The 115,343-nt window shown below is 40.7% G+C and carries 96 protein-coding genes (2 of these 96 cut by a window edge); 28 read left to right on the top strand and 68 right to left on the bottom strand.

Annotation, left to right across the window (positions count from 1 at the left end):
- Nucleotides 1-405: the 3' portion of a hypothetical protein gene (locus J1G40_RS06415; RefSeq protein ID WP_265241783.1), read on the top strand. The gene continues 312 nt to the left of window position 1, outside the view; the window shows 405 of its 717 coding nt (coding positions 313-717); its start codon lies beyond the left edge, outside the window; the stop codon is at nt 403-405.
- A 46-nt stretch (nt 406-451) separates the two neighbouring features.
- Here the strand turns inward: J1G40_RS06415 and J1G40_RS06410 are convergent, their stop codons facing one another.
- The 4 genes from J1G40_RS06410 to J1G40_RS06395 all read right to left on the bottom strand — a co-directional run bounded on the left by J1G40_RS06410 (nt 452) and on the right by J1G40_RS06395 (nt 3,670).
- A complete protein-coding gene (locus J1G40_RS06410) occupies nt 452-862 on the bottom strand; it encodes a VOC family protein (RefSeq protein ID WP_265241782.1) in 411 nt (136 codons plus the stop codon).
- Nucleotides 863-888: 26 nt separating this feature from the next.
- The gene (locus J1G40_RS06405; protein WP_265241781.1) at nt 889-1,341 is read right to left on the bottom strand and encodes a DUF1569 domain-containing protein; all 453 of its coding nucleotides are present in this window, start codon (nt 1,339-1,341) and stop codon (nt 889-891) included.
- Nucleotides 1,342-1,397: 56 nt separating this feature from the next.
- The gene (locus J1G40_RS06400; RefSeq protein WP_265241780.1) at nt 1,398-2,993 is read right to left on the bottom strand and encodes a M81 family metallopeptidase; all 1,596 of its coding nucleotides are present in this window, start codon (nt 2,991-2,993) and stop codon (nt 1,398-1,400) included.
- Nucleotides 2,994-3,196: 203 nt separating this feature from the next.
- Nucleotides 3,197-3,670, bottom strand: a complete 474-nt coding sequence (locus J1G40_RS06395) for a VOC family protein (protein WP_265241779.1) — start codon at nt 3,668-3,670, stop codon at nt 3,197-3,199.
- Between the two features lie 114 nt (nt 3,671-3,784).
- Here J1G40_RS06395 and J1G40_RS06390 point away from each other — a divergent pair, with 114 nt between their 5' ends.
- Complete coding sequence (locus J1G40_RS06390; protein WP_265241778.1) at nt 3,785-4,273, top strand: YybH family protein; 489 nt, start codon at nt 3,785-3,787, stop codon at nt 4,271-4,273.
- A gap of 416 nt (nt 4,274-4,689) precedes the next feature.
- On the opposite strand, the gene J1G40_RS06385 is transcribed toward J1G40_RS06390, so the two are convergent.
- The 25 genes from J1G40_RS06385 to J1G40_RS06265 form a co-directional block, all read right to left on the bottom strand.
- Nucleotides 4,690-5,253, bottom strand: a complete 564-nt coding sequence (locus J1G40_RS06385; protein WP_265241777.1) for a DinB family protein — start codon at nt 5,251-5,253, stop codon at nt 4,690-4,692.
- Between the two features lie 887 nt (nt 5,254-6,140).
- Nucleotides 6,141-7,223 carry a substrate-binding periplasmic protein gene (locus J1G40_RS06380; protein ID WP_265241776.1) on the bottom strand — a complete coding sequence of 361 codons (1,083 nt, stop codon included), beginning with the start codon at nt 7,221-7,223 and terminating at the stop codon, nt 6,141-6,143.
- Nucleotides 7,220-10,165, bottom strand: coding sequence for a GAF domain-containing protein (locus tag J1G40_RS06375; RefSeq protein ID WP_265241775.1), 2,946 nt, complete (start codon nt 10,163-10,165; stop codon nt 7,220-7,222). The genes J1G40_RS06380 and J1G40_RS06375 overlap by 4 nt, the downstream gene beginning before the upstream one ends.
- Nucleotides 10,166-10,517: 352 nt before the next feature.
- The gene (locus tag J1G40_RS06370; protein WP_265241774.1) at nt 10,518-10,949 is read right to left on the bottom strand and encodes a copper resistance protein NlpE; all 432 of its coding nucleotides are present in this window, start codon (nt 10,947-10,949) and stop codon (nt 10,518-10,520) included.
- A gap of 540 nt (nt 10,950-11,489) precedes the next feature.
- Nucleotides 11,490-11,978: a hypothetical protein gene (locus tag J1G40_RS06365; protein ID WP_265241773.1), complete on the bottom strand. Its 489-nt coding sequence runs from the start codon at nt 11,976-11,978 to the stop codon at nt 11,490-11,492.
- A gap of 83 nt (nt 11,979-12,061) precedes the next feature.
- A complete protein-coding gene (locus J1G40_RS06360) occupies nt 12,062-12,622 on the bottom strand; it encodes a nuclear transport factor 2 family protein (protein WP_265241772.1) in 561 nt (186 codons plus the stop codon).
- Between the two features lie 147 nt (nt 12,623-12,769).
- Nucleotides 12,770-15,220, bottom strand: coding sequence for a DUF349 domain-containing protein (locus J1G40_RS06355; protein WP_265241771.1), 2,451 nt, complete (start codon nt 15,218-15,220; stop codon nt 12,770-12,772).
- Between the two features lie 160 nt (nt 15,221-15,380).
- A complete protein-coding gene (locus tag J1G40_RS06350) occupies nt 15,381-16,133 on the bottom strand; it encodes a shikimate dehydrogenase family protein (RefSeq protein WP_265241770.1) in 753 nt (250 codons plus the stop codon).
- Nucleotides 16,105-17,124, bottom strand: a complete 1,020-nt coding sequence (locus J1G40_RS06345; protein ID WP_265241769.1) for a DUF368 domain-containing protein — start codon at nt 17,122-17,124, stop codon at nt 16,105-16,107. The genes J1G40_RS06350 and J1G40_RS06345 overlap by 29 nt, the downstream gene beginning before the upstream one ends.
- A gap of 9 nt (nt 17,125-17,133) precedes the next feature.
- A complete protein-coding gene (locus J1G40_RS06340) occupies nt 17,134-18,051 on the bottom strand; it encodes a DUF368 domain-containing protein (protein ID WP_265241768.1) in 918 nt (305 codons plus the stop codon).
- Nucleotides 18,052-18,126: 75 nt separating this feature from the next.
- Nucleotides 18,127-19,524: a tetratricopeptide repeat protein gene (locus J1G40_RS06335; RefSeq protein ID WP_265241767.1), complete on the bottom strand. Its 1,398-nt coding sequence runs from the start codon at nt 19,522-19,524 to the stop codon at nt 18,127-18,129.
- 94 nt (nt 19,525-19,618) lie between these two features.
- Nucleotides 19,619-20,800 (bottom strand): aspartate aminotransferase family protein, encoded by a 1,182-nt coding sequence (locus J1G40_RS06330; protein WP_265241766.1) that lies wholly within the window; start codon nt 20,798-20,800, stop codon nt 19,619-19,621.
- 39 nt (nt 20,801-20,839) lie between these two features.
- Nucleotides 20,840-22,546, bottom strand: coding sequence for an OstA-like protein (locus J1G40_RS06325; RefSeq protein WP_414855661.1), 1,707 nt, complete (start codon nt 22,544-22,546; stop codon nt 20,840-20,842).
- Nucleotides 22,547-22,616: 70 nt separating this feature from the next.
- Nucleotides 22,617-23,993 carry a c-type cytochrome domain-containing protein gene (locus J1G40_RS06320; protein WP_265241765.1) on the bottom strand — a complete coding sequence of 459 codons (1,377 nt, stop codon included), beginning with the start codon at nt 23,991-23,993 and terminating at the stop codon, nt 22,617-22,619.
- Between the two features lie 27 nt (nt 23,994-24,020).
- Nucleotides 24,021-25,085 (bottom strand): 6-bladed beta-propeller, encoded by a 1,065-nt coding sequence (locus J1G40_RS06315; protein WP_265241764.1) that lies wholly within the window; start codon nt 25,083-25,085, stop codon nt 24,021-24,023.
- An 18-nt stretch (nt 25,086-25,103) separates the two neighbouring features.
- The gene (locus tag J1G40_RS06310) at nt 25,104-26,567 is read right to left on the bottom strand and encodes a DUF1501 domain-containing protein (protein ID WP_265241763.1); all 1,464 of its coding nucleotides are present in this window, start codon (nt 26,565-26,567) and stop codon (nt 25,104-25,106) included.
- Nucleotides 26,568-26,742: 175 nt separating this feature from the next.
- Nucleotides 26,743-29,946, bottom strand: coding sequence for a DUF1553 domain-containing protein (locus tag J1G40_RS06305; protein ID WP_265241762.1), 3,204 nt, complete (start codon nt 29,944-29,946; stop codon nt 26,743-26,745).
- A 133-nt stretch (nt 29,947-30,079) separates the two neighbouring features.
- A complete protein-coding gene (locus J1G40_RS06300; protein ID WP_265241761.1) occupies nt 30,080-31,351 on the bottom strand; it encodes an adenylosuccinate synthase in 1,272 nt (423 codons plus the stop codon).
- Nucleotides 31,352-31,363: 12 nt separating this feature from the next.
- Complete coding sequence (locus tag J1G40_RS06295; protein WP_265241760.1) at nt 31,364-31,819, bottom strand: Fur family transcriptional regulator; 456 nt, start codon at nt 31,817-31,819, stop codon at nt 31,364-31,366.
- Between the two features lie 42 nt (nt 31,820-31,861).
- Nucleotides 31,862-34,066, bottom strand: coding sequence for a RelA/SpoT family protein (locus J1G40_RS06290; protein ID WP_265241961.1), 2,205 nt, complete (start codon nt 34,064-34,066; stop codon nt 31,862-31,864).
- 155 nt (nt 34,067-34,221) lie between these two features.
- Entirely contained in the window at nt 34,222-35,454 is a 1,233-nt protein-coding gene (locus tag J1G40_RS06285) for a M48 family metallopeptidase (RefSeq protein ID WP_265241759.1), read from the bottom strand.
- Between the two features lie 27 nt (nt 35,455-35,481).
- Nucleotides 35,482-36,300, bottom strand: a complete 819-nt coding sequence (locus J1G40_RS06280; protein WP_265241758.1) for an RNA methyltransferase — start codon at nt 36,298-36,300, stop codon at nt 35,482-35,484.
- A gap of 39 nt (nt 36,301-36,339) precedes the next feature.
- Nucleotides 36,340-37,629 carry an amidohydrolase gene (locus tag J1G40_RS06275; RefSeq protein ID WP_265241757.1) on the bottom strand — a complete coding sequence of 430 codons (1,290 nt, stop codon included), beginning with the start codon at nt 37,627-37,629 and terminating at the stop codon, nt 36,340-36,342.
- A 10-nt stretch (nt 37,630-37,639) separates the two neighbouring features.
- Entirely contained in the window at nt 37,640-40,591 is a 2,952-nt protein-coding gene (locus J1G40_RS06270) for an amidohydrolase family protein (RefSeq protein WP_265241756.1), read from the bottom strand.
- 144 nt (nt 40,592-40,735) lie between these two features.
- Nucleotides 40,736-41,815: a DUF3810 domain-containing protein gene (locus tag J1G40_RS06265; protein WP_265241755.1), complete on the bottom strand. Its 1,080-nt coding sequence runs from the start codon at nt 41,813-41,815 to the stop codon at nt 40,736-40,738.
- Between the two features lie 70 nt (nt 41,816-41,885).
- Between J1G40_RS06265 and J1G40_RS06260 the strand changes: the two genes are divergently transcribed.
- Entirely contained in the window at nt 41,886-43,340 is a 1,455-nt protein-coding gene (locus tag J1G40_RS06260; RefSeq protein ID WP_265241754.1) for an aminoacyl-histidine dipeptidase, read from the top strand.
- A gap of 39 nt (nt 43,341-43,379) precedes the next feature.
- Here the strand turns inward: J1G40_RS06260 and J1G40_RS06255 are convergent, their stop codons facing one another.
- From J1G40_RS06255 to J1G40_RS06240, 4 genes are all read right to left on the bottom strand, one after another.
- Entirely contained in the window at nt 43,380-44,948 is a 1,569-nt protein-coding gene (locus J1G40_RS06255; protein WP_265241753.1) for a sulfatase, read from the bottom strand.
- 108 nt (nt 44,949-45,056) lie between these two features.
- Complete coding sequence (locus J1G40_RS06250; RefSeq protein WP_265241752.1) at nt 45,057-46,175, bottom strand: peptidylprolyl isomerase; 1,119 nt, start codon at nt 46,173-46,175, stop codon at nt 45,057-45,059.
- A gap of 6 nt (nt 46,176-46,181) precedes the next feature.
- The gene (gldI, locus tag J1G40_RS06245) at nt 46,182-46,733 is read right to left on the bottom strand and encodes a gliding motility-associated peptidyl-prolyl isomerase GldI (RefSeq protein WP_265241751.1); all 552 of its coding nucleotides are present in this window, start codon (nt 46,731-46,733) and stop codon (nt 46,182-46,184) included.
- A complete protein-coding gene (locus J1G40_RS06240; RefSeq protein WP_265241750.1) occupies nt 46,730-47,746 on the bottom strand; it encodes a DHH family phosphoesterase in 1,017 nt (338 codons plus the stop codon). Before J1G40_RS06240 ends, gldI begins: the two co-directional genes overlap by 4 nt.
- Nucleotides 47,747-47,823: 77 nt before the next feature.
- On the opposite strand from J1G40_RS06240, the gene J1G40_RS06235 reads away from it, so the two are divergent.
- Together J1G40_RS06235 and J1G40_RS06230 are read left to right on the top strand one after the other, a co-directional pair.
- Nucleotides 47,824-48,852: an alkaline phosphatase D family protein gene (locus J1G40_RS06235; RefSeq protein WP_265241749.1), complete on the top strand. Its 1,029-nt coding sequence runs from the start codon at nt 47,824-47,826 to the stop codon at nt 48,850-48,852.
- Between the two features lie 141 nt (nt 48,853-48,993).
- Nucleotides 48,994-49,413 (top strand): nucleoside-diphosphate kinase, encoded by a 420-nt coding sequence (locus J1G40_RS06230; protein ID WP_265241748.1) that lies wholly within the window; start codon nt 48,994-48,996, stop codon nt 49,411-49,413.
- A gap of 55 nt (nt 49,414-49,468) precedes the next feature.
- Here J1G40_RS06230 and J1G40_RS06225 read toward each other — a convergent pair whose 3' ends face one another.
- Genes J1G40_RS06225 through recF form a run of 3 tightly spaced genes read right to left on the bottom strand, consistent with a single transcriptional unit; the run spans nt 49,469 to nt 51,262 of the window.
- Nucleotides 49,469-49,765 (bottom strand): DUF721 domain-containing protein, encoded by a 297-nt coding sequence (locus J1G40_RS06225; protein ID WP_265241747.1) that lies wholly within the window; start codon nt 49,763-49,765, stop codon nt 49,469-49,471.
- A complete protein-coding gene (locus J1G40_RS06220) occupies nt 49,762-50,181 on the bottom strand; it encodes a lipocalin family protein (protein WP_265241746.1) in 420 nt (139 codons plus the stop codon). Before J1G40_RS06220 ends, J1G40_RS06225 begins: the two co-directional genes overlap by 4 nt.
- A 1-nt stretch (nt 50,182) precedes the next feature.
- Nucleotides 50,183-51,262, bottom strand: a complete 1,080-nt coding sequence (gene recF, locus J1G40_RS06215) for a DNA replication/repair protein RecF (RefSeq protein ID WP_265241745.1) — start codon at nt 51,260-51,262, stop codon at nt 50,183-50,185.
- A gap of 114 nt (nt 51,263-51,376) precedes the next feature.
- Between recF and J1G40_RS06210 the strand changes: the two genes are divergently transcribed.
- The 7 genes from J1G40_RS06210 to J1G40_RS06180 all read left to right on the top strand — a co-directional run bounded on the left by J1G40_RS06210 (nt 51,377) and on the right by J1G40_RS06180 (nt 57,738).
- A complete protein-coding gene (locus J1G40_RS06210; protein ID WP_265241744.1) occupies nt 51,377-52,144 on the top strand; it encodes a tetratricopeptide repeat protein in 768 nt (255 codons plus the stop codon).
- A 2-nt stretch (nt 52,145-52,146) separates the two neighbouring features.
- Complete coding sequence (gene ribH / locus J1G40_RS06205) at nt 52,147-52,623, top strand: 6,7-dimethyl-8-ribityllumazine synthase (RefSeq protein ID WP_265241743.1); 477 nt, start codon at nt 52,147-52,149, stop codon at nt 52,621-52,623.
- Between the two features lie 178 nt (nt 52,624-52,801).
- Nucleotides 52,802-53,089, top strand: a complete 288-nt coding sequence (locus tag J1G40_RS06200; RefSeq protein WP_265241742.1) for a riboflavin synthase subunit beta — start codon at nt 52,802-52,804, stop codon at nt 53,087-53,089.
- Complete coding sequence (mutL, locus tag J1G40_RS06195) at nt 53,089-54,936, top strand: DNA mismatch repair endonuclease MutL (protein WP_265241741.1); 1,848 nt, start codon at nt 53,089-53,091, stop codon at nt 54,934-54,936. Before J1G40_RS06200 ends, mutL begins: the two co-directional genes overlap by 1 nt.
- Nucleotides 54,937-55,743, top strand: coding sequence for a rhomboid family intramembrane serine protease (locus J1G40_RS06190; RefSeq protein WP_265241740.1), 807 nt, complete (start codon nt 54,937-54,939; stop codon nt 55,741-55,743).
- 72 nt (nt 55,744-55,815) lie between these two features.
- Nucleotides 55,816-56,688, top strand: coding sequence for a rhomboid family protein (locus tag J1G40_RS06185; RefSeq protein ID WP_265241739.1), 873 nt, complete (start codon nt 55,816-55,818; stop codon nt 56,686-56,688).
- A 57-nt stretch (nt 56,689-56,745) separates the two neighbouring features.
- Nucleotides 56,746-57,738 carry an endonuclease/exonuclease/phosphatase family protein gene (locus tag J1G40_RS06180; RefSeq protein ID WP_265241738.1) on the top strand — a complete coding sequence of 331 codons (993 nt, stop codon included), beginning with the start codon at nt 56,746-56,748 and terminating at the stop codon, nt 57,736-57,738.
- On the opposite strand, the gene J1G40_RS06175 is transcribed toward J1G40_RS06180, so the two are convergent.
- From J1G40_RS06175 to nagB, 16 genes are all read right to left on the bottom strand, one after another.
- Nucleotides 57,703-58,023: a DUF6122 family protein gene (locus J1G40_RS06175; RefSeq protein WP_265241737.1), complete on the bottom strand. Its 321-nt coding sequence runs from the start codon at nt 58,021-58,023 to the stop codon at nt 57,703-57,705. The two genes, J1G40_RS06180 and J1G40_RS06175, sit on opposite strands and share 36 nt — an antisense overlap.
- Nucleotides 58,016-58,648, bottom strand: a complete 633-nt coding sequence (locus J1G40_RS06170) for a WbqC family protein (RefSeq protein WP_265241736.1) — start codon at nt 58,646-58,648, stop codon at nt 58,016-58,018. Before J1G40_RS06170 ends, J1G40_RS06175 begins: the two co-directional genes overlap by 8 nt.
- Before the next feature lie 121 nt (nt 58,649-58,769).
- Nucleotides 58,770-60,515, bottom strand: coding sequence for a signal peptidase I (gene lepB, locus J1G40_RS06165; RefSeq protein WP_265241735.1), 1,746 nt, complete (start codon nt 60,513-60,515; stop codon nt 58,770-58,772).
- Nucleotides 60,516-60,613: 98 nt separating this feature from the next.
- Nucleotides 60,614-61,315 carry a 4-hydroxy-tetrahydrodipicolinate reductase gene (gene dapB, locus J1G40_RS06160; protein WP_265241734.1) on the bottom strand — a complete coding sequence of 234 codons (702 nt, stop codon included), beginning with the start codon at nt 61,313-61,315 and terminating at the stop codon, nt 60,614-60,616.
- Nucleotides 61,316-61,326: 11 nt separating this feature from the next.
- A complete protein-coding gene (locus tag J1G40_RS06155; protein ID WP_265241733.1) occupies nt 61,327-61,911 on the bottom strand; it encodes a DUF5683 domain-containing protein in 585 nt (194 codons plus the stop codon).
- A 34-nt stretch (nt 61,912-61,945) separates the two neighbouring features.
- Nucleotides 61,946-62,851: a ParB/RepB/Spo0J family partition protein gene (locus tag J1G40_RS06150; RefSeq protein WP_265241732.1), complete on the bottom strand. Its 906-nt coding sequence runs from the start codon at nt 62,849-62,851 to the stop codon at nt 61,946-61,948.
- Entirely contained in the window at nt 62,851-63,624 is a 774-nt protein-coding gene (locus J1G40_RS06145; RefSeq protein ID WP_265241731.1) for a ParA family protein, read from the bottom strand. Before J1G40_RS06145 ends, J1G40_RS06150 begins: the two co-directional genes overlap by 1 nt.
- A 157-nt stretch (nt 63,625-63,781) precedes the next feature.
- The gene (scpA, locus tag J1G40_RS06140) at nt 63,782-65,950 is read right to left on the bottom strand and encodes a methylmalonyl-CoA mutase (protein ID WP_265241730.1); all 2,169 of its coding nucleotides are present in this window, start codon (nt 65,948-65,950) and stop codon (nt 63,782-63,784) included.
- The gene (locus J1G40_RS06135) at nt 65,943-67,325 is read right to left on the bottom strand and encodes a methylmalonyl-CoA mutase subunit beta (protein WP_265241729.1); all 1,383 of its coding nucleotides are present in this window, start codon (nt 67,323-67,325) and stop codon (nt 65,943-65,945) included. Before J1G40_RS06135 ends, scpA begins: the two co-directional genes overlap by 8 nt.
- Complete coding sequence (locus J1G40_RS06130) at nt 67,312-67,650, bottom strand: FtsB family cell division protein (protein WP_265241728.1); 339 nt, start codon at nt 67,648-67,650, stop codon at nt 67,312-67,314. Before J1G40_RS06130 ends, J1G40_RS06135 begins: the two co-directional genes overlap by 14 nt.
- A gap of 5 nt (nt 67,651-67,655) precedes the next feature.
- The gene (udk, locus tag J1G40_RS06125) at nt 67,656-68,264 is read right to left on the bottom strand and encodes a uridine kinase (protein ID WP_265241727.1); all 609 of its coding nucleotides are present in this window, start codon (nt 68,262-68,264) and stop codon (nt 67,656-67,658) included.
- Nucleotides 68,265-68,329: 65 nt separating this feature from the next.
- Entirely contained in the window at nt 68,330-69,406 is a 1,077-nt protein-coding gene (locus J1G40_RS06120) for an anhydro-N-acetylmuramic acid kinase (RefSeq protein ID WP_265241726.1), read from the bottom strand.
- Nucleotides 69,403-71,001: a glycoside hydrolase family 3 protein gene (locus J1G40_RS06115; RefSeq protein ID WP_265241725.1), complete on the bottom strand. Its 1,599-nt coding sequence runs from the start codon at nt 70,999-71,001 to the stop codon at nt 69,403-69,405. The genes J1G40_RS06120 and J1G40_RS06115 overlap by 4 nt, the downstream gene beginning before the upstream one ends.
- A gap of 1 nt (nt 71,002) precedes the next feature.
- Nucleotides 71,003-72,274 carry an MFS transporter gene (locus J1G40_RS06110; protein WP_265241724.1) on the bottom strand — a complete coding sequence of 424 codons (1,272 nt, stop codon included), beginning with the start codon at nt 72,272-72,274 and terminating at the stop codon, nt 71,003-71,005.
- Complete coding sequence (locus J1G40_RS06105; protein WP_265241723.1) at nt 72,258-73,790, bottom strand: glycoside hydrolase family 10 protein; 1,533 nt, start codon at nt 73,788-73,790, stop codon at nt 72,258-72,260. The genes J1G40_RS06110 and J1G40_RS06105 overlap by 17 nt, the downstream gene beginning before the upstream one ends.
- 68 nt (nt 73,791-73,858) lie before the next feature.
- Nucleotides 73,859-75,802 (bottom strand): glucosamine-6-phosphate deaminase, encoded by a 1,944-nt coding sequence (nagB, locus tag J1G40_RS06100; protein ID WP_265241722.1) that lies wholly within the window; start codon nt 75,800-75,802, stop codon nt 73,859-73,861.
- Between the two features lie 177 nt (nt 75,803-75,979).
- Here nagB and J1G40_RS06095 point away from each other — a divergent pair, with 177 nt between their 5' ends.
- Both J1G40_RS06095 and murQ read left to right on the top strand, forming a co-directional pair.
- Nucleotides 75,980-76,729 carry a DeoR/GlpR family DNA-binding transcription regulator gene (locus J1G40_RS06095; protein WP_265241960.1) on the top strand — a complete coding sequence of 250 codons (750 nt, stop codon included), beginning with the start codon at nt 75,980-75,982 and terminating at the stop codon, nt 76,727-76,729.
- A 9-nt stretch (nt 76,730-76,738) separates the two neighbouring features.
- Nucleotides 76,739-77,554 (top strand): N-acetylmuramic acid 6-phosphate etherase, encoded by an 816-nt coding sequence (murQ, locus tag J1G40_RS06090; protein ID WP_265241721.1) that lies wholly within the window; start codon nt 76,739-76,741, stop codon nt 77,552-77,554.
- A 17-nt stretch (nt 77,555-77,571) separates the two neighbouring features.
- Here murQ and J1G40_RS06085 read toward each other — a convergent pair whose 3' ends face one another.
- Both J1G40_RS06085 and J1G40_RS06080 read right to left on the bottom strand, forming a co-directional pair.
- Nucleotides 77,572-77,973 (bottom strand): c-type cytochrome, encoded by a 402-nt coding sequence (locus tag J1G40_RS06085; protein WP_265241720.1) that lies wholly within the window; start codon nt 77,971-77,973, stop codon nt 77,572-77,574.
- A gap of 25 nt (nt 77,974-77,998) precedes the next feature.
- A complete protein-coding gene (locus J1G40_RS06080) occupies nt 77,999-79,123 on the bottom strand; it encodes a PQQ-dependent sugar dehydrogenase (protein WP_265241719.1) in 1,125 nt (374 codons plus the stop codon).
- A 139-nt stretch (nt 79,124-79,262) separates the two neighbouring features.
- On the opposite strand from J1G40_RS06080, the gene J1G40_RS06075 reads away from it, so the two are divergent.
- Both J1G40_RS06075 and J1G40_RS06070 read left to right on the top strand, forming a co-directional pair.
- Nucleotides 79,263-87,605, top strand: a complete 8,343-nt coding sequence (locus J1G40_RS06075) for a T9SS type B sorting domain-containing protein (RefSeq protein ID WP_265241718.1) — start codon at nt 79,263-79,265, stop codon at nt 87,603-87,605.
- A 210-nt stretch (nt 87,606-87,815) separates the two neighbouring features.
- A complete protein-coding gene (locus J1G40_RS06070; protein WP_265241717.1) occupies nt 87,816-88,799 on the top strand; it encodes a sugar phosphate isomerase/epimerase family protein in 984 nt (327 codons plus the stop codon).
- Between the two features lie 16 nt (nt 88,800-88,815).
- On the opposite strand, the gene J1G40_RS06065 is transcribed toward J1G40_RS06070, so the two are convergent.
- From J1G40_RS06065 to J1G40_RS06040, 6 genes are all read right to left on the bottom strand, one after another.
- Nucleotides 88,816-90,168: an AGE family epimerase/isomerase gene (locus J1G40_RS06065; RefSeq protein WP_265241716.1), complete on the bottom strand. Its 1,353-nt coding sequence runs from the start codon at nt 90,166-90,168 to the stop codon at nt 88,816-88,818.
- Between the two features lie 29 nt (nt 90,169-90,197).
- Complete coding sequence (gene uxuA / locus J1G40_RS06060) at nt 90,198-91,391, bottom strand: mannonate dehydratase (protein ID WP_265241715.1); 1,194 nt, start codon at nt 91,389-91,391, stop codon at nt 90,198-90,200.
- A gap of 5 nt (nt 91,392-91,396) precedes the next feature.
- Complete coding sequence (locus J1G40_RS06055; RefSeq protein ID WP_265241714.1) at nt 91,397-92,218, bottom strand: SDR family oxidoreductase; 822 nt, start codon at nt 92,216-92,218, stop codon at nt 91,397-91,399.
- Nucleotides 92,219-92,221: 3 nt separating this feature from the next.
- Nucleotides 92,222-93,625: a putative oxidoreductase C-terminal domain-containing protein gene (locus J1G40_RS06050; RefSeq protein WP_265241713.1), complete on the bottom strand. Its 1,404-nt coding sequence runs from the start codon at nt 93,623-93,625 to the stop codon at nt 92,222-92,224.
- Nucleotides 93,626-93,696: 71 nt separating this feature from the next.
- Complete coding sequence (locus J1G40_RS06045; protein WP_265241712.1) at nt 93,697-95,073, bottom strand: Gfo/Idh/MocA family protein; 1,377 nt, start codon at nt 95,071-95,073, stop codon at nt 93,697-93,699.
- A 16-nt stretch (nt 95,074-95,089) separates the two neighbouring features.
- A complete protein-coding gene (locus tag J1G40_RS06040; protein WP_265241711.1) occupies nt 95,090-96,301 on the bottom strand; it encodes a PmoA family protein in 1,212 nt (403 codons plus the stop codon).
- 124 nt (nt 96,302-96,425) lie between these two features.
- Here J1G40_RS06040 and J1G40_RS06035 point away from each other — a divergent pair, with 124 nt between their 5' ends.
- Nucleotides 96,426-97,358: a ThuA domain-containing protein gene (locus J1G40_RS06035; RefSeq protein ID WP_265241710.1), complete on the top strand. Its 933-nt coding sequence runs from the start codon at nt 96,426-96,428 to the stop codon at nt 97,356-97,358.
- A gap of 8 nt (nt 97,359-97,366) precedes the next feature.
- Here the strand turns inward: J1G40_RS06035 and J1G40_RS06030 are convergent, their stop codons facing one another.
- From J1G40_RS06030 to J1G40_RS06020, 3 genes are all read right to left on the bottom strand, one after another.
- Complete coding sequence (locus J1G40_RS06030; protein ID WP_265241709.1) at nt 97,367-98,575, bottom strand: cytochrome-c peroxidase; 1,209 nt, start codon at nt 98,573-98,575, stop codon at nt 97,367-97,369.
- 117 nt (nt 98,576-98,692) lie between these two features.
- A complete protein-coding gene (locus tag J1G40_RS06025; RefSeq protein ID WP_265241708.1) occupies nt 98,693-99,400 on the bottom strand; it encodes a DUF6090 family protein in 708 nt (235 codons plus the stop codon).
- Between the two features lie 238 nt (nt 99,401-99,638).
- Nucleotides 99,639-99,806 (bottom strand): hypothetical protein, encoded by a 168-nt coding sequence (locus tag J1G40_RS06020; RefSeq protein ID WP_265241707.1) that lies wholly within the window; start codon nt 99,804-99,806, stop codon nt 99,639-99,641.
- A gap of 1,316 nt (nt 99,807-101,122) precedes the next feature.
- Between J1G40_RS06020 and J1G40_RS06015 the strand changes: the two genes are divergently transcribed.
- The 5 genes from J1G40_RS06015 to J1G40_RS05995 all read left to right on the top strand — a co-directional run bounded on the left by J1G40_RS06015 (nt 101,123) and on the right by J1G40_RS05995 (nt 105,115).
- The gene (locus J1G40_RS06015; protein ID WP_265241706.1) at nt 101,123-102,211 is read left to right on the top strand and encodes an adenylate/guanylate cyclase domain-containing protein; all 1,089 of its coding nucleotides are present in this window, start codon (nt 101,123-101,125) and stop codon (nt 102,209-102,211) included.
- Between the two features lie 133 nt (nt 102,212-102,344).
- Nucleotides 102,345-103,082 carry a sulfite exporter TauE/SafE family protein gene (locus J1G40_RS06010; RefSeq protein ID WP_265241705.1) on the top strand — a complete coding sequence of 246 codons (738 nt, stop codon included), beginning with the start codon at nt 102,345-102,347 and terminating at the stop codon, nt 103,080-103,082.
- Between the two features lie 3 nt (nt 103,083-103,085).
- Nucleotides 103,086-103,868: a patatin-like phospholipase family protein gene (locus tag J1G40_RS06005; RefSeq protein ID WP_265241704.1), complete on the top strand. Its 783-nt coding sequence runs from the start codon at nt 103,086-103,088 to the stop codon at nt 103,866-103,868.
- 51 nt (nt 103,869-103,919) lie between these two features.
- A complete protein-coding gene (locus J1G40_RS06000) occupies nt 103,920-104,813 on the top strand; it encodes a J domain-containing protein (protein ID WP_265241703.1) in 894 nt (297 codons plus the stop codon).
- 5 nt (nt 104,814-104,818) lie between these two features.
- Nucleotides 104,819-105,115, top strand: coding sequence for a chaperone modulator CbpM (locus J1G40_RS05995; RefSeq protein WP_265241702.1), 297 nt, complete (start codon nt 104,819-104,821; stop codon nt 105,113-105,115).
- Nucleotides 105,116-105,143: 28 nt separating this feature from the next.
- Here J1G40_RS05995 and J1G40_RS05990 read toward each other — a convergent pair whose 3' ends face one another.
- The 4 genes from J1G40_RS05990 to J1G40_RS05975 form a co-directional block, all read right to left on the bottom strand.
- Entirely contained in the window at nt 105,144-105,818 is a 675-nt protein-coding gene (locus J1G40_RS05990) for an ABC transporter ATP-binding protein (protein WP_265241701.1), read from the bottom strand.
- An 8-nt stretch (nt 105,819-105,826) separates the two neighbouring features.
- Entirely contained in the window at nt 105,827-107,089 is a 1,263-nt protein-coding gene (locus J1G40_RS05985; RefSeq protein ID WP_265241700.1) for an ABC transporter permease, read from the bottom strand.
- Nucleotides 107,086-108,195 (bottom strand): efflux RND transporter periplasmic adaptor subunit, encoded by a 1,110-nt coding sequence (locus tag J1G40_RS05980; protein WP_321160193.1) that lies wholly within the window; start codon nt 108,193-108,195, stop codon nt 107,086-107,088. Before J1G40_RS05980 ends, J1G40_RS05985 begins: the two co-directional genes overlap by 4 nt.
- An 810-nt stretch (nt 108,196-109,005) precedes the next feature.
- On the bottom strand, nt 109,006-109,413 hold the full coding sequence (locus tag J1G40_RS05975; RefSeq protein WP_265241699.1) for a hypothetical protein: 408 nt from the start codon (nt 109,411-109,413) through the stop codon (nt 109,006-109,008).
- A gap of 85 nt (nt 109,414-109,498) precedes the next feature.
- Between J1G40_RS05975 and J1G40_RS05970 the strand changes: the two genes are divergently transcribed.
- The 5 genes from J1G40_RS05970 (at nt 109,499) to J1G40_RS05950 (ending at nt 114,805) form a co-directional block, all read left to right on the top strand.
- The gene (locus J1G40_RS05970) at nt 109,499-111,019 is read left to right on the top strand and encodes a PAS domain-containing sensor histidine kinase (RefSeq protein WP_265241698.1); all 1,521 of its coding nucleotides are present in this window, start codon (nt 109,499-109,501) and stop codon (nt 111,017-111,019) included.
- Complete coding sequence (locus J1G40_RS05965) at nt 111,016-112,068, top strand: response regulator (RefSeq protein WP_265241697.1); 1,053 nt, start codon at nt 111,016-111,018, stop codon at nt 112,066-112,068. The genes J1G40_RS05970 and J1G40_RS05965 overlap by 4 nt, the downstream gene beginning before the upstream one ends.
- A 98-nt stretch (nt 112,069-112,166) precedes the next feature.
- On the top strand, nt 112,167-113,015 hold the full coding sequence (locus J1G40_RS05960; RefSeq protein WP_265241696.1) for a universal stress protein: 849 nt from the start codon (nt 112,167-112,169) through the stop codon (nt 113,013-113,015).
- 87 nt (nt 113,016-113,102) lie between these two features.
- A complete protein-coding gene (locus J1G40_RS05955; protein ID WP_265241695.1) occupies nt 113,103-113,948 on the top strand; it encodes a universal stress protein in 846 nt (281 codons plus the stop codon).
- Between the two features lie 14 nt (nt 113,949-113,962).
- Entirely contained in the window at nt 113,963-114,805 is an 843-nt protein-coding gene (locus J1G40_RS05950) for a universal stress protein (protein ID WP_265241694.1), read from the top strand.
- Nucleotides 114,806-114,873: 68 nt separating this feature from the next.
- On the opposite strand, the gene J1G40_RS05945 is transcribed toward J1G40_RS05950, so the two are convergent.
- Nucleotides 114,874-115,131, bottom strand: coding sequence for a hypothetical protein (locus tag J1G40_RS05945; protein ID WP_265241693.1), 258 nt, complete (start codon nt 115,129-115,131; stop codon nt 114,874-114,876).
- 115 nt (nt 115,132-115,246) lie between these two features.
- Between J1G40_RS05945 and J1G40_RS05940 the strand changes: the two genes are divergently transcribed.
- Nucleotides 115,247-115,343, top strand: partial view of an ROK family protein gene (locus tag J1G40_RS05940; protein ID WP_265241692.1) — the 5' end (the start) only. It continues 875 nt past the right edge of the window; 97 of the gene's 972 nt are visible here — the first part of the coding sequence; its start codon is at nt 115,247-115,249; its stop codon lies beyond the right edge, outside the window.

The raw sequence follows: 115,343 nt of genomic DNA, 5'->3' as shown, positions 1-115,343 counted from the left end.
TACAATTCGGACCGCGTATTATCAGAATTTCAACACCCAAAAGTGGATGATATGGTAGCTTTTGGCCCAGAGCAGGCTTACCCTATTGTATATTGCGAACCAGGCAGGGGTATGGCCATAGAGAATTGGTTGGATTTAGATATAAACGACACTTTCGACCCAAAGCAATCCTCACCTTCTAATATTCTTCATCTCACATGGCTTTGGTATATAGAAGAGATAGACGAAAAGTCTTCGCGTTTTATTTCAAGAAACAGAGTGACATACACTTCCTCTGCTAAAACTAATTTTATTTTTAAGGTCCTTTTGGAGCCTATTGTTTTTGCGATGGACAGGAAGATGTGCCTGGGGATTAAAAAGCGGGCAGAACGGCTTACCAATAGCCGAATCCGCCTGGTAGCCTAACCTCTTAATTCCAGAAAACCTTGTGTGTTGTGCTGCGGCATTGATTTTAATACCCTTCGTTTACCAGTCTTTTGGAAATCCACCAATAATTGCCTGCCGGGTCTTTTATACCTCCCTGCCGGTCCTGATAATCCATATCTGCAGGTTCAAGTACTGATATGCCTCCATGGGCCAGGGCATTCTTATGTACCAGGTCCACATCATTTACAAAGAGGTATAGGGCCGTGCTCATCCCTTCGAATTCTCCACGGGCCTTACCAATCATAAAACAGCTATCCCCAATTTTCAGGATGCAATTAGCGATTTCTCCATTTTCTTCATTAACTGTTCTGCTGAGCTCTTCTGCGTAAAACGCAGCTTTGAGGAACCGAATTAATTCTCCAGGATTTTGGGTAAAAAGATAGGGGTTAAGCGTCCTGAATCCTTCGGGATGGTAAGTGTCAAAAATTGTTTTCATTGCAGTATTATTTAATGTGAATTGGGCTAGACCCCAAACTGCCCTAAATGATGGTCCAAATGTTTGTAGAATAATATATTCCACTCTTTTACTGATAGCTTTCCAAAGGCGTGAGATTCTTTGCCTTCAAAATGCGAAGCCCCCAATTGCTGCGTTTTTTCTAAATAAGCTATCAGGCGTTTCTTCTCGGTATTAAAATCGCGCTCGTCCGATATTAGAAATTCCGGAGCCGTTCGTATATTTCTTTTATACGGCTGTGGTCCCACCACTATCTTCTTGGCAAATAGTTTAATCAGAAATTTTTTGAACCCCTTGGGTTTTGGGTGTTTATCAGTAAAGACCATTTCGTAGGCCACATTGCAGTGTGCTAACATCTCGGCCACACGCATCTTGCCCCACAAGGGTTGAGTGTCTGGACTTAAATTATTAATTCTGGCAATGGTTGCTGCAGTGTCCTGGGCATCAAATACATTTTTCATAGCATCTTATTTAGTTTGCTTCTCAAAAATAAAAAATAGTAGATTGCCTGGCCAACTTATTCCGGATTATCATCCGAAGCTGCTATCCAGCGAACGCTAAGGTCCGGGGTGGCCATATCCTTGTCTAGTGGAAACATTGGTCTTTTAATATTTTTGTAACCGAGTCGTTCCAGATCCTGGTCCACTCCGCCAGGGGTGAGCGCCATGATCCAGTCTGCCCGCATATCGTACAATTCTGGTACCAGATAGCCAATTTTTACCACAACAATATCGGTCTCCCTGGGATTAAGTCCCAGATGGGTGAAGTCTGTTTCTCTGTGATACGGTTTCCGTTTTTTTGTAACAATGACGTTGACACTACCCACTTTGACCACAACCTCGGTTTCCGCATGAGTATCCCCATGTTCTATTGCTGTTATCGTACCAGTTAATTGGATGGGAGGTGCATACCTGTTATCTATAGCTGCCCCTGCAGTACCGCTAATTCTGGCTCCTATTCCAGCTGCGACTGCCTTGTTCACCAACTCAGGTCCGGGAATGGAGGCATATATAAGCGAAGGCGCATTTTCGGTTTTAAATTCTGGCCGCGCCAGGAGCTGTTGTAAAGTCCAGGTAACGTCCCCGGCACCACCTGCAGTGGGGTTATCTCCCATATCACTGATCATAAAGGGCTTTTTTTGGCTGGCAAGCGCCATATCAATGCTTTCCTTTAGAGGGGCAACCGGGGCAACAAACTCAAAATCTTCCCTTGCGTCCCAAAAGCTACTGGCAAGCATTTCCGCTGCATCAGCTACCACTGTTTTATCATCTCCGGTGACCATAACAACGGCATGGTTCCTGGATTCATCGGCCCAGGCGTAACCAATCCAAATGGCAGCGTCGATAATTCCATCCTGCTGGGTAACGGGGTCTACTTTGGCGTAGAGACTTTTACCCGGTTCTATTCGGGTTGATGTTTTTTCTCCAGGTAATAAAATAGGAACCGGTATCCACGCCTTATAGGCAGGTTTTCCCTTCCCGCTTTCCAAACGTTCCAGAAGATTATCTACGGCTCGCTTTTTAGATTCCAGGGCATCTTCGTGCGGGGCCATACGATAGCAGGTGATCAGGTCCGAATGCTGGGCAAGGCGTTCCGAGACATTTCCGTGCAGGTCCATGGAGGTAGAGATGATGGGAGCTGTACCAATAACTTCCCGAACCTTTATGATAAAGTCGCCCTCAGGGTCTTCAATTCCTTCTACACTCATGGCGCCATGGATATCGAAGAATAGGCCATCATAAGGGCCGTTCTCTTTCAGCATTTTTAAGGTTTTGCCTACCAGGCTATCATAAGCCTCACGGGTAACCATACCACCCGGAAGGGCATGGGCCCTTAAGGTAGGTATCCATTCTGCCCTTTTTCTGTTGATAGCATCTTCGGAAAGAAAGGGATAGAAGGTAAAAACCTCTTCGGCTACCCGGGCATGAAATGCTTCTTCATGGGTGCGGGCAGGGGAGAAGGTGCTAGATTCTATGGCCAATCCGGCAATGGCAATACGTGGAAGTTTAGTAGAATTCTCAGCAGCGGGTTTGGCTTTTTGCTTACAACTACCAATCGCAACGATCAGTAGAAGTGTGAAGAGTGTTTTAATAATAGGAAGTTTATTTGGCATTCTATTAGTTTTAGATGTTCTAAAGATAAGAGGAAGCCATTAACAATTAGCAATTAACAATTAGCAATTAACAATTATTGCGCGTCAACGCCGGGTAAGGCTATTGCTGTGCAAATTTTGAGCATTAGACTAATTGAATCTGATAAAAACCTTTTAAATAAGGACTCACCTATATACTCGGGTGCCCTGATCTATTGCTAATGTTATTTTTCAAAAAACTGGATTCGGTTGCCGTCCGGGTCCTGAACAATGACCATTTTTTTCCCGCTTTCGGGGTCGGTGACAACATTGCCTCTAAATGTCACCTCTTTTGCTTTAAAATGTTTAACCCACCCATCAAAATTGGCCACAAAAAATCCTGTCTTGAAAATACCGGTAAGCCTGGCCTTACTATTGAAATTGGGGATGGCGTTTTTAGGAGAAAGGGCAGTTTTTAGCTCCAGGATCTCGAGCATTACGCCGCCACGCTGCAGGTTGGCCACCTGGAATCCCCTGGCTTCTGATGCCTGTTGGTTAACTAGTTCAAATCCCAAAACGTCGATATACCAGTTCAGGGAGTTGTCGAAATCTTCTACAATCACGGCAGAGAAATACCCCTCAGGATCGGGGAGGGGAGTTTCTTGTGCTGCAGCAAAAAAAAGCACTAAAAAGGAAAGAAGAAAAAGTAAATTTTTCATGACAGCTTCTTGATTGATGACAGTTGAATTTACGAATTATTGAATTAAACTTTCTTTATTGCTGCTATCCCTTTGTTAAGTTGTAACTTCATTGCAAATCAACACTATATAATTATGAGAAAAAGTATTAAACTAATTGGCTTTCTGGTATTTACGGCTATAATTTTTACGGCCTGTACGGAACCCGAAAAAAAGGAAGCCTTAGACATGGATCAGGTTAAGGCTGAAATTCAGGCAATGGAAGATGCCTATGCTGCCGGAGAAAAAGCAAAAGATGCTGATGCTGTGGCAGCCTATTACAGTGATGATGCTATAAGTTATAGCAGAAATCAGGAACCTCTTTCCGGCAGGGCGGCCATCAAAGAGAATATTGCAAAAAACATAGCCAATGATACTACTGGAAATTACAATGTATATAAAGTGGTAGACTTGTTTGCGGAAGGTGATGGTGCGGTTGAAGTTGGTTCCTGGACAGAATTTGATGCCGATGGTAATGAACTGGAGCATGGGAATTATATGTCCTACTTCCAGAAACGTGATGGAAAGTATATCTGTGTAAGAGATATGTCTACTACCACAAAGGCTGCTAAGGCCGGAATGTAAACGGACGCGGTAGTTTAGTAAACAATTTTGAATAATACTATGGGCTAAAAAGCATTTTTATGTTGATTAGCCCTTTTTCTATTTTTCTTTTTTTTCATTGCCAAAAAAAAGAAATCGACGAAGGAGATTCATGAGTTCCTTTTAAAAACAATTAATATCAATGAACTAAAGAAAAAAAGTCTAGGCTGATTTTTATTTTCTTGAAATCTATAGGAATTTTACTCCCCGCCGCCCAGGCCGCTTTTGCTGCGCAAAATGCTCTATGGACGACTTCCTTTACCCAAAGTAAAATTCCCTGTATTTACTACAAAAATAAAAATAGGCCGAGAGGGAGTGCAGTAATCATTAATCAATTACCAATAATCATATTGTTTATTGTTAAATATTAATTGCTAATTGAAAGTTGTTTTTCACAACTATTTCGGAAGTCGTTTCTTCACAATAGCTACCTGCCCCATATGGGCAGCCTGGTGTTCCAGAATGTGAAACCAGGCCCAATGGTTGTTCAGACCTTCATCTATATTTGCAGCGAACCAGGCATCGTCCTTCTTTTTGAGACCTTCGAGGGTTTTCGCCCTAAGTTCATCCCAAAGATCCAGATAATAGGTTATGGGCTTGCCTTTGATTTGCGCTCTGGATTCGGCCCCTAAACCACCTGCTACTCCCCAAAATGCTGCCTCTTCTTCTGTCCATTGCCGATCTTCCAGAGTTTCTACCATAGTATAAGATTCCGTAGCCATAATATGCATCAGAATGGCCCCTATACTATTGGCATTTTCATCAAAGAGGAAATCTGTCTGGGCCAGGTCCAGCTCCTTTACATCCTGATGAAGTCTCTCCTTTAAATCCTGCAACATATCTACCATGATTCCAATTTGAGGGGTATATCCTTCCGCTGGCTTAATTTCATATTGCCCATTGGCGATAGCAAAGGAACAAGAAAAAATGAGGGTTATAACGATTTTGGATATAGATTTCATAGGATATTTTTAGGAATATTCTTTTAATTGCGATCAAGATACAGTATTCAATATCAACCGCGCTGTTAAAACAATCCTAAACTTTCCGAGACATATAATCCTATTTCTCAGTACTCTCTGGCTTTTGGGCTGCTACCTGAACCAAGTAAAAAGTGCAAATAATCGGTTTATTTTTATTTCTTTTCTTTTTTCCATTGATGAAAAAAGAAACAAAAAAATCTAGGCTGATTTTCGGTTTACTTGAAATACTACCAAAAGCCTGCGGCCGCACTGCCCAGACCGCTATTGTTTCACAAAATGCTCTTTGGTTAGTTTCCTTCTGCCGCGGCAGCCTTTTGTTGATTTACTACAAAACCAAAAATATGCCAGTTGGCAAAGATCTTAATTACTGGAGATCCTTTTTCCGTAGTGTAGTGAGGATGGGCGTTAAGAATTATTGAAGCCTTGGAGATAATTTAGCCCATGGGAGCGGTTTTTGAATCTTTAGATTTAAAAAACACATAGCGAAAAAGTGTACTTTCTTTGCTTCGTTTCTTTATACAAGTAAAGAAATGAAGAAGAAGAGCCATCGCTACGCCTGGACCCTTAAGTGAAACGTACCCCGTACGTTCCCCTTTGCGGTCCTGCTTCGTTTCTTTATACAAGTAAAGAAATGCGAAGCATTCATGAATACCTTATTAGAAAATAGAGATCACATGAATAAAATGAAGGGTGAAAGCCATCACTTCTGCTGGCTCTACAAGGTAAATAATCAAAAACTTCTTTCTTTTTTTGGCAATGAAAAAAAAGAAAATATTCTTTCAGGCGTCTGGATTTAACTATAAACTATACAGGGTACTGATTTCTGAAAAATCCACATAAAAACCAATCTTTGATCCTTCAGAGAATCATTTTCCTTTAACATCATATTTCCTTTGCAATTCTTGCCACTGTTCTTTTTGGATCTCCTTCATCAATCCCACATTGATCACATCAAAGTTGGGGTGGTGCTTGGGCAGCATAAAACTCTGATAGTTTTCCTTTAAAGTAAAGGGCAGGAGTTTTACTTTTTCGTCCAATGAGAGCCGGTTGATGTAATACTGCAAGATGGTATGATCGTATAGCAACACATCATTGTCTTTTTTGGCAAGTGCCCTTAGCGCCAGAATTGGAGAAGCATAGGTGCTGCTGACAGGGATATCTTCTTGCTCTAAATAGGTTTCGCCACTGGTGGCACCTACCGCTGAAACTTTTTTTGCCAGCCTGATATCCTCCGCGCTTTTTATATCGGTTTGAAGGCCCGTGATTGTTAGGGTAGAAGCAATGCCTGCTGTAAAGCTCGAAATAATAATCACAGCAGTAAACATCCAAATAACGGCAATAGTTTTTCCCAGATTGGACTTGGGCGCCTTGTCGCCATAGCCCACGGTAGTCATGGTAACCGCAGACCACCACAGCCCGTCAAAAAGGCCCCAAAGACCCGGGCGGAACTGAAATTTATTGTGCTTGCGTTCTACCAGCCAAAGAAAAAAACCAAAGACAAAGATGACCAAGATGAGCAAGAGTATGATCTTAAAAAAAGCCAGGGAGAAAATATTACTGATAAACACCGCCAGGGGAGACCGATTTAATAACGGAATGGCCACCCCAATACTGGAGATAAAATAGGGCTGGGTCATATCAAATTTGGCAATCCGGGCTGCATTTACATCCATCGGGTTTATGGTCAGATCAATATCCCGATATTCCAGCTTTTTTAAAATACCGATGAAATCCGAATTTAGCTCATACTTAAAAGGCAACTGCTCTGCCTTAGCTATGCTCTCCCAAAGCTCAATGCTAAGTCCTTCAAAGCCGTTATCCTGGGTCTTAATTACAAAGGGCGGATCATGGTAGATGCCAACCGTAAGCGTATCTTGTTCAGTAGCAGCCTGAAGGTGTTGCCCCCCTAACACTAACAAAATCAATATATACCGCCAATGCTTCATCATCTTTTTTTTGTTATTTCTTCATGAACCGAGAAGGAGATAAACTGGGCCAATATCCTAAACATCACTAAATCATTATTGTCAAAATCGTTTTTCTCAAGACTATAGGCACACAAAACTACCGGCTGATCATTCTCTAAAGTAAAGGGAACAAACAATAAGGAATTAAAATGATAGGCTTCCTTTTCCTGTATGTACATGCTGTGCTCCTTATGGAAATCGTTGATAAAGACCTCCTTATTATTTGCCATGGCCCAGCAGGTTAAACTGGTTTTGGCGTTAAAGGGTTTGCCCCTAAGTGTAAATCCGCCTTTTTCCTGGTTAGAATATCCTTTGTGAACAATATTATTTTTTTCCTTAAAAGCAATTTCAAAAGCGTCGATATCATCGGCTTGGTTCACCGCTATCCCCATGGCGTTGATGACATCGTCCCAGGAAGCTTTTTTCGGAATTTCTTTAATAAAAAGCTCCAGGGTCTGGATATTAGAATTGGCATTGTCTAATTCTTCTTGCTGCTCTTGAAATTCCTGGATCTTTTGGTTGAGCTGCGCTTCCTTTTTCGCCAACTTTTCATTAGAGTACTTTAAGACCTGCTGCAATTTAGCAAACCGCTGCCGTACATAAAACCGGAAATAATAGCCTATAAAGAGTAGCGCCAGCCCCAGTGCCCCATAAAGGAACCAATTTTGTAAATACCAGGGCAAAAATACGTTTAACTGCAGTGCTAAAGGCTGGCTCCATTGGTAGCCTCCGGGTTGCTTGGCACGCAATTCCAAATAGTAATTTCCCAGCTGAGATTGACTAATGCTTAACGTATTGTTACTGCCGTGGCTTTGCCAGAGCTGTTCTTCTAACATAATCTGCCGGTCTGCTTCAGGGAGTAGTCTGTATTGGTATTCCACACTTTTGGCCGGAAAAGACAAATTGGTGAAATGCAATTGTAGTTCCTCGGTCTTTTGAACTTTCAATGCCTTTTCTGCCCTTTTGGTAATTTCATTTTCGCTGATCATCATCTTCCTGATCCTGGGAGGATTAGAATAGGGCAGGGCAGCCGCAGACATGCGCGAGTATACCAGCCCCTCTGCCGTTCCTGCCCAAAGGCGGCCCTGGGCATCAGTAGCTATACATCTGTAGGCACTTATGACTGCAGGTAGCCCTTCGGTTTCTCCTAATTGTGTAGATGTATTTTGTTGGTGAAATACCAGGCCTTTGGTAGCCGTAGCCACCCAAATATTGTCATTGGCATAGTGGGTGACGCCCCTTACCTCTTCCTGACCTAAAATATCGTTTTGGATCAGGGCAACTTTTTCCCCATCGTAGCGAAGCAGGCCATCGGTTGTCGCCAGCCAAACCACCCCCCTGTCGTCAATGGTTAAATCATGGGCTTCAAAATTCAGCATAGCGGTAAAAGGAAGGGGAGGGCTGAGGTTTACAAAATTATCCTGCTCCGGGTCATAGCGGTACAAATAACTTTCTTCCCCTATGCCCACGGCATATATTTCGCCTCTGGAACTTTCTTTCAACGCCAGTACCCGGCTTGCAAAACCCCTGGTTTCATCGTAGTAGGTAATTTCCCCACCTGCACTAAGTTTTGCAATGCCCAGAATAGGCTTGTTCACCGGTGCCTGGCAAAACCAAAGGTCGCCCTTACTATCCGGGAAAAGATTAAATATGGCCTCGCCCCGCTCATGGAAATCATCATAGCGTTGTATTAGTTTATCATCGGCGTATTTCAAAAGTGCTACCCGCGGGGTAGTGGTGCTTACCCACAGGAAGTTATTTTTGTCATAGGCAACTGCGTTGGCCTGCAGATTATCATAGATGGGCCGGGCGCTGAATTCGCCTTCGCCTGCCGAAATTTCGAACAAATAGTTGATGGGCACCCAGGCTTTTCCTTTGTTTCCCATGGCCATACCGATAGGATTGTTTAAAGGCAGATTTTTAACCGTACCAAAAAAGCGTTGTTGCAGTAGCCACAGACCGGTTTCCGAACAGATCCACAGCTTTTCGTTTTTACTTTTATTGTCATGGGTTACATAGATTTCGCTGATAGCACCAAAATCTAATTCTTCTACTCTATGCGCTTCATTGGCCCCGTATATGGTGCGGGGAGCTTCGTTAAGATCTGCTACAATAAACAACTTACCCTTGCCGGTACCTATGATGTACTGATCTAGCTGATCTGCGTACATGGCCGTAATCTGGTCGTCATCTACCGCAATGGTTTTGATAAGTTGCGGGTTATTGTTTTTAAGGCTATAGATATGAAGCGCCTCGTTACCTACCAGCAAAAAATCTTTATGAATTAACAGGGCCCTCCCATTTTTTATATTACTCTTTTTTTCAAAACTATTGGCTGTTTTATCAAAATAGAACAGACCATCCAGCGGGCTCAGCGCCCATATACCGCCGCTGGCATCTTTTTGCAGGGCAAGTTTTTGCGGCTTGTCTGTTTTGGAAAACGGATAGCTGTTAAATTTCCCGTCTTTCCAGCGTCCAATGCTGTGGTTAGATTGGGTAAGCCAGAGTTCGCCCTCCTGGCCGGTTATAAAATCGTTGGGGTAAAAAGGCAGGCCTTCGGTTTCATTTATGGTGCCTTCTATGACTGGGGTTACCCTGGGATTCGTAACCAACTCATCTATCTGGTAGATCCCTAAATCGTTTACAAACAGCAGCTGATCCTGGCGTTTATGCAGCTGATGAATTATCTGACTCTTGGTTTGTGTGCTATAGTTGTCATAATTAACTCCATCAAAACGATATAGGCCGTTTTGGCTGCCGATCCAGATAAAACCTTCCTCGTCTTCAACAACTGAAGATACCTTGTCAAAAGGGGCGCCAGAGCTGGTATTGTATTGAACGTAGCCGTACTGCTGAGCGGCAATATCTAAGCTGTTGCCACACAGAAAAAGCAGTAGCAGTAGTATGTTTAATTGCTTTAACATTGGTAACTAATATAGGGTATTTCAATTAACAATTAGCAATTAACAATTATCAATAAGCATTGCATACTCTTACTTATTCAGCAGTGCTAATTTTGGTTTTCCTTCTCCAAGAATAGGTTTCAGAAGCTTTGATTGGTACTCGCCCCGCTTTGGCGGGGTGGCAAAGTTCTGAAACCGGTTTTTCACTAATAGTGAAAAAATTCATGTGGAGAAGGTGTCTTTTCTTTTGCTTCGTTTTCTTTGGACAAGCAAAGAAAATGAAGAATTAGAGCCATCGCTGCGGCTTCCCTCACCCAAAGTAAAATCCCCTGGATTTACTACAAAAATAAAAATAGGCCGGATTGGGTTGCGGTTATTTCTTGAATATTTTCATTCTTTCAATCCAGAAGATTTTAGATTCAAAAAACCGAAGTCTTGTTTTGATTATTCTGTCTGTCTTATCTCGGGCAGGTCTTGTAATAAATCGGGCTTTAGAATCACTAAAATCCAAAGTGTGCTTTTCGTCAATATCTTTTTCTTTGTCTGTAAAAAAAGAAACAATTTTACCATCCCGGCTCCAATTTCCTTTTCCGTATTTATTTTCTTCCCAGGAGATCCCCTTACTGTGATTTACATACGAATGAAAACTAAATGTGCCGTCTTCATATAGTGTCAATGAATATTCAATTAGATGTTCTTCTTTGTCCCCGGTGGTATGGAAGTACCCGCCAACCACATTATCCGATTGGGAGAACAAGCTAATACTTAACAGTAAACAGTAAACAGTTAACAGAATTGATTTCATAGTGTAAATTAAGGAATTTCTGCTTTTTCCGTAGTGTAGTGATTATGGGCGTTAAGAATTATTGAAACCTTGGAGATAATTTAGCCCATAAGAACGGTTTTTGAATCTTTAGATTTAAAAAACACATAGTGAAAAAGTGTACTTTCTTTGCTTCGTTTCTTTGTACAAGCAAAGAAATGAAGAGAAAGAGCCATCGCTACAGCTGGCCCCTTACGTGCAACGTGCACTGTACGTTCCCCTTTGCGGTCCTACTTCGTTTCTTTGTACAAGCAAAGAAATGCAAAGCATTCATGAATACCTTATTAGAAAATAGAGATCACATGAATAAAATGAAGGGTAAGAGCCATCACTACGGCTTCATACACCCAAAGTAAAATTCCCTGGATTTACTACAAAAATAAAAATAGGCCGGTATGGGTTGCGGTTATTTCTGAAAAACCTTCGGTTAAAACGAACATAAATCGTTCATAAGCTTTTTCCGTTGGAGGCTAATTATATCCTTTGTTGTGGACAGTTTAAATTATAGAACAAGTGAAGGTATTATTGGCTAACTAATTCCTTGAATTTACGTAGTTGATTAGGATCTTTATTAATTTCAAAAGACCTTGATTTTTTTCCTATGCCAGTTAATCCACCTACGATGGGGCCAACCATTAATCCGAGGGTTCCAAATATTACTGCGTTATCTCCACCTGAGTTTGTACCAAAAGCACCTCCCTCTGCTCCTTGTGCAAAACCATAAATAATACCAATTGAAGCACCGCCGAGTGCTCCCATTCCTATATTATGCCCTAGAGCCCGCTTTGTCTTTATTTTTCCAATTTCTGAAACCTCAATTGAAAAGGTTTTTTTCTGTCGCTTCAATAAAATTGAGTTCTCGCGGATAGTTATGAGATTTCCTTGGTTAAATTTTACGCCCTGTGGATCATATACTCTAATAAAAAGATGCTTTTCCTCGTTCCTATCTTGAGCTGATAGGGAAAAACTAATTAAAAATATAAAGACTAAGAAGATGTGTTTTTTATTCATTTAGCTCGTCCTAAGTTTTTTACCTATTGTGGCTAGCGGCCTAGTATATAAACCGTTTTAATGGCTTATATACATTGTTGGCATTAGTTTTTAATTACTTTTTGATGATCAAAACTAAAAACCCTTTTTAATTTCCAATCATTGTCTTCTAGTATCCAAAGATGAATGAATTTTGCATTAATCTTTAATTCATTTGGTATTTTGTCCTCAACTTTATAAAACTGGTGATTACCTTTTTGAATAGCTCCATAAAGCTCATTTTCCTCATAAAGAGGAAAGACCTCCATTGAATTGGTTACTAATTTTCGATATGTACCCTTACAAATCCAAGATAAGTCTTCAACCATTATGTCAGAGGCTAATTCATTGGTTTCATTCAAAAGAGCACCTCCTTGGTCATGATAAAATTCAAAATCTTTACTTACTAGTTTGCGCCCCGTTACAGTATCACATCTATTATATGCAACATCAAAAAAGAGACTGTCTAATGATTTTATCTTATTGAATAGGTCAGATTTTTTTTCGGATGTATTAATAGATGTTTGTTCAATCAACAATTTATCATCTGTCTTTTTTTTGGATTGGTCGTTATTACATCCAAAAAGAATTATACATATCAAAAATATTTTTATGATCAACTTCATGAGTGATAAGTCACAATTAATGCCAACTTGTTATATCCACACTAAAACACCCCTTATCCCTTTTCCATAAAAAGATAAGCGTACTTTATATACACTAAAATTAGGGCTAATAAAAGACCTCCGCTTCTGGCAAAAGGAGGCCAGTAATTACTCTTCTTCCGAGCTTGTTGAGCTCGCTTCATCCTTATCGGTTTGGGCTGCTTCAGTATTAATATTTGACGAGATCGCTTCGTCCGCTTCGGACTCGCGATGACTGTCTTCGGAAGGGGTGTCTGGGGTATTCTCAGCTTCCTCCGGTTCGGACTCGCGATGACTGTTTTCGCTGGACGCTGAAGATGCTACTGGCTCTTCTACTTCTTCCTCTTCAGCCTCGCGGTGGAGGTTGTGTTCCATAATGTTCAGCTTTTTCAGCTTCTCTTTCCAGGTGGCTAAAGCTTCTTTATGGCGGTTAATATTGTCTATTACATTTTTCACCAAAGGGTTGTCTTCCGAGGCGCTGGAGAAGAACTGCAGGTTGTTTTCTAACTGCCGTATCTCATTCTTGCTTTCATCTATCTTTCTCCTGATAAAGGTACGTTCATCGCTAATGGCCCGCTGGTTATCCCTCTTGGCCAGTTGCTGAATTTTGTTGCCGTATTTCAACAACTCAGATTCCTGGCGGCTAATCCCCAGCTTTCTAAAAATGGCATCTAATATCTTATTAAACTTAACATTGATGTTCTTTTTATTATAAGGCACATGCCCTATAGTCTTCCACTCTTCTATAAAGCCCTTTAAAGTGGCCATGTCTTTTTTCTTGTCACCACTGAGCTCAAACGCCCTGAGTTTATCCAGGCAAGCACTCTTCTTTTCAAAATTCTCATATTCGCCCTTATGGGCCTTGTTTTTGCTGGCATGTAAACGGTCAAAATATTGGTTGCAGGCCGTCTTAAATTCGTTCCAGATTTTGTCCGAATATTTTCTTGGCACATGGCCAATGAGTTTCCAATCGCGTTGAATTTGCTTCATTTTTGGGGTAACACTGTCCCAATCTTCGCTGTCTTTTAAGGAAATAGCCAAATTCAATAACTCCCTTTTTTTGTCCAGGTTTTCCTGCTGCCCTTTTTTCAGGTTTTTATAGTAGGCATTTTTACTCCTATTAAAATTACGTACCGCTTCTTTAAAAGCTGCCCAGCTGGCTTCATTATTTTTTTGAGGTACTTTGCCTGCCTTAAAAAAGCTTTCTCTCAGCGCTTCAATTTCTTTAATCTGTTGCTGTAAGGCCCGGTGGTTGTTGGCAATTTTCCCTGCAATTTCACTAATCTTTGCAATGATCTCATTCTTGGTTTCCAGGTTCTTTTCAAATACCTTATCCAGGTCTTTATAGTAGTCCTGTCTGCGTGCATGCATTGCCTTTGTTGCAGCACTAAAACGCTCCCAGATTTCTTCACGGTGCTCTTTTCCAACAGGTCCTATGTCTTCTTTCCACATTTTATGGAGCGACTGCAATTCTCTGAATGCTTTCCCCAGGTCTTCTTCCTGGACTAAAGCTTCCGCCCGGGCTACGATCTTTTGCTTCTCTTCAAGATTGTGTTTAAAATCCAAATCTCTGAGCTCGCGGTTGAGGTGAAGAAAATCGTAAAAAATTTCTATATGGTGATGGTAAGTACGCCAGACATCATTGTAATTATTTCTGGGAACCGGACCCGCACTACGCCATCTGCGTTGAATATCTTTAAAATTGTTATAGGTAGTATTTATGTCTTCCTCAACATTTACCAAGCCCTTTAGTTCTTCTATGATCTCTAATCTGCTGGCAAGATTATTTTTTAGGTTTTGCTCCAGGTTTTTATAATACTGGTTGCGTTTTTCCCGGTATTCTGCATACACCTCATTAAACTGCCGCTTAGTTACAGAATTGTAGCGGAAATCTATTTCGTTACCGCCTTTACCTATGAATTCTTCCTTTTTATGATCCAGGAACTCCTGAAATTTATGGTCGAACTCGTATTTAATGCCATCTACATGTTTTTTTATCGCCTGCACCTTTTCCGTTCGTACCAGTCGCTGTAATTCGCCCACCAGATTTTCCATACTGAGCGAATGATAGTCGAGCATGGGGATATGATGGCGACGGTGATTGTGCTCATCCTCCGCGTCTTCTGCATTAGATTCTTCTATTTCTTCTATGGCCTCTTCCTCCTCTTTTCCCTTTTCTATAGCAGGTGGAACTATAGCGCTTTCTGCCTCAGGCGTATCCGAATCTTTGGATTTGTCGGTGGTTGTAGGAGTTGCAGTTTGTTTTTTTGTTGCCTTAGTTTCTTTTGGTTCACTAGGCTTGTCGACGGCAGCATCCACTATGGCTTCCTCTGCCTTTTCGGCGGGGATTTCCTCTTTGGGAGGTACTTTGGTGGGTTTTTCAGCTGAAGCAGCTGGTGTATCAACAGCTTCGTTCTTCTTGGCCTTTGTCTTGGTTTCGGCCGTTTTAGGCAGTTCTGTTTCCTGGGCTTCAGGTGCTAGTTCAGCGGTTTTCTCTGAGTCTGTTATAGTATCAGTAGTTTCTAAACGTTCTTCCTCCCCTACATTATTTTGTAGTTTATGATCTTTCTCTTCGAGCATCGTATGCAAGTTTGTCTTTTCATTCCCTTCCTGGAATATCTAATGTAAGATACTAACAACCTAGATAACGTCAAAGTAAAGTGTATTAAACTTCGTTAAATGGTAAACCTCGGGTAGGTGGCTATTTTCGGGGTATTTTCTTTATAAAATGCAAGATATTTTAGGAATTCCAGATCTCCCAGGCTTTTTCTGCCTGCAATTCAAGCATTTTTAGCCCATTGGAAATTGCAGAACCCCTTAGTTCACCCTGTTGTAAAAAGGCTGTTTTTTCCGGATTGTAGATCAAATCAAAAAGTAAATGATCGGGGCCCAGGTGTCGGTAAGGAATGGGTGGTTTCCGCTCAACGTCCGGGAAAGTGCCTAGAGGAGTACAGTTAATAATCAGTGAATGTGCTGCCATATTTTCCTCATCTAATTGCTCATAACTCAGCTGTCCTTCGGCAGGGTTTCTTGAAACAAATTTAAAAGGGATATTAAGTTGTCCCAGTACATAGGCCACCGCTTTAGAAGCGCCGCCTGTACCCAGAATCAGCGCCTGCTTATGCTGCTTTTGTAAGAGGGGTTCTAGTGCGGTTTTAAATCCGTAAGCATCCGTATTATAACCTTTAAGGCCTTTTTCTGTTGGTTTAATGGTGTTTACCGCTCCTATTGCCTCGGCCACAGGGTCTAGTACCGCCAGATAGGGGATTACTGCTTCTTTGTACGGGATGGTGACATTTATGCCAGAGAGGTGCTCTTCTTCCTTTACAATAATTTCAAAATCCTGAATGTCCTGAAAGTCGTAATTGCGATAAGAGTAGTTTTTCAGCCCCATGGTTCTGAACTTTTCGGTAAAATATCCCTTCGAAAAGGAATAAGATATGTTTTTACCTATCAGGCCGTAATTATGCGATTTGCTTTCTTCGTTTTCCATACCAATCTAATCCTAGTAAGATAAGAATTCCTAAAATGATAAATACTACTGCCCACCAGGTTTCTGATAGTGCCACATCTGGCAGGTAGCGTTCGTAATTTCTGATAATTTTGTCGCCATTGGAATCGAGCAAAACTTCCCCCGCTTCGTTGAGCATAAAAATGGTCTTTTTCCAGGGCCAGACCACCCCCAATGAACCTGTAATAAAGCCTATGATTACCGCTGTGGTGATGTGCCTGAAATGTTTCAGAACAAAACCCAGTATATGCGAAAGGGTTACCAGGCCAAAGGCGGAACCTGTAGTAAAGACCGCCAGTATTTTTAGGGTGTTTAAGCGTTTAGAATTGTTTACAAAGCTAAAATCGCCCTGCAATACCTCAGCAAAGGTATCGTATAAGGCATTTACAGAATCTACCAACAGTAAAACATAATTTCCCAATAGTATTAGGATAAACGAGCCCGAGAGGCCGGGGAGGGTCATCCCGGAAACACTGATGATACCGCATAGGAAAATAAATAGCAGATTGTCATTCTCTTTGGCCGGACTCAAAAAACTGATGCCAATACCTACTATAAGCCCCAGGATGCCGGCAATGATGGTTTTTTTATTCCAGTGTTTAAAATCTTTGGCAATGAAGTAGATAGAACCGATGATCATTCCAAAAAATCCTGCCCATACAAAGAGTTCTTTCTTTATCAGGAAATAGTCCAGTATCTTGGAAACACTAAAATAACTAACCAGCATCCCAAAGATGAGCAGCGACAGGAATTGGCCGTTCACGTATTTGTAGAAGCTCTTAAACCTCCCATTAAAAAGAAGTTTAAATGCTTTGAGGTTAATTTTGCGGAGCGAGTAAATGAATTCTTCGTAAAAGCCCACTACAAAGGCTACGATACCTCCAGAGACTCCAGGCACTTTATTGGCAGCGCCCATACAAAGTCCTTTTATTACCAAAAAAATCTTGTCAATTAAGGATCTGGGTTGATGCATTATAAATGGCTACTTTTTCGAGGCTAATCTTTCGAGTATAAAAATAAGTGAAAATCCCAGTAAAGCCAGTAGTAATGCAGAAACAAATTGCGGATCTCCCTCAAATGAAAAAGGAGAGATGCTTTCTTCTCTTACAGGGATGATTTTGTCACCAAATACTTTGGTTTCCAATACTTCTTTCCAGGGCCAAATTTTGTTGAGTGAACCCAGTATAAAACCCGTTAGCAGTGCCAGGGTTAAATTTTTAAAGTGGTTGAACATCCATTTCAGGAGCCGTGCAAAGCTGAGCAATCCAAATATGGCTCCTGCTCCCAGCGTTGCAATTAGTAAGAGGTCTTTTTCATGAACAGCATCCAGGGCTGTTTTATAAGACCCTAAGAGTACCAGTATAAAAGCACCGGAAATTCCCGGTAAAATCATTGCGCAAACAGCAAGCGCTCCCGACAAAAACAAAAAAGGCAGACTGGCCGTATTTTCGATAGGGGGTAAGGTTGTAATATAATAGGCCAGTACAGCACCAAATAATAAGATCAGCAGAGTGGCCAGGCTCCATCGCTCAATAGCTTTCCCCACAAAATAAATACTCGCTACTACCAAACCAAAGAAAAAAGACCAGAGCAAAATAGGTTGGTTGGCCAAAAGCCAACTGATGAATTTTGCAAGGGAGACTACGCTAATGGCAATACCGCTAAAAAGAGCCAGGAGAAAATTGCCATTCAGACTGCGCCACATGGCCTTAAAACCCTCTTTGCGCCAAACCTTTATAAGACCAAGATTTATATTGTTGATTGCGGTGATCAGTTCTTCGTAAATACCAGAGATAAAAGCTATTGTACCCCCGGAAACTCCCGGGACAACATCTGCAGCTCCCATGGCCATTCCTTTCAGGGCAATTACTAAGTAGTGTATTGGTTTGCGGTCTGCCATAAAAAATAAAAAGACAAAAGTAGTTTATTAAACCTACCCATTTTCAGAATTCCGTCGAATTAACAAGATAAACCGCTATGCAGAATTCTTATAATGGGCGATAATGTTCTGGGCCCAGTCCGAGTTGTATTCCTTGGGGTATTCTAACTTAAAAAAGGAGAGTTTTTTAATGTTGCTTTTCAGGGCTTTGACCAGTCGGGCCTCGGCCTGTTCAGGGTCATTTCCCAGGAGATAGAGTCCGGCCATTTTATAATCTATCTGTGCTTCTTCCGGGTAAAATTCCTGACCCTGGAGCAGAATTTCTATAGCGGAAGGCAGGTCTTCATTTTGGATAAGTACCTCTGCCCAGTTGATCCAGGTGTCTAATTCATAGTTCCCCAGTTCTACAGTTTGTTTAAATGAGAAATCTGCTTCGTCAAAATTCTTTAGGGCCACATGTATTCCCGCACATTTTTTCCAATAAAGGGCATTTTCCCCATCTATATTGATAGCTTTATTGATATAGTAAAGCGCCCTTTCAAAATTGTTCTTTCTGCTGTAAAAATCAGTAATGGCCAACCATCCTTTGTCTAGCAATGGATCTTCGTGCACTGTTTGATAGTAATAATACTTTGCCAGGTCATCATTGTTTAATTTTTCATGGCATTTGCCCATTCTCAGAAAGGCGTGTGAAGTAGGGTCTTCTATTTTTACAGTAGTTTCATAATTTTCAATAGCCTCGTTGTATTTACCCATTTTCTCCAATACCTTACCTTTTTCGAAATATGCACCGATGAAGGTATCATCCGAGATAATGGCAAAGTCGAAGGCAGCAAGGGCTTCCTCGAACATCTGTTCGGTAAAGTACTGTTTACCCAACTGGTGCCATGCTACCTGGCAATAGGGGTTATTCTCGAGATAATCGTTTAGATAATGGATAGCTCCAACGTAATCTTCTAAAAATTCGAAGCAATATACCACATTGTACAATGAAGAATAATCTTGTTGATCAACAGCTACACATTGCATGAAGCTCTCTTTTGCCATTTGAAAATCATCCATAAAAAGGTACTCCATTCCCAATAGCGAATAAATATCTATGTTTCCCTGTGAGAGTTCAATGGCCCTTTTCAGAAGAATTATTGCCGCTTCATGGTTGTCTTTTTTGGAATAGATATTGGCGCGCTGCACATAGATCTCTTCATTATTTCTATCTACTATTTGCAATGCATCAAGAATACTTTCCGCAACTTCAAGGTTATTTTCGAATACCAATACCTCTACCTGAAGCAATTTCAGTTCAGTAGCATCAGGGTGTTGTTGCAACCCAATTTTTATTGCTTTCTTGCCCAGGGAGATCTTACCGTTGTTGAGATAATGGTGAATTATATCTTCAAAGTCCTCAGCATCAAAAAAGTAGACGTCGTCTGTTTTGAGCATAGATTCGAACTTCGCGATGGGTTGGCTTGGTCTTTCGTTAGATTCTAACGCCATAGGTATTTGGTTAAACTATGGAATTAAAAATAGCCTTTTGACGCTACCTTTAATTCGTGAAATGGGCTTTATTATTAACAAAATAGTTAACAGCTTATTGCTCAATTTCCGTTAAAACTTCTAGAATTATGTCGCACCCTTTATCGATTTCCCTTTTAGATATGGTCAATGGCGGAGATATGCGAACTGCTCTTGGTTCAAAGAGCAACCAGAAAAGCAATACCCCTTTTTGGGCGCAGCGGTGTATAAGCTGATTGGCAATTTCTTCTGTTGCCATTAGTAGCGCCAACATTAGTCCTTTGCCCCTGATTTCTTTAATTAATGGATGTTTAAGACGGTCGCGGAATTGTTTTTCCTTAACAATGGTATCTGCAATCAACGAGTCGGAGGTTATTTCTTTTAGCGTTGCCATACAGGCCGCTGCAATTACTGCATTACCCCCAAAAGTGGTAATATGGCCCATTTTTGGATGCTCCATTAAATGCCCCATCAGTGCTTTTGAGGCTGTAAAGGCTCCAACTGGAAGACCGGCTGCCATTCCTTTGCCCATGACCAGAATATCTGGGATGCAATTATAGTGTTCAAAAGCAAAGAGTGCCCCTGTACGTCCAAATCCGGGTTGAATCTCATCCAATATAAAAAGGGCACCTACTTCCCGGCATTTGTCGGCTACCTTTTGCAAATAATTATCATTAGGAAGCAGAAACCCGGCACCTCCCTGGATGGTTTCCAGGACGACGGCTGCAGTTTCAGCTGTAATTTTGTCAAGGTCCTCCTCTTTATTGAACTCGATAAATGAAATATCCGGTATCAACGGACGGAAAGGAGCTTTTCTTTCTTCCAGTCCCATAAGGCTCAGGCTTCCCATTGTATTGCCGTGATAGGCCTTTTTAGCAGCTATGATCTGTGACCTTCCGGTTGCTTTTCTTGCGAGTTTTAAAGCACCTTCCATGGCCTCAGTTCCGGAATTTACCAGATAGGTGGTTTCCAATGGATCCGGGAGTAGGGATGCCAGGAGTTTGGTATATGCTACAGCAGGCTGCTGTATAAATTCTCCATACACCATTACATGCATATATTGTGAAGCCTGGGTAGTAATGGCTTCTACCACCTTGGGGTGGCAATGACCAAGACTGCATGCCGATACCCCCGCAACAAGGTCCAGGTATTTCTTCCCCTCCGTATCATAGATATAACTTCCAGCTGCATGTGATACCTGCAGGGCTAGTGGGTAAGGTGAAGTTTGTGCCTGATATCTGAAATAGTCCTCTTTCACTTATGGATAACTTGATATATTTAATTCTACTTAGGTGGCTCAGGCCTTTTTATTGGAAGGTGGTTGCTGCTTGGGAGTCTCCCCCGGTATATTGGCCTTATTGTTAGACGGTGGTATTTGGTTTACAGGATCCCCTTCGTTCTGGCTTCGCTGTTCTTGTTCGGCATCGGTATCAATAGGGTTATTTACTCCTCTGATTACTGGCAAGATATAATTATTGTCATCTTCATCAAAAATATCGTCTTTGGTGAGTATACGCTCATCCCCCCTCCAGATAAATCCTTTGAGCTTGCGGCTATTAAGTGGCAGGTCTTTATCCGGGAAAATATCCCCGTCCGGGTTGGTGATAAACTTAATTTCTTCAATATCGTTATTGGCCATTGTCATTCTTATGGCACTGCATATGGTTTTATTTATCCCTACAAGTTCCTGATCGTCGTTATACATATAGTAAATGACTTCAGTATTTTTAACCAGATCTACAATTTTTAATTCATTTTCTATGAACTTACCAAACATATCTTTCCCTTTTGCTTGGTTATAACCTGTTTTACTGATACTATCCAGGGAGATAATAAATGCATTGTTGATCACCTTCATGGAATCTAGTTTTTCAGTTTCCATGTCAAACTTGAAGTGTATGCTGTCTCCTGTCATCTGATTTTCAACGTTCCACATTACAGGATTTTTTATCAGTTGGGTAATCCCTGTTCGTTGTTCAAAATGAATAGAATCACATTTACCGCTCAGATCCGTTTTATAGAATTTAGAATTTCTAAAAGCCCTTATTATCCGGTCTTCTGGTTTCCCGGTAATCATAAGAGTATCTCCGTGCATATACAAAGTGTCTTGTTCTACCAGGCTTTTTGAAACTGCCCTATAGGTGGCAAAAACAGAATCTTTTGCTTTAAAGACTTCTGCATAATGAGCTTCTATAACGCCGTTATTAATAGTGTCTGTTACTTTAATATTGTTGGTGGCTGAGGCAAACTCCGAGGCCTTGTCAAAATACACACTATCTCCTTCTATAATTCTGTTATTGTAGTTTATTTTGGTGTTCTTAATACCATAGCCGCTTTCAATTTTAGTATCGTAAAACCCTCTTTCACAATAAATTTTATAAGCCTCCCCAGTGATGGTTGAAGGGCCATACATATAGGCATTTTTGGTGTTGGTGTAATAATCAAGTCGTTCAGATTCCAGCGTATATTCGGGGTTGCGGATAAACACACTATCCAAAAACTGGTACTTTTTTATCTCCATAAAATACTTACCTATCTCGCTGGTTAGGGTATTAGCAGAGTCTACAACGGTACCTGAAGTATTGTAATAGGCTTCCTGAACTGCCCTGTCAAAGTAAAGAGTATCGGTCCTTAGGGTCATATCAGAATTTCTAAGTACAACATCTTCCTTTGCCTTTGCCAATTTTAGATTTCCGTCATAATCTATGCGTTTGCTGGTCATGTTTACAGAATCTCCTTGCTGCAATCTAATGTTACCAGCGGCAATCAGCCTATTCTCTTTTTGGTAGAAAATGGCCAGATCGCACCACAGATCGGCACCCTGATGCTCAAATTGTACCTGCCGGTTGTCTTTACTAAAAATAGATGCCCCGGGATATTTGGCTTCATCTTTTGTGAAATTTGCACCATAGACAATATTTATCTGTCTTTTTTCTACTTCGGTCTGTCCAAAAACAAGCGTAGAAAAGCAAATTAGGAAGAGAGCTATCAATAACTTTTTCAAGCGTTCAAATTTTGTTCAAAAATAGGACTTTTTAGAGCATACCAGTACCCTTTGGGAGCGTTTTAAGAATTTACAGGCCGCTTATACCACCTATAACTTCCAATTCTGTGTTGGATTCGGCCAAGGAACTGGCCCCTTCTGATGACACTTTTGTACCCCACAGATATACCCTTTTTAGCTCAGGAATGTCTTTGAGCAGATCAATGGCGGTATCGGTAATGTTTGTGCCGTAAAGATTCAGGGATTCCAGATGCCCTAATTGGGTCAGATGGGTAATACCCTGGTCCGTAATGTTGGTTTTCTCTAGCTGTAAGCGGGTTAGGTTTGAAAACTCTCCTACAACAGCCAACCAATCATTTTCAATGTTGGTATTGGCCAGTGAGAGCCAGGTGATATGCTCTTTGAGTATTGATAATTGTTGCAGTTGGGCAAGGGTGATGTTTTTACCGGAGTACTTGATGTCTAGCAACGAATTTTCCTGTCCCAGGGTTTTCACCCTGAAGCCGGCCTTTTCAAGGGTTTCAATTTGCAGGCTGTCGGCAGGGGGTAAATTCACTGATTCGTACCATGCTTTGGGTTGGGTATCTAAACCGTATAAACGCAGTATCACTTGTTGCATGGGAACAGGAATATCGTGCTCGTTCAGCGATTTTTCAATATCAGCGCCGTTATTTATCCACCATTCCAATATTTTTATCTCATCATAGGTAAGGGGCTCCCCTTTTGGGGGCATGTACTTCTCGTTTTTTTGTGAGAGTGTCACCCTCCGGAAAAGTTCGCTTTCTACCGTATTGCCGGCCAGAACAACAGGCCCGTTTTCACCCCCTTCGGCAAAAAGGGTTTTCTGTTGCATATTTAGGCCACCCCGTTGTTCATTGTCGTTATGACAACTGAGGCATTTGGCTTCCAGGATGGCATAGACCATATGATCATACACCAGTACAGAATCTTTACTTTCCAGTTGAGGAAGTGTACTTTTATCTTCGGGTCCCCCAAAGAGTTTTTGTATGGGTTTAGGTGCGTATGCAAGGAGATAATCGGCCCCATGGGTAAGGTTCCCGCCCAGGTGACCTTCTATTAGTAATAGAGAGACCACTAAAAGGGTAATAGCGTTGTTAGCGAGTTTAGAAATTTTACTGGAATCTCTTTTTAACCACCATCCTGCTATGGCCACAATAGCCAGGCCTATTCCCAGCCATCGGTGCCAGAAGATATCGGCTTCCGGGTAGTTGCCACTGGCTGCCAGTAGCCAACCACAGATGGCTGCGGCAATAGCACTTAGTGCTCCCAATAGCCAGCCAACTCTTATAAACGAATTGTTCTTTTTCTTTGCTTTAGACCCCTGGTACCATTCTATCAAAATGGCAAGGAGCAGAAAGCCAATGGGGAGATGTACAATCAGCGGGTGAAACCTGCCAATAAAAGTAGTTATATCCAATACGATCATACTAAAAATTCCTTATTAATCAGGCAATTACACCCTGTTTAGTTTAATGGGATATGTTTTGCCCGAGGCCCATTGCGGTACGTATAAATTACTGTCATTATCTACCAGCACATCATGGGGGTTGCGAAAGGTATGCCCATCGTATTTGGGCTTCAAAAGTTCCCCGGCCGAATAAATAGGTGCACGGCCACCAGGAAAGGACACTATCTTATTATCCTTGTCCAGGATCGCCAGCATACCATCATAACTTTCCCATGTTTTGGTCACAATTACCGCGAAATAAATATTGTCACCATGGATAACAGGTCTGCAAATAGAACAACCAGGCAAGGGAATTGTTTCCAGGTGTTCCCCTTCAAAAGTAAAGCGTTTAAATTCATTGGCAGCCCGTGAAGTAATTAATAAACTTGGGTTATCGGCATCTCTGTAATCTACTGTTATCCCATGACAACAGTCAAATTCTGTCGCACCCTCACCTTTACCACCAAAATGTCTGATGTACTCGCCTTTTGAGGTGTATTGGATAATGTAATTTTGTCCGTAACCATCGGCAATATAGATATCTCCATTAGGGCCAATGGCCGTTTCTGTAGGATTAAACTGCTCGTCTTTAGTATAGCCGGCAACTTCTCTCGGGCGGTTGAAGGTCATTAAAATTTTTCCATCCAGGGTAGTCTTAAATACTTTATGTGTATTGGGATCGGTAATAAATAAGAATTGTTCCTTTCCTTCGCCGGTAATGGTAAGCCCGTGAGCACCGGGAAAATCTTTTCCCCATGAATCCAGTACTTTTCCCGAGCGGTCATAAATAATGATATTATTATTGTTTTCTCCGGTAGTGGTCATAAATATTCGGCCACTACTATCCAATACCATTTCATGACAGTCATTAATTGGTACCCGGCTGGGATCCTGAACACCCCACTTGCTATCTACCTCATAGCGGAAATCGCCATGGCCAACTATACCGTGCAGCGCATCTGAAAAATTGTCGTCCATTCCAAAATTCATTTGTGGTAAAATAACACCGCCTATGGTCGCTGCTGTAGATTTTTTTATAAAACTTCTTCGCTTATTTTCTAAATTTCCCATTATAGTAATTTTTAATTTTTAGGCCAGGATTTCCTTTACTACCTCACCGTGTACATCCGTTAATCTATACCTCCTACCCTGAAACTTGAAGGTAAGACGTTCATGGTCTACACCTAACAGATGCATAAGGGTTGCCTGGAAATCATGCACATGTACCGGGCGCTGTACCACGTTATAGCCAAAATCGTCCGTAGCACCAAGTGTCATTCCTTTTTTGATGCCAGCTCCCGCCATAAACAAGGTAAAACACTTTGGGTGATGATCTCTTCCAAAGTTGGTTGGTGTTAACTGGCCCTGGGAATAATTGGTCCTTCCAAATTCTCCTCCCCAGATAACCAGGGTATCTTCTAACATACCCCTTTGTTTCAGATCCGTGATAAGGGCCGCGGAAGCCTGATCTGTTTCCTTACATTGTACTTTTATGGCATTAGGTAGGTTTCCGTGTTGGTCCCATCCCTGATGGTAAAGCTGAATAAACTTTACATCCCGTTCTGCCAATCTTCGCGCCAGAATACAGTTGGCGGCAAAGGTTCCCGGTTTTCTGCTGTCTTCTCCATAAAGGTCGTAGATATGATCTGGTTCATCCGAAGTGTCCATAATTTCAGGGACAGAGGTTTGCATTCTAAATGCCATTTCGTATTGGGCCATACGTGCCAGGATTTCCGGGTCGCCCACGTCTTCATGGTTTATTTTTTCCAGTTTCTGAAGCTGATCCAATTGTTCTCTTCTGCTTTTCTCATCAACTCCTGGGGGATTAGTCAGGTACAATACCGGGTCTTTGCCTGCTCTGAATTGTACTCCCTGGTGCTGAGAAGGTAAAAATCCATTACCCCAGGCCCTGGAGTACAGGGGTTGCCCGTACTTATCTTTGGTGACCAGTACCACAAATTCTGGCAAGTTTTTGTTATCTGTTCCCAGGCCATAACTCACCCAGGATCCAATGGAAGGTCTGCCGGGGAGTTGCGAACCGGTTTGAAAAAAGGTCACTGCCGGGTCATGATTAATGGCTTCAGTATACATAGATTTTATAAAGCACAGATCATCAACTATTTTGGAGGTATGAGGCATCAGATCGCTCATCCAGGCACCGCTTTCACCATGTTGTTTAAAATCGAAGATAGTGCCCGCAATCGGTAGTGATGCCTGGCCAGCAGACATGCCGGTAAGCCTTTGTCCCTGTTGCACACTTTCTGGCAGGTCTTGCCCGTTCATCTTCTGTAACAATGGTTTATAATCAAAGAGGTCTAACTGGGAGGGTGCCCCGCTCTGGAACAAATAGATGACCCTCTTTACTTTTGGAGGGAAATGTGGTTTTCCCAAGCTTCCACCACTTCCGTTCGGGGTAATCAGGCCAGAATGGTCTTTGGCAAACAGCCCCATAGGATCTAGCATGGAGGCCATGGAAAGAGCGCCCATCCCCAGACTGGTTTTCGTTAGAAAGTCGCGCCGGCTATAGTTTGTATTATGCTTATGAGTACACATGGTCAATTATCAATTATCAATTAGCAATTATCAATTATCAAGTATCAATTTACCTTATTATTTACTGAAATCGGATTATACGCCCTATAAGTCACACTTGTATCTTTTATAATCATCCACTAGCAATCAAAAAAACCCCTTGTTTATTGTTTAATGATCATTGCTTACTGTAATCTTACCGTTTCATATAAGCGTCATCATGGTTTAAAATAGTGTTGGCCACTATAGCCAGAGCGGCAGTCTTATCATTGTTTAAACGTTGATCTACTTTTTTCTCACCTATGGCAAGAAAGGCCTTTGCTTCTTTCGGATGCTCTTTAAAGCGCCTGGCCTGACTTTGATATAGGTCTATTAAGATTTCAGATTCTTCCTTTTTCGGGCTTCGGCTAATAGCTAATTTAAAAGCATAGGCTATTTGATCTTCTAAAGCATCCCCGCCTTCCTTCTGCATTCTTTCAGCAAGAATTTTTGATGCCTCCACAAACTGAATATCATTTAACAATACAAGGGCCTGCAAGGGGGTGTTCGTATTTTCACGCTTCACAATGCACACTTCCCGCGAGGGTACGTCAAAAGCCGTCATTGCAGGATGGGGAGCTGTTCTTCTAATAAAGGTGTATAATCCTCTGCGATACAGGCTGTCTCCTTTTGTTTCTTTATAATTAAGCAGCTTGTGCGAAAAACTGTTCTTTTCTATCCAAAGATTACCTGGCTGGTAGGGTTTAACACTTTCTCCTCCCAAATGGTTTACAAGAAGACCACTAGCTGCAAGTGCATTGTCTCGAATCATTTCTGCTGGTAAACGATAGCTGTTTGCTCTGGCCAGGAGCCTGTTGGTTGGATCTTCTTCCCGCAACTTATCGGATGCATAGGAAGTCTGCCTGTAGGTATGAGACATCACCATCGTTTTAAGTAAGGCTTTTACATCCCAATTATTTTCCTGAAAAGAAATGGCTAGCCAATCCAGCAGTTCAGGATGGGAGGGCAGGGCACCTTGCACTCCAAAGTCCTGCGGGGTAGTCACCAGGCCGTCACCAAAAAGCATTTGCCAATACCTGTTTACTGTTACCCTGGCAGTAAGAGGATTATCTTTAGAGAATATCCATTTAGATAAGCCCAGCCTGTTTTTAGGATAGTCTTCAGGGAATGGAGGTAAAGCTTCCGGGGTATTGGTTTCCACCGGATGCATAGCCTGTTCATAGTCGCCCCGGTTATACAAATAGGGTGTTCGGGCCACGGGCATTTCCTCCATAACCATGACCTCCATAACCGGTTCCATATGGGTCAACCATTGAGAGCGAAGGTTCCTAAGCTCATTTTGAGTCTTTTTTACTTCGGAACTCCGGGCTACCCAGTAGTGGGGAGCAGCAATCGCCTGCTCTTTATCTTTTGTCGCCAACGCCTTTATTTCGGGAGCCGTAAGCGTTCTGGAATATATGTAAATGTCATCTATCCGACCCTTAAAAATGCCATTTTCCCCTGTAAAAGATCTATAGCTCTTTGCCACCCTAACCGCTCTGTTATCCAGTTCATGTGAAGCAGAACGGACAGCTTTTATAGACTTATATAATTTGTTATAAGGAATGCTGGTCTCCACGGCCTGGCCATCAATGAACAATTTAAGGTCCTGAGCTTTTCCACTGCCACCGTAGGTAAAAGCCAGGTGTTTCCACTCGTTGGTCTTTATGGCATCTTTTGAGCGAACATGTATATAATTGTGCGGTAAAGAATGAATGAGCCTTGCGTTTACATGATTCAGGCTGTCCAGATAAAAGTCCCAGCCCCTCCAAAAATTGTTCTTTTCTCCGGAAGTTCCCAAAAGTGTTTGTGTAAGGCCTGCCTCTTTCTTAGTTGTATTGATCCAAAGGCTCGCAGAGAAGGTATCTGTCCATTCAAAGTTGGGGATATTATGCAGGTACACCTCGTCATATTCCCCGGTAAATTGGAGCGAATTACCCTTAATTCCCTTCTCTATTAAAGGAGCTTCTCTGGAAGTTACCTTGGAATCCCCATCTACATAATAGCCCTTTTGTTTCCCACTTCTGGCCTTTAAATTGTTGAATGGGTAATGTCCAAGTAGTCCTTTTTTCTTAAAATCTCCAGGAAGTCCGGCGATGTATTCGTCTAGTTTTACCAGTTCTTCTTTGGTAAGCTCTAGTTGCTTTTCTTTTTCTTTAATATCTTGTGATAACTCCTCTAGTTTATCTTCAGTTTCCTTGTCTGGCAGTGCCAGCATCGGGCCATAATTTCCATCGTCCCCTGTCATCCCCAGTTCTTTAACATTGTTGAAAAAGGCAGTGAGTTGATAGTAGTCTTTCTGACTTATAGGATCGTATTTATGGTCGTGACAACGGGCGCAATTGATAGTGAGCCCTAATAATGCGGTACCAACAGTTTCAGTTCTGTCCCATACATAATTAAGCCTGAACTCTTCTTCAATGGCACCACCTTCTGCAGTCATGGGATGGTTTCGGTTAAAAGCTGTTGCCAATTTTTGCTCTCGTGTTGCATTGGGCAATAAATCGCCTGCTAACTGCCAGCTTACAAATTGGTCATAAGGCATATTATTTTTGAAGGCATTTATAACCCAATCTCTCCAGGGCCACATCAGCCGCCAACCATCCGCATGTAATCCATGAGAATCTGCATACCTGGAAATATCCATCCAGTCTAAGGCCAATCGCTCTGCATTGGCGTCCGAAGCCAGTAACCTGTCTACAACTTTTTCATAAGCATCTTCACTATTGTTGTTCAGGAAGTCATCAATTTCCGCTATGGTCGGGGGCAAGCCAGTAAGGTCCATACTAACCCGTCTTAATAGCCTTTCTTTTGAGGCGGAGATTGAAGGCTCCATTTGCTGCTGTTTCAATTTCAGCTGAACAAATTTATCAATAGGGTTATGTGAGGGCCATTTACTTTCAGCAATCTCGGGAATCGTCGGTTTTTCTGGTTGGGTGAAGGCCCAATGCTGTTTCCATGTTGCCCCTTGTTCTATCCATTTAATAATGGTCGCTTTTTCTCTGGCGTTTAAACTGAGGTGGGCCTCCGGAGGTGGCATCTGAACTTCCGGGTCATTACTTAATATCCTCCTGACACTTTCGCTATTGGAAGGATTTCCTGATTTGAAGGCAAAATTTCCTGAGGCCAATTTTTTAAAAGCGTATTCCTCAATGTCTAATCGCAATTTGGCTTTTCTGCTATTTTCATCAGGACCATGACAGGTATAACATCTATCTGAAAGAATAGGCTTAACATGGAAGTTAAAATCGATCTGTTCGGGAAGATCCTCATAAGCAGCAGCCACCTCATCGGGCATGTTCAGAGAACAAGAGTTTAAAACACCGCCCAGGATGATCAACCAGAATATCTTTCTGCACATAGGGATTACTGTATGCTTAAAGATATGGATTTTTGCAGAGAAAGGAATTTTTTTTACCTATTTGGTCATACGCACTAATAAGTGCTATTCAAAGGATTAAATAACAAGGGATGAGTTCCTAAATAAAGAGGCTTTACCTGTGTATGGTCTGTGTCCTGTCCGGACCGACAGAAACAATTTTTATAGGCACCTCAAGTTCGGCTTCCAGGAATTTAATATAGTCCATAAGGTTTTCCGGAAGCTCTTCTTCAGAACTCATTTTGGTCAGATCTTTGGCCCATCCTTTCATTTCCGTATATATTGGCGTTACATTTTCCGATTCAATATTATAGGGTAAATGAGATATGGTCTCTCCTTTATATGTATAGGCCGTACAAATTTTGATGTTTTTAAAACCGCTAAGTACATCGGCCTTCATCATCATTAAATCTGTCACTCCGTTAATCTGAACAGCATATTTTAGGGCAACAAGGTCTATCCATCCACATCTTCTGGGTCTTCCTGTGGTGGCTCCAAATTCATTACCAACTCTTCCCATGGTAGCCCCATCTTCATCGAATAACTCTGTGGGGAAAGGGCCACTGCCCACTCTGGTGGCATAGGCCTTAAAAATACCAAATACTCTGCCTATCTGACCCGGGGAAACACCAAGACCTGTGCATGCTCCGGCGGCTGTGGTATTAGAGGAAGTTACAAAAGGGTAGGTGCCAAAATCCACATCAAGTAGTGATCCTTGTGCTCCTTCGGCGAGTATCTTCTTACCAGCTTTCTGCGCCTGATAAAGATATTCCTCACTATCGATAAATGTAAGCTGTTTTAAGGCTTTAACAGCCTTCATGAATTCGTCTTCCAGTTCTTTAAGGTCGTACTGGATATCAACGTTGTAAAAAGCAATCATGGCTTCATGCTTATTGGCTAAAGCCCTGTATTTTTTCTCCCAGTTGTCTAGTTCAAGATCACCAATACGCATCCCGTTCCTACCAGTTTTATCCATATAGGTGGGGCCAATTCCTTTGAGGGTAGAACCTATTTTTGCCTTTCCTTTCGCGGCTTCTGAAGCTGCATCTAATAGTCTGTGGGTAGGCAATATTAAATGGGCCTTTCTTGAAATGACTAGTTTGGATTTTATATCGATTTTGAACTGCTCCAGATTGTCTAGTTCTTTCTTGAAGATCACCGGGTCTATCACCACCCCATTTCCAACAATGTTAAGAGCATTTTTGTGGAAAATCCCAGATGGAATAGTATGTAAGACATGTTTAATCCCGTCAAATTCCAGTGTATGTCCTGCATTAGGCCCTCCCTGAAATCTGGCAATTATGTCATAATTCTTAGTAAGTACATCAACGATTTTTCCTTTTCCCTCGTCGCCCCATTGTAATCCTAGTAGTAAATCTACCGCCATGTATAATTCTGGTTAGTTGTTTGCTTCTTCTTTTTTATTCCTGGTACCATAGAAGTACAGCGAATGATTATTTATTTTAATATCAAAAACCTCTTCTATTGTCTTTTTTATCGACTGAATCCGGGGATCACAGAACTCTACTACTTCCCCTGTGTCTGTGAGGATAACATGATCGTGCTGGCGATCAAAATAGGACTTCTCATATTGAGCCTGGTTTTTACCAAACTGATGTTTCCTTACCAACTTGCACTCCAATAAAAGCTCAATGGTATTGTACAGCGTGGCCCGGCTCACCCTGTAGTTTTTGTTCTTCATATTTATATAAAGTGATTCTATATCGAAATGTTCATCACTTTCATAAATTTCCTGAAGTATGGCGTAGCGTTCGGGCGTTTTTCTATGTCCGTTCTCCTCTAAGAAGGCCGTGAATACGGTTTTTACAATTTCCTGATCCTTATTGTTTCCCATAGCGACTGAGGCTGCTCCAATGTGCAAATGTACAGTTAAAATTTAAATTCTGGATACTTTATCAATGCCGTTTATTTGCTTCAAATTGTGAATTAATTTTTTTAAGATTCCTTTATTTTTTACCACAAGTGTAATCTTCCCCTTAAATGTACCTCCATCCGTACTAAAATTCAGATTTCGCATATTAACATGCATATTATCCGATATTATAGCGGTTATCTGGTTCATAAGCCCAAGATTATCGATACCGGTGAGCATAATATCTGAAGTAAACTCTTCCTGGGTAGAATCTATCCATTTAGCACTGATAATACGGTATGCATAATTGGATTGTAAAGAAATGGCATTCGGACAATTCTTTTTGTGCACTTTGATGCCTTCATTTACGCTGATAAAACCAAAAACCTCATCTCCCGGGATGGGTTGGCAGCATTTGGAAAGCGTATAACTCAACTTCTCTTCTTCTTTTCCAAATACGAGCATATCGTATTTAGAGGTAATCTCTTCCTTATCAATTTCTTCTGGAACTGGCTTTCTCCTTATTTTGTTCTTGAAAAAACTTATAAATGCATTGTTGTAAGAGGAGGCAAAGTCCTTTATCTTTTGATTATCAATAGCGCCATTTCCAATCCTGAAAAAAAGATCCAGACTGGTTTTTAGCTTAAAATAGATAACCATTTTGTTTATCACATCTTCGCTAAGGGTAATTTTCTGCGATTTTAATTTGCGACGGAGAATCTCCTTACCTTCCTGAGCAATTTGCTTTTTTTCCTCTCTTAAGGAAGACCTGATTTTAGAGCGCGCCCTTGCCGTTGTCGCATAGTCCAGCCAGTTTTGATTTGGATGCGCTTTTTCGGAAGTAATTATTTCTACCTGGTCCCCGCTTTTGAGTTCGGTATTAAGGGGTACCAATTTACCATTCACCTTGGCACCTCTGGTGCGCATGCCAATTTCTGTATGGATGTGAAAAGCCAGATCTAGTGGTGTGGCGCCCTTAGGGAGCGATTTTAAATCTCCCTTAGGGGTGAAGACAAAAATCTCCTTGGAGTACAGATTTAATTTAAACTCTTCTACAAAATCTACTGCATTGCTATTGCTAGTTTCAAGTGCTTCCTGTAGACGATTGAGCCAGGTTTCTATACCCTGTTCTTTTTGATCGCCGTGTTTGTATTTAAAATGAGCTGCATAGCCTTTTTCTGCAATTTCGTGCATGCGCCCGCTCCTGATCTGCACTTCTACCCAATTACCTTCAGGACCCATAACCGTTATATGAAGTGCTTCGTAGCCGGTAGATTTTGGGGAGGAAATCCAATCTCTGAGCCGGATTGGGTTGGGTGTAAAGTGATCTGTTACGATGGAATAGATTTTCCAGGCAATAAATTTTTCGTTTTCAGGTTCTGATTCGTAAATGATCCTGATGGCAAATTTGTCGTAGATCTCATCAAAGGACACATTCTGGGCCAGCATCTTTTTACGGATAGAATAAATAGATTTTGTTCTTCCTTTGATGTAATACTTAAGTCCTTCCCTGTCCAGGGAATCATTTATGACTTTTGCGAAATCATCAATATAAGCCTGCTGTTCTTCTTTGGTAGCCTCAATTTTTTCCTGAATGTCATTATATACTTCCGGTTCTGTATATTTTAAACTTAAATCCTCCAATTCCGTTTTAATGTTGTAGAGGCCAATCCTATGTGCCAGGGGGGCATAGATATAAAGTGTTTCTGAAGCAATTTTAACCTGCTTGTGCTCTGGCATGCTATCCATCGTTAACAGGTTGTGATACCGGTCTGCTATTTTTATGATGATTACTCTGGCATCGTCATTAAGGGTAAGTAACATTTTCCTGAAATTCTCTGCCTGTTGAGAGATATTCATGTCCTTATTAAGATGCGCAATCTTGGTAAGCCCGTCAACAATGCGAGCCACGGTTTCACCAAACATGCGTTCAAGATCATCAAGCGTGTATTCTGTATCTTCAACCACATCATGGAGCAGGGCAGAAGCAATTGAAACAGCATCTAATCCAATTTCTGATGCCACAATTTTGGCTACGGCAAGCGGGTGAAAAATATAAGCTTCTCCTGATTTTCTACGCTGATTTTTATGGGCATCAACAGCTACATCAAAGGCAGAACGAATAAGCTTTTTGTCCGCCGCAGTTAGCGTTTGATAGCTTATGCGAAGGAGTTCCTTATATTCTTTGGTAATCTGCTTGTTTTCTTTCTCTATTGCAGCTTCAGTCATCATAGATTAAAAATACCACAATCTTTTATAGTAAGCAATTATAGTAAGGTAGTAAACGGTAAACTGTAAAGGCCGATCGGCGAGTTGCCAGGAGCTATAATCTAATCGCTGTCATTCCTAAGATAGCTATTGATATGGGGATTAAGACGACCGGATTATTTACCCAAATTACGGATCCTGTCTATCAGTGGCGGGTGCGAGTAATGCATAAAGACATAAGCAGGATGAGGTGTAAGGTTACTGAGGCTTTTTTTGGACAATTTCTTGAGCGAGGTTACCAAGGGGATAGCTGCAAAAGTATGTTTTGCATAATCGTCTGCCTGGAATTCAAATTTTCTCGACAGAAAATTCATCACCAATCCGGTTATTTCAGATATCGGGCTATATAGAATTCCGAAGCCAATAAGGGCTGCATGAAAACTGGGTTGGCTAACACCAATTGCCAATGAAATCTCCGGATTATTAATAAAAACCGACAGTAAGAAAAGTGTAAAACCTGTAAGTAAGATGGTAGCAGTAAGGTTAAAAATTATATGATTCCTTTTGTAATGCCCTACTTCATGAGCTAATACGGCAACTATTTCATCCTCTTCAAGATCGTTAATCAGTGTATCATAAAGTGTTACGCGCTTTTCTTTACCAAAACCTGAAAAATAGGCATTGGCCTTTGTAGATCTTTTGGAGCCGTCAATAACAAAAACATTTTTTAGTTCGAAACCAACTTTTCTGGCATAATCCTCTATTTTGCTTTTAAGACTCCCTTCTTCCAAAGGTGTCTGTTTATTAAATAGGGGTACAATAAGTTTGCTGTAAAATAGGTTTATGAAAATGGTAAATACTGCAACTACTCCCCAGGCATATATCCAGAAATTGGTTCCTGCCCATTGAAAAAACCAAATAATAACAGACAGAATACCCCCGCCAAGAATAATCATCATGAGCCAGGACTTGATCTTATCCAGGAAAAATAAGCCGGGTGTTGATTTGTTAAAACCAAACTTTTCTTCAATTACAAAAGTCTGGTAATAAGAAAAAGGTGTGGTTAACAGGTCGCTACCCAACATGATAATTCCGAAGAAAAGCAATGCATTTACTATAGGATTTTCTGATATTCCTCTGGATATGACGTCTACCCATTCAAATCCTCCGAAGAACAGAAAGGCCAGGGTAAGACCAAGTGAGAATACAGAGGAAACCAGTCCAAATTTGTAATTGGTCTTTTTGTATTCCTGCGACTTCTTGTATTCCTCCATGTCGAATACATCGGTTAGCTCTGTGGGTACGGGATCCTTAAACTTTCGGGCATTTAGAAAATCCAATACAGTTTCCAGAATAAACTGGAGTATCAGGATAGTAACGATAATATAGAATAGCATGGAATAATCCATTGGTAAAATTGATATTTAATTAGGATACTACGACTTTAGGACGCCTCTTTGTCGTTTGGCTTCAAAGATAAGTATTGCTGCCGAAACCGAAACATTCATAGAATCTATTTCCCCTTGCATCGGAATAACGACCCGCTCATCGGATGCTTTTACCCAATCCTCTGTAAGCCCTGTAGATTCTGTCCCCACCACAATGGCAGATGCTTCGGTATAATCTACCTGGGTATAAGGAACACTGGTATCCAGAGTTGCAGCAATGACTCTGATGTTTCTGGTTTTTAGAAAATTGATGATTTCGCTGTTGGTACCCAAGGCAACCGGGACAGTAAAAACACAGCCCACACTTGAACGAATTACGTTAGGATTGTACAAATCTCCTCTGGGGTTAGCGATAATAACGGCATCCAGATTGGCAGCATCTGCTGTTCTTAGCAAGGCCCCTATATTTCCTGGTTTTTCCGGGGCTTCAGCTATAAGAATCAGAGGCTGGTTACTTTTGAAGTTCAGCTGATCCAGGGCATGAGTTTTGGTTGCAGCAATGGCCAGAATACCTTCCGTTTTTTCCCTGTAAGCAATGCGCTGATACACCTCCTTTGAAACGCTGATCAACTCTGGTTTAACAGGCATGCCTTTGATCTGGTCGTCTACTTTATCCTCGGAAAAGATATCGGCATTAAAAAAGATAGATTGGATATCATACTCCCCTTTTATTGCCATTTGAAATTCCCTAAGGCCCTCCAAAACAAACAATCCCGACTTATTTCTGCCCTTCTTTTTTTCCTTAAGCCGGAGTAGTTTTTTGATCAGGGCATTTTGTAAACTGCTGATATGTTTAATGTCGTCCATTGCGGCAAAAATATAGAGGATTTTAAAAAAAATACTTTTTTATTTTCCTTCAAACTTGCCCATGTACCGTTTCCATAATTTGGTTTGATGGGTCTCTAGAGAAATATCCCGACCATCTATAAAAGCATGTAGTAGTATATTTCCCCGCATATCTAAAGCATCCCCCTCAGAGATAAACAAGGTAGCACTTTTGCCCACTGTCAGCGTCCCGTATAGGTCGTCAATACCCAGGATCTCTGCAGTATTTCCCGAGATTAGTTGCAGAGCAACTTCTTTGTCCAGACCTTGTCCAACTACCTGCCCGGCATAAAAAGGCAAGTTTCTTGTCTGAAAATTAGAGGCACTTGAGTTTTGGATCCCAACAAGTAATCCGGCGTCTACCAATAGTTTAGGAAGCTTATAACTGTAATCGTAATCATCGTCATCAAAATTTGGGAGGCTATGAGTGAAATGAACCAGTACAGGGACATCATTTTTCTTAAGAAAGTCTGCAATTCTCGGCGCATGGTATCCTCCAACCAAAACAATTTGCTTAACTCCTGCTTTTTTTGCCGAATTTACTGCATCTATAATTTCGCGTTCCCTTTGGGCATATATAAATAGTTTCTGAGACCCTTCAAACAAACCCTGCATAGCTGCAAAAGGCGGGTGGGCCTCCCTGGCAGTGGCCTTGCCATAGGCAACAGCATTGGCCATAAACCTTTCAACTTCGGCTACTTGTTTCTGATACTCCTTATTTGGTTGATAGCCCCTGGGCTCTCCTTCCCTCCAACGGCCGGATCTGAATGAAGTTGGCCAATTCAGATGAATGCCATCATCTTCTTTAATTGCTGCATCCTCCCAATTCCAGGCATCGAACTGTACTATGGAAGAAGTCCCTGAAATTCTGCCGCCTTTAGGAGTAACCTGGCCTATCAGCACACCATTTGGACGCATACTTTCAACCACTTTAGATTCGGCGTTATAAGCAATTAAACTCCGGACATGCGGAATTAAACTTCCAATTTCATCCTGATCATTACTTGCCCTAACAGAATTTACCTCAATCAGGCCAAGCGATTTTCCCGGAGCGATAAATCCTGGATAAATATGCTTGCCACTGGCATTTATAGTACGTCCTTTGGTCGCAACATCTGTTCCCAGAGCAGTGATTTTACCACCCTCAAAAACCAGGGTGCAATTTTCTATAATACCGCCATCACCAATATGGGCAGTAGCCCCAATAATGGAAATAGCTTCTTTTTGCTCAGGAGCCGGGGTTTGTTGTGCTGCCCCATTAAAAATATATCCCAGCGTGAAAATAATTATTAGTGTATTGAAATTTTTCATCTTGTATTGTTTAAAGGGTATCACACTCAAATCTTTGTTTTTTATTCTGTTTTGGACTTTGGGTTTTGTTTCCCTTTTCTTTTTCTTTTAGCATCATCCCAATAAGCTGGTTCCTTTCTTTTTTAATAGCTGCTCTTTGCTGTTTGTCTTTCTCAAGATCAAAATAAGTGGCTCCTTCAATGATGGTTTTTTCGGCCTTGGAATAAACAGACATCGGATGGCCAGACCATAGCACAAGATCTGCGTCTTTACCCTCTTTAATACTGCCTACCCTATGGTCTAGGTGAAGTAATTTGGCCGGATTAATAGTTACCATTTTCCAGGCTTCTAATTCTGTCATTCCCCCATACTTTATTGTTTTGGCGGCTTCCTGATTTAATCTTCTCGACATTTCCGCGTCATCACTATTAATGGCTACTGTGACCCCCTGGCTTTGCATGATTGCAGCATTATAGGGTATGGCGTCATTTACTTCAAACTTATAGGCCCACCAATCACTGAAAGTAGAACCTCCAACCCCGTGTTCAGCCATTTTATCGGCTACCTTATACCCTTCAAGAATGTGGGTGAAGGTATTTACTCTGAAATTGAATTTTTCGGCCACTTTCATCAACATATTAATTTCACTTTGCACATAGGAATGACAACTGATAAATCTTTCCCCATTGAGGATTTCTGCCAGGGTTTCCATTTCTTCGTCATAGCGGTAAGCTGCTCCGCTTTTCTTTTTCTTGTCATATTCTCTTGCCCTTTGAAAATAATTCATAAACACCTGTTCCACACCCATTCTGGTCTGCGGAAACCGGGCAAAACTTTGCCAATTACTTTGTTTTACATTTTCACCCAGGGCAAATTTTATGTATTTCGGCATATTGTCGTAAATCATCTCATCCGCACTTTTGCCCCATTTAAGTTTCAGGATAGCCGAACGCCCGCCAATGGGGTTGGCAGAGCCGTGCAGTAATTGTATAGTGGTGACTCCACCGCCCAAATTCCTATATATATCGATATCCTCGGGATCCACTACATCGGTCATTTTTACCTCGGCAGATGAGTTATGCCCTGATTCGTTTATAGACAAACCGGCAATATGGCTGTGCTCATCTATAATGCCTGCTGTCAGGTGTTTACCTGTGGCATCGATGACTGTAGCATTCCCTGCTCTGAGATTTTTGCCTATTCTGGATATTTTACCATCTTTAACAAGCACATCTGTTTCGTTGAGTATCCCGGCTTCTTCACTGGTCCAGACTGTTGCGTTTTTAAAAAGCAGGTTTTCTGCCTGGGGTGCCGTCTTATAACCATAGCCTACGTTTGGATAGGTTACAGCAACAATTTCGGGGCTTGTTTCCTCATTCTCTTTTTTCTCTTCCTGGGTATATTCTTTGGTTTTAATAGCAGTAAATTCGGATTCCCTGCCATCAGGTAATACCAGTTTGCCAGTTAGATTCTTATGAGCTTCGTCTACTATTGCTGTAGTTCTGTATGCTATCTTGCCTTTATCCGGAGTAAATGAAAGTGTTAACCAATTGTCGTTAAATGAAAATTTGGAACTCAATGTATCGGCCTCACGCTTAACCGTTGCCTTTGGTTTATGAGCATCGCCTGATATTGAAATTTTAAAGGTATTAGTGGCAATGGTAAGATCATATTCTCCCCTTATGTCTACCAAATCTTTATTATAGATAATATTTTTCTTCCCTTGAACCCAATTCTCATAAAGCGTAGTGCCTTCTTCAAAGATATCTCCAGAGGTAATCAGAAAATTGGCATGGTACCCTGCCTTTAGTGCTCCTATACTATTCGACTTACCTAAAATTTGTGCCGGGGTAGTGGTAAGTGCCTCAAGTGCCTTTTCCTTAGATAGCCCATGCTTTATGGCCTTAGTTAATTGTGTCTTAAAGTTAGCTGGTGATTTCAGATCATGGAGGGTTAATGCAAAGTTTATCCCATTATCGACAAGTACCTTTGGATTTGCAGGTGCCTGGTTCCAATGTCGCATGTCTTTAAGTGCAACATATTCTGCCTGGTAGGGAACAGACACGTCATAAGCTTCCGGGAAATTCAGAGGTACAATTAAAGGTGCGTTGGTATTCTTGATTGCAGCGATATCTTCATATTCATCTCCCCCGGCAAGAATGGCATATTGAATTCCGAAAGCATCGCCAATTCTGTCTGCCCGCAGTACATTTCCTTTGTCTTTGGCCGAGAAAATTTGCACTAATCCGGAATTCTTATTTATGGCTTCCAGAGATCTGTCTTTGGTAGCCACATTTCCCTTTGAGTACCAGGAGGCGTCATGATACATTTGCCGCAATAGTGCCATTGCGCCCATTAAAGAAGAAGGGTACGATTGTCTCTTAGCAACACTTTTATTAAATGAAAAGTATTGGGCAGATTGGTCGTCCATAACCCGATTGGCATCACCACCTTCGGCATTAAGCGCTATCAGTGCCCCGGTACCCCTGGCAATGCCATCCTGTAAATGCGTGTTCACCACACCAAAGCCGGCAGCCCTGAGCTCTTTGGCCTTTTTATCGTCGTATTTAAATTTTGAAATAGCATTGTTCTCTGGCATAATATGGTCGTTCCAATAGAATCCTTCCCGTGTTGAATTGTACTGAGCAGACCTGCCACTATAGGGCGGCCTTTTGGGTTTCTCTACTCCAAAATCAGAAAAGATATCGATAAATGAGGGGTAAATAGATTTCCCACTCAAATTAATTCGGACGGCATTCGCTGGAATATTTACAGATTTACCTACCTGAACCACCTTGCCGTTTTGGATCAATAAAGTACCATTATCTACTATTTGGGTTGGGGAAATATGAATCCTGGCGTTGGTCAGGGCAGTGAAGTTGTTGTTCTTTGCTTTTACACCATCATTGTCTGGAAAATAATCCTGCGCATATGCGATAGTGCCACACCACAAAATGGCTAGTAGCAATAGTTTTAATCTCATATTTAATCGAATTAGTGAATTAGTCGTTCTAAAAATAACGGAAGTCACGAGAATATTTAGCGGAAATATGTTTTTTAACTTTTACTCCATTTAGCTCCCTCTAATGCAACTATTTTAAAACCCTATTGGTTAAACGGTTGCTGATCAGGGTTCATCCTGTAGCGGACGCTCATTATGATAGGCTACCAATAAAGAAACAACCAGATTGTAGCTGTCTATGCCCTTCTTTTGACTGTTGGCTTTTAGAAAGGTGCTGAAGGCCGACTTAAAGACCGGCTCTAGCGGGTTTTCGTAACCCATCCAGAATTCTGTAATTTCCTTGTAGTTGTTCTTTACTCCCCTGTTAACTTTAGCATATAAGGCTTTAAATTGGGCAGCATCTTTTCTTTTTATATCACTCAGGCAATAACTCAGGCCATAGGATAAGGCGGAATAGCGAAAGTAAGGATCCTTATTATTTAATGTAACCAGATATCCAACAAAGTTGGTTTCGTTTTCAGCGGAATAACCTAACTGATGTCCTATTTCATGTCCGGCTACTACCGGAAGCCTGATCTTTGGGATTTTACCATTTACCTGAGCTTCATTGGTAAAGGGATTGAGGTAACCTCCATAGCCCATATAGGTTAGGAGGGTACTGAATAAAGAAGTTTTAAGGCTGGGTTTTAAATAGTCTAATTCCGGGTACTCCTTTTTTAAATCTGAATAGCCCTCCAGGGTTTTTTGGAATATTTCTTTTTTGGAATAGGGAATTTGAACGCTTTTTGTGCTGTCATTGTTTATTGCAACCTGTTGGGTATTTGTAGCAATAATCAGCTTTTCGGTAAATTCAATTAGGGCCGTCTGTTCTTTTAATTCGGTTAGCGATAGTGTTTTGGAAATGGGCTGGCGGTAATAGTTAAACCCCCACATTAGATGAAAGGTAAAATAGGCAACAGCGAGAACCACAAAGATATTTCTAAAGAAAATTAGCGGTTTGCTAAGGATGTATTTCCTTTTTGTTACCACATATTTGATGGCAAGCAGACCAAGGCAGATATAGATGATGTCTCCTATAGAAAAAGACACCCATCCAAACAGAAATCTGAAAAATCCCGATACAAAGGGGTATACCCCCTGGCTGTAGTAGGCCTCAATAATTTCGGGGTAACTACCCAACCATTTAACCAGAACAATTTGAGGGACCAATGAAAGGGCAATCCCATTTTTGAGTTTATTTTTCATCGTATCAAAATTAGCCAAATATTCGCAGGGTTGTTTTTCATAACGTATTTTTGAGGATAGAATTAAAATTATGAATCAGGAAGTAAGACAATTGGAGCCCAGTGCAGTTTGGAACAAGTTTGCCGATCTGAATGCCGTACCAAGGCCATCAAAAAAAGAAGAACGGGTTATTGATTTTATGATGAATTTTGGCACATCACTCGGTTTAGAAACCATCAAAGATGAAGTAGGTAATGTCATAATCAAAAAGCCCGGAACAACGGATATGGCCAATAGAGAAACCATAATTCTTCAATCTCATTTGGATATGGTGCATCAGAAAAACGCCGATACCCAATTTGATTTTGACACTGAAGGTATTAAAATGTATGTAGATGGTGATTGGGTAAAGGCAAGAGGAACTACTCTTGGTGCTGATAATGGTTTAGGGGTAGCGGCAATAATGGCATTATTAGAAAGTGAAGATATATCTCATCCCCCATTAGAGGCACTTTTTACGATAGATGAGGAAACAGGTATGACCGGGGCAATGGGGCTGCAGGGAGGGATACTTGAAGGTAAATATTTGCTTAACCTGGATACCGAAGAAGATAATGAAATAGCCATTGGCTGTGCCGGTGGAATAGACGTCACCGCCTTAGGAACTTATAAGAAAGTAGCGCTGTCTAAAGGGTATGCTGCTTTTAGCCTGCTGGTGAATGGCCTGCAAGGAGGCCATAGTGGTATGGATATCCATAAAGGTCTGGGTAATGCCAATAAAATAATGAACAGATTGCTTTATAGCGCTGTTTTTACCTTTAATGCCGAAGTTGCTGAAATTGACGGAGGGGGTTTACGAAATGCCATTCCAAGAGAAAGTATGGCAAAAATAATGATCGGCGATGCTGAAATAGAGCGTTACAAGGCTGCATTGCAAAAGCAGATACATACCATAAAAAGTGAACTTGAGCATACCGAACCCGACTTAAATATTGAACTCAGAGATGCAGCAAGACCGGAAGAAGTGATTGAAAATAATGATGTAAGAAGGCTGTTACAAAGCATTTATGCTGCGCAGAACGGCGTATATGCAATGAGCGCGGCCATTCCCGATCTTGTAGAAACCTCTAACAACGTTGCAAGAGTAGCCGTAAGCAATGGAGAAATTAAAATTGGGTGTCTAACCCGTTCTTCTGTAGATTCAGCTAAAATGGATATGGCGCATTCTTTGCGTTCTGCATTTGAATTAGCCGGTTACAAGGTTTCATTTTCTGGTGATTATCCCGGCTGGGAACCCAAGCCAGATTCTGAAATATTAAAAATAGTCCAAACCAATTACGAGAGTTTATTTTCTGAAAAACCTGATGTGATGGCTTGTCATGCTGGTCTGGAATGCGGTATTCTCGGGCAGAATTATCCGGAAACTGAAATGGTTAGTTTCGGACCCACAATAAGAGGGGCGCATTCTCCAGATGAACGTGTAAACATAAGCTCTGTGCAAAAGTTCTGGAAGTTTCTAAACGCTGTACTTGCCAATACCCCTTAAATATTTCTTTGTAACATTAAATTAATTCTCCTGATAATACTATTTCAACTCTGTATTTAGTATGGTCTGCATTTCAGGATAATCAGCATCCAGATCCTCGTAGGTTTTGCGCAGCGCTTTAAGTTTTACTTTCATTTTGCGGATGGTTTCTCCATAGGAAGCTTCCTCCACGGCATTGTGTAATTCAAAAGGGTCTTTATCGAGATCATAAAACTCCCAGGCCGGAGCAGTACTTACTTTGGATGTGCCTTTCATTTGCAAATCCTGTCCGTAGAAAAGGGCAAGTTTGTGATGGCGTGTGCGTATGCCGAAATGGGCCGGTCTTTTTGGATGGTGCAGCCAATAGCGGTAGTACATTTCCTCTCTCCAATTTTCAGGTGTATTCCCTTTAAGGTTTTCCCTGAAACTCTCACCCTGTATAAAGGCTGGTTTTTCCAATCCTGCATAATCTGCCAGTAGGGCCGCAAAATCTATATTGAGGATAATGTCGTCAATACGGCTTCCTCCTTTTATTTCTTTAGGATACCGTATAACAAATGGCATTCTAAGCGATTCTTCATAAATAAGTCGTTTGTCGAAAAAGCCATGCTCCCCAAGGAAATATCCCTGATCTGCGGCATAAATTACTACAGTATTATCTGCAATACCCTCTGATTCCAGATAATCTAACAACTTCCCGATATTATCATCTATAGCGGCCCCGCTTCTCATAAAGTCTTTGACCAATTTTTGGTAAATCTGTTTCCTTTTCAAAATGCTGTCTTGCTCAGAAAGGGGGTAGGGTAGACCAGGATAAGACGTCCAGAATTTTTCAGGGTTTTTAGTGGCTTGTTCCCAGCGCTCCCCTAGTATTTCTAATTTTTGTCCTTTAAAAGTTCTGCCTGTGGTTGCCTTATTAAAGTCTAACAAAGACCTCGGTTCCGGGATGTCTTCATCCTTATACAAAGGTTTAAAACGATCCGGATAATCAAAAGGTTCATGAGTAGCCTTAAAGTTGCACATCATCATAAAAGGTTTAGAGCGATCTCTTTTTTTCAGATGTTCTATTGTCAGATCTGCAATGACATCGGTAGAAAAACCTTTATAAACTTTTCCCTCGCTACTGTCATGACCGTCTTTCCAGTTTTCTTTGGTCTTAAGAACAGGATCCCAGTATCTTCCTTGTCCGGGAAGCACATTGAAATAATCAAAACCTTGCGGGGGTTTTACCAAATGCCATTTGCCAATAACTGCAGTTTGATATCCGCTTTTCGATAGTTCCCGCGCAATATTCGGATGATTTTCAGGAAGGGCTTCGTTAAGGGTGTATACCTTATTCTTATGGCTATACTGTCCGGTAAGGATACTTCCTCTGCTGGGGCTGCAGATAGAATTGGTACAGAAACTATTTTCGAGAACGGCTCCTTCGTTGGCCAGTCTTTTAATATTGGTATTCACCACGTAGTCTTTTAAAACCCCATCATAAATACCCCAGGCCTGAGAGGTATGGTCATCAGATAATATAAATAAGATGTTGGGACGGTCTTGCTCTTGCGCCGTCAGAGAAAGCGATCCAAACCCGGCGAACAAAATAATTATTCCAATTTTTACTGCCATTGTTTTTATCATCGCTTTCCAGGTTTTGTATAAATATAGTAAAGCCCCGATAATAGAAAATAAAAACCCCCGGCATAAAATTATATTTATGCCGGGGGTACATCTTAAATGATGAAGTATTTAACCGCCTATACCTACAATTTCCAAATCAAAGACAAGATCTGAATTTGCCGGGATAGGTCCATAACCCTGGGCTCCATATCCCAGATGTGGAGGGATAAATACCCTGATTTTATCACCCACCTTCATACTAAGTAGTCCTTCTTTGAATCCGGCGATCAGACGGGCTTCGTTGCTAAATACCATTGGGATAGGATCATAGCCTCCGCCTTGTTTTCTTTTAGGATCGAACATATTGTATTTAATGGCCACATCTTCATAATTACTATCGAACAGTGTACCATCGGCAAGATACCCTGCATAATTTACTAGTGCTTTCTGTCCAAGTGCAGGTTTTTCCCCTGTACCCTCAGTGATGGTAAGTATTTTAAGTCCGGAAGGCAGCGTTTCTGCTTTTTCTTTTTGCTGGCTGATTTCTGCCGCAAAATCGGATTTCATTTTGCCAAAAGCTTCTTCCTGTGCCTTCTCCTCCGCAAAATAGTCTGTCATTACCTGAACTGCGTCAAATTTCCTGGCTTCTTTTCCATTGCGGATAATTTCTACCTTATTCATCTTTACTTCTGTTACAGGCTTATCTTTTCTGTTGGGCTCGGTATAAACCGCTACATTGGCAATAGAGTCCACAACTTCTATACCCACAACAACTTCCCCAAAGACGGTATGTACACCATCGAGCCATGGAGTGGCCTTATGAGTAATAAAGAACTGACTCCCATTGGTTTTGGGCCCGCTGTTGGCCATGGAAAGAATACCTTTTCTAGAATGACTCAAAGAATCGTGGAATTCGTCTTTAAACCTATACCCCGGATTTCCGGTTCCTATACCGTCCGGGTCACCTCCCTGAATCATAAAATCTTTCATTACCCTGTGAAAAATGATTCCGTCATAATAGGGGCGTTCTTTGTATTTTTCGCTGACAAACGGATTGGTGCCTTCAGCCAGAGAAACAAAGTTGGCCACTGTTACCGGAGTTTTTAGATGTTCTAGTTTTACAAGAATATCACCATTGGTAGTCTGTATATCCGCAAAAATCCCATCATCCAAATCCGTGTATTTGCTGGATTTGCAACTGACCGCAAGGGTTATTATGGCCAGCATTATCACATATGTTTTTTTCATCTTTTTCTAATTTTGAATACTATCTTGTTCCTGCTCTATTTTAAAAATTGAAATTGTTGATTTAATAGGAACGTTTGTACCTATTTTCTTATTGTCGCCATGATATCCATAAGCTCTTGCTGAAGGAAATAAAAATGTAGCTGTTTCTCCTTCTTTTAGTAGTTTAACGGCATTCCTAAGACCTGGAAACAACTCTTGTTTATCTACTTTGTATTTTTTTATTCCAATTTCTTCCGCACTGTAAATGGTATCATTTTCAAAACTTAAGACATTGTAGGCCATGGTAACCAGATCGTCGGGTTTTGGAGTGGGCGAGGAGGTTGGGACTTTAACATTGTAATAATACCATGATCCTGAGGTAGAATTCAGATATTGGTTTAAAGAATCATTTTTAATAATACCTTGTATTATTCCTTCTTCCTGTGCAAGGAGTTGCCTGCTTCGTTCAGCAGATTCTTTCATAAAACTACCTGTCTTTACCTTTACCGGTCTTCTGGGTTCAGGACCCTGACAGGCAATAATTCCTATACAAAACAGCAGTAGCCAATTTTTTTTCATGAGGTCAGCTGATCTTTATATTGTTTTAGTAGCTCTTTAAATTTTTCTGTAGTTGCCTCCAGAGAACTTTCACTTCTTCCACCTGCGGCATTGATATGACCGCCGCCGGAGTAGTGCGCCCTTGCAAAGTCGTTCACCGAGAACTCACCAAAAGAACGGAAAGAGATTTTGATAATACCTTCCTCCTTGTTTTCTATAAAAATGACGGCGAATTTAATCCCTTCTACGGTAAGCCCGTAATTCACAAAACCTTCTGTATCTCCTTTTTTATAATTATGGGCATCCAACTCTTCCTGACTTAAAGTAATGTAAGCCGTGTTATATTCTTTTAGCAGCACCATATTTCCCAGAGCACAGCCCAATAGCCGAACTCTGTCCGAACTATTGCTGTCATAGATATTGTGATGTACTTGTGTATTATCTGCACCTTGGTCTATGAGCGCCGCAATTACCCGATGGGTTCTGGATGTGGTGGAAGAGAATTTAAAAGAACCGGTATCTGTCATTATCCCGGCATACAGACAATTGGCTATTTCGGGGGTGATACTGCCCCTTCCTCCCAGGGCTTCAATAAAATTGTACACCATCTCACAGGTAGAACTCATACTAACATCAGAGTAGGTTATTAGGGCATAATCTGCCGGTGCCTGGTGATGGTCTATCATTATAAAATCTGCCCGGGATGCTTCCAGACTTTGTTGCATTTGACCAATTCTGCTTAGGTGATTAAAATCCAGGGTACATATTATTGTTGCCCCAGTAATTAATTTGAGGGCCAAAGAATTGTCTTTCTCAAAATTAACTATCAATTCACTGCCTGGCATCCATTTCAGGAATTGTGGAAAGTCGTTAGGGCTCACTACGGTAGCATCGTGTCCTAGTTTGTTTAAATAATGGCAGAGGCCAAGGGTAGATCCAATGGCATCCCCGTCCGGATTTTTGTGCGGTACGATAACAATTTTCTGTGGTTCAGATAAAAGTCTTTTAACTGCCTTTACATCCTCTGAATTCATGCGCGCAAAGATACAATAATATAATATAGACTTTAATCACAAAAAGCTATTTTTACAGATGATTTAAGCTATTTAAAATGAACAAAAAAGTTTTCATTCTTTTCCTTTTGCTCTCGGTGGTTTCCTGTAAAAGTACAATGCCTGATGTTGCTTCAAGAGCATCCGAATCTCATTTTACCATCGCTTTTGGTTCCTGTAATAAATTAGCAATAGATAATTTACTTTGGGATGACATAGCGGAGCCTCAACCAGATCTATGGATATGGGGAGGCGATATTATATACGCAGATACTAAAGATATTTCTAAAATTGAAGCAAAGTATAAGGCGCTTAAAAAGGTAAAGGGTTATAATAAACTTAGAAAAAAGACCCCGGTTATCGGCACCTGGGACGACCATGATTATGGTTTAAACGATGGAGGCAGAGAGTTTTCAATTAAGGAGCAAAGTCAACAGGCATTTTTAGATTTCATGGATGTCCCTTCAGATCACCCAAGGAGAAGCAGGGAAGGCGTTTATGCTACTCATAATTATAGTCTGGGAGCAAACAGTATAAAAGTAATTGTGCTGGATACCCGCTATTTCAGGACTTCATTAGTAAAGGATACTGTTTCTGATAAAAGATACCTTCCAAATGTTTATGGAGAGGGCACCCTGCTGGGATTAGAGCAATGGAAATGGCTGGAGGAACAACTTAGATCCAGCAGCGCTAATTTTAATCTGATTGTCAGTAGTATCCAATTTCTTTCGGATAGCCATGGTTTTGAATCCTGGGCCAATTTTCCGCATGAAGTTGAGAAATTAAAAAGCATTATTGGCAGTTCAGGCGCAAGAGGGGTAATGATCCTTTCCGGGGACAGGCATATATCGGAATTTTCAAAAACAACCTTAGAGGGTATGAATTACCCCCTAATAGATTTTACCAGCAGCGGCTTAACCCATGCTTATACCAGTTTTTCCGGAGAGGACAATCCCTACCGGGTTGGGGAAGTTGTAGCCGAAGAGAGTTTTGGGCTAATTAAATTAAACCTGTTATCCGGGGAAGCTGTGTTAGAAATTATAGGCGATAATGGGAAGGTATTAGCAAGTTTACATCAAAAATACTGAGGTTTATTTTAATTTGGATGGTAGGTGAGATGAAATTTTGAGCAATTCATTATTTTACAAAATACCTGGTTTTTACTACAAGTTAGTTTATTGTTGTGGGTTGCTTTAATAAAGTGTATTTTTGCCCAAAATTTTTAAGAAATGACAGGTAACAGAACATTTACAATGATTAAACCCGATGCCGTTGAAAATGGGCATATAGGAGCTATTCTAGATAAAATAACTTCGGCGGGATTTAAGATCATAGCTATGAAATATACCCAAATGAGCAGAAGAGACGCTCAGGAATTTTATGCTATTCACAAAGAGCGCCCATTTTTTGGAGAGCTTGTGGCATTTATGACCAGGGGACCTATAGTTTCAGCAATTTTAGAAAAGGAGAATGCAGTTGAAGATTTCAGGGCGCTGATAGGGGCAACCAACCCTGCAGATGCCGCGGAAGGTACTATCAGAAAATTATATGCCAAGGATATTGGAGAAAATGCGGTACATGGTTCCGATAGTGATGAAAATGCCGCTATTGAAGGCGCATTTCACTTTGCCGGAAGAGAAGTTTACTAATTCACAGCAACTATTTTATGAAGGGGTTGTCTGGGCTATGTTCAGACAACTTTTTTTATCTCAGTACTAGTTGTTTTACCAAATCTTTTCCCAGTTCTTCATTTAGCATGGTAATAATCTTAGAGCGACCATGACTAAGTTCTTCACGTAAAACAGAAGAAGAGAGCGACACATATAAAGTCTCATTTCTTAGTTCAACAGCAGTGGTGTAGTTATTTACGCCCTTTCCCATTAATTTTACCCAGGCTTCCTTTACGTCTACCTTGTCTATTCCGCCTTGTAATCGGTTTGTTGAAATGAACTCATTAAGCACTTCTTTTAGTGATAAATTATTTCTGTTTCTTTTTATCATTTTTCAGCGGTTATTGTTTGGTGCCTCTTATAATAATACCGAATATTTTCCTGATTAACAACAGTTAATTTTTCAGCAGATAATTCAATAATCTGTTCTTCCCATTCGCTAAATTCGTTGTGATATTGAAGTTTAAAACTGCCTTTGGTACCTATGAGTCTGAAAGAAGCCGCATCGTCTGAGGTAATAAAAGTGCCATCTAAGCGGGGCTGTACTTTTTTCCTGTATCCTTTATTATCTTCAAATGTAATATAATCTATTGTGGTATTTAGGTTGTATTCCTTGGTATCTCCCTTTGGGAAAACTACTTTTTGAATCTCCCAATATCCATTTAAATGATGTAACTCTGAGCTGTTTATTTTATCAGCGCAGGCCGTGAATAAAAACAATACGGATAGCAAGATCATTCTCTTCATACTACAGCTTAAAAATTTTATAGGATTGATGAATAGACCGCACTATATTCTCTGTACGTTCTGCGTGGGTATCACTAATGAATATCTGTCCAAAATTTTCATCATCTACCAACTTGATAATATGCGATACCCTGTTTTCATCCAATTTGTCAAAAATATCATCTAACAATAAGATAGGAGTGGTTTTAGCCTTTTCCCTAATTAGATAGAATTGTGCAAATTTAAGAGCAATAAGAAAGGATTTTTGTTGCCCCTGGCTGCCAAACTTTTTAATAGGATGCCCCTCTATTTCGAAAATGAGGTCGTCTTTGTGGATACCTGTACTGGTATACTGTAAAGCCCTGTCTTTATCAATAGAATTGGTTAGTAATTGAAGGAAATCCCCTTTAGACAACTGGCTGTGATATTCCAGGTTTACTACTTCCTCTCCGCCCGATATGCTAATATATTGTTCTTTAAATAAGGGAATAAATAGTTCTATAAAGGCCTTGCGCTTCTCATGTATATGATTCCCAAAAGTCACCAATTGTTCATTATAGACAGCAATTGTGGTTTCATCGTAGGTATGGTTGGCTGCAAAAAATTTAAGGAGTGAATTTCTTTGAGAAAGCACCTTGTTATATTTAATCAGAGTTTGCAGATATTCGGGATCTGACTGACTTATTACCCCGTCCACAAATTTACGTCTGGTATCACTTCCTTCAATTATAAGGTCCCTATCCGAAGGTGAGATAATCACCAGGGGAAGGAGTCCTATATGTTCAGAAAGTTTGTCGTAGATTTTACCATTGCGTTTTATGGTCTTTTTTGTTCCGCGTTTTAAACTGCAAACTATTTTCTCTGTTCGTTCTTCTTTTTCGAAATGCCCGTCTATTACAAAAAATTCTTCCCCGTGTTTTATATTTTGTGAAGCCAGGGGGTTAAAGTAACTTTTTCCGAAAGCAAGGTGGTAAATTGCATCCAGGATATTGGTCTTTCCTACGCCATTATCACCTACAAAACAGTTGATTTTGTTGTCAAAATCGAATTCTCCCGACTCAAAATTCTTGTAGTTAATAAGGGACAATTTCTTTAAAAACATAGAGGAGAGAATTTTATAATGGCTAAAGGCTGTGCAAATTATCGAAAAATAACGAATAAATACCGCTGGGTTTTGTTTAAAAACTTTATTTTTGCGCCACCAATAAAAATAAAAATGGCAACATATAAAAAGAGGGGTTTCAAACCTAAAAATAAAGCCGAACAAAGAGCGCAAAGTGAGCAGAGCAGTACAACGGCAGAGGTTTTTAGCACCTTGGATGAAAGCGCTTCCAGATCCGAACAATGGGTAGCACGTAATCAAAATTATATTTTAGGAATCATCGGTGTTATTGCCGTAGGCGTTTTGGGATATCTGGCTTACAACCAGTTTATTCTAGCGCCAAAGTCGGCCAGTGCTGCTAACGAACTGTTTTACCCACAGCAATACTTTGATCAGGCGCTCAACAATGTAACCGAGAAAGATTCTCTTTACAATTTGGCATTAAATGGGGCCGAAGGTAAATACGGATTTCTTGATATTATTGATGAGTACAAGGGTACCCCAGCGGCCAACCTTGGAAATTATTATGCAGGGATGTCATATTTACACATGCAGCAATACGATGAAGCTATTCGGTATTTAGAGAGTTTTTCATCTGATGATGCCATGCTGGGACCATTGGCCCTTGGAGGTATTGGTGACGCATTTATGCAGTTGGGACAGGCGGAGGATGCACTTTCTTATTATGAAAAAGCCATCGCTCATAACGAAAACGATTATACTACCCCCAGATTTCTCTATAAAGCCGGAGTAACTGCCCTGGAGCTAAATCAAAAAGATAAAGCACTTCAGTACTTTGAAAGCGTTAAGGACGATTTTTCTACTTCAAAAGAGGCCGCTACAATAGACGCCTTTATAGGCATGGCGAAAAGCGGGTCTTAATTATGGCTACTGAAAACAAAGATTTGTCAGCATATGACAAAACAATAATCCCAAACGCGAAGGACCTTCGGTTTGGGATTGTTGTTTCTGAATGGAATCCTGAGATTACCGAAGGGCTCTTTAAAGGGGCAAAAGCTGCATTATTAGATTGCGGGGCTGAAGAAAGCAATATTATAAGATGGAACGTTCCAGGAAGTTTTGAACTGGTATATGGCTGTAAGAAAATGGTAGAAGGGCAAAAGCCCGATGCCGTTATCGCCATAGGTAGTGTAATCAAAGGAGAAACAGAACATTTTCATTTTGTGTGCAGCGCGGCAACCCAGGGAATTAAAGATCTCAATGTTAAATATGACACCCCGGTTATTTTTTGTGTACTTACGGATGATAATATGGAGCAGGCCAGGGCACGAAGTGGTGGAATTCATGGCAATAAAGGCACCGAAGCTGCCATAGCAGCTATAAAGATGTCTGCTTTGTAAGTGGTATTTAGAGTTTTCCTATTCACTATTCCTTTCTTTTCAGAAATTATTCATGACATTTTAGGTCAATTGTCGGTTTATAGGAGTGCGCTAAACAGAACAGAAAAATGTTAACATTTTTTGGGACGGATACTTCGGCACTTTTTTTGATTTTAAGTAACTTTGGAAGACTGAGATCATGGGAAAATTTACAAGACTACGTAAGAACAAAAAATATAACTATTCTCCTCGTTATTACGACGATAAGGGCGAAGGCAATCCCTATAAAATTGAACATAAGCTCGATAAATACAGAACTACACTGAATCAGGGAGGCCTAAAAGGGAAGTTCAGGAATGCCATGGCCGACATGAAACGCGAAAGTGATCGCAATGTGAAGGTCAGAATGTTGATAATAATTGCTATTCTCATACTTATTTTCCTTTACATCATAGATTTTGATCTTTCCATATTCTATAAAAACTAATGGCAGACATAATTCAACTCTTGCCAGATCATGTGGCCAATCAGATAGCTGCCGGGGAAGTTGTACAACGGCCTGCTTCAGTTGTAAAAGAACTACTGGAGAATGCCATTGATGCAGGAGCTTCTTCTATTAAATTAATAATTAAGGAAAGCGGTAAAACGTTAATCCAGGTGGTTGATGACGGTATTGGGATGAGCCCAACAGATGCCAGGTTGTCTTTTGAACGACATGCAACCTCTAAAATTAAGAGCGCTCAGGATCTGTTTCAACTCAACACAAAGGGTTTTCGAGGAGAAGCACTAGCTTCTATTGCCGCCATAGCTCATGTTGAGATGCAAACTCGCCAGGGCGCTGAAGAATTAGGTACGGCCATCAAGATTGAGGGGAGCAAAATTATTTCCCAGGATGTTGTGGCTACACCGGCAGGAACTTCGATTGCGGTAAAAAACCTATTTTTCAATATTCCGGCCCGTAGAAACTTCCTGAAATCAAATCAGGTAGAATTACGTCATATTACCGATCAGTTTCACAGGGTTGCACTGGCGCATCCACAGGTATCATTTCAATTTTACAACAATGGAAGTGAACTTTTTAATTTGGCTGTTGCGACGTATAGAAAACGGATTGTCAACATTTTTGGTAGCAGATCAAATGAAAAATTAGTCCCTGTAGAAGAAGAAACCCAGGTAGTTAAGATCAGTGGCTTCATATGCAAGCCAGAATTTGCCAAGAAAAGCCGGGGAGAGCAATTCTTTTTTGTAAACAACAGATTTATCAAAAGCCCATATCTCTATCATGCTGTGGTAAATGCTTTTGAAGGGATTATAAAACCTGATACCTATCCGGGATATTTCCTCTACCTGGAAGTAGACCCTTCGTCTATAGATATCAACATACATCCTACAAAGACAGAGATTAAATTTGATGATGAGCAAACCCTTTATGCTATTCTAAGGTCTACTATAAAACACAGTTTGGGTCAGTTTAATATTGCACCGGTATTGGACTTTGAGAAAGATCCAAATCTTGATACTCCTTATGCGTATAAAAATCTTAATGCCCCTCTGCCAAAAGTAGCTGTTGACGCCCGCTTCAATCCTTTTAACACAGGACATCCGTCAGCCGCTCCGAAGAGCTTTACCAAAAAGTCTGTCAAAGGGTGGGAAGAAATGTATGTAGGATTGGCTGCTGCTTCCAATAGCGGGGAAGAAATGGGGGAGAGTGATTTTGAATCTGAGACTATTACCAGCTCAATTTTTGAGGGTATGAAGGAGGCTGAAGCATCTACGGTAACTACCTTGCAGTTAAGAAGAAAATATGTAGTAAGTACCATAAAATCTGGTCTGCTCTTAATACATCAGAACAGGGCGCATCAAAGGATATTGTACGAGAAATTTTTGAGAACCATCACTATTAAGGAGACCACCAGCCAACAATTACTTTTTCCGCTTTCTCTATCTTTTTCAAGTACTGATATGTCGATTTTACATAATATTTCGGAACAATTGCGATGCCTTGGGTTTGTTTTTGAGGAGAAAGAGAACTATACATTGGAAATCTCAGGGGTGCCTGCATTGATACCTGAAAATGAAGTAGGAATTGTACTGGACCAATTAATTTCAGATTACCAGCATGAAGTACCCGAAGATAGTTTTTCCCAGACAGATGTACTTGCAAAGGCTTTGTGTAAGACCTTGGCAGTAAAAACCGGGGATATTCTGGACAGCAATTCGCAGCTTGTACTCCTTAACGACCTTTTTGGATGTAAGGAGCCAGGAGTAAGTCCGTTTAATAAACCAACCTACAATACGATCTCTGAATCCGAAATTGACAAAAAATTTATTTAAATGGGCAGACTAACCGAGGGTATTAAGCACTTGCTGATTATTAATATACTATTCTTTGTGGCTAGCAACCTGTATGGCGAACAAATGATACAGTGGTTTGCTTTATGGTTTCCAGAGAACAACAATTTTGAATTGTGGCAGGTGTTATCGCATATGTTTATGCATGGCGGACTTATGCATATCCTTTTTAATATGTATGCATTATGGGCATTTGGGACGCCACTAGAACGAATGTGGGGCAGAAATAAGTTCCTTTTCTTCTATTTTTCAGCTGGTTTGGGAGCAGCACTTATTCATTCGGGGGTGAACTATTATTATATGCAACAAGGTTTTGAGGTTTTAGGGAATGCTATTTCAAAAGATCTCTATTATGAAATGCTCAATGTCAATAGCAGGTCTGGTAACCAGATGATAGGAGAGCTCTTTTATAATAATGCCAGCAAGGTATTAAGTGCAAACAATGTGGATCCCCAGATATTACTGGGTAATTTTGAGGCTTTATTTAATGCTCATGCTACCTTGAAAACGCCGGCAGTTGGAGCTTCGGGTGCTATTTATGGTATATTGGTGGCATTTGGGATGTCTTATCCTAATAGCGAATTGTTTCTTATCTTCTTGCCTGTACCGATCAAAGCTAAATATTTTATTCCTGTATTGATTGCCCTGGATTTGTTTTCAGGAGTTACAGGATACTCTATTTTTGGTGGTGGTATCGCCCATTTTGCGCATGTCGGAGGAGCTTTATTTGGGTTTATAATGATGTGGTACTGGAAAAAGAACCAGTTCAATAAAAACAGGTGGAACTGACCTGAAACAATTAACAATTATCAATTAACAATTATCAATTAACGATTATCAATAAAGTATAGGCGGATTAGTATGAGTACAGGGAATTTGAAATATCAATTTGCAACACTGGGAATAGCTGAAAAACTTATCGCGGTAAATGTCCTTGTTTTTATAGTAAATGCCTTATTGCCATTTTTATTTCAACTGGGCACCAATAGTATAGTGCAGTGGTTTGAGTTGCCGAAAGACTTTTTTGAATTCATTTCACAACCCTGGTCTATAGTTACCTATTCATTTTTTCATGCGGGCATATGGCACCTCTTCTGGAATATGGTAATGCTTTACTTCTCTGGTCGGATATTTTTAAACCTCTACGGTCCCGGGAAGTTCATTAATGTGTATTTCCTCGGGGTCATAATGGGCGGATTGTTATTTCTACTCAGCTATAATATTTTTCCTGCCTTTGCAGGATTCAATGCTGCACTTATAGGCGCCTCTGCCGGCGTTACTGCCGTGCTTATTTTTATTTGCGCCTATATTCCGAATCAGGTGGTGCGTATTTTCTTTTTCAATGTAAAGCTTTGGTACATAGGTGCATTTTTCATTCTTGTAGACCTTATTCAGATTCCTGCCGGAAATAGCGGAGGACGTATTGCACATTTAGGGGGTGCTATTTTGGGCTATGTATATGCCAGACAGTTACTGCGAGGCAGAGATATTGGCGCCGGCTTTGGCAAATTTCTGGAGAACTTAGGAGGCCTTTTTAAAAAGAAAGAGAAAAGGAGTCCGTTAAAGACAGTACATCGCAAAAAAAAGACTTCAGGGAGTTCCAAAGTAAACTATGACAAAGCCGCCAGACAACGAAAAATAGATGCCATTCTCGATAAAATAAGCAAGTCTGGCTATGAAAGCTTATCCAAGACCGAGAAAGATTTTCTATTTAAAGCAGGTAAAGAAGATTAGTGAGTGAATAATTTATCCGCTTATGAAAGGGTATTGTTTTGGGTAAATTGCATTCCCATGTGTTTACTTTTAATTTCGTGTGTTCTTTTTTATTTCCCTTTAGACAGCTTTCCTTTTTTACATCTGATCAGTTTAGGAGTTCCGGTTTTGGTTATTGTTAATTTAATTTTTTTACTCTATTGGATCATCAGGAGAAAGCTTATTTCAGTTGTTCCCATCATTGTCCTTGTCATAGGGTATTTTGTTTTTGGACCCTTTTTTAAATTGCCTTTCAATGGCGACTCCAGAGATTTGAATGACCTGAGTATTATGAGTTTTAATACCCGGGCCTTTAATAAATACGACTGGATTGACAAACCCGAAATAGGGGATGAAATTATAGCCTTTGTCACAGAGCAGGATCCGGATGTTGTTTGTTTTCAGGAATTTCAAAGTAGCAGGTATAAGGAATTCTCTCAATATCCTTATCGCTATATGAATTATATTTTCCCGGAGAATAAAAGCCATGTGGTACAAGCTATTTTTTCTAAACTCCCTATAGTTGACAAAGGTTCGTTAGACTTTCCCAATACCGGAAACAATGCTATTTATGCCGATGTAATTTATAAACAAGATACATTACGTGTTTATAATCTGCATCTGGAATCGCTTAAATTAGATGTGAATAAGGCCGAGTTAACCAATAAGTATTCCGGGAAATTTATGGAACGTATCCAGATATCTTTCAGTAAGCAAAGGGAGCAGGCCGAACTTTTAAAGGTACATTCAAATACCTCCGACCACAAGAAACTGCTGCTGGGCGATTTTAATAATACCCAGTTCTCTAACGTATATAAAACTATAAAGGGAGATCTAACAGATACCTTTATAGCGCGCGGGACCGCTTACGGCCGTACACATACATTTAAATATTTTCCGGTCCGTATAGATTTTATTATGGTAGACCCGTCTTTCGAAGTTTTGAGTCACAAAAATTTTGATCTGGAGCTATCCGATCATCTTCCCATAATGGCTTCAATTAGATTGAGTCATCAGGAAACAGTCGATTAAGTCTGCTAAAATGTGCAGTAAAAGGGCAAAACCAATAAGCCTGCTCTTTTTAAAGAAGGTTAAGGCCAAATACACAGCAATGGCCCAGTAAGAATGTAAGAAGTGAAAATTAATACTACAGCGGTTGCTATCAAAGATAGGATCTGCCAAAAGGTGGTCTACATCAATAAGAATGGCGCCTAAGAATATCATGATGATCTTAGCCCTGTCTTTTTTAAAAAAAGCAAAACCAATTATAAAGGGCACTACAAAATGGATACCGTAATGAAGTAGAATCCTAAGCATACATAAATTTTATGTCGAGCGATTCTAAGTAGGTCAGGGCCGAAGTACCTTCATTAAAAAGTAAATCCAGAACACTGAGATTGCCAATAAAACCATGGCGATCTCCAAAAACCTGGACGTATTCCTCGGGTGAAATTAAAAGCTCTTTTTTTGCATTAACAAGATGTCTTGCATCGGTGAGCCCTGTTAAATGGGTCTGATAGGAAGCACTTTTGTCTTTTGGCATCTCTATTTGAAGGCATTTACACAGTACATCAATAGTTTCAAAATTGAAATCGATCAGTAGTTCAAATTCCCGTTCAAAGAGGGGCATCAGATCTTCCTCGTAGTATTCAAAAAATGGAGAGGTTCTATAGGCGGTCTGCAAAGTTCTCCAATGCTGTCTTTGCCATTGATAAGTATTGTCTAACTGTACCTCTTTAAATAGCTGTCTTCCTTGTTCACCGCCCACGTGCTTAATAGGAATAGATAGCATATGTTTTCCCTGATCCGTAGAAATATAACAGCGGTTTCTATAGGTCTGTTTCTGATAGTTATCCCAGATTTCCCATGTAATATCGTGTTGCGCCAGTAAACCAAAATGGAGTATACTAGGGAAATAAGTTGGGTGGAGCAAGAATTTCAAGCCAGTGTTGTTAATTGGTTTATTGGTCCTTTAGTAAATATGATACTTTACAATTGATCACAGTTTTGTTGCAGCAGTAGTATTTAATCCATATCCGGTAGAAAGCAAGGCAAATATCAAATTAACTTTTGGCCTTTTTCTTCCTCTTTTTCCATATATAATCTCCTACGAAGTACAAGGCCAGAAAGACTAGAAAGTGCTTAAAGTACGACCTGGGTTCCCCGTCACCTCCGACGGTCGTAAATATCCTGTCCCATCTGGGCTTCCAATTGGTAATGCCGTCATTGAAATTGTCAAAACTCAGCCAGATAAAAATAGGCTTTCCAACTATATGGTTATCAGGCACATAGCCCCAGGCTCTGCTGTCTTCAGAATGATGTCTGTTATCACCCATCATCCAATAATAATCCTGCTTAAAGGTATAAGAATTCACCAGCTCCCCGTTTAGACTTACCTGATTTCCGGAAACGCTCACGGTATTTCCTTCGTAATCACGGATAATCTTTTTGTAAAGTGCCAGAGTTTGGGCATTTAGCGCTACTTTATCTCCTTTACCCGGGATGTAGATAGGACCAAAGTTGTCATTGTTCCAGCGATATGCGGGGTTTTGTGGAAATATATTCGGCCCGGGTTGTCCGGCCGGGGCAGTTAACATTACGATTGAATCTATGGTAGCATTGTTCCTGAGTTTATCTGCCATTTCATCTGTGAGGGTCACCACCCGTTGCCGGTCTGTTAACTCTCTTAAGGAAAGCCCGGCCTGGCGGATTACCTTGGTTGGTATTCCCCCGGATTTTGTAAATATCACTACCTCTCCCTGAGGGGTTCTATCGTAGTTAATGGCATATTTGCTTATTGCATTGGCCTGGTTCTGATTAATATTTGCTGCAATGTAATATCTGTTGAATTCGGCCACCCCCAATTCGCGAAGCAATCTGGAAGACACCCCTTTTTGAGCAAATACGCGGTACTCATATTGTGGTTTGGCCCTGTCTGATAGCTGTAATTGTTTTCCATTAATAAAAACATAGCCATCTCTGACCTCCAGAGAATCACCAGGTACCCCTACACAGCGCTTTACATAATTAGACTTTTTATCTATTGGTTTTCTTATACCTCGTTCGCTTCTAAAGAATTGATGCACAGTATCTGCCGGCCAGCTAAAAACTACAATATCGTTCTTTTTTACTTTTTGAAAACCGGGAATTCTCATATAAGGAAGCTGCAGTTTGTTCCATATAGAGGTCTTGTATTTATCCTGGTCAACTTCTGCTACATAAGATCTTGTTTTTAGAATGGGCAGGGTGTCATGCACCATTGGAGCGGCAACCGTTGTCATTGGAACGCGGGCTCCGTAATGAAATTTACTGACAAAAAGCAAGTCGCCCACCCGCAATGTTCGTTCCAGAGATCCGGTTGGAATAACATAGGGTTGAATAAAATAAGTGTGTACCAGGGTTGCAGCCACTACGGCAAAAACTATGGAACTTACCCATTCTCCCAGCCCGCTTCTTGGATGCAGGCTTCGGTCTTCAACATATGTTACTTCCAGCGCATAATTAACGTAGTAGATATAAAAACCTAGGCTAAGAATTACTAACCAGGTTTCTAATAAACTGCTTCGGCCAAAACTCCTTATGGTCTCAACCCAGATAACCGGGAACATTAAGAGGTTGATAATAGGAATGAACAACAGTATCACCCACCATTTAGGTCTTTTGATGATCTGCATCAAAACTATGGCATTATAAATAGGAATTGCTGCTTCCCAGGCTTTCCTGCCTGCTTTGACATATAGTTTCCAGGTGCCCAAAAAGTGAATAAGCTGAATAACTAGAATAAAAATGATCCACTGTGTACTATCCATTACTGTTGTAATATTAAAAATGACCTTTACTAAAAAGCGGAAGATCACGTTATTTCTTATAGTAACAATACGTCATATGTATCGTTTTGTTACATTTCTTAACCAAGGTTTAACACATCTTTCATGCTAAAAATACCAGTTTTTCCCAGTATCCATTCTGCTGCAATTACCGCACCTAGCGCAAAACCTTCTCTGTTATGTGCTTTGTGCTGAATGCTAATAGCGTCTATATCACTATTGTATGAAACACTGTGGGTTCCTGGGATGCTGCCTTCTCTTATAGACTTAATTGGAATCTTATTAGTTCCTTGCCCGTCTAGTGCCCAGGCCTCATAATTTGAGTTTTTGATAATACCCTCGGCCAAAGTAATTGCTGTACCACTTGGGGCATCTATCTTCTGGGTATGATGAATTTCTTCCATGGTCACATTATACTGTTCCAAGTTGGTCATCATCTTTGCCAGTGTTTCATTTAGTTCGAAAAAAATGTTCACCCCAAGACTAAAATTTGAAGCATATATAAAACCGCTCTTATGTTCATTACATATTCTCACCGCCTCATCAAATTTATCTAACCAGCCAGTGGTTCCTGCAATTACAGGTATTCCGTGCTTAAAACATTCAGTAATATTCTGGAAAGCGGCTTCGGGGGTGCTAAAGTCTATAGCGACATCGAAATCTGTATAATTGATTTCTTTGGTATCTATTTCAATCTTGGCGGAAATTGAATGCCCACGTTGCAGCGCTAACTGCTCTATCATCTTTCCCATTTTCCCATACCCAAATAGTGCTATTCTCATTTACTTTTATTTCAGAACTTAATTGTTAGTGCCAATCCATAATTTGGATCAGAGGTAATGGGGTGATATTCCAGATAGGGTTGAAAATGAAAGGCCAGATCGTCATCTACATTAAACTGCTTTAAGTGTGCATCAACATTGGCATCGACTATATTAAGGGCATATAATGCGATAGTAATCAACAGCGCAAGATCTCTATCTCTCTGATATCTTTCCTGCCCGTCTTGCAACGCCTGATCCGAAAGATCAATGCCGGTTCCATTGATATCTAAAAACTCGTCATCCATGAACCCCACTCTTCTGCGTTTAAATGCCGTTCGAAACCTGTCGTAAAGATCATCGTTATAAACATAAGCATAAATACCGGTGCCTATTGCCGCATATACGATCGGGACTTTCCAATAGCGTTTATTGTAGATTTGTCCCAATCCGGGGAATAAAGCCGAATAGAAGGCAGCTTTGCTGGGTGCAAGGGGATTAATTTTAGTTTTGGTTACAGTACCATCCACCACAATACCCTTACCCCTTATATCCGTTTTAATATCATCTACTTCCTGTTCTTTATTATCCCCTTCCTGGGCGCAGACCAGGGACATAAAAAGAAAACAAAAACATAAGAATAACGGATTTCTATTCACCTGAGATCAATTTTTTCAATCGGCGGAATTCCTTTTCAGATGTAAAAGGAATGGTAATTTTACCCTTTCCATTTTTGTCTGTTGAAACACTGATAGTAGTAGATAAATAGGCATTAAACTCTTCTATACCACTTTTGATATAATCCGGGAGCGCTACAGTTCCTTTGGATAGACCTGCCTTGGGTTGACCAGGATTGTGATAGGTTTTAACGGCATGTTCGGTATCTCTAACGGACAAATTTTTACCAATTATTTTTTGATAAATGTCTATTTGATCCTGCTTGTTGTCAATGTTTACCAGGGCCCTTCCGTGTCCCATTGAAATAAAGCCATCTCGCATACCGGTTTGTATTATCGGATCTAACCTTAATAACCTCAAATAATTGGCTATCGTAGATCTCTTTTTACCCACCCGGTCACTTAGTTTTTCTTGTGTAAGCTGTATTTCATCTATTAATCGTTGATAAGACAAGGCAATTTCGATAGGATCAAGATCCTGACGTTGAATGTTCTCTACCAATGCCATTTCCAGGGACTCCTGGTCGTTGGCAATTCTTATATAGGAAGGGATGGTGGATAAACCTATTAGCTTGGAAGCGCGATAGCGCCGTTCTCCTGAAACCAACTGGTACTTATTGAATTCAATTTTACGAACGGTAATTGGCTGTATTACCCCTAATTCTTTTATGGAGCTTGCCAATTCTTGCAGGGCTTCGTCGTTAAAATTAGATCTGGGCTGAAAAGGATTTACCTCGATGGTCTCTAAGTCTAGTTCCACAATATTGCCAACAACCTTATCCGCATTTTTATCGGCAACCGAACTAATATCGTTCTCCGGATCTTTTAAAAGTGCAGATAATCCTCTCCCTAAAGCCTGTTTCTTAGTTGCTTTCGCCATTATACTTTTTGCCTATTTTTTTTCAAAAGTTCGTTGGCCATATTTAAATAATTGGTAGCCCCTTTACTGCTGGCATCATATTTTATGATGCTCTCTCCGTAGCTTGGAGCCTCACCAAGACGAACATTTCTCTGGATAATGGTATCAAATACCATATCCGAAAAATGCTTCTTAACTTCTTCCACTACTTGGTTAGAAAGCCGAAGTCGAGAGTCGTACATCGTAAGTAACATCCCTTCGATATCCAAATCCGGATTGTGAATTCTCTGGATGCTTTTGATGGTGTTCAAAAGTTTCCCCAGGCCCTCCAGGGCAAAATATTCACATTGTATTGGGATAATCACTGAATCTGCGGCAGTCAGCGCATTAAGGGTAAGCAACCCTAATGAAGGTGCACAGTCTATCAGGATATAATCATAGGTATTGCGCAGATGGGAAATGGCCTTTTTTAACATGTACTCCCTTTCATCCTTATCTACTAATTCTATCTCAATGGCCACAAGATCTATATGAGAAGGAATCAGATCAACATTAGGAGAGGAAGTTTTTATAATGGTCTCATCTGCATTTGCAGTATGCTCTAAAAGCTGATAGGTACCCTGGGTAACTTCCTCAACTTCTATTCCAAGACCTGAAGTGGCATTGGCCTGAGGATCTGCATCTATCAACAGCACTTTTTTTTCCAGTACTCCAAGCGAGGCAGCCAGGTTTACTGTGGTGGTTGTCTTTCCTACTCCACCCTTCTGATTTGCAATAGCAATTATCTTGCCCATTCTATAGTAAGTTAGGGGTTAAAAATACAATTAATTACCCTACGAAAAAATGTATTTTGTTAACACTAAGTGAACAATTACAGGATGTTTCGTTAAAGTAAGTTAAAGTAGCATCTTAAGCTTGTCAGTTCCCGGGTTGATCCGGTGAAACTGCATTTTAATCAATAAGAATTTCCAAAACCTGGATAGCGGCTTCACTTATTTTGGTTCCAGGGCCAAATACTGCTACCACGCCGCTTTTGAATAAGAAATCGTAATCTTGTTTTGGTACTACCCCGCCTACAATAACCATGATATCTTCTCTTCCGTATTTTTTTAATTCATCAATAAGTTGAGGTACAAGGGTTTTATGACCTGCAGCGAGAGAAGAAACACCTAAAATATGGACGTCATTTTCCACTGCTTGTTTTGCGGCCTCTGAGGGTGTCTGGAATAACGGGCCAATATCAACGTCGAAACCGAGATCGGCATATCCGGTAGCCACAACTTTAGCACCCCGGTCATGACCGTCTTGTCCCATTTTAGCAATCATTATTCTGGGGCGTCGGCCTTCTTTTTCAGCAAATTTATCTGCAAGTTTTCTGGCTTCTAAAAAGTCTTTGTCTTTTTTTATTTCTTTTGAGTACACTCCGCTAATCGATTTTATTTCCGCTCGATGCCTGCCAAAAGCAGCTTCCAAAGCCGTACTAATTTCGCCCAGGGTAGCCCGTTCTCTTGCCGCATTTACTGCCAAAGCTAGTAAATTGTCTGCATCCTTGGGAAGATCTTTCATCGTTTTTCCCTGAGTATTAGACAATTTCATATTGGCGGCACTGCTGAGATCTTCAAGTGCTTTGGCCACCGCAGCGTTATTTCTACTGCTCTTTACACGCTCTAACTGGTCTAGCTGCTGTTTGCGTACCTGTTGGTTGTCTACCTCCAGAATATGCAACTCTTCTTCATCTTCCAGTTTATACTTGTTAACACCAACTATAATATCCTGACCGCTATCTATGCGGGCTTGTTTTTTAGCCGCGGCTTCCTCAATGCGCATTTTTGGAATACCAGCTTCGATAGCCTTGGTCATTCCTCCCATAGTTTCAATTTCTTCGATCAGCTTCCACGCTTTTTCCGCCAACTCATTTGTCAGGAATTCCATGTAATAACTGCCTGCCCAGGGGTCAACAGTTTTTGTCACTTTTGTTTCTTCCTGTAAATATATCTGAGTATTTCTTGCTATACGTGCAGAAAAATCTGTGGGTAGTGCAATTGCCTCGTCCAGTGCGTTGGTATGCAGACTCTGGGTTCCACCAAACACTGCTGAAGCGGCTTCAATGGTTGTTCTGGTAACATTGTTAAATGGATCTTGCTCTGTCAGACTCCATCCACTGGTTTGGCAATGGGTGCGTAAGGCAAGAGATTTTTTGTTTTTTGGCTCAAATTGCTGCACTAATTTTGCCCAAAGCATCCTGCCGGCCCTGAGTTTGGCAATTTCCATAAAGTGATTCATGCCTATTCCCCAGAAAAATGAAAGTCGGGGAGCAAAATCATCAATATCGAGTCCTGCCTTTAATCCGGTTTTGATATATTCCAATCCGTCCGCAAGGGTATAGGCCAATTCCAGATCTGCCGGGGCACCGGCCTCATGCATATGATATCCGGAGATACTGATACTATTAAATTTGGGCATAAATTTACTTGTATACCTAAAAATATCTGCCACTAAAAGCATAGATGGGGTAGGGGGGTATATATAGGTATTACGCACCATAAACTCCTTCAAAATGTCGTTCTGAATGGTGCCCATCAGTTGTTGGGGTGCCACACCCTGCTCTTCTGCCGCAACAATATAAAAGGCCATTATTGGCAGAACAGCACCGTTCATTGTCATTGAAACCGACATTTTATCTAATGGGATCCCCTCAAACAAAATCTTCATATCCTCAACAGAGTCGATAGCCACACCTGCTTTACCGACATCACCCACTACTCTTTCATGGTCACTGTCATAACCACGGTGGGTAGGAAGATCAAAAGCTACAGACAGTCCTTTCTGCCCAGCTGCAAGATTTCGCCTGTAAAAGGCATTGCTGTCTTCAGCAGTTGAAAAACCTGCATATTGCCTGATGGTCCAGGGTCTTCTAACGTACATAGTAGAGTAGGGTCCGCGGAGGTATGGGGGGATGCCTGCTGCAAAATGGGCATGCTTTAAATGTGCTATATCATCCCTGGAATAAACAGATTTTAGAGCAATACCTTCTGCAGTTTCAAAAGAGGAATCTTGAGAAGGGGTTGTATCAATTCCTTCTTGTATAAGTTCCATATTTTTTAAGTCCTTTCTACTCATCTTTCAATCTGTCTAATTCCAATTCTTCGGCCAGTCTTTTTTCAATGATAGGGGCAATAAGGGTTTTTCTGGGATTGTTCTTCACAAAGGGTTTAAGCTGCAGCTCGTCTTTCATGGTATCCCTTTTATTTTGGTAGGCATTAGTACCGACCAAAACATTTTGCCCGTCATTAAATAATGCTAATTCTCTTTCTGCGCTTTCAGCTATTTTTTTCTGAATAATGTGATCTTTAAGTTGTTTTAAAAAGCCACCTCCGGCTTCAATGTTTTTAAATAAAGTCAGTGCCTTTTCGGCAAGTTGTGCTGTTAACTTTTCTATATAATAAGCCCCTTCGGCTGCGTTGGTTACCTTATCTAAATGGCTTTCGTGTTTTAGGATAAGGAGCTGATTCCTGGCAATGCGTTCCCCAAACTCATTTTCGTTGTGATAAATAGCATCGTAAGGAAGGCAATTTATGGTATTGGCACCTCCCAGGACACCTGCCATATTTTCCATGGTCGTCCTAAGCAAATTGGTATTGTAGTCGTAAATGGTTTTGTTTCGCAGGCTGGGGGTGGCCGTGATATGGCAATCTTTTGTTAGATTGTATTCTTTGCCAAGACGCTGCCATAAAATTCTCAGGGCTCTTATTTTGGCTATTTCAAAAAAGTAATTTCCACCAATTGACACTTTAAAATTGAAAGCGCCCAGCTTACTGAAAGAAATACCCTTTTGGTTGATCAAATTCAGGTATTCATTGGCATGAGCAATTCCATAAGCCAACTGCTGTACCATATTAGCTCCGGCATTCTGATAAAGAGACATATCAACCGCAACTGAATTTAATTCAGGATATGCAGTTAAAATTGAAGAAAGTTCTGACTGGTCTTTCTCAAGGCTTTTATACCAATTACCACTTCTGCCTAAATTTCCAATAGTATCGATATTCAGATAGGTATTCTGAGCAGATAGTCCGGGTATTTTCTGTAGCTCAACAATGTAGGAATCAGATAAGAATTGAAATTGAAAATGGATCGGTATTTGTTCAAGGTTAATGCCCTGTAATAATTCCTTGATATTAAGGTCACTGGACGGAATAGTAAATGAAAGGCTTTCCGCCCCCCGTTCTAAAGCATCTAATGCCTTGAGATTTGCTTTTATTGTGTCGGCAACTACAATGGTTTGCCCCACGAGCCATTGCTCTGGTAATTTTGGTGTTGGTGTGGAGCTGCTAAGATCGTCCTGATGATAATAGGGTTTTATCGGAATTCCTTCGGGAGCATTCCAGATGAGGTTTTTATTATAATCTGCCCCTTTTAGATCGAACTGGATCTTTTGTTTCCAGCTTTTAGAGGAAACATCCTGAAATTCTTCGAATAAATTAGTCTTCTTCATTTTTGACATTTTTAAGACTGTCCTCGTATTCTATCAAATAAATTTCTTCATTCTTTTTCTTAAGGTAATACTGTTCTCTGGCAAATTTTTCGAGCTCTTTGGGATCAGATAATTTATTAATAATTGCCCTGTCCGTTTCAATTTGCTCTTTTAAGAATTCCTGCTGTTTTTCGAGCTTTTTAATCTCTTTACGAAGCTCCCAATGTATTAGTAATGAGTTGGTATCAAAAAACAGCATCCAAATCAGAAAGACAGTTAGGACAATTACATAGATATTGCTAATCCATGCAAACCACTTCTTTTTTTTGATTTCCTTCCACCCCATGAATCTTAAGCCAGTCTTTCGTTAATTATTGTCCGCACTATATCTACTGCCACTGTATTGTATTTGTTATTAGGGATAATAATATCAGCGTATTCTTTTGTTGGTTCGATAAATTGATCGTGCATTGGTTTTAAGGTATTCTGATACCTGTTTAATACCTCCTGCAAATCCCTGCCGCGTTCATTGATATCTCGTTTTAGCCTGCGAATAAGGCGTTCATCAGAATCTGCATGCACATAGATTTTAATATCGAACATCTCTCTGATCATCGGATTGGTCATAATAAGAATTCCTTCAACTATCATCACCTTCCTGGGATGTGTTAGTATGGTGTCTTTGGTACGGTTATGCTCTGGAAAGGAGTATACCGGCTGTTCAATGGGTCGTCCGGATCTTAAAGTGGCCAGATGAGCGGCTAAAAGCTCAAAATCAATAGCCTGGGGATGATCAAAATTAATGTTTGCCCGCTCCGCATAAGAAAGATGCGACAGATCATTGTAATAGGAATCCTGAGAAATAATGCCTACTTCTCCTTTTGGCAATTCATTAATAATCTGACTGACCACCGTAGTTTTACCACAGCCTGTTCCCCCTGCAATCCCTATTATGAGCATGCTTGTTTAATTTGATTCAAAAATACGCAATTCGATTATACTTTTTTGACCCTTGCTGTCAGGTTTTATGAGGGAAAATATACCACCCCACTGCAAGAATCCTTTGAAGCACCAGTAACAGAACTAAAAACATTGGTTGTATTTTCTAACCTGAGAACTGCCATTAATGCAAAGACCAGCGCTTCCTTAAATTCGACAAGTAATTTATGGGGAATAACCACCTCTATTTCTCTCCCTAATTTATCCTGAAGGGTATTCATCAAAAACGTGTTTAAAGCGCCACCCCCTGTGACCAAAAGTCTGCTATTATCTTTAACGGCATTAGTGGATATTTGTATGGCCAGCTGATCACATATATGGTGGATGGACGTATGCAATAAATTCTCAATGCTGTCCTGAGTATTTTCCACTATGGGAACCACCTTTTCCACAAACCATTCATAACCTGTAGATTTTGGAAAGGCCAATTTGTAGTATTCGAGGGCGTTTAGCTGTTTAAGCATATTTGTATTAATACTGCCTTTAGCGGCCAATTCCCCTCCCTTGTCATAGGCCAGCCCTTTTTTAGCCGTGATGTGATTTAGGACCATATTTGCCAGCCCCACATCATAAGCAACCCTTTGCCCGTGGTGGTCAAAAGAAATATTGCTGATACCGCCCAGGTTGAGGCAAAAATCATATTGATCTAATAAGAGCTTGTCTCCAATTGGAACCAAAGGAGCTCCTTCACCACCGAGGGCGACATCATTACTTCTAAAATCGCAAACCGTACAATAACCACTGGTATTGGCCAGATGCTGTCCGGACCCTATCTGAAACGTGAGTCCGTTTTGAGGCTGATGATGGGTGGTATGACCATGGCTCGAAACCAGATCTACCTCCAGGTGGTTATCAATTATAAATGTTTTGGTTTGTTCACCCAGCCATTGACCGTAGGAATTGTGAAAAATCAATAATTCATCTGCCTTTAAATAAATGGCATCCTTAAGTTTTGCTTTAAATTCCTGATCATAGGAAACACTTTTTGTTGCCAGGATTTCATAATTCCATTTTTCATCCTCCTTCCAAAGATGAAAATATCCCAGATCTAGTCCGTCTAATGAGGTCCCTGACATTAATCCTATTACCTTGTATTTCTTCATGATAATACTTTGTTTAATGTAATTGGCAACTTACCGGGGGCTATTACTTCACCAAGAAAATGTTTTGCCGCATTTTCCTGAAAAACGGGAAAATCCTGATAAGCTATTATCAATGCTTTTAATTTATCTAAAGCCAAAAGATCCAGGGCATAAGGATTCCCAAAGAGGTAAAGAATGACATTTTTATGAGTTATTAGGGTATTGATCAGGTTTATATTTCCTTCGGATATCCCAAAATTGTCCAGAGGTTTTGCTTTAGGAGGGTAAAGGCCAATTAAAATATTAGCTGATTTGTCTAATGTTTTAATTATCTCTTCCGGGGATGTGTGGGCTGTAGCATACCAGCTAAAGTCTATTTTACTCTGAATTCCTTTAAAGAAAGTAGTATTATCCTGGTCAGAGATGTGCACGCCGGTGAACCCACTATTTTTAAAGATGTCAACATCTGCAACAGTGCCTATATGGAGGCTCAGACTATTTATAGCCATTTCCCGGTTGAGTGCTAAAGGATTTGTGAGGTCCTTTGAAGCGGGTGGTGCATTGGTTATGGCTTTTTCCTTTAGCTCCCAAATTCTCTGGAAACTTGCTTCAATCTGAGCTTCAGCTGCATGCTGAAATATTTTATCAATACCCTCTGCTGTATGTTCTGCAAAGCATAAAATGTCGTTTCCGGCATCAAAAGCAAGCCATTCCAATTGCCCTTTTTCCGAATAATTTTTCGATACAGCATGCATATTCAGAGCATCAGAAATTACAACACCTTTAAATCCCATCTCACTGCGTAGTAATCCCTTAATCATTTCTTTCGAAATGCTCGAAGACAGGGTTTTGCCTTCTGCCAACGCCGGAACAGACAGGTGTCCTACCATAACAGCATCAACTCCCTTATTTATCAATTCCTGAAAAGGAAGCAACTCGTTTTGCCAAAGTTCTTCTTTGGATTTATCTATAAGCGGGAGCCCTAAATGAGAATCTGTGGCTGTATCTCCATGGCCGGGAAAATGTTTAACACTGGTAAGCAGTCCTTCTGCTTGCATCCCTTGCATATAAGCCACGGCTTTCTCTGTCACGCTGGTTTTATTTTCTCCAAATGAGCGGTACCCGATAACCGGATTATCGGGGTTGTTGTTAATGTCTGCAACGGGTGCCAAATTCCAGTGAATACCTGCCAGCATGCAGTCTTTGGCTATATTCCTTCCCATTTGATGAATGAGTTCTGTATGGCCCTGTATTGCTCCAAGACTAAGAGCATAAGGATATTGCGGGGTATTTTCTATGCGCATTGCAAGTCCCCACTCGGCGTCTATGCTAATGAGCAAGGGATATTTTGCTGCTTTCTGGTAGCGTATAATGAGCAACTTTAAGATGTTGAAACTTTCCTCATTGTAAAAGACCTCTTGCTTGCCTTCATAATTGGTTGCAGCACTTGCCTTGCTATGGAAAAAGCACAGACCTCCAACGCAGTGCTCTTTTATAAGTTTTTCTAACTTTTGAATGTCCTCTTCGCTGTCATTTATAAATGCAGCGGGCATAAACAATTGTCCTATTTTTTCTTTTACACTGAGGATATTTGAAGCTTTATGATAAGGGAACATATTATTCAATTTTACCTTTGGCCATGCCAAAATCAGGGGGGTATTTTACATATTTCAACATAAGAATTGCAGGGAATGCAGCAATGACCACCCATACAAAAAAGCCGCCGTAGCCCAGCCACTCCTGCATTAAGCCACTAATAAGCCCCGGAAGCATCATCCCCAGGGCCATAAACCCGGTAGCCAGGGCATAATGAGAGGTTTTAGATTTACCTTCGGCAATATAGATGAGGTAGACCATAAAACCTGCAATTCCAAAGCCATAGCCAAATTGCTCGATAATCACCGTAGTAGTTACCGCTATAATATTAGTAGTTTTTGTAAGTGCTAACAAGGCATACAAAGCATTGGGAGCATTCAGGGCCAGCAACATGGGCAACATCCATTTCTTTAATCCGTGTTTGGAGATGAGTATTCCCCCCAGGATACCCCCTACTGTCAACATAATTACCCCTATTGTTCCGTATATTGTGCCTACTTCCGAAGTAGTATAGCCCAAGCCTCCTACAGATGTTGGATCTAATAGAAAAGGCGATGCCATTTTTACCAATTGAGACTCTCCAAGCCTGAAAAATAATATAAATGTAAGCGCAATGCCCATTCCCGGTTTCTTGAAAAACGAAACAAAGACTTCCATAAAGCTTTTTGGTTTGTCTAGTTTGATCGCTGAAGAGGATTCAAATTTGGGTGTAGCAATGAAATTGGAAATTGTCAATAATAACATTAAAAATGCAGCACAAATCATGGTATAAGACCAGGCTTTGGTATTGTCTCCGTACCGATTCTCCAAAAACCCGGCAAGGATCACCAATAGCCCCTGCCCGGTAACCGTGGCAAGCTTGTAAAAGGTGCTTCTCATTCCAACGAAGAACGATTGTTTCTCTTCGGTAAGCCCTATCATGTAGTAACCATCGGCAGCAATGTCATGGGTGGCAGAGGCGAATGCGGCCATCCAAAAACAGGCAAGGGAGGTGACAAAGAATATATTGGTAGGCAAGGTAAGGCCCACGCCTAACAAAGCAAGAGAGATCACCAATTGGGACCCCAGGAACCAATTCCTTTTAGTGCTTTTTAAATCTACAAAAGGGCTCCATAATGGTTTAATCACCCATGGCAGGTACAACCAACTGGTATACAAACCGATGTCTGCGTTACTTACACCTAATTTCTTGTACATAATTACGGATACGGTAACTACCATGACATATGGCAGGCCTTGTGTGAAGTAGAGGATGGGTACCCAGGCCCAGGCCCACTTATTCTTTTGTATCATATTGGTTGATTTCGTTTAAATTTAAGACAATAGGATCGGTTTCTATCCCATAATGGTCCAGAAAAGTAATGGCAAGGTCTTTTTTTTTGTGCAGCAACCACCTGCCAAGGGTAAATGAATTACGGCTGTCTAAATATATTTTGTCTATTAATTTTCTTGGATGAATTGAATTTTGATCAGATGTCTTTTTTGCTTTGTAAACAAGAGCATACTGATACGTGCCGGTACTGGTGAAATTGAAACGATAGAAATTTTTCTCTCTTGTGAAGTTTGTAATATGTACAGCGTTTTTAGCAGCCCCAAGCTTATAAGGAAATTCCGGGGGGAGTGCTGGAAACTTGTAGTACTTCTTTTTAATGTACTTTACCACATCCTGATGATCATTGAGTATAGATTTGGCACTAAAGAAGACATTCCCCTGAATTCGTTCCTTATTTCTGGCAAATAACAATTGATTAGGTAATTCTTTCTTGTCGTTCCATGCCTCGTCGGCATTGTTCCTGATCTTATAAGCTGCATTGCCAATATAGATGTTGCTGCGTATAGAATCATTTGCCCACCAGTCTACTATTTTTTTGTAAGAAGCAACTTCCAGGTCCATGCTCCAGTACACCTGGGGTGCCAAATAATCTATCCATTCTTCTTTCATCCATAAAAGAGGATCGGCGTAAAGATCTTCATATGTGGTCTGACCTGCCCTGGTATCAGATCCCATAGGATCCGTAGCTTTATTTTTCCAAACGCCAAACGGACTAATACCAAATTGCACCCAGGGTTTGGTAAGTTTAATTTCGCGCTGCACTTTTGAAACGAGAGAATCAATATTACTGCGTCTCCAATCGGCTAATGATTGTCCTGAATGTGCGTTTGCAGCAAAGGTCTGGGAATCAGGTATAACTTCATTGCTAATTTTATATGGATAAAAGTAATCGTCGAAGTGCAGGGCGTCCACATCGTAGTTGGTCACTACTTCATTCATTATTTTTACCAGGTGTTCCTGAACCTCAGGGATTCCCGGATCGTAGTAGTATTTTTTACCGTATTTAAACATCCATTCCGGATGTTGATTATAGTCGTGGCTTTCAGCAAGCCGCTCTGTTTTTAGGTCAAAAGTAGCCCTGTAGGGGTTAAGCCAGGCATGAAATTCGAACCCCCGGCTATGCGCTTCCCTTATCATCCATTTCAAAGGATCTTGTTCGGTCTTGGGTGCAACTCCTTCTTTTCCGGTTAAATATCTGGACCAGGGAGCGAATTGGGATGGATAAAAGGCGTCCCCGGCTGCCCGGATCTGAACAACCACTGCATTAAAATTTAAGTCCTGGTAGAAGTTAAGGATATTGAGGTAATCTGTTTTCTGCTTTTCCCAGGGATCTGCACCATTTTTGGGCCAGTCTATATTGACTACCGTTGCGATCCAAACGCCTCTGAATTCTCTTTTGGGTTGGGGGATATTAGATTTAAACAAAGAACATGAGCTGAGTAAAAGGACAAAAAGGAAGGCAATTTTTTTGATCATTGCGTCATTAAAAAGAAAAGGCCTATTTGTTTCAAAAATAGACCTTTTGCTTCATGAATTAAAACGTTCTAGTTAAACTTATATCTCACAAAACCCTCCATGGCTTCATACTCGGCCATTCCCAGGGCGTTATACTTAATTGCTGTTTCCGTATTACGTTGTTCCGCTCTTTGCCAGAACTCTCTGGAATCGTTACCGGGAAACATTGCAGCATCTTTTTGCGACTGGTGTTTAAAAATTGCATTTTTCTTTCGTTCCATATCCTTGGGCCCAATGGGGATGGTCATCTCCATATCCGCGATATCCCATTCTTGCCATGCGCCTCTATATAACCACAAATAGCAATCGTTTATCCAGTCTGCCTTCTCTTTTACCAGGCGATCTATTGCCTCGTAAATTATCTGAAGACACACACGGTGTGTACCATGAGGATCTGAAAGGTCACCTGCGGCAAAAATCTGATGCGGTTTAACCTTATTAAGAAGGTCGTACGTCAGTTGTACATCTGCGGCCGAATGCGGCTTTTTCTTTACCGTACCCGTTTCGTAGAAAGGCAGGTTTTGAAAATGGGCATTTTTTTCTTCAACGCCACAATACCTGCAAGCAGCCAGGGCTTCGCCTTTTCTGATCAAGCCTTTGAAATTTTGGATTTCCGGACTGTCTACCTGCCCCGGTAATTTGTTGCTTAAGAATTCCCGAACCTTTTTAAATTGTTCCTGCAATTCCAAATCATGCTCCTGAACATCCGTCGCAAAATCCAGGAATCTAATTACTTCGTCATCAAAAACGGCAATGTTTCCTGAAGTCTGATAGGCTACATGCACTTCGTGTCCCTGATCTACAAGGCGCAATAAAGTACCCCCCATAGAGATGACGTCGTCATCCGGGTGTGGACTGAATATCAATGAAGTTTTAGGGTAGGGGTCCTTGCGTTCAGGCCGACTGCTATCATCTGCATTGGGTTTGCCTCCGGGCCAACCCGTTATGGTGCGTTGAAGCTGATTAAATACTTTTAAGTTAATATGCTCTGCAGAACCAATCTCAGCTATGAGGCTTCCCATTCCGTATTCATTGTAGTCCTCATTGGTGAGCTTTAAAATGGCTTTACTTAATTTTTCAGAAAGCCAGATAGTTGCCCTTTTGATAAGTCCATCTGTCCATTTACAATCGGTCACCAACCAGGGTGTACTTATTCTTGTAAGGTCTGATGCAGCTGCAGCATCAATAATAAAGTCGCAATTCCCGTGGTTTTGAAGGAAAGTTGCAGGTACAGATTCTCTGATTTCCCCTTCAACAGCTTGTTTAATTATACCGGCTTTACCCTCTCCCCAGGCCATTAGAACGATACGCTTGGCGGCCATTATGGTACCAACACCCATGGTGATGGCCTTGGAAGGAACATTTTCCAATCCAAAAAAGTCGCTAGCGGCATCCAATCTTGTAACCCTGTCTAATCTTACCATTCTGGTCTTGCTACTAATAGAAGACCCTGGCTCGTTAAATCCTATATGACCCGTTCTACCAATTCCCAGTATCTGGATATCGATACCCCCGGCGTCTAGAATCTTTTGTTCATAGTCCTTGCAAAAATCTTTTACATCTTCTTTATCTAAGGTGCCATCCGGGATATTTATGTTGCTTTTCTTTATATCTATATGATCAAACAAATGTTCGTTCATAAAGCAAACATAACTATGGATAGAATCCGGTTCCATTGGAAAATACTCATCCAGATTGAAGGTGATCACATTTTTAAAGCTCAGTCCCTCTTCTTTATGGAATTTCACTAAAAAGTCGTACATCTTGGTCGGAGTAGAACCTGTAGCTAGTCCTAAAACTACTGTTTTGCCTTGTTTTTGTCGCTGCCTGATTAATTCCGCAATCTCATTGGCAACATAAAAAGAGGCCTGTTCTGAACTCTCGTGAATGTGGGTGTCAATTTTTTCAAACTTTAAGGATTCCTCGTCGATAGGAAAGCTTGCAAGTTCTGGTTTTGATGCTAATTCAGCCATTTTTAATGTATTATACATGATTTTGTTAGCTGCAAATATAGTCAAAATATCATATAATTGCTGTTTTTTGCAAGATATATTGCAACTTTATGCAATTTTAACATAAAATTAAATTTAAAACATCAAAAAACGGCATAAAAAAGATTTTTTCTATCTTTGTCAGAAACAGATAGTCATATGCTAAAGGAAGAGCGGCAAAAGACCATTTTAAACGAAGTGGAATTACATAATCGGGTATTGCTTACAGATATCGCTGAAAAGTTGGATGTTTCTATAGATACCATTCGCAGAGATGTAAAAGAGCTCGATGTGGAGAATAAGTTGAGGAAGGTGCACGGGGGTGCAATTTCACTGGGTTTTACAAGTCCGGCTGCCTCAAATAACAATACCTATGCACTACAGGAAAAGATTAGTATTGCGGAAAAGGGTGTTACTCTTCTGAAGGATGGTAGTGTTATATTCATCGATGGAGGAACCACATGCCTTGAATTGGCCAGGATTATTCCCGAGCATTTGCAGCTTACCTGTTTTACGCTGAGTCTTCCGGTAGCCTTGCTATTATTGTCTAAACCCAATGTTGACGTTGTATTTATAGGAGGCCGTATTGCTAAGGAAGCACAAATTTCAACTGGGGCAGGCACCATAAACGATCTTGCAGGTATCCGATTCGACTATGGATTTATTGGAACAGGATATGTAGATTCTCTACATGGGCTAACCGAATTTGATTGGGATATTGTGCAGGTAAAAAAGGCGGTTATTAACGCATCTAAAAAAGCAGTACTTTTGTGTATCTCTGAAAAATTAAATTCGCAGCACCGCTATAAAACCTGTGATATAAATGCAATAAATACCATGATTACCGAGTTGGATCCTTCCAATAACCTCCTTAACCTTTTTAGAAATCACGATATTCGCCTTCTTTAAGAATTACCTATGCCAGATTATATAAAAATTACCGAAACCCCTTCTAACCATGACAACCTGGAGCAGCTCGATGCAGAAAGTATCCTGGTTAAAATGAATGAAGAAGACCAAAAGGTCGCTAGCGCAGTAGCCGATGCCATCCCTCAGATATCCCTGCTTGTAGACGGCCTGGTCCCAAGATTTCTCAAGGGGGGTCGGCTATTTTATATAGGAGCAGGAACAAGCGGCCGTTTAGGGATACTGGATGCCTCGGAAATACCGCCTACCTATGGCCTGCCGCACGACCGTGTAATCGGGATAATGGCAGGAGGCGATATCGCCATCCGTAAATCTGTTGAACACGCCGAAGATGATACAAAACAGGCATGGAAAGATCTATTGGCTTTTGACATCAATACCGATGATACCGTGGTGGGTATTGCCGCTTCCGGAACAACACCTTATGTTTTAGGAGGTATAGAGGATGCCAGGAAACACGGAATTCTCACTGCAGGGATAACCAATAACCCTGGTTCGCCCCTTGCACAGTTGGCAGAGATACCAATAGAAATAAATGTGGGCCCTGAGTTTGTCACCGGGAGTACGCGTATGAAAAGCGGCACTTCACAAAAGCTGGCGTTAAATATGATCTCCACGGCGCTTATGATACGTATTGGCCGGGTGAAGGGAAACAAAATGGTAAATATGCAATTGAGTAATAATAAGCTTGTTGACCGGGGAACCCGCTATGTTATGGAAGGACTCAATATGAACTATGAAGAGGCCCGTGCAGCACTTAAAGAACACGGTTCTGTTAAAAAAGCCATTGAAGCCAATACCAAGTAAATTGGTGAATTGGCCGGTTACTTCAGAATATTGCTTACTTCTTCAACCGTGACCATTTTAGCACCAGAATTCCCCCAGGAATTCATAATATAATTCATCACATCAGCCACTTCTTCATCTTCAAGACCCATTGGCATCATTGTATTGTCATATTTCTTTCCGTTAACCGTCATAGGCCCTCTTTGCCCATATTTAACGCCTTTTATACTCTCCTTTCTATTATTCATTAGATAGTCAGATTTGGCTAGTGGAGGAAAGGTAGCTTCCACCCCTTCACCTTTTTCCAGATGGCAGGTTACACAAAAATCTGCATATATCTCACTGCCCCTATCCATACTTTCCTGCAGCGCCTTATCCTGGTTTAAATAATAAAAAATGCAGCCAACAAAGGCTAAATAAACTACAATGAATGATTTCATACTAATTAGAAACGATTTTATTGACCTAACCGGCGTTAGGTACTAATTTATAAATTCCCTTTCCTTCTACGGCTACATAGATAAAACCGTCTGGCCCTTGGATAACATTCCTTACCCTGCCAATGTCTGCCATTAGTTTCTCTCTGTAGGTAACCTTATTGCCCTCCATTTCCAGTCGCTCCAAATACTGAAAAGCCAGGGAACCTACCAATAAATTCCCTTTCCAATCCGGATATTTATCAGAAGTGACAAAAGTCATTCCGCTGGGCCCTATAGAAGGAAGCCAGTAATGTAAGGGTTGTTCCATTCCTTCTTTTGCGGTAATGTCGGTAATCGGGGTGCCACTGTAATTAATCCCGTAAGTGATCACCGGCCAGCCGTAATTGTTTCCTTTTTTAACAATATTAATTTCATCACCACCTTTTGGTCCGTGTTCATGAATCCATATATCTCCCGTTTCGGGATGTTTGGTCATCCCCTGAGGGTTTCTGTTACCATAGGTATAGGCAGCCGTTTTAGCCCCTTCTTGTCCTACAAATGGGTTGTCTGACGGCACAGTTCCATCATCCATGATTCTATAAATTTTACCACCATCCCTGGTGATATCCTGAGGATTTACATCCCTGTTGCCCCTGTCGCCTATTGAGAAATAGAGGTAACCATCATTATCAAATTCCAACCTTGATCCAAAATGCTGTCCTTTTGTAGTATTAGGAGTGGCCTTATAAAGTAATTCATTGTTAGTGAGAGCATTACCTTCTAATTTAGCACGCATAATGGCCGTATTTCCTCCTTTGTCTTCTCCTTCTTCCGAGGAGTGAGAGAAATAGATCCAGCCATTATTAGCATAATCAGGATGCAGTTCTATATCTAATAGTCCTCCCTGCCCACGCAGGTATATGCTGGGAGCATTATCAATAGTGGTCTTCTGACCGTCCTTAAAAAGGATTAATTCGCCAGATTTTTCAGTAATTAATAATCCGCCATCAGGAAGGAAGACCATCCCCCAGGGGATTTCCAGCCCATCTACCATCAATTCTGCGGTAAAATTTGATTCCTCAGGGGTATTTATCTCGTTATCGCCATTTTGAGCGCAAGAAAAATTGGTCATTACAACGAAAAAACAAAGGGTTAGGATACTATTTTTCATAATTCATCGTTAAAATAATAATTAAATAATGTAGGCTTAAAGGCCTAAAGATAAAGAGAAAATATAAGTTTAAACAATTACACCTTAGAATAAACTGATCCCAAATCACGTGTATTCTTGCCATAACACGAATTAACCTATGCTCTCAAAAAAACCAAGGCATCTCCTGTATGCCATACTTTTGATAACACTATCAATTGTAGGAACTTCGGCGATTGCAAAGAATAATGTTTACGAGCTTATTTATGAAGTTGTATCCACTAATGAGGAAGACTCAGATGCAGTTTCATCATCTGATATTGCATCTTCTGAAATACTACCGGATGTACTAACGCTATCTTCTTCACGGGCAATGGCTGCTAATGCGCCCATGTTCATGACAATAATTCAAGGGGCAAATGAAGAAGTAACCTGTCCAAATGATGGTAGTACCCTGGCAAAGTTTTTTCTTTGTGGTACCAGTGACGTAAGGACGATTAGCTTAAGTCAGAGTGGTGCTACCTACAACTGGGAGAAGCTAGATTCTAACAGATGTGCCTTATCCGTTTTAGAAGATTGTGCCAATACAGATAATACCTGTTATGATCAGGTAGGGACAGGAGCCACCTACGATCTGGATTCTGCGGGTGAGTTCAGGGTACAGGTAAACGGAGGACAATTCTTCTATTTTAAATCTTCGGTTAATCCCTTAGACCCTCAATTGATTAAGGATGACATTGTTTGTGGTAATCCTGGCAGGGTAGAGGTTACCAATGTACCAGCAGGATATGAATATAGCCTAAACAGTTCAACAGGGCCTTTTCAGGACGATCCATTTTTTGATGTTACCGCTGCGGGTAATTACGTTGTTTGGGTGCGACTTAAAAATGTTTCGGGAAGTGCGTGTTTATTCCCATCTAACAGTGTCACAGTTGCCGACTTGAATATTACCGTAGATGTAACCGCCAATGATATACTCTGTAGCGGAGAACTTGGTAGTATTGATGTTGATGTTTCTGGTGTACCCGGATTTTATACCTATAGACTGATAAAGAATGGTGTAACGGTAGATACTTTTGGCCCTGATGCTGCCAGTAGCTATACCTTTGCAAATGTTAGCCCGGGCACCTATAGCGTGCGTGTAGAGACCAACAAGTGTAACGAACTTATTACCCTTGATGTCAATGGGGTGCCCATAGACATCGGAGCCGGAATTAGCCCCTTAGATGTTTCAGCAACTGCCGACGATAGTTTTGGTTGTGGTGCAGCTACTGTTGATGTGACCATAGCTACTTCCGGGGGTACTTCACCCTATATCTATAGCTTAAACGGCGGGGGAAGCTGGAGTGCACCCTATGCAAGTACCGCAGTATTTACGGTCTCATCCGCAGGAACTTATAATATCCTTGTTGAAGATGCTAACGGATGTCAGAAAACCGCCAGTGTAGATGTTGAAGATCTGCCACCACCAACCTTCACTATTACCACCAACGATGCTAATTGTGGTGGAGCCAATGATGGAAGTATCATAGTAAATGTTGTGAACGGTTTTGGTTATAACCTGGAATTCAGTAACAATAATGGTGCTAGCTACCAGGGGAGTAATGTATTCAACAATCTTGCACCTGCTTCTTATGACGTTTTGATAAGATACCAGCAGGGAAGCTTTATTTGTACCACCCCATCATCTAGTGAAACTGTTGGGACACCTTCGAGTATTAGCGGGACTGCAACAGCAGATAGCGCACCAAGTTGTTTAAATGAGAATGGAGGACAAATTACCATTTCAGGTGTATCTGGTGGTGTAGGACCTTATGATTACAGCATTGGGGCAGGTTTTAGCCCTACCACGGTATTTACCAACCTGGGTGTAGGTACATATACCCCGCAAATCAGAGATGCTAACGGTTGCGTCCAAAGTCTGGCGCCTATAGTATTTAATGCCCTTGACAAACCAACGGATATGGATTTTACCATATCCAGTATAAATTGTCTTACCAGTTCTGCTTCGGTTACCGTAGCAGTTACCGATGGAACCGCACCTTATACATATGAAATAATTGCACCTGCAGGAAGTGCCATAAATAATGGAAATAACCCGGTTTTTACGGGGCTTGGCCTGGGCACCTATACTTTTAGGGTTACAGATGTTGCCGGATGTTCCTATGACGAAGCATTTGCAATTACAGATATTAGTTCTATTTCAGTTCAGGCATTACCTATTGATGTGGTGACCTGCGTTGGCGATAGCGATGGATCGGGTAGATTTCTGGTAGACGGTTTCGACACTACATTCAGTTATCAAATAGATGCTGGTCCTGTATTTACCAATCAGAATAACGGGACAATAGATGTGACCGGACTTACCGCTGGCAACTATACCATCTCTGTTACTGATGAAGATACCAATTGTACAGATACAGCTACTTTAACCATCCAGGAGCCCGCAGTTGCTTTTGCAATAAACAATTTAAACGTGACAGCTATGAGCTGTCAGAATGGTAATGTAGGTAGCGTAACTATTAACACCGTAGGTGGATGGGGAGGTAATCGATATACCCTTACCCAACCGGATGCCTCTACAAGAGGACCTAAGAATGGAAATACCTTTTCCAATCTGACGCAGGATGGTTTATATCAGGTAAGTGTAACCGACGCTAATGGATGTACTATAACCGATAGCTTTACATTAACTTCTTTGTCATCTCCTACCTTAACCCTCGATAACGGAGCATCAGATTTTTGCTATGACAATGTAGATGCTGCTACCCTGGTTGTTAACGCTGCTGGAGGAGACGGATCCTATCAATTCAGGATCAATGGCGGCCCTCTTGGTGCCAGTAATACATTTAATGGGCTGACTCCCGGAACTTACACCATCGAAGTTGTGGATGGAAACGATTGCAGGGATACCGTAACTGCCACTATCGCTCAGGAAATAATTGCCGTCGCTACAACTATTCAGGAATTAGACTGTGGAGGACCAGATGCCCAGATCCAGGTTAATATAAGTAATGGATACCCTTCAGGAGGGGATTATGACTATTATGAAGTGAGCATTAATGGGGGAGCGTATTCTAGCACTACCACGAATATTACAGGAAACTCCTTTATTTATAATATCCCTAATAATGGTTCTATAATAGTACCTACAACATTTCAATTTGAAGTATACGATAGCAGGGGATGTTTAACGGAAACTAATGTGGTTACTATTTCACCACCGGAAACAATTGCAGGAACTGCTATCGCCACAGATACCACTTGTGGTGATGACAATGGAATTATAGAATTGGTGCCCGATACTAATTTTGGGGTTCCTCCTTATCAATTTAGTGATAACAGTGGCGCTACTTTTAGGGCGCAGAATATATATTCCGGTTTTGCTGCAGGAACCTATTCTACCTTTATGATAAGGGATAGCAGAGGCTGTACCACTCCACTTCTTTCTGCCACCGTTAATGCAAGTCTACCTATAGATGCCACCATTGTAGTAACAGATGCAGTCTGTGCTGCGGGTACGGTTGAAGGTATAATAGATGTAACGGCAGTGGCAAATGGTACTCCTAATTATACGTATACCTTACAGGATATAAGTGGTGCTACAGTGGCAGTAGTTGGCCCTACAGCTGCCACAACAGCCAATTTCTCAAATGTGATACCTGGTACCTATACAGTGGTTACCCAGGATGCTTCTGGTTGTGAAGAAAGGGAGATTGTTACTATTTCACAAAATCAAATTACGCTAACACCTCTGGACACCCCGCCGGCTAACTGTACAGATCCGTGGATCACATACAGGTTCCAGGCTAGTGGTGGAACCGCGCCTTATTTGTTTGGATTGGTAGGGAACCCTTTAGTACCAGCAAATGTAAATGGTATTGATATTCATGATTTTGCCGGGCAGGTAACTTTTGGAGTAACTTATTTTATCCAGGTTCAGGATGCTTTGGGCTGTACCTATATAGAACGGATAGACCCAATAGTACCCCCAAGCCCTGTGAATGTTACCGCTACAGCAACAACGGCTTCCTGTGCACCAGGAGGCAACGGCGTAATTTCATATACCGTAGATGGCTTATTGAATAACCCCGCTAATTTTACTGTTCAATTACAGGACACCGATACCGGAATTATTGTAGCCGGACCAGTAGTTTTTACTAACGAGCCATTACCTTTTAATACAGGTTCTTTTACCGGTCTGCCACCGGGGAATTATCAGGTTTTAGTTAATGACGATGATACACAATGTGATGGCAGTGCCCTGGTGAGTATTGTAACAGACATTCCCAGTCTGGTAGTAGACAATAATGAACCGGCAACATGTAATGTGGGGGCCTTGGTTACCGTTAGAGGTACTGGCGGCACCCCTGCTTATGGCTTTGCCTATGTGCCTACAGGAAATCCTGCACCGGTTGTATTTACAAGTCAGACCACTTATGAGATTGCAGGGCCGTATCCGGCCGATTACGATTTTTATGTTGAAGACAGCAATGGATGTACCAGTTTCACTACGGTAACGGTCACTGAAGCCGCAGGAGTCCCCGTACCTACGGTAGACGTAATTAACCAGTGTACGGCCGTGGCGAATTACACCATAAATGTTACATCTCCTTTAACATCAGGACCAGCCCCTGAAACGACTTTTGAATATGATATTGGAGGCGGATTTCAATCGAGTCCTAATTTCACTGTTCCCAATCCCGGAGATTACACTATTGTGGTAAGAGATGGTAATGGTTGTACAAATACGGTAGTAGCCAGAGTATTCGATTTCTTTGCAATAACCGCCAGTGCCACTACAGAACCTACCTGTAATGCCGGCGACGGGGTGATAACGATTAATACCAGTGGAGGTAGTGGAAACTTCAGATACGAATTAGATGACGGAGTAAATCCAACAGTGGTTCAGATCAATGATCCTGTATTTATCAATTTGCCTCCAGCGAGTTATACCATTCTGGTGACAGACCTGGATTCTAATACCATACCGCTCTGTTCCGATACTGCCGCTGTAGACGTAACGGTGGTGAACAACCCAGTGATTTCTGCCACTCCAAAAGGAGATATTACATGTAATGGAGCAGATGATGGATATATTTCTGTAGAACTGCAACCAGGTAGTGATACGGATACGCCATTTACTTTTACTTTGTACGATGGAGGAACGGCAACTGTGGTAAGACCTGCCCAACCAACAGCTATATTTGATAACCTGCCTCCAGGCACCTACCAGGCTGAGGTTACCTCTAACAGAGGCTGTACAGACAGATCTGCAGATGTGGTTATAATAGAACCTTCACCGCTACAGATAGGAACAGCCAATACAGAATTTACTTGTGATCCCAATAGTAACAGGTTTAATACTGCAACCATAACCGTATATACAGATACAAATGGTGACGGTACGGGAGTCAACACAGGGACAGCTCCATATACTTATACCATGTTCGATGGTACAACTACTTTCTCAAATGGTACTAACAATGTGTTTGAAGTGGTAGATGATGGAACAAATCAGTCGCTGTTGATGACTGCAAGGGATCAGAATGGATGTGAAATTCAGACTACGGTGAATATAAATGCACCTACAGACCTTACTTTTTCTTTCAATGTTAACCCAATAAGCTGTGCTGCCGACGGAAGCAGTGTCAACCCCGGGTCTATAGATATAATTATCAACGAAGGACCTGGTAGCTACGATGTTGAGATACTTCCATTAGGTTCTGAGCCTGTTCAGAATTCCGGAGGTACCGATAGAGTTAACTGGTTGATCAGCACTCCAGGGGATTATATTTTTGCCGTGACAGATGTTGGAAATGCTGGATGTACCTATCTCACCCAGGTGGTGACGGTACCAGAATACAACACTATTGAGGCCGTAATTGCGGAGACCAGACCGGTAACATGTTTCAATGGAACAGATGGTGAAATAAGTATTCAAATCAATAACTATACAGGAACGTATAATTATGAGGTGTTTTCAAGAGACAATGCCGGGGTAGAGACTACAACCGGTGTTACCGGAAGTTTTGATACAACTGTTCCAGGACAAAATCCAGGCACAATCACTGGCTTACCAGCAGGGAATTTAGTAGTTCATGTAGAAGCACTTAGCACTCCTTTTTGTGACGTTATAAGTAATGTAGCGACAGTAAGACAACCAGACAGGGCATTAACAGTAGCCCTAACTCAGACTGCTGAAGTCACCTGCGCCGTACCTGGATTAGGAGAAATATTCCTGGTAGGTGATGGCGGATGGGGCACCTTTGAATATCAGGTAATTGCCCCAGATGGGATAACTATAATACAGGATTTCCCAAGTACAAATGATAATATTACAGGATTGTCTGACGGCACCTATACCATTAATGTTCGGGATATTGAAGGATGTATAGCAACCAACACTATCAATCTTGCATTGCCTACGCCGATATATGCAGATATACAAGTAGTTACACCCTTGCAATGTAACAATGATAACAACGGTGCCATTGAGGCGTTTAATGTGAGCGGCGGCCAGGGCCCTGGGAATTACCTTTACCAGTTAAACAGGTTATCCGATGGTACTAATAGTGGATTGCAAACCACCACAACTTTCAGCAACTTATCGGCCGGGGATTATACAATTACAGTATTCGATGGCTGGGATTGTAGTTATGTAACTGTGCCTATAACAATTGTTGATCCACCAGTAGTGGTTGCTGAACTTGTTGAACTACAGCCACCGGGTTGTGGGGATGTTGGGATCATGGAACTTACTGTAACCAACCCTGAAGTTGGCGTAAGCTATTTCTTCAGGAGATCCGGAACGGCTGACCCCTTCCTTCCATTGGATGCATTAGATCCTACGGCAACCTCTGTTCAGATCAGTGAAAATATCACCATTGATCCGGGACCATTCCAATACGATGTACAGAATTCGAATGGCTGTCCGTTCGAGAAATCGAATCAGATATCACTAGACCCTGCAGCCCCATTGGTCATTTCTTTAGATCTGACAAATGCCACGATTAACTGTGCTGGGGAAGCAACAGGAATCATACGTTCAGAGGCTTTTGGAGGTATTGGAAATTATGTTTACACCCTGCTTAATTCAGATGTTCCACCTTTCCCTTCAGGACCAAATGTAGAGAGAAGTGCGCAGTCTTCGGGAATTTTCAGAGATCTTCCTGCAGGAACGTATTGGGTATATGCAACCAGCGGTGGATGTACTGTGCTGTCTCCCCCTATAGATATTACAGATCCCCCACCACTTGTGTTGGATTATATAGAAGCCGTACCTGTTAGTTGTTTTGGCGATACAGACGGACAATTAATTATTGAGGCCAGCGGAGGAACAGGCGTCATCCGTTATTCGATAGCTGATCAGCTAAGTGAGTTTTTTGAAGCTGACGATCCGTTGTTCCCAAACAGGAAAACATTTACAGACCTGGTTCCCAGGAGCTATGAGGTAATTATTCAGGATGATCTGGGTTGTACTATTACACAAACCATTACCATAACCGAACCCATGGAACTTGTGGCGGGGATTGCTGATGCAACTCCAGAAACATGTATGGGGGATGCGGATGGTACTGTGACATTGCAAGTAAGTGGGGGTACTGCACCCTATGAATTTGCCGTTAATTCCAACGCTGATATAGATTTTGCGCCTAATCCTTCCATGTATTGGGACAATCTGATAGGCGGGGATACTTATGTGTTTTTTGTGAGAGATGCTCGTGGATGTGAGACCAACGTTATTGTTCCTGTTGGGATAGGAGTAGACTTACAACCCGTTGCCAATGTGGTTTATGGATGTGATGGCATCTTCCCAAACAGTACGGCAACTGTAGAAATGCAGGATTCAAGTCAGTACTCGGATCTGTTATTTGCTTTGGATCCGATAGACCCAACAGACGCTATCACTGCCCTGGCGGCAACAGACAGGCAATGGGGAGACCTTCCCGCAGGAGATCATACCGTATATATTTATCACTCAAACGGATGTACCACTTTTGTAGATTTTACAATCGATGCGTATGATCCTCTGACCCTTGTTGCAACAAAAACAGGCCCTAATGAAATTACCGCTTCAGCGACAGGAGGCTACGGCGGGTATGAATACTTCTTCAATGGGGAATCTTACGGTAGTGAAAGTGTTTATTTTGCAAACGCAGATTCCAATGTTGAAGTAAGAGTGGTAGACCAAAATGGTTGTGTTGCGGTAATCGTCTTTCCGTTCGACTTTACAGGGATGCTCGAAATTCCAAATTTCTTTACCCCCGATGGCGACGGAAATAATGATGTTTGGTTCCCAAGAAACAGGGATTTCTTCCCTAATATAGAAGTTATAATTTACGATCGCTACGGCAGAGTGGTTGCCAGATTAGACCAGGTGGCCAATTGGGATGGTGATTATGATGGCAGACCTGTTCCTACCGGAGATTACTGGTATGTGGTTAATGCTAATGACAGAGAAAAACAACAATACGTGGGTCATTTTACCTTGTACCGATAGCAACAGGTAAATTTTGATCACATAAAATATTTTTCATTTATTTAATTCTTATGGCAAGGAAGGAAGCTGGACGAAAGTCCAGCTTTTTTATTTCAGTGCTTAGTGGTTGCCGTACTCCCTTAAGATAAATCTCAAAAATTTAGCTTAAATTTCGAAAGATACTTTTGACGCATAGCAACGCTTTAGGTTTATAATTTATACCATTTGAAAATGACAGATAACAAGATTTCTCGTAGAAAAGCCCTGGAGAATACCCTAAAAGGATCAATGGCCGCCCTGGCTGGATTTGGTTTTAGCTCTGATATCCCGCGAGTATTACCAGACAATGTTAAAAAAGTAAAGCCACAACTTCCTATGCGGGTGAGTTTAAACACTTCTACCTTACTTCATTATAATATTCCTGTGGACCAGCAAATTGATATGGTAGCCAATGCCGGTTTTGACGGGGTTGAACTGTGGATGCGAAATATTAAATCTTTCCTGGATAGCGGAGGAAGCACAGAACAACTAAAGGAAAAACTGCAAAGCCATAATTTGCTTTTGGAAAACATTATTGGCTTTTCAAAATGGTGTAGTGATGATGCTGAAGAAAGAAAAGCTGCCCTTGACCTGTTGGCAGAAGAGATGGAAATAACCGCAGGCCTTGGGGGAGCATTTATCGCTGCGCCAGTGCAGGGGATAGCTGCTTTAGACAGGACAAAATACGATGATTACGCAGAGCGGTTTACTGCCATCTTAGAACTTGGGGATCAAACCGGGGTAACACCTGTGTTAGAACTTTGGGGGATGGGCGCCTTAAACAAGGTAGCAGATTGCGCACAGATAGTAATTGCCAGCGGTCATCCCAAGGCTACTATGCTGCTCGACTTTTACCACATTCACCGGGGGGGGAATGATTGGGATACCCTGGATTGCCTTAATGGTAAAAGGCTGCCTGTTATTCATATGAACGATTATCCGGAGCATCCTTCCTGGGATAAACTTACAGATGCAGACAGGGTTTTACCCGGGGAAGGTGTTTGCCCATTTAACGAAATCCTGCCAAAGTTATTCGATGCTGGTTTTAGAGGAGGCCTATCCGTGGAGTTATTTAATAAAGGATATTGGGATACCATGGATGCCGAAACACTTTTGAAAAAGAGCTATACAACTACGCAACAGGTGATCCAAAAGTCTTTAGCTGGCAAGATTTAAGCATTACAGAGGGCGCTTAGTCTTCTGCCCTCTCCAGTAGCAATTTGCAGTTTGCCAGAGATCTGTAATTATGGTACGTAGCTTTCCAGATATGACCTTTTAATCCTTCTTGGGCTTGGGGACGTTTATCTGTACCCCATTCGTACCAACCCCCATTTACATCATCTAATAAATAAGTGTTGGTATACTCCCAAAGTTGATCGAAACGGGCCCTGTATTTTTTTGGATCTTCGGGGTAATACTGGCTAAAAAGCAGTAGGCTGTTCAGGCCTTCGGCCTGTGTCCACCAATTCTTATTATCATTAACAATAGTAATTTCATCTTTCCCTTTAAAGTAATAACCCCCATCATAGAATCCACCCAGTTCATTATCCCAGCCCGTTTCCAGGGCATGATCTACCATTCTTTTCCCTTTTTCAAGTGTGATACTGTGTTGCTCACCCAGCGCATCTGCAGCCTCTAAAAGCAAAAAGGCGGTTTCTACATCATGGCCAAAGGAGACATGATCCAGATAATAATGTTTCTTTATGGTTATATCAGTGCTGTCTTTAAATGATATAGGTTTCCAGTCTTTTGTAAAAAAGAGATGCATATACCCTTTTTCTGTGGTAATAGTATCTCTGATAAGCATCAGCAGTTCTTTCAGACGCTTAGCCAACAATTCATCGGGCCACACCTGGTACAAACTGGTAAAAGCCTCTAACAGGTGAATAGAACTGTTTTGATCCTTATAACCTATTGTGGAATTTGAAGGAAAATCATCTGTACGTTGTACAGGACTCCCATCTAAACTCAGGGATTGAAAATACCCTTTGTTTATTGTATCATGGCTGTGTGTTTCTAACCAATAGAAGGTTTTTTTTGCATAATCAAGGGCTTCCGGATCTTTAGAGGCTTTATAATACGCAGACAAACCATATATGGCAAAAGCATTGCCATATGCCGTTTTTGGCTCTTCTGTTACTGGCAAGGGGAGCCCTTCTCTGCTAACCAGGTTAAAAAAACCGCCATTAATACTATCCCACATCTGATCCCGGAGAAATTTAAATCCATGACGGGCATATTGCATATAATCCGTAGTGCTCCCAAATAATTCAGCGGCTTTTGCGGTGGTCCAGATATGCCTCGCCTGGGAGACAATCATTTTATCTTGCCTTTCTCCAACTGTAAAGTCTTTATTGATATCACTATAAAACCCGCCGTATTCATAGTCGATAACAAGAGGATACCATTTCTGCAGTAAGTTTTGAGTGATGGCAGCATCGAATTGTGAAATCAGTGCAGCGTTAGCCGCTTTTTGCTCGGCAGTCCGGGAACTGCAAGCTATAAGAATTATTGATAGAATGAAAATTGATGTTACATTTCTCATACCTGAATCGCATTTAATCTATGAGGCAACTAATTATCAAAACTCCTAATGCCCTTCTCCAGGCCATAAATTTGAGCAAGTCCCAGAGCCCTTCCAATTAGGGAATACCCTGAATAAAAATCGGTCTGGCGTCTTTTGTCATCTAACAGCACATGACCGTGATCCGGACGCATGGGGATGGCTATTTCTCCAATACCTGATGAATATCTTCTTTTTTGTTCGCTAATAATCGCTTTTAAAATTTCTTCCATTTGGAGCGAACCATCTAAATGTGAAGCTTCATAAAAACTACCATCTTCCTGCCTTTCTACATTTCTCAGGTGAATAAAATGTATTCTGTCTCCAAAATCCTCTATAATTTTTACCAGGTCGTTCCCCGCTGAAGCCCCTAATGAACCCGAACAGAAAGTGAGTCCGTTACTGGGTGACGGACAGGCATCTAAAATAAATTTTAACTCTTCATAATTAGAGGCTATCCGCGGCACGCCGAAAACCTCAAAAGGAGGATCGTCCGGATGAATGGCCATTTTAATGCCGAGTTTTTCCGCTTCAGGAATTATAGACTTTAGAAAATAAGCCAGATTTTCCTGCAGCTGTTCCTTAGAAATTTCCAGTACGGTACGATGATTTCTCTTAAATTCTTCAAGGGAGATCAGTTTTTTTGAACCTGGCATTCCTGCTAAAATAGCATGCTCTAATGCTGTTCTCTCTTCCGGGTTCAGGGTATCAAAATAGTTTTTGGCCTCATTTATTGTCTGCTCGTCATAGCAATCACTGGCGCCTTCCCTCTGCAGGATAAATAGATCAAATGCCGCCGCAGCTATGGGATCAAACCTCAAGGCGGAAGCACTATTGGGTAATTGGTAATCCAGATCTGTTCTGGTCCAGTCTATAAGTTGCATAAAATTATAGCAGACCGTGTAAATGCCATTTTCTGCTAAATTCCGAAGTGTCTGAATGTAATTCTCAATATACTTGTCGCGCTCGGGCAGCCCATATTTTATAGTAGTATGTATGTTGACACTCTCTACCACAGACCATTGCAGTCCTGCGGATTCTATATTTTTTTTTAGTGCAGCGATATCAGAATTGGGCCAAACTTCCCCAATCGGGATATGCTGGCAGGCTGCTACTATTCCTTCAACACCAATTTGTTTAATATCCTCGAGGGTCACACCAAAGTCTGGTCCAAACCACCGGAAAGTTTTTTTTAGATATTCCATAACTATTATACTCCTGAAAATGTACTGAACCCGCCGTCCACATCAAAAATGCCACCGGTGACAAAACTAGAAGAGTCGCTTAAAAGATAATGCACCATCCCGTTAAGTTCTGAGGCATCACCAAAGCGGCCCATGGGCGTATTGTTAATGATTTTCTTGCCCCTGCTGGTATAAGTGTTATCCTCGTTCATAAGCAATGCCCTGTTTTGGTTCCCGATAAAAAAGCCAGGCGCAATGGCATTTACTCTAACCTTATCATTGAACTTTGAAGCGAGTTCGTTGGCCATCCATTTGGTGAAAATATCAACCCCGGCCTTGGCAATAGAATACCCCAGAACTCTAGTGATTGTTCTCTTGGCCGCCATAGACGAAATATTAACTATGGATCCATGTCCCTGTTTGGCCATTAATTCGCCCAGGATAATTGTGGGCATGATGGTTCCATATAAATTGATATCGACCACCTTTCGGGTATCTTCAATCTCTAAATCAAAGATGTCCTGTCCTTCCTTAAGTGTGGCTCCTGGTATATTACCACCTGCTAAATTTACCAGGCCGTCTAATTGCCTTACATCTTCCTGAATCTTATCCCTTGTTTTCTTTAATTGGTGCTCATCTAAAAGGTCTACCAGGTAAGACCTGGACATCCCGGGCTTGATTTTATCTAATTCTACAATTTTCTTTTCCAGTTTTTCGGCAGATCTGCCTAAGAGAATTACGTTTGCCCCATTACTTACGAGATATTCTGAGATTGAACCTCCTAAAGTACCGGTAGCCCCGGAAAGGGCGTAGGTCTTTTTCGCTATTGAAAATGAGTCCTTGGTCATAAATTAGTTCGCTTTAGCCAATTGATATGCTGCTGTGGTAATATAATATTTTGTAATCATATTGGGAACTTCCCAGTCTGGAAGTTCTTGGTTCTCCAGATATTTAAGGTAATTCTCAGTAACCTGGGCAAAATGTGCCTCATGCCCAATTTTAAACTCGTCCGGAATGTTTATTTTCCAAAGACCGTCAGATATTTTCTCCATGGTCGTACCCGGATATAGCTCTGCAACAGCTCCTGCAACAGCCCCTTTTAAACTGGCCTCAAATCCTTTGGTATCTTTTGCTTCCACGTAAAGTGTTGGTAAATAACCTTCATCTTCCCCCTGTTTTATAATCAGGTTACTTTTAGAACCCCGCATAATGCTATAATGCGTATCTGCTGTACCTTCAGGTGCCTGATAGTTCCATATCACTGAGACTTTAGCCAATTTACCCCGAATTTTATAGATCATTTCCCCATTGCAATAAACATGTAATTTATCTTCCTTAATGTCTTTACTGAGATATTCAGGAAATGCATCCAGGCCAGTAACTTTTTGAAATTCCGGGAGTGTCAAAACAGTAGGCCATCTTTTTGCGGAAACCATTTCGATATCATTAGTATCTATTACTTGCCCTGGGAATGCCTCCCATTGCACTAAATCTACTAAATGGGTAGTGACATCAACTATCCCATCTCCCTCTTCATTTACATCAAAGAACCAGGGGGGCCTTATCAGTGGTTTTCCGGAAACATATTTAAAAAAGTGATGTACGCTTTCTTTAACAATTGAGGGTTGCCCGTGATGACCATCCAGAAGTTCGCCAAAAACGTTAGTTTGAGCAGATAATAACTTTTGCAGCGCGGTTGTAGACTCAAATCGCTCTGTCATAATATCGTAGAGGATGAGGTTTTTTTCTTTTGCAATCCGGAAGGCTTCCTTAAGCTTGGCATATCCTTCTTTATTTATTACCAATGGTTTGTCTGCATAGACGTTGATGCCCGCTTTAACAGCTTCCAGGATATAGTCTATTTTTTTAGAATTCTTACCGGCCACTATCATTACATTGCCCGGCTGCTCATTGAGCATGTTTTTTAGATAATCCGTTCCGATACGCCGCTCTACTTTCCAGTTTGTCGGGGAATTTTCCCTGTTATTGTATGCAGCTATTTTATCTAAATAGTCCAGTACTTCAGGGCCTTCAGGGGCATATACATATAGAGTGGAAGCTACATTTTTATACATGGTCTTTTGTACCAGCGCGGCATGGAAATGTCCCGGGTCTAAGGTCATCAGTCTGATATTGGTAGTGCTTGCCTGATGCATTACATTGGGTTTAGGATTGTTTTCAGAACAGCAGAAAAGCAGTCCAACCGTACAAAATAAGATAAAGTACTTCATAAATATGGCAGTAAATTTAGTCATAAGAAGGTAATGGAGGAAATTCAGATCAACTAACCCCATTCTGATAAATTAAAATTTTGAGGTATAGCCGGTTATATCTTCAGGTAGTCCGTACCATATGGTTTTCGCTGTTCGCGGCGAAGCAGTGCATTGGCCTCATCGTCATTGATAAAAACTTCTTTATCAGGATCCCAGTCTAATTTCCTGTCAAAATGCATTGATATATCACTAATGAGACAGATGGCACATGCTTTATGACCTTTTTCTATAGGAGAAATAGGGGCTTTTCTTGTTTTGATACATTCTAGCCAGTTGCCGTGCTGATCATCAATTTTTTCGAGATGTATTTCGTTTTCTCCAATTACAGATTCTAGCAGTTTTGGATCTGAGGCATTCAGGGCTTTACTGCTTTTCTCTTTATCTACCGGGTCTGATGCAGAAGCCTGGTAATCGCCCCTTGAAACAAATATCCAACCGTCCGAACCTTCATAGCGGATTCCATTGGTGTAACCTCCACTGGTATACACCGTAATACCATTTTTGTATTCGTGTTTTACGAAGAAGTCGCCATGTACATTCCACAGTCCCGATTTTGGGAATTCGGCCAAAGATTGTACCGAAACGGGGCCGGTTAACTCTGTGTTCATCCCCCATGCTGCGGAGTCGTAGTGGTGCTGTCCCCAACCAGTGATCATACCCGCTCCGTAATTTCTGATTCGAAGCCATCCGGGTCTGCTATAATCATTTTGAGGGTGTACGCCTATTTCTGTATAAGGAACCAGGGGAGTAGATCCCAGCCACATATCAAAGTTTAGATTGGACGGGACTGGCATTTCAGGGGCAACAGGACCGGCAGGGTCTCCTGGTAAGCCAATTTTTACGGTATGGATTTTTCCAATTCGACCATTTCTAACCAATTCGGCAGCTACCCGGAATTGCGGCATGGCCCTTTGCTGGGTTCCTACCTGCAGTATTACCTTCTTTTTTTGTACTACTTCGCGTAATTGCTGTCCTTCTTTTATGGTCAGGGAGGTAGGTTTTTGAAGATAGATGTCTTTACCTGCCAATGCTGCCTCCATAGCGGGTTGAGAATGCCAGTGATCCGGAGTACTAATGACTACTGCGTCCAAATCTTTGTTGAGTAACATTTCTCTGTAATCTTCATACACTCTTGTATTCATGTAGTTCGCCTTATCCATCTTTTTTTGATAATAGCCATCTACCCAGGTCTTGGCATCGGCGGCCCGCCTGGCATCTACATCACAAACAGCCATAACTCTTGCTTCGTTATATTTCAGGGTATCAGGAACATCATGGACCTGGGCAATTCGGCCACAACCAATCTGACCTATATTGATTTTATTGCTCGGTGCGTCTTTCCCCAGAACATGAGCCGGTACTATGGTTGGGAACCCTACCATTGCGGCAGTTCCTAATGTTGTTCTGTTGATAAATTTTCTTCTTTGCATGATGTGTATATTGTTATTAATTCTCTATTAGGCTGATTGTAGGTGGTTGGGCAAAGGCCTGCCAATAGGCTTCTGCTTCATCGGCATTTAATTCTCCTTCAAAGACGACCATTCTGTATTGCAATTGGTAGTTTTTATCTGGTTCAATTTTCCATTCCTGGTGTCTTATAGGACAGAATTCGAAGAACATATCTCCACGCCCTCCATTGGCATCCACAGGCCATATTCTCATGGGTTCGGGATGCATTCGATTGTTAGGGTGACTCATAAACAGAATTCCATTGGTGCCCCCATAGGAAGCTGCTCCCGAGACTATACACCATCTGGCGTTACTACCATCGGCAGAGAGCCGGTCTTTTCCTTCCGAAGTCAAAACAGTGCAATTGTCTGCTTTCCAACGCTCATTAAATCGCAGACCAATGCCGCCGCCATATCTATAGGCCTCGAAAAGGATCCCCTCTTTTAGTGGAGAACTGAAGTTGGAAATATAGTCCAATACATATCTGTCCGGATTATCCGAATTCCATAGTTTAATTTGCAATTCCTCATTTAATGCAACATTTGGGGATTCTGTTGTTTTATAGTCTATATGCTCCTGAGAAGCAGTTAAGGATGCAAAAACAGCTCCTGCATTCACATTTTTAAACTCTTTAAAAAGTACTGTTCCCATCCCTTCACCAAGGTTCCAGAAATCTACCCGTTGCCCGTTTACCTGGGTGTGTGTCCAGGGGCCCCATAAACCGTAATGATGCCAGTGGTCTGGAGGCTGTATTCGGGTTAAAGTATCTCCCCGGGGGGTAATGAGTGGGTGGATATATCCCGATTTTCCATAAATAGAATCTATACCTTCAGGCGGATAGCTCATTTCATACCGGTATTGGACTACAGCTTGGTTGTTGATAGCTAATTCCATATTGCCCTGGTGCTTTTTTGCCTTTAAAATTGCAGTGTTTTTGGCGGTAAGCGACAACTGTTTTAAGGTGTATTGAAGGTGGTTTTCGGGATGATGTATAAACCACAGATCCTGAGTGAGTTCATCGTATTGGAAATTCACATTTCTTTCCCCATTATACAAACTCATTTCACGGGGATTTAAACCAGGCATATGTATACGAACTGCCTCGGGAGTTGTGAGCCCTTCACTATTTCCGATTTCAAAATGGTAAGACTCTTTTTGATTGCAGGAGATCAGGACCATTATAATACCAAAAAGAAGAAAACGCATCATAAATGAGGGTTAGGGAAGGAAATTTAATTAAAAAAAGCTACTTTTCATGGGCACTTCATATTTTTTATGAAATCAATAAAAAGGAATAAGTGTAAATGCGGGCAAAAGGCCTAAAGAATTAATTATGAGATATACTTTATTTATTAGCCTGTTCCTATTTGTAACCATCGGGATAACAGCTCAGGATTTGGCTCCTTTTGAAGTCACCCAGGAATGGAAGGATAAAATAGCGCAATTGGCGCCTTCAGAACCTGGTATAAAAGGAGTAAAAAAGAAGAAGTTGCTGGTATTTTCGAAGGCAACCGGCTTTTATCATTGGGTGATACCCCATAATGTTGCTATGTTAAAAATTCTGGCACAGAAATCTAATGCCTTTGAAATCCATATCGGGTATGATATAGGCAATTTTGAAAAGAAGCGCCTTAAGGAATTTGATGCCATAATCCTCAATAACCCTAACCCACGGTCACCTGATCGCAATTTGTTCCAGGACCTGTTACAGGATAATACCTCTCTTAATAAGCAGCAGATTGCAATAGCAGCTACAAAGTATGAGAAGAATCTAATGGATTATGTTTCCAAAGGGGGTGGACTTATGATTTTACACGGGGGGATTGTGGTGCAAAATAACTCACTTGCATTTAGCAAGATGACCGGTGGCAGTTTTGATTACCATCCACAACAGCAACAAATGAATTTAAAGGAAGTAGATGCGAGGCATCGGTTAGTGCAGGCATTTGATGGCAAGGGGTTTACTCATATAGACGAGCCCTATATTTTTAAAAATGCGTACTTCGATTATAACTTCAGGCCGCTGTTATATGTAGAAACAGACAAAATTATGGGCTTGAGAAAAGCGCTTGATTATAAGAGAAATTACGTATCCTGGATTAAGAGGTACGGGAAGGGGAGGGTATTTTATACGGCCACCTCCCATAATGCCCAAAGTCTTGAAAATGCTTCTTTATTACAGTTCATTCTTGATGGGATGCAATATGTTGTGGGCGATCTAAAATGCGATGACAGTCCGATGCCGGGTATTGGAGCAAAGAGATAGCGTTGTCTTTATAATTGTATGTTTCCACCTACGGGTAATCCACTGGGGACTTTTTGGGGGATATCCTTATTAAAGTTGTCATCATTCAGGGTGTTGAGAAACGAAATTATCAGAGACATTTCTTTTACACTTAGTTCTAACTCCCGGATTAAAGGATCAAATTGCTCTGACGGTACGTTTGGATTTCTTGATTTATTATTCGCAATATCCTCATAGAATTCCAGCACCCGTTCTAAAGTGTTGAAACTTCCATTGTGCATATAGGGTGCTGTAAACCTTAAATTTCTTAGCGATGGGGTTCTGAAGGCGAAAGTGTCTTGAAATCCCTTATCTATTTCTGGTAATTTGCTGTTTTCGGGGACTCCTATAACATGCATTTTGTAATCGGAGAACATGGGCCCGTTATGGCAGTTTATACAACCTACTTTCTTGAATAATGCCAGACCTTCTTTTTCAGAAATGAGAATAGCATCTGACTCTCCCCGCATATACCGATCAAATCTTGAATTATTGGTTATGATACTCCTTTCGAAAGCCGCTATTGCCTTGCCCATATTTTCGATAGTCACAGGATCTGCGCTTGGAAACGCCGCAGTAAATAATTGTTGATATTCTGAAATCTTCTTTAACCTGTCCATTATAACAGAAAGTATTTCTTCCTCTGCAAAGCCATGGCCGCGCATTTCTTCAAAAGCTTTAATAGGTTCTAAAGCCTGTTTTTCGAGACTTTTAGCTCTATCGTCCCAAAACATAGTGGCCAGTTGAGGATTGTATCTGCCACGTGCGTCCATCCCATTAAATGCGGTATTAATAATTGTTTGGGCATTTCTTTTTACAAAGGGGATATCATTAGGCGTGTTAAATTTTCGTTTGCTTCCAAATCCTTTGGCATTGGGCCCCATGGAGAGATCTAAAAATTCGGCATAGCCATTAGACGGGTGATGGCAACTTGCACAGGCGACATCTTTATTTCCAGAAAGTATGGGATCAAAGAAAAGTAGTCTTCCCAGGGCAATCTTATCAGCTGAGCTGGGGTTATCCTCCGGAGCTTTTATTTGTTTTGGGAGGGCAGCAACTGTTGCAAGTACTTTGGTCTTTTTTAATGCAGGCTTTTTAGCTGGCTTATGATCTGCACAGTGAACTAAAAGGAAAGCCAGGATGAGATAAGCAGCTATATTTCTAGCGGTTTGCCGGTAAGTAAAAAAGTGGGCATTCATTTTTTAAATCATCCATTTTGCATCCGAATTCCTATAAAATCAGACAAGCGGCACAAGCTTAGTTTTCTGGGTTTAAGTTAAGGTTTGTTGATCAGATTATTACTAGTAGCAAGTAAATTAATTAGTATTGAGCTCATCATTTATCAAGGCGTTGATCCTGTCTATTTCTGCTATAGCCTGATGATATACCTTATCCTTTTCATTCATAATATGGACCAGTGAAAGTAACAGGTTCTGGAACTCGTAATGGAAGAGTAATTCTGGCCGTTGTACAGAGGCGTCAGAAAATTTCAGAATAGGAGTAATAGAAGTAATTGTATGGGATATCATGGCATCATAATGGATGTTTTCCATTCGGTTGATATATAAATATTTTTCTTCCAAAGTGCGGATCCTGTCAATTATCTCCTGGTTACGCAGGAGTTTTATTTGCCCGCTATTCACCATGGTTTCATAAATATTTCCCTGGCGGTCAAAATCGGAGTATTGAGTAAGGTTGCGCACAATTGATCCCAGGCTGTCCATATGATCACGATTGTTGGTTTCAATCAATGTATTGGCATAACTAAATTGCGCCTTGAAGTCATTGTTAAATTCTACCATTTCCAGAATTAACTCTTTATCGTCTGTAATTTGCACACGAATATTTTCGTAATACTGTATTTCTGCGTTTCTCTTAATCCTGTCCTCGTTCCAGTTGTCTACCTGAAATGCAAGACTAATCCCAATCATCACCAGCAATATTTCGCCAAGAGCGTAAAGAAGGTATCTTTTTAGATTACCTTCTTTAATCAGGCTTTGCCTTAAGTTCCTAAAGAGCTTCATTTCAGATCCCTGTCAATTATGAGTTATTTATCAAAAACGGGAGATTTCACAAGGGTAACTAAGGTAGTAAATTCCTTTTTCACCTTTGGTTTCATTCCCATTACCAGCCTAAGCAAATTAAATCTCCTGACTACCAGCCAATAGCAAACTATTATTACTATTAGCGATAAGGTAGTAATTAAGAATGCCTGTAATGCATGGGATACTTCCCATTGCAGGACGAAATAACCCACTACTATTAATACGGGTTGGTGCAATAGGTAGAAAGGGTAAATAGCCTTGTTGAGCATTTTTCTGGCAGGAAAATCATCCCCAATTGAAAAAAGAAGACACGAATAATAAGCCCAATGCGCAACCAGGCTATAAAATATTTTCTCCCTTTCCCGCGCTGCTTTTGCTGTTTCATAACTGTCCGTTTTTTAATTATGATACAAATCTATGCACACAGCATATCGTACAAAGAATCTCCCTGTAGGTACGATGTTCGTCCTTATCCGTACGTGTAAATATAATTGATTATCAGCTGGTTACGAATCTATAAACGCAGAAGGTGTCTGAGAGGTAATTTTCTTAAAGGCAGTGATGAAAACCGATTTGGAGTTATAACCAATCCTCAAACATTGACATATAGAAGGATATGATGAATATGCCATAAAAAAGTCTAGAGTATTCTATCCCAATGCTTTTATCAATTAAAACATGTATAAATAAAAAAAGGGACAGACGTGATGAAGGTCTGTCCCATTGACTAATCCAAAAAAAAGTATGTTTATTAAAGGTGTTGTTTCGAAACTGCCCAATGAATTCTCTTACTATCCTTAAGTTTTGAAAGGAAAGCGAACCTTCCAGATGTCCTGGGCGATTGATTGATGATTGTTTCTGTGATCTGTTCGTTCAATGGTTGATGAATTGGTAAACTGATTGATGAATTGGTATCCCCGTGATTAGCGGTTATAGTTTCTGTATTGAGCCCATAATGTTCTTTTTGATCCACTGAAAGTAGAAAAGTACTGGCCTGTTTTAGATTCTGTTGCTGTTCTGTTGATTGTTGCTTTCATAATATTTTATAGTTGTCGTTAATGTTCTTTTTTATTAACGGTTGTAATTTCTGTACTGGGCCCAAAGTGTTCTTTTGGTTCCACTAAAAGAAGAAAAGTAGTGTCCTGTTCTAGATTCTGTTGCTGTTCTGTTGTTGGTTGCTTTCATGATATATTATTTTATAGTTGTTGAAATGTTTTATTCTAATTAACGGGTATAGTTTCTAAATTGTGCCCATTGTGTTCTTTTGGTTCCACTGAAAGTAGAAAAGTATTGTCCTGTTCTAGATTCTGTTGCTGTTCTATTAGATGTTGCTTTCATAATTTCTATATATTTTTTGTTGTTTTTAATTTTGCTTACATCTAATAGACGAGGAGTTAACACTTTTGTTACAGTACTATGTATAAAAAGGTACCATTTTATGGAATATTTAACACATTTTGTTAATGAAAATTTCTTTAAGTAATTGATAAACAGTATTTTAATGTAAATTGTTATTTTTTATTTTTTTTCGAATAAATGACTACTTTTTTCAAATTCTGTCGTTTTAATGACGTTTCAATGTATCTTTTGCACCCAATTTATTCCATGATTTGATACAAAACAGTAGGAAAGGGGTAGGGTTGTTCAACTTTTTGTGCAGCGGAGTTTAGGAAGGTATTATTACCTTATATTTATAAGGTGATGTTGCATCCCAGGTACAAACGGTATATTAAACAGATTCTTCCTATTCCAATTATATGGTTCCTGGCTGCTTTGATATACTCACTGCTGGAATACGGACTGCTTGGTTCGCTGGACTATTATCCCTCTACACAGAATCCTTATAATTTCTCTAACAACCTGAAATTGACACTAATTGCTTGCATCATTTTTGGGTTACTTCAGGGAGCCATTGAGATCTTATGGTTAAGAAAGCGTTTCATAAAAATGAAACTGTGGGTAAAGATTACCTTTAAAACCTTTTTTTACCTCTCTTTCGTTATCATTTTTCTTATCGTAATCAGTACTTTCAATAGTTTTATAAATTTTAGTGGTGGAGATTGGTCAAAGGCCCTGGCCGATTTAAACCGGTTTATTACAAATTTTGCTTTCTGGAGTGTGATTCTTTACATAGGGGCCACCTTATATATGGCACTTTTTATCTCAGAAATTAGCCAGCATCTTGGAGATGGGGTATTGCTGAATTTCCTTCTGGGGAAATACCACAGGCCAAAAGAAGAAACCCGCATTTTTATGTTTCTTGATATGAAGTCATCTACAACCATTGCCGAAAATCTTGGGCATGAGCGGTATTTTGTACTGTTAAGAGCGTATTACGCAGACATGACATCTGCTATTTTGGAAACCCTCGGACAGATCTATCAATATGTGGGTGATGAAATTGTGATTTCCTGGCCCCTTGATGAGGGGGTCTATCAGAACAATTGTATACGTTGTTTTTCAAAAATTCAGGAGGCCATAGCCAAACGAAGCGCTTACTACATGGAGCATTTTGGCCATATACCCCAATTTAAGGCTGGCTATCATATAGGGGAAGTAACTACGGGCGAAATTGGCATTATTAAAAAGGAGATCATCTATACCGGAGATGTACTTAATACCACCGCCCGTATACAATCAGAATGTAATGCCCACAACGCAATGGCGCTGATATCAGGAAAGTTACTCCGCGAATTACAGAAGGAAGATCCAATTTCGTTTGAAAAGATTGGAGAGATGACTCTTAGAGGCAAAACTGAGGCCATTGAACTTTATAGCGTGGTATTCTGAATGTTATTAAGGCCCTGTATCCCGGTTTCGGCCTTTGAACAAATACATGCCCTTAAAATAACACGCTTTCTAATGACATATATCATTTCACCCAAGTGGCTGCTGATCTAGCTTTGTAAGACATAATTGCAATATGCTTACGCGCTACCTGCCCATATTTATCATCCTGTCTGTGCTCGCCGAAATTCTTGGTACAATTGGGGGGTTTGGTTCTTCGGTGTTTTTTGTGCCCATGGCCAGTTACTTCATGGATTTCCAGACGGTGCTGGGCATTACGGCACTATTTCACCTTTCGAGCAATATCACCAAAATAGGATTCTTCAGAAAGGGATTTGACAAGGAATTGGTGCTTTATTTGGGAATTCCCGCCGTCTTCTTTGTGGCTGTAGGAGCTTACCTCAGCAAATTTGTAAATCCCAACATCTTGAATTTTTTATTAGGAGGATTTCTGTTGGTGTTTGGTCTCTTATTTCTGCTGTTAAAGAACATTAGAATTGAAGCAAATAAAAAGAATGCACTTATTGGTGGGGCTTTGTCCGGAGGGATAGCAGGACTTCTGGGAACTGGAGGGGCCATTAGAGGAGCCACTATGACCGCCTTTAATCTGAACAAGGAAAAATTCATTGCAACCTCAGCAATCATCGACCTGGGAATAGACCTGAGTAGAAGTATTATATACACGTATAACGGGTATGTACATCTTCATGACCTTTACCTTATTCCAATTTTAATTGGGGTCAGTATTGTTGGAACTTATTTAGGGAAAAGAGTTATTGATAGAATAACCCAAAGACAATTTAAACGATTTGTACTATTTCTATTGATAGGAATAGGCGCAATGACCCTTATAGTTAACATTAATAATTTATAGATCATGAAAACAAATGATATTGGTTTAGTGCTTTCCGGAGGGGGCTACAGGGGTGCTGCGCATGCAGGGGCCATTAAAGCGCTTGAAGAATTTGATATTTTCCCCAACTGTATTTCCGGTACCAGTGCAGGGGCATTGGCCGGGGCCTTATATGCGGCAAGTTATTCTCCGGAAGAAATACTTGAGGTTTTTAAGAAAATTAAAATATTTGAGGTTACAAGATATGCAAGAAATAAACCAGGTTGGGTGGATACAGATACATTCAGGGAATTTCTGTCCGCGTATTTTCCGGAAGACAGTTTTGCTGCTTTAAATAAAACTTTATATGTTACCAGCACAGATTTATTGAACGGACATGTGGAAGTTTTTCATTCCGGGGCACTGATTGCTCCCTTGCTTGCTTCCGCTTCATTTCCGGGGATCTTCTCTCCGGTTAAAATAGGGGACGGGCTATATGCTGATGGTGGCATCCTGGATAATTTTCCCGTAGACCCGGTCAAAAACGCCGAAGTAATATACGGGGTCTATGCCAACCCGGTGATGAAGATGGAATTGAACGATTTTAAGCATTCTTATGATGTGGTAAACAGGGCCTTTCAACTAAGAATGCATAAATCTTCCCTACTTAAATTTCCTGACTGTGATGTAGTTGTTAATCCTGAGGAATTAGGCAATTACAGGTTGTTTAGTTCAAACCATCTAGACAAATTGTTCGAGATTGGCTACAAGTGTACCCATATGGCATTGATGAAAAAGAAAGCTGAGATCCATTATCTGGAAAAATGATTGTTAACAATTAGACCGCTTATAGTATACATTAAAGTATAGCTTGATATTATGGAATTCATAGATTATTACAATGTACTGGGGTTAGATAAACGCGCTACGGACAAGGATATCAAAAAAGCCTATAGAAAGCTCGCACGCAAATACCATCCGGATCTTAACCCGAACGATGCTGAGGCCGAAAAAAAGTTTAAACAGATTAATGAGGCCAATGAAGTATTAAGTGATCCCGAAAAACGAAAGAAGTACGATAAGTATGGCAAGGATTGGGAACATGCGGCCGAATTTGAAAAAGCCGGAAGAGCGGGTCAGCAAAGGGGGAGATCCAGAACTTATACCTACTCTGGTGGCCCGGAAAGCGAATTTTCAGATTTTTTTGAATCGATGTTTGGGGCATCCGGATTTAGGGGACAGGGGCGGCAGGTTAAATTCCGCGGCCAGGATTTCAATGCGGAATTGCGACTTAACCTATTAGACGTTAAACAAACCCATAAGAGAACCCTGACGGTAAATGGTAAGAACATTAGAATTACCATCCCCGCCGGAATAGAAGATGGGCAAACCATTAAAATAAAGGGCTATGGAGGAACAGGAATAAACGGAGGTCCTAAAGGAGACCTTTTTATTACTTTTTCACTTATCAATAATACCCGGTTTAAGAGAGATGGCGCAAATCTTTATAAAACTGTCGAAATTCCGATAATTAAGGCGGTCCTGGGTGGTGAGATCATAATTAATACCCTGGACAGTAAGGTTAAACTGCAGCTAAAGCCGGGCACCCAGAACGGGGCTCAGGTAAAACTCAAGGGTAAAGGCTTTCCAAAATATAAAAAGGAAGGGGAGTTTGGTGATTTAATAGTTACCTATAAGATTAAAACCCCTACAGAGCTTACTGAAGATCAAATAGAATTGTTTAAAAAATTAGAGGCATCCGGTTTAAAATAAATGATATGGATACAAGAAATTATATCAGAGTCAGGCAATTTTGCAGTAGTCATAATATCGCTGAATCTTTTGTAAGGATATTACAGGAATATGAAGTCATAGAGATGGTGGAGATTAACAGGGAACTGCACCTGCACGAATATGAACTGCCGAAACTCGAAAAAATGCTCAGACTGCATAAGGAACTGGAAATAGATCCACAGGGATTGCAAGCCGTGCATCACCTGCTTCAAAAAGTGGCATTGCTTCAGCAAGAAGTAAGCACTTTACAGAGAAAACTGGATAGATTCGAAAACAGCTAACTAAGGCCCAACCTGTTAAACTATTGGTTTATGGAATTATTCTACCATCTTCCATTAGGATAATCCGGTCTGTTCTTTTCGCAAAATCCTCGTCATGGGTCACCACCAGTAAAGACAACCCTTCTTCCTCCTTTAAGCGTTTAAAAATATTAAAAACATTCTCAGAATTATGGCTGTCAAGATTCCCGGTAGGTTCATCGCCCATAAGAATTGTCGGGCTGTTTATCAGTGCCCTTGCAATGGCTACCCGCTGTTTTTCACCTCCTGAGATTCTGGACGCCCGTTGTTTGGCCAAATTATCAATGTGCAACATCCTTAACTTTTCCATGGCATCATGTTCTATTTCGGCATGGGATTTTTCCGCCAGTTTTTTGGCCGGTAGCATTACATTTTCCAAAACACTGAATTCTGATAGCAAATAGTGAAATTGAAATACAAACCCAATGTTCCTATTCCGGATGCTGGAGAGTTCCTGCTGGGATTTACCCGTTACCAGTTCGTTGTTTATGAACAGCTTGCCGGTATAGTCTGTATCCATGGTAGAGAGGATATAGAGCAGGGTGGATTTACCTGAACCAGATTTACCCATAATAGAAGCAAATTCTCCCTGGCCAACAGAGAATGTAATGTCTTTTAAAACATGAAAATCTTTTGGCTTATGAAAATGCTTGTCTATATGTTCTGTTGCTAAAACCGGCCTCATAGTATAAATTATGTTCCTCTGATGATACGAACAGGATCTATTCTCCTGGCCTTGTTAGATGGCAAATACCCCGCGATGAAGGTAGATAACAGGGCAAAAGTGATTCCAATAATATAATAGCCAACCTTAAAATTAACGGGGTAAGTGGTTATGGTAGGTAAAGCTTCTGTATTAAATGGTGCATTATCTATAAGTACCGAAAGTCCAAAACCGACAACCAGTCCTATAATACCTCCTATTGTTCCTATAATCATGGCCTGGCTCATAAAAATAAGTTGCACATCTCTTCCGGAAAACCCGGTCGCTTTTAAGATGGCGATATCCTTCATTTTTTCATAGATGAGCATGTTCAGAATATTATATATGCCAAAACCAGCTACTATGAGCAAGGTAATTGATACAGCATAGGTAATAAGGTTTCTTATGTTAGAGCCTGTTTCAAATTGTGCATTGGCTTCATTAATATCTGTGGCCTTAATTTGAAATTGCTGCTCCATGTTCTTAGCCATGGTAACTGCCTGAGCAATATCTAATAACTTCACGTTGATATCGGTTACATAATTTTCTGCCTCTCCAAGGATGCGTTGAACGGTTTTAATGTTTGTAAAACTTTGGATATTATCTATTTCCGCGATACCACTTTGGTAAATACCTACAATCTTCAAAGGAAATATTGCCCCGGCTACTGTACTAACCTGTACCCGGTCTCCAACATTCAGCGACATTTTCTTTGCCAAACCAGCCCCCAAAAGAATACCATTCTGATTATTCTTAAGGGCTTCCGGGCTTCCTTCTACAATATTATCCTGGATGTTAGATAACCTTACCTCTTCCATAATATCTACGCCCACCAAATTTCCTCCCAGTTCTATCGATCCTGATAAATAAAAAATCTGTGCTCGTATTTGGGGGGTAGCTCCTTTGACATTCTTATCCTGTTTTAGATAATTTAGAATAGGCAGGGCGTTGTGTATTTTTTTCTGACCCTTTTTAGGTTTTATAGAATGCACCACATTAAGTGCATCTTCAAATTCGGTCGCATACTTAATGGGTTGTTTTTTCGAAGGCTCAATCTCGTTATAAATATGTATATGTGGTGTTTGGTTAAGAATTAAATCGTCTAGCATGCCATTGAGCCCGGTCATAAAACTTACCAGTGTAATATAAGCGCCAATCCCGAAAGTTACACCCAATGTTGCTGTAGCCGTAGATTTCATCTTGGTCAATAGATGAGTTTTTGCAATATTCAGTATCACTTTCCAGTTGGTCATTCCTCGGGTTTTAATACATATGTATTTTCATCTATTCCACTAAGCACTTCAACTTCTTCTAAATTCTGTAACCCCAATACTATTTCTACAATACCATCTTCCGTCTCAACCTTATTGCCGTCTATTAAATATTCCTTTGGAATGGTTAGGGCACCCTGCCTGTTGGCAATAATAATATTACCTTCTCCTGAAAGTCCTGGATATAATGTTTCCGGTGGGGCAATGAACAAGGCCTCTACTTTAAAAGTTTGCGAACGTTCGTCTTTCTTAGGGTAAATTTTACTCACTTTGGCCTCAAAAACTTCATTGGGATAGGCGTCTAACGCAATAATTGCTTTTTGTCCTAATGATAGTTTCACTATATCAACTTCATCTACCAACAGCTCGGATATAAAAACGTCTTTACTTCCCAGTGCTGCTAGTGGTTCCATGGTATTTACAATCTCCCCGGGATTCTTAAAGAGCGCATAAACCCTGCCATTAATTTTGCTGCTAACGGTAAAATCCCGGTTAGATTCCTGCGCATTTTTATAATTGTTAGAAGCCTGTTCCATCTGAGTTCTTAACTCAAGACTAGACCTTTCATATTGATTAATCAATGAATTCAGGTTTTTATGAGATAGTTCATAGGCCAGTTTCCTGTTGTCGTATTCTACTTTTGATCCTATTTTTTGATCCCAGAGGTTTTTCTGCCTGAAATAATTCACAGAGTCGTTTTGAAGCGAAAGTTTAGCAGCGTCTATCTGATCTTGAATATTCTTAAGTACCGCTGAACTACCTTCATAATTTTCTTCAGCAAGTTGAAGGGCCAGACGGGCATTTTCCGTATTTAGCTTTGGCCTTGTATTAATAATTTGAAGCAGTGCAGTTCCTTTATCGACCAAATCTCCTTCCTCCACCAAATTATTATCCAATATTCCGGCTACGGCTGCATAGGCCTGGTACAGACTATCTGGTTGAATAGTAACTGAGGTATAAACAGATTCGGTGATGGCTTTCTTTTTGGGGAGTATTTTTTGCTGTTTTTCTCCGCAATTCCAAAGAAAAAAAAGAACAGTGGTGCAGAGCAATACAGGCCACGACCACAGCTTCCGGTTGTGCATCATATTATTTAATTTGATCACAAGATATTCAGGATTGAGACATTCAAAAATGATATTTCTCATGTCGTAATCCTAATTGCTGTGATAGTTGTAACTCTATACAAGATAAGGAAAATTAGAAGAGGTATTTTGATATACATCCTGGAAATTTGTCGGGTGCTATAGAAGATATTCTCCCTGTAGATAAACATGGCTTTAGATATATTGTTATGATCAGAGTCAATTCTCAGTGTTGACCAATTAAATATTTCACCCCTGCTATTCCCATAATAAACAGACACACTACCATTGAGATAAGTGCTAAATTGTTCTGGAAAAGTGAACAAAAATGACTTTTGTCATTTTATACAGTGGAAAGCAAGTTTATTTTTGTCGATGTATTACAATAAGCTACGTTCATTGAAAGAAAACTTACTAAACGCTTAGATAAAGCCGCTGTGCATTCAGAGGCTAATGAGGTTTCTCCATGAATTGAGCAGAATTTTAGGGTAGTGATCAGTTTTGGTTGCAATAGCATTTGAGTAGCTACTTTAAAAACATGTTTTTATTTATGGACAATCCTCAAAGGACTGGGATGCTTAGCATCCCGGTCTTTTATTTACGAGATTTAGGCGAATAGTTTGCCCAATTCGGGGCATATATTTAAAAAAAAGGAGGTTCAGTTTTAATTCGGTTTGTCTGTAGATGGTTTTGGCGATAGATTGATCTAAAGAATAAATTAATGAAAGAATTGGATCCCCGGAAAAGAAACAGGTGCACATTTGGTGCACCTGTTTCTGTTTTTAGGGCTTTTATCTTAAATAAGAATGAGCTTTAATTAAATAGCAGCTGTAAATTACCAAGGAGGGTAAGCTCCGATTTATTTTTCCCGGCATAAGCACTGGCAATGGCGTTTGCGGTTTTTAGGATAAGCTCTTTTACCTCCACATTGAATATTTTGGTGTTTTCTTTGTAAAATTCCCTGAATTCGTCGTAGCACAATTTACTTTCTTGCTCATTCTCCAGGAGCCAATCAAAAACAATCTCGATTTGAAATGCTGCATCAGAACCATATTCGTCCAGAATATCATCATGAGGTAACCAGGTATTTCTAACGATTTGTTTTAAGCGGTCTATTTCCTCACTGCGGACACTCCCGTCTACCATCGCAACAGCGAAAAAAAGTTTTCCTATTTTTTGATAAAAAGTATTTGCTACTTTGTTAGAATAAGATTGTTCCATAATGCTTATTTTTAAGTTAATAAATATATTAAGTTGTATTGGTAACCACCATGATAAAAATCAGATATTCATTTAATTCCTTAACATGAAGGTCTTCGAAGAAAACAATAACATTTTTAAATTGCTTTCGGAGGCAGTAGGTGAGGGGATAATTGTGGTCAATGAGAAACAAACTATTGTGGCATCCAATGGGGCCGCAAATAGTATGTTTGGCTATGATATCAATGCACTAATGGGCGAAACACTAAATGTCCTTATTCCTTCAAAATACCACGGCAGTCACCAAACCCATTTTAAAGATTTTGTAGTCAGTAATGAAAGACGGCCCATGGGTAAGGATCTTGATCTTTACGGACAGCGGAAAGACGGGAGTCAATTTCCCATTGAAGTAGGACTGAATACTTTTCAGATTTATGATAACTCCTATGTAATGGCCCTTATCCGCGATAATACAGAAAGAGAAAAATCCAAAGAAGAGTTAAATCACTGGTTCAATATTTTTGATGAATCCTTAAATGAGATCTATGTCTTTAATGCTGATACCCTCCTCTTTTTAAACGTCAATCACGGAGCCAGGGACAACATAGGCTACACTATGAAAGAACTCCGTAGGATGACGCCTATAGATTTACTGCCCGACATGAATAATGCGGGTTATAAAGAACTGATGGAGCCCTTGCTGAATGAGGATGAAAGAAAGCTGGTGTTCGAAACCTTGCACATGCGAAAGGACAATTCTGTTTATCCTGTAGAAGTGCATTTACAAATTTCCCATATCGGGGAGCAGAACGTGGGTGTTGCCATAATATTAGATATTACTGAAAGAAGCTTGTACACTGAGAATTTGGAAAGGATTGTTGCCGAGCGTACAGAACAATTAGAAAAGGCCTTGATGAAAGAGAAAGAACTGGGTGAACTCAAAACCAAATTCCTTTCATTGGTCTCTCATGAATTTAAAACCCCCTTAAGCAGCATTCTTACGTCTACGACGCTTTTGGGAAAGTATACCGAAAGTGAACAGCAAGATAAAAGAGATAAACACATAAAAACCATTAAAGGAAAGGTAAAATACCTGAATAATATTATAAATGACTTTCTTTCTGTTGAGCGTTTAGAAACGGGTAAAGTTAATTATAGCATAACCACCTTCCCACTAAGCAAAGTTATCAACGAAGTAGTCTATGATTCTAATATGCTGCTCAAGGATGGCCAGGAAATTGTCTATCCCAAAAATATTGATGATATTCTTCTGGAATTTGATGAGAAAATTTTGGTACTTATACTATCTAATTTAATTCATAATGCCATAAAATACTCCCCGGAGCATACCAAAATAGACATCCGGGTAACCAGAAAGAAAGACAATTTGACAATTGCCATAATAGACAAAGGCATGGGGATACCGGAGACAGATAAAAAATTTATTTTCGATCGATATTTCCGGGCAGGTAATGCCCTGCTTACACAGGGAACAGGGATTGGATTAAGTATTGTCCGGAGGCACTTAACCAATCTCGGAGGTAGTATTACCTTCAAAAGCAAAGAGAATAAAGGAACTACTTTTACAGCCCAAATTCCAATTAAAACCCCAAAATCTAGTTTATGAAAAAGGTATTACTTATAGAGGACGATGTATCGCTGCGCGAAAATACCGCTGAGCTTCTGGAACTTTCCGGTTATGAAGTATTGATGGCTTCAAACGGCAAGGTAGGAGTAACCCATGCCAAAACCGAAATGCCAGATGTTATTGTATGTGATATAATGATGCCCGAAATGGATGGATATGCCGTGCTAAAAGAATTGTCTGTCGATGATAAAACCAAATTTATTCCTTTTATTTTCCTGTCAGCCAAAACGGAACGGGCAGATGTCCGTATGGGTATGGACCTGGGAGCCGATGATTATTTAACAAAGCCCTTTGAGGAGGAAGAATTGCTAAGTGCTATTCAAAGCAGATTAGCAAGAACAGAACTCCTTTCAAGAATGGCGGCTTCTACTTCAAAAGACATCCCTGAGGTTGAGGATCAGATGAGCACCTTAAATGAATTAAAAAATTTTTTCGATGACTATGGAGCTATTGAAAATTTTAGCAAGGGCGTGGAGATTTTTAGGGAAGGTGACCGCTCTAATACCATATACCTGATATTAAAAGGAGTTGTTAAGTGCAATAAAATGGATGAGGATGGGAAGGAGTTGATAACCTCCCTGAACAAGGCAGACGAATTTCTTGGATTTACTTCTTTTGCCGACAATACCTTACACCGGGAAACTGCTACAGCCGTGGAAGATACCGAAGTTGCCGGAATTTCAAAATCCCAATTAAAAGACATACTTCAGAACAATCAGAATGTCTCTATTGAACTAATGGAGCTGCTTACCGATAACATTACAGACATTAAAGAGCAATTGCTCCAAATGGCGTATAGCTCGGTTCGTAAGAAAACTGCTCAGACGCTGCTGCAATTTTCAGAGATATTAAATAAAGATCCCAAAGGGCCAATTCGTATTTCCAGAAGCGACCTGGCAAATGTTGCGGGGATAGCTACAGAAAGTCTTATACGGACATTATCAGGTTTTAAAAGGGAAGGATTAATTGATATTGAAGGAAGGAATATCCGAATTACAGACCTGGATGCCCTGGAACATGTTGTTTAATAAATGTAAAAAATAGAATATATGCTGCTTTATAATGACAAATATCATGGTATAGCGGCTTGCCTGAATATAAATTTGTGCTGATAGTGTTTTAAACGATGAAGAATATACTTTTCCCTACAGATTTTTCAGAGAATGCCTGGAATGCACTTAAATATGCCCAGCGTCTCTTTAGCAAAACCAAGTGCAATTTCTATATTCTTCATGTCAGTGATTATATAGATTATCCTACGGTATCTATTTCATTAGAGGGAAATAAGGATGTTGAAACACAAGAACTGATGGTTCCTTCAAAAAAGCAATTAAACGCTTTATTGCACAAGGTTGAGTCCTCTAACGCTATTAAAAAACACAAATATTTTGGTATTCATGAGCATGGGTTTTTTCTGGAATCTATCAAGAAACATCTGGAAGAAAAAAAGATAGACCTGATTGTAATGGGCACCAAGGGGGTAACTGGTTTACGACAGCGAATAATAGGAAGTAATACTGGCGATGTAATAACAAAAGTGAAATGCAATGCCCTTATTATTCCTCTTGGAATTCAGTATGCTGAACCAAAGGAAGTTGCTTTTCCTACAGATTATAACATTTTCTACTCACACAATATTCTGGAAGCACTATCGGATATGCTGCATCTTGGTGAAGGTAAAATCAGGGTAATGAATGTTTCTAGAATTGGCCGGGAACTTTCTAATGTGCAGGAAAAGAATAAGGAATATCTCCTGGATTACCTCAATGAATCCTTTCCTGGAAGAAATAGTTTTCACACCATAACAAACAGAAATGTCAATGCTGCTATTCAATGTTTCATAGAAAGCAGGGATATTGACATGATCATCATGGTTGCTAAAAATCTGAATTTTATTCAACAGGTTTTATTTGATTCTTTAGTAGAGAAAATTAGTTTCCACAGTTCTGTACCCTTTTTCGTAATTCACGAATAAGAATTCTTATCTCAACTTAAACATCCGACTGATTATTATCATAGTTTAGGCAAGCAGACTCCATTAAATTTGGACAAAACAGCTAGGATGAGAACAATATTGATTCCGACCGATTTTTCTGAAAACGCCAGGCACGCCATTAAGTATGCCCTGGATTTGTACAAATGCGAAAAAAGCAGGTTCTATTTTCTTCACGCTTATGCCGATGAGGTATACGGGCCGTTTACCTCAGACGAAAATAAGGATCTGGAAGATGAAGTGAAAAAGGTAAAACATGTGACCGAAGAAAAACTTACAAAATTAATAGATGAGGTAAGTAGTGTTCCTCCTAACCCGAGGCATACTTATACCATAGTAAGCGCTTTTGAGTCTTTGGTAGACGCAGTTAATGACACCGTTAACGAGCTCAATATAGATTTGGTTATAATGGGGACCAAGGGTAAAACTGATGACAAGAATGTTACTTTTGGAAGCCATACCGTCCAAGTTTTTAAATATGTTCAATGCCCTGTACTGGCCATACCGTTTGAAGCGGAATTTAAACACCCCAGAAAGATTCTTTTCCCTACGGATTATATGCTTCCCTATAAAAGAAGGGAACTTAAACTCTTGAACGAATTGTGCAGGGATTTCAAATCTGAAGTCCATTGTCTGTACATATCAGATTATAAAAATCTTAGCCATAGGCAGTTAGATAATAAAAGTTTTTTAACAGAAAGCCTGCCTGATGCTTATCTCTATTTTGAGCGCACGGCAGTGGAAAACAAGTCGAATTCCATTAGAGAATATATTAAAGATAATGACACGGACTTCCTGGTTATGGTTAACTCAAGACATTCATATCTGGAAGATTTACTGTATAGGTCTACAGTGGATGAAATTGGGCTTAGCACCAAAATACCTTTTCTAGTCATGCAGAATTTGCCCAGATAAACATAAAGTAAAGTATGAAACAAATATTGTTACTCACAGACTTTTCGGACAATGCCTGGAACGCCATTTATACTGCCAGGAAATTATACGGTGGGCAGCCATGTCATTTTATCATATTAAATTGCTATGTTCCCAAACTGGAAAACGTTTCAGGGTTTAAGAGCTCAGCACGCTCTGGCGTGGTTGTTTCCGGATTAAAGAAAACTTCTGAAGAAGGATTAAAAGAAGTGGAATCCGAATTGAAAAGACAAGCATCAGATAAACAGCATACCTACACCACAATCTCCTCAAATGAAGATTTAATATCCCAAATAGTAAAACTCATCCCGGAATATGATCTGGACCTAATTGTGATGGGCGCCAAAGGGGCCTCGGCTTCCTCGCATATTTTTATGGGTAGTAATACTGTAGCAGTCATTAGGAAAGTTAGAAACTGTGCTGTGCTAAGTGTCCCTGAAAACTTTAATTTTCAATCATTAAAACAAGTTGTTTTCCCAACAGATTACACGCACTTCTGTGCCAAAGGAAAATTGAGAGTATTATTAGAGATGCTACGGCATTGGGATTCGGCGATACAGGTTGTTCATTTTGGCAGGGAATTTATTTTATCTGATGCTCAAAAAGCAAATAAAAAGGTTCTTGAAGAGCGTCTGGAGCATTATAACTGCAATCATGATCGGGCTGAAATGGCAGCGACCTTGTCTGAAACCATTACTAAATACGCGGAAGAAAAAATGGCCGATATGATTTGTCTGGTACATTACAAGCATACTTTCTTAGAGCAGCTTACCCAGGAACCGGCCATAAAGAAGGTGGTATTTAACACCAGCATCCCTCTTTTAGTCTTACCAGATTAAGGTAAATTATTAATAGCAGGAGCTATCTTTAAGAGGAAGTGTACAGCCTTTTTGCAGAGGTAGCACATTTATCCCATTAAGCTGGCAATCCCGGATTGCGGTTTTGCCTCATTTTGTACCTGCATATATTTTATGGGAAAACCGATACTCTTCAGTTCTTTTTTCACTTTCTCCAATGCAGCCTGGCTTGAATGTAATAAAGTTATAGTGCTGTGTTCTATATCTACATCCAGGATAACGATATCTAAAATTCTATTCAGATTCCTGACAATGGTATTTTTGGCTTCACTGCTTGTGAAGTTTTTTAAGGTAGCAAAAGTTCTCACGGTATAAATTTTCTATAAATTTAATAGCTGCTGTTTCCGATTCAAATGACATATATCAGTTTGAGTATGAAAAATCTTTCACAGTTTTGTATTGCATCATCCAAATTCTTATTTCATGGATAAAACAACGACTAAAACAGTATTGGCGATTGATATCGGAGGTACCTTCACCAAGCTCGGTTTGGTGAACAGGGAAGGTCAGATCTTAAATA

Origin of the sequence: Muriicola sp. Z0-33 (assembly GCF_026126425.1) — a bacterium.
Taxonomy (GTDB): Bacteria; Bacteroidota; Bacteroidia; order Flavobacteriales; family Flavobacteriaceae; genus JAFMPW01.
The sequence above is the reverse complement of the archived record's forward strand: the minus strand, read 5'-3'. Positions and strand labels throughout refer to the sequence as shown.

What these genes read in the sequence shown, in the direction of transcription:
- J1G40_RS06410 (WP_265241782.1), bottom strand. Translation starts at nt 862, where the DNA reads ATGAAAACAATTTTTGACACTTACCATCCCGAAGGATTCAGGACGCTT.
- J1G40_RS06405 (WP_265241781.1), bottom strand. Translation starts at nt 1,341, where the DNA reads ATGAAAAATGTATTTGATGCCCAGGACACTGCAGCAACCATTGCCAGA.
- J1G40_RS06400 (WP_265241780.1), bottom strand. Translation starts at nt 2,993, where the DNA reads ATGCCAAATAAACTTCCTATTATTAAAACACTCTTCACACTTCTACTG.
- J1G40_RS06395 (WP_265241779.1), bottom strand. Translation starts at nt 3,670, where the DNA reads ATGAAAAATTTACTTTTTCTTCTTTCCTTTTTAGTGCTTTTTTTTGCT.
- J1G40_RS06390 (WP_265241778.1), top strand. Translation starts at nt 3,785, where the DNA reads ATGAGAAAAAGTATTAAACTAATTGGCTTTCTGGTATTTACGGCTATA.
- J1G40_RS06385 (WP_265241777.1), bottom strand. Translation starts at nt 5,253, where the DNA reads ATGAAATCTATATCCAAAATCGTTATAACCCTCATTTTTTCTTGTTCC.
- J1G40_RS06380 (WP_265241776.1), bottom strand. Translation starts at nt 7,223, where the DNA reads ATGATGAAGCATTGGCGGTATATATTGATTTTGTTAGTGTTAGGGGGG.
- J1G40_RS06375 (WP_265241775.1), bottom strand. Translation starts at nt 10,165, where the DNA reads ATGTTAAAGCAATTAAACATACTACTGCTACTGCTTTTTCTGTGTGGC.
- J1G40_RS06370 (WP_265241774.1), bottom strand. Translation starts at nt 10,949, where the DNA reads ATGAAATCAATTCTGTTAACTGTTTACTGTTTACTGTTAAGTATTAGC.
- J1G40_RS06365 (WP_265241773.1), bottom strand. Translation starts at nt 11,978, where the DNA reads ATGAATAAAAAACACATCTTCTTAGTCTTTATATTTTTAATTAGTTTT.
- J1G40_RS06360 (WP_265241772.1), bottom strand. Translation starts at nt 12,622, where the DNA reads ATGAAGTTGATCATAAAAATATTTTTGATATGTATAATTCTTTTTGGA.
- J1G40_RS06355 (WP_265241771.1), bottom strand. Translation starts at nt 15,220, where the DNA reads ATGCTCGAAGAGAAAGATCATAAACTACAAAATAATGTAGGGGAGGAA.
- J1G40_RS06350 (WP_265241770.1), bottom strand. Translation starts at nt 16,133, where the DNA reads ATGGAAAACGAAGAAAGCAAATCGCATAATTACGGCCTGATAGGTAAA.
- J1G40_RS06345 (WP_265241769.1), bottom strand. Translation starts at nt 17,124, where the DNA reads ATGCATCAACCCAGATCCTTAATTGACAAGATTTTTTTGGTAATAAAA.
- J1G40_RS06340 (WP_265241768.1), bottom strand. Translation starts at nt 18,051, where the DNA reads ATGGCAGACCGCAAACCAATACACTACTTAGTAATTGCCCTGAAAGGA.
- J1G40_RS06335 (WP_265241767.1), bottom strand. Translation starts at nt 19,524, where the DNA reads ATGGCGTTAGAATCTAACGAAAGACCAAGCCAACCCATCGCGAAGTTC.
- J1G40_RS06320 (WP_265241765.1), bottom strand. Translation starts at nt 23,993, where the DNA reads ATGATCGTATTGGATATAACTACTTTTATTGGCAGGTTTCACCCGCTG.
- J1G40_RS06315 (WP_265241764.1), bottom strand. Translation starts at nt 25,085, where the DNA reads ATGGGAAATTTAGAAAATAAGCGAAGAAGTTTTATAAAAAAATCTACA.
- J1G40_RS06310 (WP_265241763.1), bottom strand. Translation starts at nt 26,567, where the DNA reads ATGTGTACTCATAAGCATAATACAAACTATAGCCGGCGCGACTTTCTA.
- J1G40_RS06305 (WP_265241762.1), bottom strand. Translation starts at nt 29,946, where the DNA reads ATGTGCAGAAAGATATTCTGGTTGATCATCCTGGGCGGTGTTTTAAAC.
- J1G40_RS06300 (WP_265241761.1), bottom strand. Translation starts at nt 31,351, where the DNA reads ATGGCGGTAGATTTACTACTAGGATTACAATGGGGCGACGAGGGAAAA.
- J1G40_RS06295 (WP_265241760.1), bottom strand. Translation starts at nt 31,819, where the DNA reads ATGGGAAACAATAAGGATCAGGAAATTGTAAAAACCGTATTCACGGCC.
- J1G40_RS06290 (WP_265241961.1), bottom strand. Translation starts at nt 34,066, where the DNA reads ATGACTGAAGCTGCAATAGAGAAAGAAAACAAGCAGATTACCAAAGAA.
- J1G40_RS06285 (WP_265241759.1), bottom strand. Translation starts at nt 35,454, where the DNA reads ATGGATTATTCCATGCTATTCTATATTATCGTTACTATCCTGATACTC.
- J1G40_RS06280 (WP_265241758.1), bottom strand. Translation starts at nt 36,300, where the DNA reads ATGGACGACATTAAACATATCAGCAGTTTACAAAATGCCCTGATCAAA.
- J1G40_RS06275 (WP_265241757.1), bottom strand. Translation starts at nt 37,629, where the DNA reads ATGAAAAATTTCAATACACTAATAATTATTTTCACGCTGGGATATATT.
- J1G40_RS06270 (WP_265241756.1), bottom strand. Translation starts at nt 40,591, where the DNA reads ATGAGATTAAAACTATTGCTACTAGCCATTTTGTGGTGTGGCACTATC.
- J1G40_RS06265 (WP_265241755.1), bottom strand. Translation starts at nt 41,815, where the DNA reads ATGAAAAATAAACTCAAAAATGGGATTGCCCTTTCATTGGTCCCTCAA.
- J1G40_RS06260 (WP_265241754.1), top strand. Translation starts at nt 41,886, where the DNA reads ATGAATCAGGAAGTAAGACAATTGGAGCCCAGTGCAGTTTGGAACAAG.
- J1G40_RS06255 (WP_265241753.1), bottom strand. Translation starts at nt 44,948, where the DNA reads ATGATAAAAACAATGGCAGTAAAAATTGGAATAATTATTTTGTTCGCC.
- J1G40_RS06250 (WP_265241752.1), bottom strand. Translation starts at nt 46,175, where the DNA reads ATGAAAAAAACATATGTGATAATGCTGGCCATAATAACCCTTGCGGTC.
- gldI (WP_265241751.1), bottom strand. Translation starts at nt 46,733, where the DNA reads ATGAAAAAAAATTGGCTACTGCTGTTTTGTATAGGAATTATTGCCTGT.
- J1G40_RS06240 (WP_265241750.1), bottom strand. Translation starts at nt 47,746, where the DNA reads ATGAATTCAGAGGATGTAAAGGCAGTTAAAAGACTTTTATCTGAACCA.
- J1G40_RS06235 (WP_265241749.1), top strand. Translation starts at nt 47,824, where the DNA reads ATGAACAAAAAAGTTTTCATTCTTTTCCTTTTGCTCTCGGTGGTTTCC.
- J1G40_RS06230 (WP_265241748.1), top strand. Translation starts at nt 48,994, where the DNA reads ATGACAGGTAACAGAACATTTACAATGATTAAACCCGATGCCGTTGAA.
- J1G40_RS06225 (WP_265241747.1), bottom strand. Translation starts at nt 49,765, where the DNA reads ATGATAAAAAGAAACAGAAATAATTTATCACTAAAAGAAGTGCTTAAT.
- J1G40_RS06220 (WP_265241746.1), bottom strand. Translation starts at nt 50,181, where the DNA reads ATGAAGAGAATGATCTTGCTATCCGTATTGTTTTTATTCACGGCCTGC.
- recF (WP_265241745.1), bottom strand. Translation starts at nt 51,262, where the DNA reads ATGTTTTTAAAGAAATTGTCCCTTATTAACTACAAGAATTTTGAGTCG.
- J1G40_RS06210 (WP_265241744.1), top strand. Translation starts at nt 51,377, where the DNA reads ATGGCAACATATAAAAAGAGGGGTTTCAAACCTAAAAATAAAGCCGAA.
- ribH (WP_265241743.1), top strand. Translation starts at nt 52,147, where the DNA reads ATGGCTACTGAAAACAAAGATTTGTCAGCATATGACAAAACAATAATC.
- J1G40_RS06200 (WP_265241742.1), top strand. Translation starts at nt 52,802, where the DNA reads ATGGGAAAATTTACAAGACTACGTAAGAACAAAAAATATAACTATTCT.
- mutL (WP_265241741.1), top strand. Translation starts at nt 53,089, where the DNA reads ATGGCAGACATAATTCAACTCTTGCCAGATCATGTGGCCAATCAGATA.
- J1G40_RS06190 (WP_265241740.1), top strand. Translation starts at nt 54,937, where the DNA reads ATGGGCAGACTAACCGAGGGTATTAAGCACTTGCTGATTATTAATATA.
- J1G40_RS06185 (WP_265241739.1), top strand. Translation starts at nt 55,816, where the DNA reads ATGAGTACAGGGAATTTGAAATATCAATTTGCAACACTGGGAATAGCT.
- J1G40_RS06180 (WP_265241738.1), top strand. Translation starts at nt 56,746, where the DNA reads ATGTGTTTACTTTTAATTTCGTGTGTTCTTTTTTATTTCCCTTTAGAC.
- J1G40_RS06175 (WP_265241737.1), bottom strand. Translation starts at nt 58,023, where the DNA reads ATGCTTAGGATTCTACTTCATTACGGTATCCATTTTGTAGTGCCCTTT.
- lepB (WP_265241735.1), bottom strand. Translation starts at nt 60,515, where the DNA reads ATGGATAGTACACAGTGGATCATTTTTATTCTAGTTATTCAGCTTATT.
- dapB (WP_265241734.1), bottom strand. Translation starts at nt 61,315, where the DNA reads ATGAGAATAGCACTATTTGGGTATGGGAAAATGGGAAAGATGATAGAG.
- J1G40_RS06155 (WP_265241733.1), bottom strand. Translation starts at nt 61,911, where the DNA reads ATGTCCCTGGTCTGCGCCCAGGAAGGGGATAATAAAGAACAGGAAGTA.
- J1G40_RS06150 (WP_265241732.1), bottom strand. Translation starts at nt 62,851, where the DNA reads ATGGCGAAAGCAACTAAGAAACAGGCTTTAGGGAGAGGATTATCTGCA.
- J1G40_RS06145 (WP_265241731.1), bottom strand. Translation starts at nt 63,624, where the DNA reads ATGGGCAAGATAATTGCTATTGCAAATCAGAAGGGTGGAGTAGGAAAG.
- scpA (WP_265241730.1), bottom strand. Translation starts at nt 65,950, where the DNA reads ATGAGTAGAAAGGACTTAAAAAATATGGAACTTATACAAGAAGGAATT.
- J1G40_RS06135 (WP_265241729.1), bottom strand. Translation starts at nt 67,325, where the DNA reads ATGAAGAAGACTAATTTATTCGAAGAATTTCAGGATGTTTCCTCTAAA.
- J1G40_RS06130 (WP_265241728.1), bottom strand. Translation starts at nt 67,650, where the DNA reads ATGGGGTGGAAGGAAATCAAAAAAAAGAAGTGGTTTGCATGGATTAGC.
- udk (WP_265241727.1), bottom strand. Translation starts at nt 68,264, where the DNA reads ATGCTCATAATAGGGATTGCAGGGGGAACAGGCTGTGGTAAAACTACG.
- J1G40_RS06120 (WP_265241726.1), bottom strand. Translation starts at nt 69,406, where the DNA reads ATGAAGAAATACAAGGTAATAGGATTAATGTCAGGGACCTCATTAGAC.
- J1G40_RS06115 (WP_265241725.1), bottom strand. Translation starts at nt 71,001, where the DNA reads ATGTTCCCTTATCATAAAGCTTCAAATATCCTCAGTGTAAAAGAAAAA.
- J1G40_RS06110 (WP_265241724.1), bottom strand. Translation starts at nt 72,274, where the DNA reads ATGATACAAAAGAATAAGTGGGCCTGGGCCTGGGTACCCATCCTCTAC.
- J1G40_RS06105 (WP_265241723.1), bottom strand. Translation starts at nt 73,790, where the DNA reads ATGATCAAAAAAATTGCCTTCCTTTTTGTCCTTTTACTCAGCTCATGT.
- nagB (WP_265241722.1), bottom strand. Translation starts at nt 75,802, where the DNA reads ATGGCTGAATTAGCATCAAAACCAGAACTTGCAAGCTTTCCTATCGAC.
- J1G40_RS06095 (WP_265241960.1), top strand. Translation starts at nt 75,980, where the DNA reads ATGCTAAAGGAAGAGCGGCAAAAGACCATTTTAAACGAAGTGGAATTA.
- murQ (WP_265241721.1), top strand. Translation starts at nt 76,739, where the DNA reads ATGCCAGATTATATAAAAATTACCGAAACCCCTTCTAACCATGACAAC.
- J1G40_RS06085 (WP_265241720.1), bottom strand. Translation starts at nt 77,973, where the DNA reads ATGAAATCATTCATTGTAGTTTATTTAGCCTTTGTTGGCTGCATTTTT.
- J1G40_RS06080 (WP_265241719.1), bottom strand. Translation starts at nt 79,123, where the DNA reads ATGAAAAATAGTATCCTAACCCTTTGTTTTTTCGTTGTAATGACCAAT.
- J1G40_RS06075 (WP_265241718.1), top strand. Translation starts at nt 79,263, where the DNA reads ATGCTCTCAAAAAAACCAAGGCATCTCCTGTATGCCATACTTTTGATA.
- J1G40_RS06070 (WP_265241717.1), top strand. Translation starts at nt 87,816, where the DNA reads ATGACAGATAACAAGATTTCTCGTAGAAAAGCCCTGGAGAATACCCTA.
- J1G40_RS06065 (WP_265241716.1), bottom strand. Translation starts at nt 90,168, where the DNA reads ATGAGAAATGTAACATCAATTTTCATTCTATCAATAATTCTTATAGCT.
- uxuA (WP_265241715.1), bottom strand. Translation starts at nt 91,391, where the DNA reads ATGGAATATCTAAAAAAAACTTTCCGGTGGTTTGGACCAGACTTTGGT.
- J1G40_RS06055 (WP_265241714.1), bottom strand. Translation starts at nt 92,218, where the DNA reads ATGACCAAGGACTCATTTTCAATAGCGAAAAAGACCTACGCCCTTTCC.
- J1G40_RS06050 (WP_265241713.1), bottom strand. Translation starts at nt 93,625, where the DNA reads ATGACTAAATTTACTGCCATATTTATGAAGTACTTTATCTTATTTTGT.
- J1G40_RS06045 (WP_265241712.1), bottom strand. Translation starts at nt 95,073, where the DNA reads ATGCAAAGAAGAAAATTTATCAACAGAACAACATTAGGAACTGCCGCA.
- J1G40_RS06040 (WP_265241711.1), bottom strand. Translation starts at nt 96,301, where the DNA reads ATGATGCGTTTTCTTCTTTTTGGTATTATAATGGTCCTGATCTCCTGC.
- J1G40_RS06035 (WP_265241710.1), top strand. Translation starts at nt 96,426, where the DNA reads ATGAGATATACTTTATTTATTAGCCTGTTCCTATTTGTAACCATCGGG.
- J1G40_RS06030 (WP_265241709.1), bottom strand. Translation starts at nt 98,575, where the DNA reads ATGAATGCCCACTTTTTTACTTACCGGCAAACCGCTAGAAATATAGCT.
- J1G40_RS06025 (WP_265241708.1), bottom strand. Translation starts at nt 99,400, where the DNA reads ATGAAGCTCTTTAGGAACTTAAGGCAAAGCCTGATTAAAGAAGGTAAT.
- J1G40_RS06020 (WP_265241707.1), bottom strand. Translation starts at nt 99,806, where the DNA reads ATGAAACAGCAAAAGCAGCGCGGGAAAGGGAGAAAATATTTTATAGCC.
- J1G40_RS06015 (WP_265241706.1), top strand. Translation starts at nt 101,123, where the DNA reads ATGTTGCATCCCAGGTACAAACGGTATATTAAACAGATTCTTCCTATT.
- J1G40_RS06010 (WP_265241705.1), top strand. Translation starts at nt 102,345, where the DNA reads ATGCTTACGCGCTACCTGCCCATATTTATCATCCTGTCTGTGCTCGCC.
- J1G40_RS06005 (WP_265241704.1), top strand. Translation starts at nt 103,086, where the DNA reads ATGAAAACAAATGATATTGGTTTAGTGCTTTCCGGAGGGGGCTACAGG.
- J1G40_RS06000 (WP_265241703.1), top strand. Translation starts at nt 103,920, where the DNA reads ATGGAATTCATAGATTATTACAATGTACTGGGGTTAGATAAACGCGCT.
- J1G40_RS05995 (WP_265241702.1), top strand. Translation starts at nt 104,819, where the DNA reads ATGGATACAAGAAATTATATCAGAGTCAGGCAATTTTGCAGTAGTCAT.
- J1G40_RS05990 (WP_265241701.1), bottom strand. Translation starts at nt 105,818, where the DNA reads ATGAGGCCGGTTTTAGCAACAGAACATATAGACAAGCATTTTCATAAG.
- J1G40_RS05985 (WP_265241700.1), bottom strand. Translation starts at nt 107,089, where the DNA reads ATGACCAACTGGAAAGTGATACTGAATATTGCAAAAACTCATCTATTG.
- J1G40_RS05980 (WP_321160193.1), bottom strand. Translation starts at nt 108,195, where the DNA reads ATGATGCACAACCGGAAGCTGTGGTCGTGGCCTGTATTGCTCTGCACC.
- J1G40_RS05975 (WP_265241699.1), bottom strand. Translation starts at nt 109,413, where the DNA reads ATGGAACAATCTTATTCTAACAAAGTAGCAAATACTTTTTATCAAAAA.
- J1G40_RS05970 (WP_265241698.1), top strand. Translation starts at nt 109,499, where the DNA reads ATGAAGGTCTTCGAAGAAAACAATAACATTTTTAAATTGCTTTCGGAG.
- J1G40_RS05965 (WP_265241697.1), top strand. Translation starts at nt 111,016, where the DNA reads ATGAAAAAGGTATTACTTATAGAGGACGATGTATCGCTGCGCGAAAAT.
- J1G40_RS05960 (WP_265241696.1), top strand. Translation starts at nt 112,167, where the DNA reads ATGAAGAATATACTTTTCCCTACAGATTTTTCAGAGAATGCCTGGAAT.
- J1G40_RS05955 (WP_265241695.1), top strand. Translation starts at nt 113,103, where the DNA reads ATGAGAACAATATTGATTCCGACCGATTTTTCTGAAAACGCCAGGCAC.
- J1G40_RS05950 (WP_265241694.1), top strand. Translation starts at nt 113,963, where the DNA reads ATGAAACAAATATTGTTACTCACAGACTTTTCGGACAATGCCTGGAAC.